This window comes from Mangrovimonas yunxiaonensis, assembly GCF_000733475.1.
GTDB classification, from domain to species: domain Bacteria; phylum Bacteroidota; class Bacteroidia; order Flavobacteriales; family Flavobacteriaceae; genus Mangrovimonas; species Mangrovimonas yunxiaonensis.
Genome location: NZ_JPFK01000005.1, coordinates 1 through 115,343, shown reverse-complemented (window position 1 = coordinate 115,343; position 115,343 = coordinate 1). Strand labels below are relative to the sequence as shown.

Genomic DNA, 115,343 nt, shown 5'->3' with positions numbered 1-115,343 from the left:
GGATGATTTTTTGGAATTTTGTGCTAAAGAAGGCGAAGAAGCAGACAAAAACAAAACACAATACTTACAGACTTTTCCAAAAACCATTGTTAACAAGGTAAAAAGCCCAGACGTTGGAATGACATATTCTATGAACATGTATCAAGGTTGTGAGCACGGGTGTATTTATTGTTATGCGCGCAACTCTCATGAATATTGGGGGTATGGTGCGGGGCTAGATTTTGAACGCCGTATTCTGGTTAAGAAAAACGCTCCACAATTGCTGGAGGCTTTGTTAAAAAAGAAAAGTTGGCAGGCCCAAACCATTGTCATGTCTGGAAATACCGATTGCTATCAGCCTGCCGAAAAAACGTTTAAACTCACTAGGCAATGTCTTGAAGTGTTTTTAAAATACAAGCATCCTGTGGCTATTATCACTAAAAATGCCTTGGTGTTAAGGGATCTGGATTTACTAAACGCCCTAAACAAAGAGGGGTTACTGGCAATTAATATTTCTATTACCTCACTATCGGAGGAGACAAGGCGTGTTTTAGAACCCCGAACAGCAACCATAAAAAAACGTTTGGAAACAGTAAAAATCCTTTCTGAAAACGGGATTCCTGTTAACGTTATGTTGGCTCCCATTATTCCGTCTATTAACAGTCATGAAGTTTTGCCTATGGCCAAAACGGTATCAGAATTAGGTGCACAATCTATAGCACATACTATTGTTAGGTTAAATGGTGCTATTGGCGATATTTTTACCGATTGGATAAGGAAAGCCATGCCCGATAGGGCCGACAAAGTGTTGCGCCAAATAGCAAGTTGCCACGGTGGGAGTTTAAACGATAGCCGGTATGGCACACGCATGCGAGGCGAAGGCGAAATAGCCGCGCAAATTAACATGATGGTAGCGCTGGCAAGAAAAAAATACTTTAAAAACAGAACAATGCCTAAGTTAAACACAACGCTTCATGCAAGTTGTAAAACTGGGCAACTCAAGTTATTTTAAAAGGTGCCCGCCCTTGGTGGTAAAGCGCTTTAATAAGGTTGTTGTTTCCTGCAAGCGATAACGGTTTATTTTAAATTAAAATCAAATAAAAAAGCCTGATAATTTATCCTGTGGGGAGTGTGACTAAAAAAGTCTTTTATAAAAAAAAGCGACCAATAAGGTCGCTTTTTTTATGAGTTTGCTATGGTTTCTTATTCAGAAACAATGGTCAATTCATCAACAATATGCTTGGCATTAGAGAATTTGTCAATCAGCCAAAGCACATAGCGCATGTCAACACTAATTGTTCTTTGTAAGTTAGAATCAAAAATCACATCACCAGCCATGGCTTCAATGTTGCCATCAAAAGCAAGACCGATAAGTTCGCCTTTTCCATTTAATACTGGAGATCCCGAGTTTCCACCTGTAATATCGTTATCGGTTAAGAAGTTAACAGGAAGCTCGCCTTTTTCGTTAGCGTAGCGGCCGTAGTCTTTGGCATCGTATAGCTCTAAAATACCTTTAGGCAAGTCGAATTCTTGATCGTTAGGCTTGTATTTTTTAACCATACCTTTCATGGTTGTATAGTTGTTTACAGCAGCATCGTTGCGTGGGTCTTTTGGTAATGCTCTTACCTTACCGTAAGTTAAACGCAATGTCGAGTTGGCATCGGGGTAAGCAATTTTGCTTAGTCCAGATTCTCTTAAACCGGCTACTAACAATCTAAAGGCAGCATCGTAATCGTTTTTAGCAACCTCTATAGCTTCTGGCATTTCACGATACTTGTCTAATAATTGAGAAGACAATTTAAACAGTGGGTCGTTTTGCAAAAGCGCTTCGTTAGGGTAGTTTATAAAGGCTTTAACGCGGTCTTTAGACGTAAAGATACTTAGGTCGAAAATGGCATTGATGTAGTTCGAGAAATCGTTGTTGTTTTCGTTACCAATTTCAGCAACCAGTTCAGGAAGGGCGTAGTTAGCTTTTGTGGTGTATAACTTTAATTGCTCGGCAAAGATTTCTTTTTCTAAAGGTAAGTGGTAATCCTTAAATTCATTGTCTACCATGGTCATTAATCGTGGTAATAGCTCTTCTCTCTTGGCTTCGTTAGCTTGAAGGTAGTGTTCTAAACTACGGCCAAGTCTGTAAGGTAGCACGGCAAATTTACTAGCACGCAACATGCTTAAAAGGTAATTGTCGTGTCTGGCTTTATCGTTGGTAAGGGTGTAATACGTGTTAATATCGTTAATCACGTTCCCGTATTTGGCCTTGTGGTCTTTTTTATTGGCCCATTTATCAAACTTGCTTTCGGTTTTCTTTTTGGCTTCGGCAGTTTTGTGCTGCGTAAGCGCATCTATCATACCTTGTCTGTTTTTCCAGTAGTTTGCAATTCTAGCGTAAGGCGATGCGTACATTAGGTTTATAGACTCGTCTTCATTCATGTATTTTTTCATGACGTCCATACTGCGCTTAGAACCTTCTACCCAAGCAGGGTAGGCGTAATTTACGTTTTGGTTTACCCCTTCGGCAGGCATCCATCTATTGGTGCGTCCTGGGTAGCCCAAAATCATGGCAAAGTCGTCTTCTGCTACACCGTCTAGTGTTACAGGTAAATGGTACTTGGCTTTTAAAGGCACGTTGTTTTTCGAGTATTCAGCTGGGTTACCGTCTTTATCGGCATACACTCTAAAAAGTGAAAAATCGCCTGTGTGTCTTGGCCACTCCCAGTTATCGGTGTCGCCACCATATTTTCCAATGCTCTCTGGAGGTGTTCCTACTAGGCGAACATCTTTATAATCTTCGTAAACAAAATAGTAGTATTCATTGCCTTGGAAGAACGATCTTACAGATACGGTGTATTTGCCGCCTTCGTTATTCTCTTGCTCAATTTTAGCAATTTCTTGGTTAATAATGGCTTCGCGCTCTTTCTCAGACATGGTGTTGTTAACCTTAGACAGAATGCGCTCAGAAACGTCGTCCATTCTTACAAAGAATCTAACAAAAAGGCTTTCAGGTTTTAATTCGTCTTGGTGCGAAGCTGCCCAAAATCCATTTTTTAAGTGGTTTTTTTCAGCAGAAGAAAGCTCGGCTATAGCACCGTAACCACAGTGGTGGTTGGTTAATACTAGGCCATTTTCAGAAATGATGCTGGCAGTACACCCGCCATTAAACTGTACGATGGCATCTTTAAGGCTTAAGTTGTTAATGCTGTAAATTTCTTCGGCCGTAAGCTGAAGGCCCATTTTTTGCATATCAACTTGGTTAAGGCGCTTAATGTGCATTAAGAACCACATGCCCTCGTTGGCAAAAATCGAGGAAGTAAATGATAGCAACAAGGCTATACTGGTAAGGATTAATTTTTTCATTGCTTAAATGTTAGCTTGGTAATGAGATTTTGAATATGTATTAAAGCTGTAAAAATAAGAATACAATAGGATAAAACGCCTTTTTTAATAAAGTTTTAAGTTATTTATGGCCGTCCCATTCGGCATAGAATTGCTCTAGAAAAGTTTCCATAAACCGATGGCGTTGCGCGGCAAGTTGTTGGCCGGTTTTGGTGTTCATGCGGTCTTTTAGCAGGAGAAGTTTTTCGTAAAAATGGTTTATGGAAGGTGAGGTGGTGTTTTTATAGGTGGCTTTGTCCATGTTGAGGTTGGGCTTAACATCTGGGTCATAAAGCTTTCGGTTTTTAAAGCCCCCATAGTTAAAGCAACGGGCAATGCCCACAGCACCAATGGCATCTAGCCTATCGGCATCTTGAATAACGTCCAGCTCTGCCGATTGGAAGGCTTGTTTAAAGTTTCCGCCTTTAAAGGATATATGCGCTATAATGTTTGCCACATGGTCTACAGTGTCTGTATCCACTTCTAGCTTTAGCAGGAATTCGCGTGCTATTTTAGGGCCAATACTTTCATCGCCATCGTGAAATTTGCTATCGGCAATGTCGTGCAGTAAGCTTCCTAAGGCTACCACAAATGTATCGACATTTTCATGTTTGCTAATGCGTAAAGCATTGTGGTATACCCTTAGGGTGTGAAACCAGTCGTGGCCGCCTTCGGCGTTTTCAAGCTGTTGCTTTACAAAATCCTTTGTTTTGTTAATGATTTCTTCTTGTGTCATACAACCACATCTTTGGTAATTTCTTTTTCTAGGTGGGCAATAAGGGTGTCGTAATCGTTGTAATCGCTTAGCTGTATGGGTTGGTGTACCTTAAATTTTAAATGCGCCCCCAGCCCCATAGGAAATTTGCCATAGCGAAGCATTTTCCAGGAGTTGTTAATTGTTATAGGAACCACAACGGCGTTTGGAATGCCCTTAAAAAGTGTGATTAGCCCTTTTTTCTGAAAGGTCTTTGGTTTGCCGGTTCTGCTGCGTGTCCCTTCGGGGAAAATAACGGCCGCCCGGTTGTTGGTTTTAATGTAATTGGCAAAGTTTTGAATGGTTTCTACAGCGGCTTTAGGGTTTTTCCTATCGATTAATGCCGAACCACCATACTTTAAATTGAACGAGACACTTGGGATGCCCTTGCCCAATTCTTTTTTACTGATAAATTTGGGGTGGTATTTTCGCATGTACCAAATAATGGGGGGAATATCGTACATGCTTTGGTGATTGGCAACGATAATAACCGGCTGGTTTTTAGTAATGTTATAAGGGTTTTTAAACGTGTATCTTGCCCCTAACAGATTTGTGCAACGCATTAAGAAAAACTGAAGCCAATCGACCGTTTTTTTATGCGCTTGGTAGCCAAACACGTTTAAGCTAATCCATTGTAAGGGGTGAAAAACCAATAACGCGATTCCAAAACAAATGAAAAAAAGAAAGGTTAAAGGGTATGATAGAAATTTTAGCATAACACAAAAATATTAAAAGTAACCATAAAAAAACCACGGCAAGTTTACCGTGGTTTAAATTTTATTCGTCATTGCGAACGTAGCGAAGCAACCTTACAACTATAATGTTAAATTTAAAAGACTACCACGTTAGTTCGTTTCTCGTAATGCCTTTGTTTTTAACAGTGTTCGTTATAAGCATCAATAAGGTTTTCGGCAATCATTTCGGCTGGACGTCCTTCAATATGGTGACGTTCTAGCATGTGAACTAATTCGCCGTTTTTAAATAAAGCCATGCTTGGTGAGCTTGGCGGAAACGGAATCATATATTCTCTTGCCTTATTGGTAGCATCTTTGTCAACACCAGCAAAAACCGTTACTAAATGATCTGGTTTTTTGGTGTTGTTTAAGCTTATTTTTGCGCCTGGTCTGGCATTGGCAGCAGCACAGCCACATACCGAGTTTACAACCACTAGGGTTGTTCCTTCTTGGGCTATGGCAGCGTCTACAGCGTCTACAGTATGTAGTTCCTCAAAACCAACTTGGGTTAAATCCTCACGCATTGGTTTTATTAATTCTGCTGGATACATATATTGTGTTTTTTAGAAAATTAATTTGTTCACACAAAGATACATAATTAAGTAGAGTTGCTGTTTATCTTAACACGATTTTAGAATTACCATGTGTAAATACCTAACCTATCGTTTAAAGGTGAGCAAAAAGCCATCGGCACCCATATTGCCATCAAGGGTTAATTGAAAAGCGGTATAGGCTAAACGGCCAAAGTCGTTAGATTGTATGTGTAGGTATTGGGCGTCATTTTCGGTAACAATGTCATAGGTGTAGCTCCCCGACTCTAAACCATCGTAAAGGATGGTGTCGTCTGTATTGTTGTTGGTCACGGTAACGGTATGGGTTTCTGTGTTAAAATGCCAAATAATAAGGCCGTGGGTTATCGTGTCATCAACACCTGCAAAGCCGCCCTGTACGTGTGTTAAGCTCCAATTGCCTTGAAGTGTTACGGGGTAAGCACAGCAAAGGTCATCATCATTGTTGGAGTGGCAGGCTGTAAGCAAAAATATGCCTAGCGTTAACAGAGGGTATTTAATTAGGCGTAAAAGCATTGGTTTAGGGTTGCTGTTTTTATTAAGATGTTAATATAGTGAAAAGGTTGCGTAACAAAAAGCAGTATGTTTCTACAAACAATATGTTATTTTTGAACTCTAAAATATAACGCATGAGTTTTACAAAGTGGATTGGTGCAGCATTGGGCTGGGCATTAGGAGGTCCTATTGGTGCCATTATGGGCATGGCCTTGGGTGGTGTAATTGATGGGATGTCTAGAGATGAGGCACGGGCTTTTAAAAGGCAATATCAGGGGCAAAGAACGCAATCGGGCGATTTTGAAGTAAGCCTTTTGGTTTTGGCATCGGTGGTGATTAAAGCCGATGGAAAACCCGATCAGCGCGAGTTGGACTACGTACGCCAACAATTTGCCGGTATGTATGGTAAGGAGCGTGCCAACCATGCTTTTAAATTGTTTAAAAGTCTTAACAAACAAGATATTTCGGCCAGACAGGTGTGTTTGCAAATTAGACAGATGATGGACCACCCATCGCGCTTACAGTTGCTTCATTTTCTCTTCGGAATAGCAAATGCCGATGGCCATGTAAGCGACGCCGAGGTTAGTCAAATCCTAACCATTTCGGGCTATTTGGGAATTAATCAACGTGATTTTGAAAGCATTAAAGCCATGTTCTACAGCAATTCGGATAATGCGTATAAAATTTTGGAGATCGATAAATCGGCAACGGTCGACGAGATTAAAAAAGCCTACCGCAGAATGGCTAAAAAATACCACCCGGATAAGGTGATTCACCTAGGCAAAGAACACCAAAAGGGCGCCGAGGAAAAATTCCGTCAGGTCCAGGGCGCTTACGAGCAGCTTCAAAGGGAACGGGGCTTTTAATCCAGTTTAAAGCGCATGCCAAAAAATAACCGGCGGCCTTGATTTGGGGCGTAAACATACGAAGGGTCGAACGTTAAAGCATACGGATTTTGCGGTGTTGCCATCACGCTACCGTCGGGGTTATAATCTACATCTTCATCAAACGGGTCGTGCGAACGCGCTATAATAAAGGGCTCACCTTTGTTTGGTGTCCAGTTTAACAGGTTTTTTACACCGGCATAAAGTTCAAAATTGCTTAAACCATCAAAGGTTACTTGAATGTTTTGAATGCTCCAAATGGGCGAGGTGTCGCTTCTTGGGTCTAAGGCGCCCAGAGTGGGCAATCGCATGGGGCCGTAAAGGTTTCCGGTGTAATCTAAGGTTAGGTTGGTTTTGTAATGTTTGTAGGATAGCGCCCAAGTTCCCGAGAATTTTTCGGTTAAAATTTGGTCTGTAGTCACTTGGTTTTCGGTTTGCGATACGTCTTGGTACGTTATGCCTAAAAGGGCTTTTATCCCGCTAGCAAATACGGCATCAATATTTAAACTTGCCCCTTTAGAGGTGGCGTATCCGTTTAGGTTGTCGTAAATAATTTGATTGGGGTTGGTGTCGTAATCGGGTAAAATGGCATTGGTAAAATGGGTGTACCATACCGAGGCATCTACTGTAAAGAGCTTGCCGTTTTTTGTGTACAGCTTTTTAAGGTAATTGATGTTAATATTATACGATTTTTCGGGTTTTAGGGTTTCTTCAATCACCACATCTCTTGCGCCGGTTAGGGCTGCGTGTTCTTCGGTAAATAAATTTACCACCCGAAATCCAGTACCTGCATTCACCCTAAAAATATCGTCTTTTGTGGGTTTGTAACGATAGGCCATTCGGGGTGTGAATATAGCGCCGTGACGTTTGTCGTAGTCGTAACGTGCTCCCAGCAATAGTTTTTGTTTTTTAGAAAGGGCTATTTCGTCTTGAACAAAGATAGAGGGAATGGTAATTTCGTCTGCTTTTTTGGTGGCTGTAGTGTTGTCGTTGTAGTAATTGTATCGCGCCGCTATACCAAAAAGCAAATCGTGGTTTTTTAGCGTTTTATCCCATACCAATTGCCCAAAGCCAATACGCTGTTTTGCTAAAAAGGGCATGTCGCCATATACCGAGTTTTGGTCGTGGTTGGAGTATGAAAACTGAAAATTAACATGCGGTTTAATGGGGAGTTGATAATTGCCTATAAACTCGAATCTTGAGGTGTAAATGCTTTCGCCATAAACGGTGTTTCCGCCGCGGTAGTTTTTGTTCCATTGCATTTCGCCGCCCCAGCGATCTTCGTAAAAGTAGCGTCCTGCCAAGGAGAGTTTTCGGTTGTGGTTGCGTTTAAAGTCCCATTTCTGGAAGATAGAAATTCGATCTTGCAAGGTCACATCGGTAAAATTATCGTTGTTGTTGTCTATGGGGTTGCTGTAGTTGTAGTAGTTGGCGCCCAATAGCAAGGTGGTTTTTTTGCCCACATGTGCTTTGTAGCCTAAATCTAAATTGGCCTCGCCCCAGCCTGTAATAAAGCCATCGGCCGAAAGCTTTGGCGTGTAATCGGGCAATTTGGTAATGATATTGATGAGCCCGCCAACAGCTTCACTACCATAAAGTGAAGAGGCAGGGCCTTTAACAACTTCTACTTGTTCAATTAGCGAATTGGGAATACCAGAAAGCCCATAAACCGTAGATAAACCGCTAACTATAGGCATGCCGTCAATTAAAACTAGGGTGTATGGTCCTTCCAGTCCGTTAATATGAATGTCGCCCGTATTGCAAACATTGCAGTTAAGTTGTGGCCGCACACCGTTAACATTCTGTAACGCTTCAAAAATATTGGGCGTTGGGTTTTTCTTTAAAAAAGCGGGCGAATAAACTTCTACAGGCACAGGACTTTCTAAACGGCTAACAGGCTTTAATGTTCCCGTTACAACCACTTCGTCTAGGCTTTCGGTTGCACTTAAATCGAAATCAAGGTAGAGAGGTTTGTCTGAAACAGTAACGTTTTTATGTACGGCTTTAAAGCCTGTAAACGAAACAATTAGGGTGTAGTCGCCTGCTGTTATGTTAGAAATGCTGTAGTGCCCATCGTTGTTGGTTACGGCACCTTTGGTTGTGTCTTTTAAATACACGTTTACAAAAGGCAGCGGTTCGCCTTGGGTGGTTACTTTTCCAGATATGGTTATGCTTTGAGCCAGTAAGCCAAACGATGTGAGAAATAGGAGAATTAATATAAGGGTGTTTTTATGAATCACAGACTATAATTTTTTGCAAATATAAAATTAAATTTTAGACAAGGCTAAAAATAAGTTTTAAAGAAGAAAAATATAAGTTGTATATTTGTCGAAATATTTATGAGTATGATTACGTTTTCAGAAGAAAACTATCTTAAGGCCATTTATCATTTAGGAAAGTTTGGGAATGCTCTGGTAAGCACCAATGCCATTGCAGATAAGATGGATACTAAGGCATCGTCGGTAACCGATATGATAAAAAAACTGGCCGAAAAAGAGCTGGTGGCATACACCAAGTACCAGGGGACTACCCTAACCGAAAAGGGCCGTTTAACTGCCGCTACGGTAATTAGAAAGCACAGGCTTTGGGAGGTTTTTTTAGTGGAAAAACTCAATTTTAACTGGGATGAGGTACACGAAGTTGCCGAACAGTTAGAGCACATAAAATCTGAAAAACTAATTAACCAATTGGACGCTTTTTTAGAATTTCCCACACACGATCCGCATGGCGATCCCATACCGGACAAGGAAGGGAATTTTAAAAAAACCAATAAAGAGCTTCTGGCGAATCTGGCTAAAGCAACACATTGTATTTGTATTGGGGTTAAAGATTCCTCTTCCGAATTTTTAAGGTATTTGGATAAGCATAAAATAGCCTTGGGAACAGCAATAGAAGTCCTTTCTAAGGAAACGTTCGATGATTCTATGGTCATTCAGGTTGCAGGTAAAACCTTAACCATTTCAAAAGAAGTCTCTAACAATTTATACGTAAAAGCGCAATAGATTATGAACCAAATTTTACATTATTTTGAAAGTATAGATCCCGTATTGGGTGCGTTATACGCCTCGTTATTCACTTGGATTTTAACCGCGGCAGGAGCCGCTTTGGTGTTCTTTTTTAAGGGGATGAACCGGGCGCTGCTAGATGGCATGTTAGGGTTTACTGGAGGGGTTATGGTTGCGGCAAGTTTTTGGAGCTTGTTGGCGCCGGGCATTGAAATGAGTCCTGGCGAGGGTTTTGTAAAAGTTATCCCAGCGGCTGTAGGGTTTGCTATGGGGGCTTTGTTTTTGTATGGCTTAGATAAGATTTTACCGCATTTACACATTAATTTTAAGGAAAGTGAAAAAGAAGGCGTTAAAACGCCTTGGCATAGAACCACGCTTTTGGTTTTGGCTATCGCCCTTCACAACATCCCCGAAGGCTTGGCGGTAGGGGTTTTATTTGGCGGAGTAGCCGCAGGAATTCCAGAGGCAACCATAGGTGGGGCTGTGGCTTTGGCCATGGGTATTGGTATTCAGAATTTCCCCGAGGGCTTGGCCGTTTCTATGCCATTACGCCGCCAAGGTGTAAGTAAGTTTAAAAGCTTTTGGTACGGACAAATGAGTGCAATAGTCGAGCCCATTTCGGCAGTTATTGGTGCTGTTGCCGTTACCTTTTTTACACCTATTTTACCATACGCCCTAGCTTTTGCTGCCGGTGCGATGATTTTTGTGGTTGTAGAAGAGGTGATTCCCGAAACCCAACGCGATAACTATACCGATATTGCCACCCTTGGGTTTATAGGAGGCTTTATTATTATGATGACTTTAGATGTGGCTTTAGGTTAATGGCAACCACAATTGGTTTCTTGGCCACAGTTCTTTTTTTTGTTTGAAGTTGTTTTTGGTTTCCAAAAAAACTTCCTGATTAAGAACAACAACGCCAGGGCCAAGGCCGTAAAGACTAGAATATTTTGAATGATGTGATTCATTTATTTCAAAATTTGAAAGGCCGCTAAAGCTACAAGATACGCAAAACTGCTCATAGTTACTAATTGTAGTATGGGCCATTTCCAGCTGTTGGTTTCGCGTTTTACAATAGCCAAGGTGCTCATACACTGCATGGCAAATGCATAAAAGAGCATAAGCGAAATGCCCGAGGCAAAATTAAACAATGGGGTGCCTAAAACGGGGTTTACCTCGCCTGCCATTCGGTTTTTTATGGTTTCTTCCTCATCGCTGCCAACGCTGTAAATGGTGGCTAGGGTACCAACAAATACTTCGCGGGCTGCAAACGAGCTTACAATGGCAATTCCAATTTTCCAGTCGTAGCCTAAAGGCTGAATTAACGGTTCGATGGCTTGGCCGGTAATGCCAATATAGCTGTGCTCTAGCTTGTACGAAGCTATATGTTGTTGAAGCTCCTCTTCGGTAAGGTTTTCGGTAGCATACTGTTCGGTTACAATATTTTCGGCATTATTAAAGTGCTCTCCGGGGCCATAGGAGGCTAAAAACCAAAGCACGATAGATATGGCCAAGATAATTTTACCTGCTCCAAAAACAAATGCCTTGGTTTTTTCGACCACAGTAATAAGGACATTTTTAAATAGAGGGAGTTTGTAATTGGGCATTTCTACCACAAAAAACGAACGACTTTTTATGTTTAGAGTTTTGTGTAAGAGGTAGGCAGAACCTAATGCTGCGCCAAAACCAATAAGGTATAAAAGCATTAAGGTAAGTGCTTGGTAGCTAATAAGGCCTAAAAAGCGCCCTTCTGGAATAACCAATGCAATTATGATAAGGTACACGGGCAATCTTGCCGAACAGGTGGTAAAAGGCGTCACTAAAATGGTGATTAAGCGCTCTTTCCAACTTTCAATATTTCGGGTGGCCATGATGGCGGGAATGGCACAAGCTGTTCCAGACATTAGGGGCACAACGCTTTTACCGCTTAAGCCAAAGCGGCGCATAATCCGATCCATTAAAAACACCACACGGCTCATATAGCCGCTTTCTTCTAAAACGGCAATAAAGAGGAATAAAAAGGCGATTTGCGGAATAAAAATAACAATACCGCCAAGCCCGGGAATGATGCCTTCTGCTATAAGGTTGGTAAACTGGCCCTGCGGAAGGGTTTGTTTGGACCATTCGCTTAACGACGCAAAGGTGCTGTCTATAAAGTCCATGGGTATGGCAGACCAATCGTAAATGGCTTGAAAAATTAGCAGTAAAATAAAGAAGAAAATCAAGTAGCCCCAAACTTTATGGGTTAAAATGCGGTCGAACCTAATGCGTAAATCCTTTGCGGTACTTAAGTCTATAGTTTGCCCTTTTTTAAGGGTGTTGTTAATAAACTGGTAGCGCTTTATGGTTTCTTTTTGCTGTAGTCTCTTAAGGTCGATTTTGGTTTTGGTCTTAAAATCTTCTAGGGTGTCTGATTCTTGGCGTTGGATGTCGCCAAAATTAACATCTTGTGTAATAACCAACCAAAGCTTGTAGAGCAATTGATTGGGGAAAGCCTCTCTTAGGCTGTTAAAGTATTCGGGGTCTATTTCGCTGGCATTTAAGCAAGGTTCTACAGAAAGTTTCCTGTAGTCTGAAATGAGTTCCCTTAATTTTTCGATGCCTTGGTTTTTTCGGGTGCTTACCAGGGCTATTTTTGTTTTTAGTTCGTTTTCTAAACACGCAATATCTAAGGAAATGCCTTTATAGGCCATTCTATCGGCCATGTTAATCACTAAGATGGTTGGGATTTCCAGATCCTTAATTTGGGTAAAAAGAAGGAGGTTGCGTTTTAGGTTTTCCACATCGCTAACCACGACGGCCACATCGGGAAAGTCCTTGTCGTTTTTATTTAGTAGGAGCTCTATAACTAGGTTTTCATCTAGAGACGATGCGTTTAAGCTATAGGTTCCGGGAAGGTCGATAATGTGGGCTTTAACCCCTCGTGGCAATTTGCAGATGCCTTCTTTTTTTTCTACCGTAATCCCTGGGTAGTTACCTACTTTCTGATTTAATCCGGTAAGGGCATTAAAGACTGAGGTTTTTCCGGTGTTGGGGTTTCCTATAAGGGCAACGTTAATCTGCTTACTCATGGGCAATGTTTATTAAAATATGAACAGCAGTTTCTTTGCGAATGGCCAAGTGCGAGCCGTTTATGTTAAGGTACATGGGGTCGGCAAACGGGGCAACCTGTACAAGCTCGACGGCATTACCGGGCAAACACCCCATTTCTAAAAGCTTTAAAGGAATGTGTAAGGACGAGACATCTTTAATAATGCCTTTTTGACCACGTTTTAGATTTGCGAGTGTTATTTCCAAGCTTATTTAGATTGATTTTAAAAAAGCAAAAATAAGTTAAAAAATCAGGCTAAAAAAATGCTGGGTAAAAATCTACGATTTTTCCTGTTTTAAGATGGCTATATCGCTAAGTAGGCGTTCAATATCTTCGGCTTTGGTGCCGTCGTAAAAGCCTCTAATCTGGCGTTTTTTGTCGATAAGCATAAAGTTTTCGGTATGAATCATATCGAAAGGACCGCCATCGCCATCGGTTTTAACGGCCAAGTAGCTTTTTCGAGCCAATTGGTAGATTTGCTTTTTATCGCCCGTTACCAAATTCCATTTATTGTCTATTACCCCTTTTTTTAGGGCGTATTTTTTTAGTTGAGCCACGCTATCTATTTCGGGTGTAACGGTATGCGAAAGCAGCATGACCTCGTTATCGTTTTTTATTTCCTTCTGTATTTGGGCCATGTGGTCTGTCATGATCGGGCAAATGGTCTGGCAGGTGGTAAAAAAGAAATCGGCCACATATATTTTATCCTTATAGGTGTCTTGCGTAATGGTTTGCCCATTTTGATTGGTTAGCGAAAAATCGGCAATTTTATGGTATTTTCTTTGGTGCTGTATGGTGCTGTCTACCATTTCGTAATTAACCATGGCCGGTTGGTAAATGGGTAAAACCGCTTTGGGCTTTAATATGGTATAGAAAATGGAAATAATAATAACCGAAAGCACGGCTAAAGTCATGCCTATGTATTTGTAGCCTTTGAAAAAACCAAGCATAGCGAACAAATTAATTTGTGCAAAGGTACAATGAAATTTAAAGTTTGTAACCTAAAGCGTACTAAATGATTGTTAAAGCGATGGTAAGGAGGGTGTAATAACTTTTAGTAATGGTATAAAAACACTACTTTTGTGCGTTCATTTAAAAAAAGACACGTATTTACATGGAGTTTGTCATTAAAATATCCCAATTTCTATTAAGCTTATCGCTGCTTATTGTCTTACACGAGTTAGGGCACTTTATTCCTGCAAAGCTTTTTAAAACGCGCGTAGAAAAATTTTATTTGTTTTTCGACGTTAAGTTTTCCTTGTTTAAAAAGAAGATAGGCGATACCGTTTACGGTATTGGTTGGTTGCCCCTTGGCGGTTATGTGAAGATTTCCGGAATGATTGATGAAAGTATGGATAAGGAGCAAATGGCACAACCCCCAAAGCCGTGGGAGTTTCGTTCTAAGCCAGCTTGGCAGCGTTTAATTATTATGCTTGGTGGGGTTACCGTAAACTTTTTGTTGGCCATTATTATTTACATTGGCATGAGTTATGTGTATGGCGATAAGGTTTTGCCGGTGGCTAATATTAACGACGGCCTGATGGTAGAGAGTACGGTAGCCAACAAGGCCGGTTTGCAAACTGGGGACCATATTATTGCGGTTGATGGCGATAGAATAGACCATTTTTCTGAAGTTTCTGAAAAGGTGTTGTTTGGTAAAGACATTACCATAGCACGGGAAGGTGAAGAAAAGACCATTACGTTGCCAGAAGATTTTTTAGCGCAGATTATAGATGCCAACGAAAAAGCGTTTATAAGCTTGCGTATGCCTTTTATAATTGCCCAAGTACCAGACTCTTCGCACAATAAGGCTAGCGGCATTTTAAAAGGCGATATTTTAGCCTCGATAAATGGTAAAGAAACCAAGTATATTGATCAAGTTATCCCGGTTTTAGAAAGCGTAAAGGGGCAGCAAGTTACCGCTCAGGTTATTAGGGATAAACAAACCTTAAGCTTTTCTTTAAGTGTAAACGATAACGGAAAATTAGGATTGGCCTATGCCAACGGTGCCACGCCAGAAACCCTGCAAGAGTTGGGGTACTACAATTTTGAAACCAAAAAGTATGGTTTTTTTGAAGCCATTCCCATAGGATTTGTGAAAACCAAGGAAAAATTAGCCTCGTATGTTAAGCAAGTAAAGGCTATTTTTACGCCAAGTACAGGCGCTTATAAAGGAGTAGGTGGCTTTAAGGCCATTTACGATATTTTCCCAACCGTTTGGAGCTGGCAATATTTTTGGGGCATAACCGCCTTTTTATCCATTATGTTAGGCTTTTTAAACTTATTGCCTATTCCAGCCTTAGATGGTGGTCACGTGATGTTTTTGCTATACGAAATGATTTCGGGCAGAAAGCCTGGCGATAAGTTTATGGAGTATGCCCAATTGGTTGGTTTTGTTATTCTTATTGCTTTGGTATTGTTTGCTAATGGAAACGATATTTTTAAAGCTGTTTTTAAATAGGAATATTTTTTTAAAATAAGTTTGCTGAAAGCAAAAAATAGCATATATTTGCGCTCGCAAAAGCGAAAAGAAAACACTCCTCAGTAGCTCAGTTGGTTAGAGCATCTGACTGTTAATCAGAGGGTCGTTGGTTCGAGCCCAACCTGAGGAGCAAATAACAAAAGCCTTTACAGCAATGTAGAGGCTTTTTTTGTACGCAATACTTAGAGTTTAACTGCACTTACTACATTAATTGCACTTTCTTCAAAAAGTTAGATTATTCCTTATTTCTATTAAAAAAAGGCCTCTTTTAAGACTCCCATCCAATTTAAAAAGACACCCATAAAATTTAAAACCAAAAAAAATGAAAATCAATATATTATTTGTAATAAACAAACACAAAGCAAATGCTAAAGGACTCTGTAGTCTTATGTGTAGATTAACTTTTAACAAAAAAAGAAAAGTATTTAGTACAGGACAATTTGTAAATCCTAGTTATTGGAATAGCAAAAAACAACAGGTGAAACCACAAGCTCCTAATAGAGATGAAATAAACACACAATTAAGCCTTATTAAAACCCAAATTAATAGGGCTTTTTTAATGCTTCAAGTTCAGGAATATAGCTTTACTGTGGATGACGTTTACAGGCTTTATAAAGGCGAAAAACTAGAAAAAGAATACAATGTAGTTGAATACTTTGAAGTGCACTTAAATAAGCTTAAAACCCTTGTAGGAAAGGATGTAAAGCAGGTAACCTGGAACAAATATAGCTATGTGAAAATGGACATAAAATCTTTTATAAGATGGAAATATAAGGCTAATGATATCCCTTTAAAAAAGTTAGAACCAAACTTTTTAACAGAACTGGAATATTACTTTAAAGTAGTTAAGGAAATCAAACAAATAACCATTAACAAAAAGATACAGCGTTTTAGGAAAATAGTTAAAGTATCGGTCTCGGAAGGATATCTTGAGAAAGATCCATTTATGTTGTACAAAGCAAAAAAGGTTAGGAATGAAATTGTATACTTAACGGCAGAAGAACTACAGGATTTTGAAAAGCATCAATTTATTCAACCTAGGTTACAATTGATACAGGATTTGTTTGTGTTCAGTTGCTATACAGGATTGCCATACAGAGAGCTAATGAATATGAGGACAGAACATATTATATATGGGTTTGATGGTAATAAATGGATACAAATGAAAAGAGAAAAAACAGGTCAGATTTTTTCAGTACCGCTACTACCAAAACCTATAGATATAATAAAGAAGTATAACAATAAAGATGTTAGAATATTTCCTAAAATTAGTAATCAGAAGTATAATTCATATTTAAAAGAAATAGCGGCGATTATTGGTATAGAAAAGCGGTTAACGACTCATGTAGCCAGGAAAACGTTTGCTTCCACTGTATTGCTTTATAATGATGTTCCTATGGAGGTTGTCTCTAGGTTGTTAGGCCATAGTAAAATACAGACCACACAAGGATATTACGGAAAAATAGTAGAGGCTAAGATTAGTGATGAAATGATTAAGCTTAAAAGTAAACTTAAAGCTAAATAGCAAAAACCTCTTTGTTATGCCATTGAAGTGACTCTGGAGATGGGAACCATGAAGCTTTAGATGGTAAAATTATTTGCCTACCATTAAACTGGGATAATGAAAATACGGTGTCATTTTCCGAAACCGTTGGTGAAATCCTAACAACGTAGTCTGGATTTATAGTAATTAAACCTCTGTCAAATGCTCTATGCAGATTTGGAGATAATGATATACCGTTAGGGATTGTATCATCATTAGAAATACTAAAAGGGATGATGTGACAGGCGTCTATCATTTGAGCGTTTTGAGATGATTCAATCCTCATTCCAGATATACAACAACTATAATTGTAAATTTTTGGAATGGTTTTTTTAAAAAGACCACCTCTAATAAACAGTTCTTCTTCGTATTCATCGTCATCTAAAGAAGCTCTCAAATCTTTTAAATGTTGTTGGTACTCTTCTTTGGCTTCATTTAGTATTTGCTTTTCTATTTTTTTATGACCATCGTATGGTTTTAATCCAATTTTAGAATAATTAGACATAGAATTTTTAAAGTATTTCTGTACTAGAACTTGTTCTAAAATTTGCCTTTTAGGAGTGTCTGTCAATAATAAGTATAGATTTTTATCTAATTCAGCAAATGCGACAGACTCCTTTAAGTTTTTAAAACTTTTAATGCTTTTTGATTTTGTTACTTTAATCTGCATGCTAGGTTTAGCAACCAGATGCCAAAAAGGTTCGCTTCTCATATGAAAAAATGGAAGGGCAAAATTTGGAATATGGTCTGTGTCAACCATAATATTCCATATGTTCTTAAATTCTAAAAGTAGTTCAGGTGTTATAAATATCCTGTTTGAGGTTATTTCTTTTTGCTGAATCAACCGAATTATTGCTAGTAATAAAACTGGCTTATGTGGAGCTCTTCCTAAGCCTTTATTATACCCTCTGTTTAGATTTTCTAATAGGCGTATATATTTGCTAATAGCTTCAGTCATTAATTAGTAATTTAAACTTTTAGCAGTTAGGTTAAGATTCACGAAAGTAAGAATTTTCGTTAAGTTTATGCGTTTTGAGGCAATATATTTAAGTTTATACTAACCAAAGAAGTCTGTTTTTGATGACCTATTCTTTAGTAGGGAACTATGCACTATACAAATGTTATGTTATTTATTTAAAAAAACTCTCTATAACCTTTGTGAAGTCAGTTCTAGAGCTTCCTTTATTTGAAGCAGAATAAACACCTTCCCAAGAGTTCAATGGTCCACATACAGGACATACAATTTCAAACCGAATAGTATTAATGTTACTGTTTTTCATTTTACTCAATTCCGAAGCAGTTAGGTGATATGCCGAAATGGCAACATCATCAACATTATCATTTATTCCGCGGTCAGTACATGATATTACAGTACCGTCATCAAGATAGATAATAAGTTTCTCGGCAATCTTTACGACATCTGTCAGCTTAGAACTTACTATGATTAAAGAAGCCGTTCCGTCTTTAGCAAATACTAGATTTAGGTTTCCAATATCTTCTTTGTCAGAATTTGATTGCAACATAAATTTTTCAGTACTAGGGTAACTATTTTCACCAATGAACGCGAAATTTTGTCCATTCACATTTACCGCATAAGATAAAGCTAAGGTTATTATTAAAATTGTTTGTCTCATTGTTACGTGTTTGGTTATGATTTAGTTGCGTAGTTTAAGCACCTAAATTAGCAAAAACAAACCAAATAGAAAATCTGAGAGGATTTTCCGAGTAGGCTAGAACCAAGCAATTATTTTTACACGGTGTTGGCAAATCGTTTTTTAATTTTGATATGAGGTTAATTTTCCGTTTTCAAAATACAAATAAGTATTATCGTAAACCCATTGTTCATGAACACCCCAAGAACCAACAGTTCTATTTATATCTTTTGGACTGCCTAAAGAAATGGTGGCCATTTCTCTGTTCATTCCAATCCAGTAATATCCTTGTTTAAGTTTGTCGTATGTCTTTTGTCCGTATTTTTTAATGTACTCTTTTTCTAATTTCGCGTATTCAGCTTCTTTTAATTTAAGTTTTCTCTCATGTTCAAGTCTTTTTAATTCTTTTTGCTCTTGCTTTTTGACTTTTATGAATTCATATACTTTTTCGTTTTTTTCAATCCACATTTCACTCATATATCCACAAATTGAATCTGTACAAATACCAAAATATCCATCATAATAGTCCAATAGCACTACTTCTTTTTTTTCTGTTAATTTGGTAATTATTTCTCCGATTACGTTAGATGACTTTTTAATATATGCTCCTTCTCTAGCAGAAGAAATTAAAGTAGAGTCCGAAACCATTTTTTTGATTTCTTTAGATTTCAAAACTGCAATTTGAAGTTCAACTTTTTTTAAAGAATCATTTAGTTTATTTATATCCGAAGTCAAATTTTGCTTTAGTTTTTCCAAGTCCGAAATCTCCGTTTCTTGAGAAAAGACATTAAAGGAAACTAAAAGTATAATTAAAGTAAAAATTCTCATTAATGTTCGGTTTTAAAATGTTTGCCAACGTGTTTGTGTATGGCTCGTTGCGGGAAATCCGCGAGGATTTTCCGCCGTAGAACGAAGATAGCAAATTGCAATGAATTCCGATTAGGAATTCAGCCGCAATGAGCTATACACGTTGTTGTAGCACGTTTTTATTTATTTCATTTTAATTAAAAATCGCTTTTCCAATAACTAAAACTACTACTGCAATTAGTATTATTCCAGCTACTATAATTTGAAACCTCATATAGTTAGATATCGTATCCCAAAAAGAGTTTTTTTTCATTTCAATATTTTATTCCGATTTAATATCATCTTCAGTTCCAAATTTTCCGTCAGAGCCAGCAGATGTGATTAAAAATCCGTTTCCATTATCTATAATCTTAAATTCATATTCTCGATTCCAAGCGTCTTTTTTCCAATCTTGTCTTAAAGGACTATTTCCGATTAATTCATTCAATTCCGTTGGGTATTGTCCGAGATTTTCATTCCAATTTTCCATTCTGTCACTCATTTCAGATATTTCCTTTTTTGTTTTTTCTGGAAAAACTGACGTTCTTTGATATGTAAAAAATAGAATAGCACTTAAACTTCCAACGACCAAAAAAGCAATTACCATTAAAGCACTCGGTTGCATAAAATATTTTTGAATCGGTCTTTTAATTCCGTCTTCTTTTTCTTTTTTAGTTATTCGTTTTTGATGTTTATAATCTTCACGAATGAGTCCAAATTCAGCTAAAGTCGAAAGTATTAATTCTATCATTTAGTTCGTTTCTCAAATGTGCTACAACTAGTTGTATGAGTACTAGTATACACACTTTCTAAATTATTGTTTGGATAACGTGAATGTTATGTCACTAATTAGTCTAGGTGAATATGTAAAAGTTAATGATATATGTTTGCACTTGTTGATTGTAATAACTTTTATGCTTCTTGTGAGCGTGTATTTAACCCATTATGTAAACTTGTATTGGTTCTCTAATAATAACGGTATTGCAATTCCAATGAAGCTAAAGCGTTAGAAGTCCCTATGAGAGTTCCTGCTCTACGAATATACAAAAATATCTCAAAAACATAACGTCTATGTATATTGCAGATTACTAACTTCACTTGGTGTATAGCTGTTGTCCGAAAGATAAAATGGTATGTACTACATTAAAAGAATTTTTCACCACTAATAAGATAGCGATATAATCCACATATAAACCGCCCAGGCTTAGGTTTTTGGGATACTCCCCCTACCAATAAGTCTAACATTAAAATATCGTAACATGGTAACAATTAAAAATTTTAAACCCATTCAAACAGATGATGGGGACACTTTCTATGCCTTAATAGTAGAAGGAGGTGTAGAAACAGTAAGAAGCCAAAGAACAGGCAGAATTTATTTTACAACACGAACTTCAACAGTGCCAACAATCTTTGATGAGGCAACTTGTAAAGCAGCTATTGGAACATCCTTTAACGGAACAATTAAAAAAGTTCCTTGTGATCCCTACGAGTATACTATTAAAGATACGGGAGAAACCATTATGCTTGACTACCGTTGGGAGTATGTAGATGATACTCTAGAACTTGTTGAGAGGCAAGTCGTCAAGGAAACAGAAACAATCAAATAAACAATTTAAAGCATAACAGGGCGGGTTTTTTGCCAAGCGCAAGACTCATGCGCTAACGCAGCGAGAGAAGATTCATACAGCATCGGGCAAGCTTTGTTGTTTTGTGCCAGGCATTTGGCTAAGCATGATAAATATCAGTTTATAGTAAATTAGGAATCGTCATATTTGCCATGAATTCAATTTTAAACATGACGCATGGCTTTACCTAAACCACTACATACCTTTCATATACCCGTTATGGGCTTGGCTTATACCATAGACAGCCCCATACGTGTTGCGCAATATGGCATTTCATCGGTTATTTCTATTATAGACGACGAGCTTTTAGAAAAGATGAATGCCTTTTACAGCAAGAAAATCAATTTGCCTTACCAAGAAATTACAAAGAAAACACAGGATTACCGCGCCAAACGCATCACATCGTACTTAAATTTGGTCGATACGATTGTAAAGGACAAGTTTTCAAAATTTAAAGCAGAGTTAACCGAGAGCACATCGGCTTTAGAACATTTTATGGCCACTTTGCCCAACACTTCGACAATTAAGGCAGGACTTTTAAGTTTGTTGGAAGAAGGTGCTACACTTAAAGGTCATATTAAACAATACCTAGAAACACATTTAAGGCCAGGGGCGATAGATGTGAATATCATGACCAAAGTAGACCGGGAAAACTTTGTTAAAGGCAAGCAACTGCCGGTGGCTTTTAACGATGCCCATGCGTCGCTTCGTGGCTTTGCCAATAGTCAATTAAACGCCTCGGTGGTGTTATCGGCGGGTATGAACCCTAGACTGTACAGCTATTTCGAGAACTTTAGCGATTTCTATCCAGACGAGCAAGGCGCGTTAAAAAAGAAGCTTATTTTAAAAGTAAGCGATTACCGCTCAGCAATTATCCAGGGTAAGTTTTTGGCCAAAAAAGGGCTTTGGGTTTCAGAGTACCGTATAGAGTCTGGGCTAAATTGTGGGGGGCATGCTTTTGCTACAGAAGGCCATTTGTTAGGGCCTATATTAGAAGAGTTTAAAGCTAAAAAAACAACATTAATCCAAGATACGCACCAAGTGCTTGTTAAGGCTTTGGAAGCGAAAGAGTATGCGGTGCCAGAGCATCCCTTAGATTTAAAAATTACGGTGCAAGGGGGTGTTGGTACAGCCGAAGAGCACAATTTTTTGCTGAATCATTACCAAGTAGATTCTGTTGGTTGGGGCACGCCCTTTTTATTGGTGCCCGAAGCCACGTCGGTAGATCGGCAAACAAGGAATCTTTTGTTAAAGGCCAAAGAAGAGGATTTGTATTTAAGTAACATTTCGCCTTTAGGTGTTCCTTTTAATACCATAAAGGGGACTACCAATGCCTTTTTTAAGCAACAGCGTATAGATAAGGATAAGGCTGGAAGCTCCTGCCCGAAAAAGTTTTTGGCCTTAAGTAAGGAGTTTGGTCCAGAAGGAGTTTGTACGGCTTCAAAAAAATATCAGGATGTAAAATTAAACGCATTAGAAACGCAACGCGTAGAGATGTCGCAGGCGGCATATAAAACCGCCAAGGACAAGATTACCGAAAAATCCTGTTTGTGTGTAGGCTTGGCCAATGCTACTTATTTAGAGCATGACATGGCGATTAAAGGTCAGAAACAGGGCGTGGTTATTTGCCCAGGGCCAAATTTGGCTTATTTTGATAAGGAGGTGTCGTTAGCAGATATGATGCAGCATATTTATGGTGCAAAATCTATACTATCGTACAAAAACAGACCCAATATGTTTGTAAAGGAACTGAAGATGTACGTGGATTATTTAAAAAATGAACTGACCAGTGCTTCTATAGCATTAACGGGCAAGCAAATAAAAAAATGGCAGGCTTTTAAAAGCCATTTATTGGACGGCATTTCGTATTACCAACAATTGGTTTCAACAGCTGTTTTAAATGAGGGCATTAAAAATGACCTCCAGTGTTTTAAGCACGAATTGGAAGCGCTTGTTATTCCCGAGCTAGAACTGGTATAAGGCGTTTACGCCTCGGTGCGCTTGTCTATAACCATAACGGGTTTACGGCTCATTTTTGGGAATTGTAATTTTTGAATGGTTTTAAAATCGTGAAATTCTATTTTAGGGCTAACCCTTAATTTGGCCCTAAAATGGTCTTTAATGTTTTGCTGAAACTCTTCGGAGGTGTTTTTCGATGCAATTTTAATGCAAATCTCATCGGTACCAATGTTGTTGTGCGAGATTTCAATCACATAACTTTCAACGTCACTAAAATCGTTTAAAATGTTGTCCATCGCCGGGGGGTACAAAGTTGTGCCTTTGTATTTAACCATTTGCTTTTTACGCCCGATTACAGGGCCTAGGCGTAGGGTGTTCCTTCCGCAGCTACAGACCTTGGTGTAGGCTTTTACCATATCGCCGGTTTTAAATCGCAATAGCGGCATGCCCTCTACGCCTAGGGTTGTTATGGTGAGTTCCCCTACTTCGCCAGGTGCCACGGGTTGGTGGGCATCATCTAAAATCTCAACAATAATCAGTTCGGGGTGGTGGTGACCGCCTTGCTGGGCCTCACACTCGGTAAAGGCCGTGTTCATTTCGGTAGAGGCATAGGTAGAAAACAGTTCAAGATCCCATGCCGAAGTAATTTTTTGGCCTAGGGTGTTTAGGGAGAAATCTTGGTTTCGTAACGATTCGCCAATGCAAATCGCCCCTTTAACCCCAGAGGCATTAATATCAATATGGTGCTGTTTGGCGTATTCTATTAATTTCAGCAAAAAGGAAGGCACCACAATAAGGTAGCTGGGTTTAAATTTTAAAATGGAATCCCATTGTAGTTCTGGTACGCCGGCACCCACACGAATAATGCCTGCCCCCAATTTTCTAACCCCTAAAAAATAGGCCAGTCCGGCCATAAAACGGCGGTCTATGGTGGTGGTTAATTGCAGGACATCGTCCGGGGTAATACCTGCGCAGGCGAACGAAATGGCTTCGTTATAGGCCAATCGGTCTAAATCTTTGTCGGTTAGCGCAAAAGTAACCGGGTCGCCCAAGGTGCCGGAGGTCGTTACATAGTCGATAATCTTGGTTTTGGGCACACAAAGAAAATCGTCGTTATAACGCTGAAGGTCATCTTTTGTGGTTACGGGAAGTTGGGTTAAATCGTCTAGAGTTTTTATGGTTTCCAAGGCGATGTTGTTTTCCTTGAAAACACGGTTGTAATACGCAGAGTGCGTGTTTACGTAGGCAAGCAGCGCTTGTAGCTTGTCTTCTTGAAATGCTTTTATTTCCTGCACGGACGCTCTTTCTATCTTTGGAATCATTTAGTGTAATTTCCGGTTTAGTTTTTTAATATAATCTTCAATCTCAATGCGATTAGGAACGGTTGTAATTTCCTTCGTCAGGGCTTCTTTAAAACTGTTTAAAGCCGCACGATAGTATTTTTTTTCGTAATAATATTTTGCGATAACATAATGCACTTCCCAAAATTCTGGATTGGTGTTTTTAAAGGTGTTTATGTGCTCTGGAACCATGTGTTGGTCGTGTTTTATGGCAGATAGCATCTTGCGGTTTAAGATGCGGTAGCGCTCGTAGTTTTGATAGGCTTGGGTGTAAAGAAAGGGGTCTTCTTCAATGTTTAATGTTGGGTTTTGTAACGATAGGGCGTTACTGTTTGAGACTGCATTTTTAAAGATGTCGTTTAGGTTATAAGCAACAAATTCGCCCAATTGATAGGGGTTAGACGACACCCAAACCATACGCTGTTCTGGCTTAAAAACAATGGCGTGGTGCGCCAAAAGTTGGTTTAATGCCTTTTCGTTGCCATAGCCAATGGTTTTGTTGTTTAGGCCTTTTTTATTGCGAAGGATGTCCACGGCTTTTTGTGGCGTTAGTTTAGGGGTTTGGCTAAGCAGCTCTTCCATACGCTTGTAACGGTATTGCGAGTGGCTTTCGGCCATGTGTTTTAAATTCCGTTCATCGTTCTTAAACGCATCGCTCTGAAAGTGGTTGGAACAGATAAGCTGTGTCGAGTTTTCAACCTCGTAAACGCCAAAATTGTCTGGTGCCATTTCTATGGTAATGGCCCGATTGTCTTGAGCACTTCCTATAAAAATAGATTCCGAAACAAAGACTTGCCGTTTTTTGGCAATGGCAATGGCTTCTTCAATGTTCGAGGCATATTGTAAAATCTCGCGGGTAACTATAGAAATGGGAGTTTTGGCCACCAAGGGTATTTTAGATTTTCCAGCATTGATGGTTACGGTAAGGCCTGCATCGTTCATACCAGAAACCACACCTATCATACCGGGCCAGGTTACCGACATAAATTTGTGGCCGTTTGTTGGGCTTACAAAGGCAATGATTTTTTCCTTAGAAAAGGCATCGCCAGCATAAAAGTCGAAGTTCCGCCCAATAATTAAATGGCCATCCTCACTCTTGTCGCCCCAGGCAGCAAACGAGGAGCAACCAACTAAGGCAAGATCCTGAAAAGCATGGCCGATGTCGTGCGCCCCGTGCAAATAAAGTACCCGCAAATAATCATCGGCCACATGGTCGTATTTATCTCCGGCAAATTTTGAAAGTCCGTAAATTTCGGTTTTGTATTCTTCAGGAACATGTAAATACATTTTACGGTTGTACCAAGCCAGTAGTTTACGCAGCATGTACTGTTTGGTTTTTGAAGGTACCATTTCGTTAACCTTGCTTAAAAAGGCATCTTCCTGTTTTTTGAACAGTTCGCTTGTTAAACGGCCTGTTTTTAGGCCTATTTGTAGCGGATTGCCATGAACAAAAAGCTCCCACTGCCCTTGTTTGTTTTTGGTAAGGTAGTCGGTTTGCAGTATAAAAGAAGAGTCTGTTAGTTGGGTTCTTTCGGGGATGTTGGCGTTGTATGCACTAACATCAGGAACATCGTGTAGCGATTTAGAAACGCCACAGGATGTTAAGACCAACGGGATTATAATGATGCTAAGCCAGACTTTCATGCGTTGTTTTTTATGTGGGTTGTGTTATTAGCTTGAAGAATTTTATTTAGTAAATACGTGCTTCCTAAAATCTCTGAGCAGGTGAGTACCGCTCCAATGGTTACACCCAAAATACCGTGCATGTTTAAACTTTGCCCCGTAAAAAGCAGGTTGCTAATTTTGGTTTTAGGCGCAACAATGGCATGTAAGGGTTTGTTGGCCTCTTTTACATAGCCGTACATGCCCCCATTGTAGCAGCCAATATAATCGCGGTAGGACAAAGGGGTAGAGGTGTAGTAGGTTAAAATAGAGGCTCTAATGTTGGGGAATTTTTTTTCAAGCTGGGCGATAATTTTTTCAGCCTTTTCGGCCTTAAAGCCTTCGTATTCCTTCCCACGGTCATTTTCGTTTACCGTGGTATTAAAACTGTCGCACCAGGGGCTAACATCATCATAACGCATGTAAGTCATTATGGTCATGTTATCGGCATAATCGCTTTGGTTTTTCTTACATCCCATAGACAGCATGTAGCTTTCCGGCCAGGACTCTTGGGTGTAGTTTTGGCTGGTCCAGACATGTTCTGGCGACTTAAAGTGATAATAGTTTTTGTTGTGGTATTTAATGGTATTTGGCTTTAACACAAGGTATAAACTAAAGGCCGAAATGGTATTTTTAATACCGTTAATCCTATTGGTGTAGCTTTTTTTAAACTTATCTTCTCCAACAAGTTTTAATGTTAGTTTGGGCTCGATGTTAGAAATAAATAGCTTGCCGTAAAAGGTTGTTCCGTTGGCGCAGTTGGCCGAGGTGAGTTGCCCATTTTCATAGCCAAACCCGGTAACCTCATGATATTTATAAGCTTCGCCACCGTGGGCTTTAAGCTCTTTAAGAAGCAATTTTGTGATTTGACTCCCCCCGTTAATACAGCGGTAAGCACTTTTTATATACGAATTTATAGAAAGGGCATGCACATAAAACGGTGTGTTGGGGTCTCCTGCATATAAAAAATTGGTGCCTACTAAAACGGCTTTTAGGGTTTCGTTAGAAGTAATGGAGTCGATAAATGCCTTGGTCGATAAGCGAAACACTTCGCTGTTGTACATGGCGCCTTCTTTTAGTCTATAAAGCGGGAAAGCGTCGCAGGTTTCTTGTATTTTAGTGCAATAGGCATCTATGGCTGTTTTTTCTTCCGGGAAATCACGAACCAATGAAGCTTTAAAATTGGCATAGCCCTGGGCATAGCGATAGGTGTTGTCGTCGCCATTAAAAGAAATGACATCAAAACCGTCCTCATCCATTTTTTTTAGGTTGAGGTCTTTCATAATGCCTAAGAAATTAAAAAGCTGATAGAGGTTCTGGCCTTTGCTAAGTCCGCCTATATAATGAACCCCCGTATCGAAAATAGAGCGGTTTCTTGCAAAGGTTTGCAAGTTGCCCCCAAACTGTTGGTTTTTTTCCAACACACACACCTTCTTGCCTTCTTTAGCCAAAATAACTGCAGAAACAAGGCCGCCCAAGCCGCTACCTACTATAACAACATCGTAAGGTGTTTTCATGTGCTTTCGGTTTTTCGTTTTAAAATCATAAGGCCATCTGCTTGCAGGTGCTCTTGAAAACTAAGGGTGTTATGTTCCAAAAAGAAAGGGCTAAAAATACAGCTTTCATTTAATAAAATAACTGTTTTTATATCTTGTAAACTAGATGTAAAGTTAGCTGGTTTTAAATCTGCTAGGTCTAAAATTAAAGTGGTATGTGGCTGACTTAAAGCTGCCTCAACGGTAGGTGATATGGTGATGTTGCTGTGGTTGTTAACCGCGTAGTTGTTTGCAACAATAGCACGGTATTCGGGGTGGTTTATATAGGTTGTTAGGGTTCTTGCTGGGCTGTCCAGAGCCAAAAGGGTATCTAATTGGCCATAACCTTGCGACAAATGCACCACCTGTTCTTGTTCGTTTACAGCATCCATTATCTGTTTATAACGGGATTTGTGCGACTTTAGCGCCTGTTTCACATTGTTATACAGCGCATCCCCTTTATATCTATAATCTTCTAAAACAATGTTGTGGAAATAGGAATCGTGTTCTATTTCTTGCCTAAAGGCTTTAAAGGCTTTTTTAACGTGCAGGCCAATGCTTTTGGTGCGCGCTCTGGCGGTGTTGCCAAAAGAGGTGTCGTTGTACGGAATGCGCTCAAGAACCTTTAGGGTAATGCTTCCGTTTTTAATGGGGAAAGATCCTTTGGGAAGCACTTCAGAATTTCCGTGTATGAGAATGGGCAGGATGTCCAACTGAAATTTTTCGGCCAGAAAGAAAGCTCCTTTATGAAAGCGTTTTATTTTATTGGTGTAAGAGCGGGTGCCTTCCGGAAACACAACTAAGGAATAACCTTGGTCTATTTTTGTTTTAAGGTGATCCAGACCATTTTCAATCCCTTCAGAAACGGGATAGTAGCCAGCAAATTTCATGGCTTGCCCAAAAATAGGGGACTTGTATACCCAATCGTTTACTAAAAAGATAACCTTATGGTGTACCATGGCTATGGTTAAGGTGTCTAAAAACGAGGTATGGTTGGCAATAATTATAGCGGGCTTTTTGAAGTCTTCTCCAACCTGATTGATGATTTTTTTCTTTACAAACGGATTGGTATAAAGTACCGAGGTCATAAATTTTCCCGCCAGTTTATGAAACCAGGGCATTTTAATTTTTTTGCTTACAGGAATAAGTCCAAAAGTAAGCATGCCAATAAGCGGCAATAAAAATGTACCCAAGCCGTAATAAGTAAAAGAGCCAATAGCATGTAAAAGTAGCCTTAGGGTTATGGGGCGTTTATGTTTGCTGCCAATAAACAAACGGAACAAAACGGGTTGTATGGTAAACGAAATAATTAGGGCTGAAAGGATACCGATAATAGACACCACAGACATGGAGTGCAGTGCAGGGTGTTTGGCAAATACCAGTACGCCAACCCCTAAAATGGTGGTTATTACCGATAACAGAATAGATGCCTTATGGGTGGGTAATGCTTGTTCGCCAGTACGGTATTCGTGCAGTAGGCCATTGGTAATAAAAATGCTATAATCGACCCCCAGTCCGAAAATGAAGGTGGAAATTATAATGTTGAAAATATTAAATTCAATCCCCAAAAGGCCCATAATACCAATGGTTAAAAACCAGGTTAATGCGATTGGGATGCTGGTGACCAAAGTTAGTGAGAGGCTTCTGTAAAAGAAAAGAAGGACCAGAAGCACAACAACCAACGAATAACCAATTAATTGGTTGAAATCATTTTTAAGGTTCCCCAAAAACGTTTCGTTCATACTTTGTCGGTCTATAACAAGCGTATTGGGTAGGTGTTTAAAGGCGTTGTTGAGCAAGTTTAGGTTGTTCTCGTCTAGTTTTACCAAAGAGGCAATGGTGGTAAAGTGGTTTTTGGTTGTTATATAATCGTTGGTTCTTATGGTATTTAAAGCTTGGTAATCGGTGTTGTTTAATGTTGAAAACTCTTGGTTAAGGAAGTTGTAAAACGGCTGAAAGGTTTCAGGTTTAAACCCAAAAGGAGTGCCATTTTCTACAAGCAGTTGTTTTAAATTGGTTTTGGTGCTATCGTCCCAAAAGGTTTGCCAGGTGTTTAATTTTTCTTGTTGTAAAGCTTTAGATTGAACAATTCCTGCAATAGAGCTAAAGTCTATGATGTGGCCGCGAGCTTTTAACTGTTTTAATGTTTGGTAAATGCTATCGTTAGCTTGAAGCGCAGCTTCTGTTTGGGAGCCATAGGCCGCAATATAAACCGATTTTGAAGTTGCGTTGGTCAGCGCATCCAATTGTTTTTGGGCTTCCATGAGCTTTGGGGGCTCATAGTTTAACTTGGTAATGTCGTTATTAAACGAAACGGTTTTGTAGGTAAAGATAGATAAGATTAGGCAGGCGCCCAAGGCGACAAAGAGCCAAGGTTTTTTGTGTAGAGCCAGTGCCGAAAACGTATCGATAATGGTGTTTTTAGGACGATTTTTCTGAGTGTCTCGATAGGCTTGCGGGATAAAAACCAAAGCAAAAACAGCCGAACCCACAACGCTAATTGCTGCAAAAATACCTAAATCCTGTAGGGCCTGCGAATGTAAGAACAACAGGCATAAAAAGGCCAAAGCCGTGGTTAAACTGCTCATTAAAATAGGCTTGGCAATTTCTGTATAAAGCGATTTTATGTTGTTGTTGCTTCTAATGTGGGTAAGAATGTGCAAGGCGTAATCTAATGTAACCCCTAAAAGTACAGAGCCAATGCCCAAAGAAATTGCTGAGATTTTATCGCGAATAAAATACAAAACAGTAATGGCCAATAGCGCACCAAAAACGGTAGGGATAAACAAGATGATAGGAAGCACAAGTTTCCTGTAAAACAGGATAAGAATAAGGAGCAGTACCGTTAGGGCAATTCCTACGGTAAATAGGATGTCTTGTTTTATTTGTTTGGCATTTTCAACGGCTATCAATGCGCCGCCAAAATAAGATACCGTTGTTTTTTGCTCGAATGTGTTGTTAAGCTGGGCGCCAATTTGGTAAAGGATGTTTGCAAACGCGCTGTTTTTTGCCGTTTCGCTAGAGGCATATTTTGGTGTTACAAACAGCAAGAGGTGTTTTTGGTCTTTGCTTACCAAAAAGCCATTGTGCAGGTTAAAATCTTTGCCAAAATTAAGGGTTTGTAGTTTTTCAAGGCCGGTAAAGGTAAGCCCTAGGGGGTCTTTTAAAATGCTTTTTTTGGCAATAATACCCGAAGGCGATATTAGGGTTTTATAGTTGCCTTTGGTAATGGCCTTAATGCTGTCGGGATTCATTTTTTGCTCTATGCCCTTATAGTCTTCGGCGTCTAAAAATAAGGGTAAGTTGGCATAAACAAAGGCCATAGTGCTTGTTATGGTCTTGTCCTCGATGTGGCCTTGTATGTCGGTTATGTAGTTAGACGCCTTGTGGTTAAGCGTGTCTAAAAACATTTCGGCAAAGCGCGTTAGGTCATCTGCCGTTTGCTGTGTTGTGGTAATATGAACCACCACCTTATCGGCAAAATTTACGGTTTTTAAAACCTTTTGTGCTTGGGCATTGTTGCTGTTGGTAGGAATAAGCTTGGTGATGTCTTCTTCAAATTCGATGTTTGAAGCAAAATACCCAAAAACACACAGCATACCAACAAGCCCGAAGGCGCTTAGGCCTTTGTTGGCTTGAATGCTATGAAATATTCGATTAAAAAAATTAACCATGGTTTGTAACCATTTTCTTTTTAGATAAAATTAAGAAGAGAAGATAACCAATTACGCCAAAAAAACAAGCGCAAATAACGGCTAAGGCAAGACTTCCTATAACATAGGTTTTAAGATGCGTTACCAAAGCGAAATTTTGGGTAAGCTCCTCCAGGTCGTAGGTGTTTTTTACGTTAAGGATACGCTCTCCTAATTTAACACTGCTGTAAATTATAAACGGTATAAACGGTGGTAGGCTTACGTTGGAAAATGCAAAAGCAATGGTCTTGTTTAAATTTAGAAAAAGAGCCAGAAAAATAACTAAAACGGTGTGAAAGCCCCAAAAGGGCGATAGACCAATAAAAACCCCTAAGGCTATAGAGAGGCCTTTTTTTCTAGGGGAGTCGTTGCTGCCCAAAAAATCCTCTACAAAAAACCGTTTAACCCCTTTTTTTTTAAGCGATCTATAGAGGTTTCTTGGCTTTATATACAGTAGGGTTACAAGAACCAGCCAGGTGTTTAAAATGCTAATTCGGGTAAAATCTTTAAACGGTCTAAAATGTGAAACGCGCTCGGCTTTATCGTAAAGTACCTGAATGGGAATGTTTTTAACCTCTACATCTTTCCAAGCCGATTTGACAATGACCTCTATTTCGAACTCGAATTTTGTGGTAAAAAAGCGTAGGTTTTTAATGACTTGTAGCGGGTATAACCTAAACCCCGATTGGGTGTCTTGTAGTTTTATACCCGTTTCGAACCAAAACCAGAAGTTAGAAAACTTGTTTCCAAAACTGCTTTTTCCGGGAACGCCTTCTTGGTTCATGTTTCTAGCGCCAATAAACAGGATATTTTTTGTTTGGTGCTGTTCTAGGGCAGTAATAAAAACAGGAATGTCGTTAGGAAAATGTTGCCCATCGGAATCGATGGTTATCGCAAAATCGTACCCTAAGGCTATGGCTTTTTTAAATCCTTCCCTTAAAGCGGCCCCTTTGCCTTTATTTTCTTCAAAAGTAATTACGGTTAGGTTGCTGTAGTTTGCTAGGATGTTTTTTGTGCTATCGGTGGCGCCATCGTTAACAACAATAAGGTGTTCGGTGTATTCTAAAACACCATCAAGAACGCGTTTTAAGGTGCGTTCGTTGTTGTAGGTGGGAACAATAACACAAACATTTAAGCTGTTTATTTTTTGATGGGTTAATGATGGGTTCACTTTAAAAAGGCAGCTTTTATTAAAGTCCCGAAATTAGGCTTTTTTCTTCATCTGTAAAGACTTTAGATTGTAAAATATAGTCTTTAATATGATTTTTAAGGTTAGCGGAGCGAATGTGTTTAAACTGTTTTAATAAAAAGGCCTTATCGGTTGCAATGTCTTTGTTGTAGCCTAATATTTTTGGTGAGTTCTCTTGTATGCCCAATCGTATAAATCTGGGCTCGATGGCGTTGGGCTCTTTTTCTATGGCATGCTCAATAAGAGAAACGCCCTCAATAAATCCTTCTTTTTTGGCTTTTATAGATTTGGCCATTCGTGCTTTAAGTGCAATGGCAGCTCCTTTATAGGCCACTAAAGCCACCTTGTCTTGTTTGCTTACCAGCGATACAGATTGAAAAAACGATTCTACTTTAGTACTATCGTGGGCGGCATCTTTATAGGCCACTCTTAGGGTGCTTAAATCGAGACTTTGGGCATTGACCAGACAGCTTGTAAGTAAAATAAATAAAAACCTCATGCTAAAGTGGTTTAAATGTTGCGTTTAATTTTAACGCTACAGTATCTTGAAACTTGGTTACGTTTTTAACCTTAATAAGGGTGTCGGCTTCAGAGATATTAAGGGTTAAGACCAGATCGGGCGTTTTTTCGGGGTTAATTATTGCCATAAACTTTACATTGCTGGACGATTCCATAAAAAGCGTTTTATTTACCACGTTTTGTGTGAGCTCTTTAATAATCTGCATCATACAAACACCAGGGGTTACGGGGTTTCCTGGAAAGTGTCCTTTAAAAACCTCATGGTCCTTGTTAATGGTAATATGCGCTGTGGCTATATGATCTGTAACGTCTAGCTGCGATATGGTATAAAAATCTTTTAATAGCATATTAATTAAACTTAAATGACAACCCTAATTGTATTGCCGAGTTAAACTGTGTTTCGTTTTCGTATTTAGGGTTTGAAAAATCGTGCCACCCTCCCGAATAAACATCGACAAGCCCTTGCTTGTACCTAGCTTCTAAAGCCAACCCAAACGGGAACTCGTACCCAATGCCTGCACTTATACAAACATCTATAAAAGTAATGTCGTTGCCTTCCTTTCTGTTAGATAGGCCTATAAGCGTATCGTCGGTGTCAAAATCAAAAACCGGAGCGATAATAAAGAGAACCCCAGAGTTTTTGGCGTACAGCACGTTGCTAATACTTAACGAAATGTAATGGATGTCGAGGTCGTTTTCCAGGTTGTTTTTGGCTTCACCGCCTTGGTTAGAGTAGCCCAATTCTGGTCTAAGGGCATAAAAATCGGAAAACCTAAAATCTACAAAAGCACCAAAATACCCGCTGGTTTTCGAGTCTAGGTCGGCATTGGACAGTTTTGTAATTTGTACATTACCCCTTAACCCAAACGATGTTTTTGTTTGCGCTACAGAAAAAAGGCCTATAAATAGTGCTATTAAGAAGGGGATTATGTGTTTAGGGCGAGCTTTCATATATTAAAAGTTGAATTTGTAATATACTCCAAATTGGATGACACCATTTAAAAGATTATTGCCATCGTAATAATCGCCATCATTTTCTGCGTAATAGTAGTCGTTTCCTATGTAATAAGAGCCATCATAGTTTTCTCTTACATCTATTAGGCCTTGCTTATATCTAGCTTCAAGACCCAAGCCAAATGGGAATTCGTAACCAATACCTCCAAATAGTGAAAAATCGATTGGTGTAATATCTGCACCATCATCATCTACATTTACTTCTAAACTTGGGCCAAGAATAAAATGCAATCCAACATCTGGGATGATAAAAAATTTGTTTACAATGCCAACACCAACATAATGTAGGTTTAAATCGACCTCTCGAGTATGGCCTAAAGATGGATCGAAGCCATTATATACTTGATATGTTTGTGTGGAGCCTTGATTGTTATAAGTGCCTTCTACTTGTAGCTCGTAAAAGTTAGAAAAGTGAATGTTAACATAAGTGGCTGCATTTATGCCTAGCTTTCTTTCGGCATTATCCATATTAGAAATAGTTGCTGCATTTAAACCAAGTCTAACACCAGGGCGCACTTTTATTTGCGAAAAAGCAGTAAGGCTTACGGTAACAAAAGCAAAAAGTAGAAGGGATTTTTTCATAAGGATTTTAATAGATTGATTTTAAATTGATTTCTAGCGCTATGTTGTGGTGTTTAATTGTTATTTGCTCTGCAATATTATCATTAATTTTTGAAAAGGAAAATACCGTGTTGGCTTTTCCGTTTTTTACTTTCACAATCTGGTCTAAAGTATTGTTTTTTGTATAATAGTAATGGGGCTTGCCTAAAATTTCGGTTTCGAAAACAGAGGTGTTGGCTTTTGCGAATGCCTTGGTTGTTGGAGAGGTTTCTTTTACCAAAACGGTAAAGTCTTGTTTTAAAACATTTAGTAGTAATTTTCGGTTTAAATCCTCTAAAATATAGTTTACAGTAAAGGTGTTGTTCTTAATGGAAAAATCGAAAATTTTATTGCCCATTTCTGTTGTAAATGCGACACGATGTTGGTCTTCTCCTGTCTTTTTTACAATAAACAGCCCGCCAAATGTTTTGCCATAGGCTGTAATATGGGCTTTGTAAAGGTAATCGTGCTGTGCATTGGAAAAATAGCCGTTAGAAACTACAGCGGTTTCATTTTCAGTAGGGTTTAATTGTTGTTTTTTGGGGTATGAACCACAACTAAAAAGAAAAAAAGTAAGCAGACTAATGGTTAAATACCGCATGGTTTACTGGTGTATTTAAGGTTCGGTTGCTAAATACTATTTTGGTGAAATCGCCAGAAGGTTCTATCATTTTAACTTGTTCAACATCGCCTTTTTTGCTGAAAATGATTTGGAAACTTGTTATAAATTCTGAAAACTCTGGATTTTTTGGACTAAAATGCACCTCGCTTTTTTGGGCAGCTTTATAGTAGGTAATATCAAATTCGGCCTCGTTAAACATGTCGCCTTTTACACTTTTAACAATTAGCTGGTTAAGCTGTTTGAACATCTTGCTGGCACCAATATCAATTTGGCTCTTATGGCCTTCATCGTTAATATAAAGGCTTTCGTTTTTAAAAATAACGGCATACTCAAACGGGTGGTTATAGGCCCATTTAACCAGATTTGGAGCTTTAAAGTGCAAGCGTCCTTTGGTAACAATGTCGTTCGATAAAAAGTCTAAATGTTTGTATTGGGTAAAATCGCTTACAATTGTTTTGGTAGTTTCGGCCTGCAATTTTACAAGTGCTTTTAAATTTTCGGCTTCAGTGGTTGTCATTTTTGTTTGTGCCTGAATGCTACAGCAAACAAAACAGCATATAAAAATTAGCTTATGCATAAGGGGTTAAGTTACAAAGTTGATCTACAGTTACCGACTTTAAATTTCTCTTTTGCAAAAATAACAATAACTGTTCCAAAACACGTAAAGATTTCTCACTGGTGTCGTGTAATAAAATAATATCGCCCGGTTGTAAGTTTGTTGTTATGCGTTTTAAAATAGCCGTTTCGCTTAAAGATGTTGTATCTAAAGCGCGTTTGTTCCAACCAACCGATGTTAGATTTAAGCGGGCAATGGCGCGTTTTATGTTTGGATTGGTTACCCCAAAGGCCGGGCGGTACAATATTGGTTTTATGCCTGCATGGTTAAAAATAACCGTATTGGTTTGTTGTAGCTCTGCGATAACCTTTTTTGTTGAGAAAAAACCAAAGGTGTTTGCATGGCTGTAAGTATGGTTTCCTATGGTATGCCCTTTATTAATAATTGTTTTGAAAATGTTAGGCGATGTTTCAATATGTTTTCCAATACAGAAAAACGTGGCTTTGGCGTTGTATTTGTCTAAGGCATCTAAAACCTTGGGTGTCATATTTTGGTTGGGACCGTCATCAAACGTAATGGCAACGCGGTTCTGTGCTTCATTTGGGTTTGATAATACCGAGTTAAAATGATAATTCCAGCCTATAAGGCCAGACCCCAAACCAGTTAACACCAACCATAAGGCTAAGCCTATAAAAATAACCCAAAAAGGAACGATGCTTAGAAAGAAAAAGCATAAGCATACAGCAAGAAAAGCGCATGTAAAACGTGTGACGGTTTTAAAGGTTAACATTGACTAAGCAGCGTGAAACTATGATTTTCTCCACGGTACTGGTTGTACAATAATACGGTTTTATACGATGAAGCTTGCACCCCGTTTAATTTAACCACTTCTGGTAGGGTTTGTGTTTTTATAATTTTTGAAGCCAGCCAGAATCCAAAGGAAGAGGCTGTGTTAAACTCGCCGCTTAAATGCTTGTAATAGGCCTGTGGTGTTTTAGAGAACGCTTCACTCAAGGTGTTGTAAAACACATCAAAATTAACATCGCCATTGTTTCCTAAAATTAATAAATCAATATCATCTGTACTTAAATCATGCTCTTTTAAAAAAGCGATGGCTTGTTGTTTTAGCGCGTTCTCTTGGAGTGTGTTATAGGTTTGTACCGAAGTAATTTTAGCATAGCTGCTATTGGATTTTTCATTGGATAGCACAAAAAAGTTAGCTCCTTCGCCAAACACAGCTCCTTCGGTTTTGCTGTTAAGTAAGTTGTACGGACCTACCTGTTCTGGTTTAATATGATTGATGATTTTGTGAATCTCGGTCGTGTGATCGCCATGTTCGTCTACTCCGCCAATAAGAATATTTTTGGCTTCATCTAACTGCAGTTGCAAGAGAGCATCCATTAAAGCCGATTCGAAAGAGATGCTAGAATGCACATACGTAAAATTATAGCCTTTACAGTTTAGCTCCAAAGCAATTTGCCCACCAACGGTATTGTGTGTAGATTGTATAAAAGGCGTAGGTGTTAAGTACTGCTCGTCGTTATCTATAATGGCGCGAACAAATTTTTCCGAATCGCGTACACAGCCCATACCGGTTCCGGTAATGATGGCGTCAACATTATCTAGGTTGGCTTCGTTAAGCGCTATTTTAGACGATACAATGCCCATTTTTATACCCTTGGCCATGCGGCGTGCAGCGGCAGGGGAAATGTAGTCTTTATAAACTGGGTTTACAGCAGGAATAACGTTGTCATGGTATTTGGTAATATCATTTAAAAACGCAGCATTGTCGAAGGTTTTTTGAGCCGAAATGGAACCAACACTATTTATATAAACGTTTTTCATTTACTGGTCTTTTGAAAAAATTACCGTTGAACAATTTCCGCCAAACCCTAAAGAATTTGAAAGTACTGTTTTTAACGCTTTCTCTTTTAGGGTGCGTTGGGGGGTGATGTTAAATTCCTTCATTTGGGTGTTAAAATTCAAATTGGGGTAAATAACATTGTTTTGTAAGGCCAAAACAGAATAGACGGCTTCTATAGCTCCGGCGGCGGCCAGGGTGTGTCCCGTATAGGCTTTTGTCGAGCTAAAATCGGGAACCTGATCACCAAAAACGCGTATAATAGCACGGCCTTCAGACAAGTCGTTATTGCCTGTAGCTGTACCGTGAGCGTTTATATAATCTATATCGCCTGGGGCATATCCGGCAACGGTTAAGGCTTGCTGCATGGCAAGTGTTGCGCCATCGCCATGATCAGACGATGCGGTTTGGTGAAAGGCATCGTTGGCATTGCCATACCCTTTAACGTAGGCCAAAACAGTTTTGTTCTCAGCTTCAACAACTTTATCAGATTCCAACACCAAAAAGGCTGCTGCTTCACCTAAATTAAGCCCCTTGCGATGTTCATCGAACGGGGTGTTATAGGTGTCAGACAAAATCATTAAGGTCTTAAACCCATTAATCGTGAATTTCGATAAACAATCGGCTCCGCCCACAATAACGCGGTCTAATTTTCCTGCTTTTATTAGGCGGGCTCCTAGCATAATGGCATTGGCAGCAGAAGAGCATGCCGTACTTATGGTTGTTACCAAGCTTTGCTCTATGTTTAGCTGTTGGGCAATTTTTTGCGTAGAATCGCCTGCGTGGTGCGCATCGATGTACTTTTGTGCTTCTGGGTTGTTAAGGTAATCGTAAAAATAGGTTTCGGTCATGTCCATCCCACCTACACTGGTCGCAGATACAAGCCCGGTTTTATATTGCGAGATGTCTTTAATTGCAGCGTTTTTAACGGCTTCTTTTGCGGCTATAGCGCCAAGTAATGCCGTTCTGGAATAGTTGTGGGATTTAGGCAGCTTGAGTTGGGCCTCCATGTTGGCATTGGTATAGGCAATTTCGCCAACCATGATATCGTTAGCATGGTTGGTTTTAATTTTTTCCACCCTAGAAATGCCTTTGTTGGCATTAATGAGCGCCTGGTAGTTTTCGGCAACATTGTTTCCAATGGCCGAAATAATCCCCATACCTGTTATGGCAACCCCTTTACCCATATTTGGTTATTTTGATCTGTGCTCGGAAATGTAAGCGGCCATGGTGTTAATCGACTCAAAAATGGCGCGGCCTTCCTTAGGGTCTGTTAACTTTATACCGTAGTTTTTGTCTAGCATTACAATAAGCTCTAGGGCATCGATAGAGTCTAACCCTAAGCCATCTCCAAAAAGCATGTCGTCATTTGCAATGTCTTCAGGAGACATGTCTTCTAAATTTAATTGCTCGATTAAATTCTCTTTCAATTCTTGTTTCAATGCGTCCATAATTATTTGTTGTATAATGTGTTTATGTCTTTTATTTGGTGTGTTATGCCTTCGGATTTAGCAACTAAATACAAAAAGGCATCGTAATGTTCGCCGTCGTACTCTACCCACCCGCAAAGCACTTTGTCTGCCTTTTGGGATTCCAGTAAACTATTGGAATAGGTAAAAAGATGCTCGGCATTAAAGGTGTCAAAGATAAAAAAACTATTCTCAGAATAAAGCTTATATTTTATACTTATCTCGCCTATGCAAATGTTTGGTAATGTGTACACAAAAACGGCTGGGCTAGGAAAATAATTGGCTTTGTTTTGAATGGATGTTTGGTGGGTTCTATCGGTTTCTAAACTTGAGGCGCTGTTAGAAAATATAATGGCCACATTCTCTTCGTGCTCTGGGGTAATGTTTTCGTGTTTTAATAACACATCGGCTGCAATAAAGGCTAGTTTGCTTAAAGCATCCATTTTAAAAAACTTAGGGTATTTAACCCCTAAGGTTTTGTAGGCCGATTTTATAAAGGTCGAAAAATGACCCGTTTCAGAAAAAACAACCTGGTCGTTTAAGATGATGCGGTTGTTTTTAATCCTGCAAAATGACGTTATGTTGTAGTGATTTTGTAGCATGTTATTTTTTCTTGCAAACAAGCATGGTATGGTATTCCCCTAGTGCAATATCTTCATGAACGGTCATGCCTGCTTGCTCTATAAGTGCAATTAAATCTGTTGCAGCATACATTTTACTGTTGCCATTGGCCAAGGCCGTAAAGTATAACGAGGTGGCTTCTAGAATAAATTTAGCATTATCGAACCGTTGGCGGTCGGTGTAGGTTTCGGTAATGATTAGCTCGGTATGGTCGTCCATAGCAGCAACACAAGTAACGAGTATTTTTAAGATTTCTTCTTTAGAAAAGCAGTCTAGAAATTGGCATAGCCATATAATATCTGCACCTTTTGGGATACTGTTATTGTCTTCAAGCCAATCTATTGGGTAGCCTGTAATTTGATGGGCTAAGCCTTGTTCTTTTACCTGGTTTAAAGCGATGTTTAACTGTCCTGGTAAATCGATCATGGTAATTTTAACCTCAGGGTCGTGTTTGCCACATAAAATCGAGAATTTTCCAGTATTGGCCCCAATGTCGAAAATGGTTTTTGGTTTTTTGTTAAAAACAATTCTTAGGGCATCTTCAAAAATATCATCAGAGTAGTGGTGGTCAAACGCAAACCACGATTTTTGAATGTCCTTGGGCAATTGCGATAAACCTTCGTAAATGGTTTTCCATTGGCCTAATTCCTTTAAGCCTTCGGGTTGGCCTGTTTTAATGGCATCGTTTAGGTGGTAAAGGCCTTTGTAACATACGTCTTGCGTAAAGTTAATGTTAACGTTTACGGTTTCGTTATAGTTTAAAAAATACCCAATGGTTGTTAGTTCGTAATTGCCCACATCGTTCTTTTTTACAATATCGCAGCTTTCGGCAATTTCCAGAAGGACCCCTAAACCATATTCACTAACAGACAGTTCGCTGGAAAGCCTATCTAAAGGCAGTCCTTTTTGTCTACGTTTTTCAAAAATTTTATCAAAAACCCCTAATTTTCGTAAGGAAATTACAGCTTGGAATACAAAAGGAGCAAAAGCTATTTTATGAGCTTCTTGTATGGCGTCTATGGCTTTAATAGAGGTGTCTTGCATGTTTTTAATGGTTGATTTTTTTAAAAATAACAGCCGTATTGCAGCCTCCAAATCCCGAAGCTGTTTTTAGGAAGGTGTTTAACGGTTTTTTTGTGGTTTGGGTAATAACATTTATAGGCTTGCTTACCCCTAGGGCATTAAACCCTAAAGACGGATAAAGGGTGTTGTTACATAGACTATGGGTGCCAATAATGGTTTCGATTAAACCAGATGTTCCCAAGGTATGCCCAAAGTACCCTTTTAAACTGTTTACAGGAACATTTTCTAAATGATGACGATTAAAGGCTATAGCTTCCATCTCGTCATTATACATAGTTGCCGTACCGTGAGCCGAAATATAATCGATATCTTGGTGCGATACATTTGCTTGCGTCATGGCCGACTGAATGCTTCTGTACAATCCCTCACCTGTTCTTGAGGGGCCAGAGATGTGGTTCGCATCGTTACAAGAGGCTTCTCCCAATATTTCGGTAGCTTCTTTTGCCAATGCCGTGTGGTCTTTCGTAATTAAAGCACTTGCGGCAGTTTCTCCTATATTAATGCCTGCCCGATCTTTATCGTAGGGTTTACAAGGCACCTCGCTTAAGGCCTGAAACGAGTTGAAGCCCGAGAGGATAAACTCGGTAACCAAATCGCCACCAACCACAAACACATGGTCGTATACGTTTTGTAGGATGTAGCGTTTGGCAATGGCAATGGCTAAAATACCCGAAACACAGGCGTTAGAAACCACAATAGCATCGTTTTTAAACCCAAAATGTGTTTTAATAACACGTCCTAACTCGTGTAGATAGCTGCGGGTTTCTAGAAATGGGTTGTTCTGGTCTAGAGCATCTATATTCCCTTTTGTTGTAGAAATAATGAGTCCCACTTTGTTATGATGTACATCAATACCCGACTGGCCAATGGTGTCGTGTAATGAGGTAATCATCATTTTTTCTAATTTGGTATAGCCTTTTTTTTGGGTTGCTAGGCTAAAGGCAGCATCTAAATCGGTGGGGTTTATTAATGACGAATAAAAAGGCGTGGGGAAAATAGCGTTGTCTTGAATTTGTTTTAAGCCAGAAACACCATGGTGTATCTTGTCTACTACAGTCTTGCTATCAAAACCTAAAGAAGAGATGATGTTGTTATATGAAAAGAACACTTTACCCATCAAGTAATCCGACGTTTTTTTTCCAATTAATAAAAAACTCAGGAGCCGCCAAGGCTAAATCGCCTTCGCCAATTTTATCGACAAAAACCTGTATGGTTTCTCCGGTGCAAACCAAATCGCCATGTTGGTTGTATACTTCGTAGTGAAACACCATTTTGGCTGCTGGCGAATCCACAAAAATAGTTTTAATGGTTGCCACATCGCCATAACGTAGCGGCAATTTATGATCTGTACTGGATTTTACAATGGGGGTGGCAAAACCGTATTTTTTTTGGTCTAAATAAGAAATGCCATGATGCCTGCCAAACGCTTCGCGTCCATCCTCGAAATATTGAATGTAGTTACCATGCCAGACAATGCCTAGGGGGTCGGTTTCAACAAAGCGAATCCTAACTTTACTGGTATGCGATATTTGTTTGTGGTTAGACAGCGTTTTTCTTTTCATTGTAAATTATGGCTATTCCAGTTGTAATTATAAAAAATAAAAGCAATAAAGCAATTTCCGGTAGCAGATCTAATAGGGTTCCGTTTCTTAAAAACACATCGTAAAAGGCGTTTAAGCCCCAGTTCATGGGTGATATGTTCGATAGGATTTGCATGGTTTTAGGCATGATAAATACAGGAACCCAAACCCCGCCCAAAGCGGCAAGAATGACCACCAAAGTAGCACCGAAAGGTGCCGATTGCTCCTGGGTTTTTGCAATAGTACCCAATAACAGGCCTAAACCAATGGCAGCCAAACCTGCAAAAAGCGCCACTATAAAAAGTAGCGGTAGCCGCCCAGAAACATCTAGGGTAGGTAGACCAATTTTAGGAAAAAGATACACCCCAACCAAAAGCATTAGTACAAATTGAATTAGGCAAACAATAAGATAAACAAGGGTCTTACCGCCTAATACGGTGGCATAAGACACCGGGTTTGTTCTTAACCTTACAAAGGTGCCTTGACTTTTTTCCTTAACAATGTTGATGGATAAGGGAACAATAATAAAAAAGATGGCAAATAAGGTCCATGCAGGCACATTATGCTGTACAGAATTAGGGATGAAATCGTCTTTTTTGTCTTCGGGTAAAATTTCCTTAAATGTGATAAAACTATCGGTTTCAAAGATTTTTTCTGAAGGGTCGTCTAATAGTTGTTCTTGAAAAGCTTTGTAAATGCTTTGGGTTTCAATTTTTGAAATCATTTTGTCAATGCCATTTTTAACCGAGCTTTTAAAGGACAATTGGGTGGCAGGATCAAAATATAAGCGTACTTCTTTGTTTTTTACCGTAGGGGTTTCGTTTTTTTGCGAATCTTCTAAACCAAATTTAGCGACTAGGGCTTCAACATTTTGGTTTATTTTGTTTTGTAAGCTTTCGGTAAGGTTTTCCGGAATTACAATAGCGAGCTGATAAGTGCCTTTAAAGACCAAATCCTTGGCTTCGGCTTCACTGCTTTTGGTAATCACTTTAAACGCATTAGCGTCTTTTAAACCGTTTAAAATAGTGGCTGAAACCTCATCATTATCATTATCGACCACCAAAATAGGGATGGTAACATCTGTAACCGTTTTAAAGGTGCTGTCTTGAATTAAGGTAATGGTAACAATAAGCACTAAGGGCATAATAAACAATATGGCAATACCGCCAATATCCCGGGCTAGCAATAGCAATTCTTTATATGTTGATGCTAATAGTTTATGCATGGTCGCGTAATGCTTTACCGGTTAAGTTTAAAAACACATCTTCGAGGTTATGGGCACCTTCATGATTGTTTATTAAGGTTTTGGGCTCGCCCTTGGTAATAATTTTGCCGTGGTCTATAATGGCCACACGTGTACAAAAACTCTCGGCCTCGTTTAAGTGGTGCGAGGTGTAAATAATGGTCGTGCCCTGCTGGTTGAGTTCTTGCAAAAACTTAATGATAACATTTTTAGATTGCACATCAACCCCAACAGTGGGTTCGTCGAGAAACAAAACTTTAGGCTGGTGTAAAATGCTGGCAATAAGATTTACACGGCGTTTCATGCCGCCAGAAAAGGTCTGGATTTTTTTATGGGCAAAATGCAACAGCCCCAAATGCTCTAACGCCTTGTTGATGCGTTGGTTTAAATCTGGGCCTTTTAGGCCATACATGCTTCCAAAGTACTTTAGGTTTTCGAAGGCGGTTAACGTAGGGTATAGCGCATATTCTTGAGGGACAATGCCAATAAGCTGTTTGAGCTGGTTTTTGTGTTTTTTATACGACAAACCATTAATGGTAAACTCGCCAGAGGTGGGTTTTATTAAGGAACATAAAATGGAAATTAATGTGGTTTTTCCTGCGCCATTGGGGCCCAACAGACCAAAAATTTCTTTTTCATTAACGTGCAGGCTTAGGTTAGCTACCGAAAACATGTCGGCGCCATTATATTTTTTAGAAACCTGGTTAATGTGAATCATGGTGTTATTTAATGGCTTTTTTTAGGGTTTTAAAGAAAACTTCCTCTTTGTTGGCAATATGGTCTAGTTGAGCTGCAATGTTGTTATACCCGTCTGTTTTTCCGGAACGGTTTTTATAGATGCGCGAGGCATCGAGGGCAAAATCGCGCCACAAATCCCCAATATGGGTCATTTCTTTAGACAGTGTGTGCAGTTTGGGGTTGTTTAAAATAACGCTGGCTTCTTGTAAAAAAGCGGCATATATGTACCTAAAACCGCCACCACCGGTACCTATTTCTTCTTGCATCCTTACGATTTGTCCAAGGTAGTGGTTGGCCACTTTAGCCCCTTTTTTCTTAGGCCATTTTCGTATGAGGCGCGCTACCATTCGTATGCCTTTTACCCCCACAATAGGGACAGGAGCCAGCATATCGCGACAGGTGTGCTTTATACCTTTTATAATGGCCTTTTCTAAAGGCATTTCCTTAGGGATAAACGTTGGGTAGTACATGTGGCCTTTGGGAGCAAAAGCCCCTTTGGCAAAACGAACATCCTCCAGTTGTTTGTCTGTTAAGGTGGTTACATGCTCCATTACGGGATCGCTAATAAGGTAGGTGTCGTTATTTTTACCGTAAACAACAAGGTTATGGGCGTTAAAATGAAAGCGGTACTCGTCTGGGAAATACATTAAATTGTACACGCCAACCTGTAAGCCTACGGGGTTGTTGTTTTTTAGATTGTCGTCTAAGCGTTGTTTTGCGTTTTTAACGTTTTTAAACTTTTCCCGTTTAATTTTTATGCCCACACGTTTGGCAAAGCGTTTAAAGATAAACCCAGGCATGGCACGATACGTAATGGCGGGTGCGTGATTTACCATTAAAAAGGGAATGTAACAGAACAGCAGCCCCGAGCCAATACCAAATACCATGGGCTCGCTAATTTGAAACCCATGATGTTTCATGAGGTTGGAGACCACACCATTTTCGCAATGGGCAGATTGATGGTGTGTGAATTTAATTTCCATGTAACGAGATATCTTTTAATTGGGCTATGCTAACATTAAAAACATCGGCATATTTTTGTAGGGTTTTTTTAGACAGCTTATTAAAAACACGTGGTTTAAAATGGCGTTTTACACGCCACTTCCATAAGCCAACATAACTTGCTAAAATGCCTACATCCATTTTATGGAATTCCATATAATATTCTATGGGGCTAGTTTGGTTGTTGAGCACGCGGGTTTTTGCTTCTTCAACACGTTCGTTAATATTTTCTATGGCATTGTTTAAAGCAATGGCTTTTGGTGTCCAACCAGTGCTGTTAACGGTGGTGTAATTGCCGTCTTCATCAACGGCGTAGCAAAGTTCCTTGTAATTGGCGGCCTTAATATTGCTCTCATCTTGAGGGACGTCTTCTTTTTTCATACGGCATTATTTTATTTCGCGAATCACTAAATTCAACTCACAAGATACTAATTCTTTATCGTCTTGGGTAGTGGTGCATGCAATAGTACATAAGCTGTAGGCCTCGGTGTCTAATCGGGAAATAAGGTTGGCTTTGGTGGTTATGGTGGTTTCTACTTTGGGGCAGGCATAAATGTTAACCTTTTTAATGGCGCTTATAAAGCCAATAAGCTTGGTGCCTTCGCCTTGTAGGTCATCGTCCTTAAAGTAGCTTTTGCCTACTATAGACGAGCAGGTTTGTGCGGCGTTTTCGACAAGGCCAGCCTCGTTAAAATACCCGTGGTCGTTAAAAATAGACGTTTTAGGAATGGTATAGCTGGTAGCTACATGGTCGTTGCCAATAGAGAGGACTTTTTCTACCATTAAAAAAGGCGCTCTGTGTGGCAGGAAATTAGAAAAATCTAAAGCCTCTACATTATTCATTGGCGATAACGGTTTTCATTTCTCCAGAAGCGATGGCTTCATTTTTGGTGTTGAAGGCGCTTACCTTTACCATGGTTACTCCCATAAATTCATGAAGGATTTCGGCCTTGGTTGTGATGGTTTCGCTTAAGGCAGGAAGCTTATGAATGGTTATTTTTTTTATAGATCCTATGTATCCTGTCGGGGCTTTTTCACCTTTTAAAAAATAGGCATAACCGGTGTGCAATGCTACGGTTTGAGCCATGTGCTCTACTACTCCGGGCTCGGTAAAAATACCGTCTTTTACCAGCGTGTTTTCTGGGGTGATGGTTAGTGAGGCCGTAACGTGTTGCGGTGAAAAATCTACAAGCTGATCGACCATTACAAAAGGTGCCTTTTGCGGGATTAGATGCTGGATTTGCGTTGTAGGTAACAGGTTGTTCATGACTATTACGAAACGGTTAATAGTGCGTAAGCATACGAAAAACGTGCGCTCTCAGGAACAGACAACAAAATGGTGTCGCCTTTTTTTAGGTTGCCCGAATGTACAAGTTCTTCCAGCATTAAATATATAGAAGCTGCGCCTACGTTGCCCACCTTACTTAGGTTCATAAACCACTTTTCCCAAGGAATTTCAACCCCTTGAGCTTGCATTTCCTTATATAAATTCTCTTTAAAATAGTATGAGGATATGTGTGGTAAATAGTAATCTATGTCGTTGGTATTCATTTGGTGCTTTTCTAAAGCTCGTTTTAAGCTGTCTACACCTTTTGTAAGGATGTTGGCCCCCAAAAGCTTAACATCTTGTTTAATGGCAAACAACGATTTTTTACTCCACTCGCTGGTGTTGTATTCGCTCCAAGGTTTTAAAAACCCATCGTCCTGTTTGTCGCCACCGGCATACATGCAGGCTTCAATCTCGTGGGCATACGAATAGCCCTCCATCCATTGTATTTTAAGCGGAGTGTCTCCATTGGGTTGGTCTTCTAGTAGGAAGGCTCCGGCACCATCAGAGAGCATCCAACGAAGAAAATCTTTGTTAAAGGCCAGAATAGGGTTGTCTTCTAAGGCTTCTAAGTGCTTCACTTCATCCTCGAAAATATCCGATTTCATCCAGGAAGAAATTCTTTCAGATCCCGTTACTACGGCATTTTTGGTCTGTCCAGACTTCACCGAAAGAAACCCGTACTTTAAGGCGTTCATGCCCGAACAACAGGCTCCAGAGGCCGAGTTAATCTCGATATTGCCATTTTTTAAAAAACCATGTACCATGGCTGCATGCGAGGGTAAAATTTGGTCTGGACTTCCCGTACCACAGGATAGCAGTTCGATGTCTTGAGACGAAAACCCGTTGCTGCATAAGTTGCTTATGGCCTCTTTGGTTAGCTGGGCATTGTTATGGGTAACTTGCCCTTGGTCATCTATAGCGTAATATCGTGTTTTAATCTGGTTGTTTCTAAGTACAATACGTCGGCCTTTAGAGGTTTTACCGTTAATGGTACCTAGTTTGTCTTCCATTTCGTCGTTTGAAATGGGGCGGTTAGGCAAAAATTTCGATACTCGTGTAATATAAACTTCCTTCATTGTTATTCCCAACTATTTATAAGCTACAGATGCATAGTAAGCTTTGTCCTTTTTTATTTTATTGTACAAAGGCAAATAAGTCAACAAAAATAAGATAAAAACAATAGGTGCAATAACCCAAATAGCAAATAAAAGATAATATTTAAAGATTTTAACTAATTTAGAACGTTTTGGGGTGCCCTTTTTGCTTTTGGAAATGATTAATTGCGACCATTTTGAAAAAATAACATTTGCCTTTCGGTCTGTGGTTACCAAAAAGGGTTTTATGGTTACCGCTTCTTGCTGTAAAAGGTTGTCCTGTAGTGTGTTTAGGGTGTTGTTTAGTAAGTGGGTTGCAATAGTGGGCCCAAATTTTGTGGCGTTATCGATATCTTGTTGCGATACCCCTGGCTTTGGGAAAATACCAAGGTAGCGCTTTTTTTCTCCGGTAAACATCCAGGGACCAATGGTAATAACGCTAATATGATTAAGGTGACGGTCTACCAAAGCAATATTGCCGACTAGGTTGGCCTTTAGGTCCAAAAGCTTTTTTTTCATTTTTTCCTGAGCCATAACCCATAAGTTTCTGCAACCAAGAACTGTAACCACTGGGGTATTTTTAAACAATTTTTTGGCATCGTTGGTTTCAAGAAACGAGCTAATAGGGAGCGAGGGGGTGAGAAACCACACTTGGTATCCAAAAATAATTAGGTCGTAGGTCGTGTTAACAATGGCTTGGGGAAGCGGGTTTACTTTAACCGGCATTTGCCTGAAGGTTTCTGGGAAAGCCTCGAAAAAATCTTGTTTTGGCCAAGGAAAAGGAAAAGGGTCTGCCAATGTAATGTTGTGAAAATCGACACGAATGTTATTGTTGGCCATTAGCGGTGCCGCAATGTTGTTTACAATCTCGGTAAGTTGCCCAGACTGTGAGTAATGTAAAACGAGTATTTTTTTCATTTAGATTAATTGAGCGGTAAAAATAGCTAATTAATCTTTAAATTAAGGTTTGGGCTTTTTATCCCAGAAGTCAAAATAGTTAAACCATTGTAACGGGTATTTTTCTACCATCCAGGAAACGCTTGCCGTATATTCTTCCAACAGCATGTTGGCGTCGCGTTTTTTGGCTTCCGATTTTCTGGCGTACAAGTGGTAATGCTTGTTGGTTTCTTTCATCACATAAACGAATAAAACGGGGACATTTAACCGAGAGGCCAATAAAAATGGCCCAGCGGGAAACTTAGCCGTTTCGCCCAACAAGTCGTGGCTTAAGTGTTTTGTGCCAGGAATAAAGCGGTCTCCCGTAATGCAAACCAGTTCGTTTCTGGCCAGTGCAGCATTTATTTCGAAAATGTGCGAGAGATCTTCTTTTATAAGAATGAGGTTAACTTTGGATTTTCCGGTAACGCTTTCTATATAGTCTTTTATGGCCGTGTGTTCTACGTCGGTTGTTAGAAGACTAATGGCAGCATGTTCTTCTAGTTCTCCAAAAAAATGCTCGGCAATTTCAAAATTGCCCACATGGGCACTAATTAAAATCCCGCCCTTTTTAGCGTTTAGGGTTTCTTTTATTAAATGAATGCCGTCAAAATCGTAGGTGAACCTATCTCGTAAGCCAGAAGATATGGCCACTTTATCGATAATGGTTTGTCCAAAAACGTAATAGCTCCTATAAATGTTTACAAGGCTTTTAAGCCAAGAGCGGTTTAGCCGTTTGTTAAAATAATAAAAGATGGCTTTAGAGCCAGCGTAGGAAAATAAGGTGTAGTAAAAGGCTACAAAATACAATACAAAGTAAGCACTGCCTAGGCCAAGTTTTTTCATGAGAAACACAAAAATTCTGTACCCAAGAACGGTGCCTCTGGACTTGCCTTTCCACTCAGTAGCCATATGCTATAAAGGTGTTTAGCTTAATTTATGCTCGATTAACGTATAAAAATCTTGAAGTGTCTTAACGTTAACAAAGTCTTCGCCGACTAATTTTACACCAAAGTTAGACTCGATGGCTACGACTAAGTCGACAAAATCCAAACTGTCTAACTCTAAGGTTTCTTTTAAGCCCGCTTCGGGAGCAATGTCATCCTCTTCTACTTCAAATTCTTCAACAAGAAAGTTGTTTATCTTTTCAATAATAACTTCTTTATCCATTACCACACTTAAATGTTTTTTATTATTAATGCTGAATTTGTTCCTCCAAATCCAAAGGAATTGGACAAAAATACATCAATTTTTTTTTCTAACGTTTTACTTACTAAATTTAATTTTGAAGCGGCTTCGTCGGGTTGTTTTAAGTTAATGTTTGGGGCAATAAAGCCAGATTTCATCATAATTAACGAGTAAATAACTTCGCTAGCGCCAGCCATCCAGCATTCGTGGCCGGTCATGGATTTTGTCGAGCTCACATAAGGCCCGTTTTCGCCAAAAACCTCAAAAATTGCTTTGGCTTCATTGGCATCGCCAACAGGGGTAGAGGTGGCGTGGGCATTTACGTAATCTATGGTGTTGGCAGGGATATTGGCTTGTTCCAATGCCATTTTCATGGCTCTGGACGGCCCATTTACATTTGGTGTAGAAATGTGCTCGCCGTTTGAAGAAAAGCCGTAGCCAATAACTTCTCCTAAAATGGGAGCACCTCTTTTTACGGCCGCCTCATAAGATTCTAGAATTAAAGTTGCAGCGCCACCGCTAGGCACCAAGCCATCCCTTCCCATATCGAAAGGTCTGGAGGCTTCTTGCGGATTATTGGTGTTTGTTGAAAACACTCCCAACCCATCAAAACTGCCCATGGCAAGTTTGTTGATTTCTTGGGCACCACCACAAATAACGTAGTCTTGCAAACCGCTTTTAATAAGTTGGTAGGCCATGCCTATGGCATGCGAGCCGCTGGCACAAGCAGCACTAACAGTAAAGTTAATGCCCGTAAGTTTAAAGATGGTGGACAAATTCATGGTAACACTAGAATTCATCCCCTGAAAAATAGCGCCACTTCCTACTAAAGTGGTGTCTTGCTTTTCTCTAATCTTGTCGTTGGATTCTATAACCGATTTGGCCGTACTATCGTTTCCGTATAAGATGCCAACATCGTGCTTATCGATAAATTCCTGAGACATGTTGGCGCTTTCCAAAGCCTCGATAGTGGCCATGTACGCATATTCGCTTTCCTCGCCCATGCTTATGCGTTGCCTTCTGGAAAGGGCCTTTTTTAAGTTGGGCTTGGGTACCATGCCGGTAAGGGGCGAACGGTAACCAAAGGCTATGCGCTCTTGGTCAACAACAATACCAGAAGTACCGTTATACAAGGATTCTTTTACTTTATTTATGTTTTCTCCAATACAGGAATAAATACCCATTCCTGTAATCACCACTCGTTTCGTCATGCTCGTAATAAATTAAGAGTAAATTCCGCCATTAATGTTAATGACCTCGCCCGTAATATACGATGCTTTCTCCGAAACTAAAAAAGAAACGGTATGGGCCACTTCCTCGGGAGTGCCAAAGCGGTTCATAGGAATCATGCCTTTTAATTCTTTCTCGTCCAATTCTGCAGTCATGTCTGATTGGATAAAGCCCGGGGCAACGGCGTTTACGGTTATTTTGCGTTTGGCCACTTCTTGGGCTAGGGCTTTTGTAGCGCCTACCAAAGCGCCTTTTGCCGCAGAATAGTTGGTTTGTCCTGCGGTGCCTTTTACACCAGAAACCGAGGCGATGTTTACAATTCTGCCATAGCGGTTTCGAAGCAGTTTTTGAATGAAAAAATTGGTGACATTGTAAAACCCGTTAAGCGATGTGTTGATAACATTTTGCCAGTCTTCTTTAGGCATCCACATAAATAAGCCGTCTTTGGTAATTCCGGCATTGTTAACTATAACCTCTACAGTCGCATCGGGATTGTTTTCTTGCCAAGTGTTTAGTTGTGACGTTACGTTTTCGCTATCCGAGACATTAAATTGAATAATTTCTCCGGTATTGCCTTCGGCCTCTACGGCCTTAAGCGTTTCTAAAGCCGCAGCCTTATTGCTGTTGTAGTTTATTATAATGTGGTAGTTGGTGTCTTTTGCCAATTGTATGCAAATGGCGCTTCCTATGCCTCTAGATCCACCTGTAATTAGGGCGCATTTCATGTATTGTTGGTTTAGTTAGTTGGGTGTAGGTTTAGTTTTAGTAAAAAAGCTCAAGGTTTTGAAACCACGACTTGCTTATAAGCTTGCCTTCCTGGTTTATAAATCCCCATTGCTTTTCAAATTTTACTCTAGCAAGGCCATCGATAAAGCCTTTTTCATCTTTGTCTTTAAAAATAGCTCCGAATCCTGCAGAGGAGATTCCGTATTTCTCTTCAATCACGAGATCTCCCTTTTTATTAATAAAGCCCCAGAGCTTTTTTGTTTTTACAGGCGCTAGACCATCTCTACTAAAAATCTCGGCATCTCTATACTCTAAAGGTACAATAACGTTTCCTTGGGTATTAATATAGCCCCATTTTTTGTCTTTACAAACAGGCGCTAAGCCATTGGCAAATGCTTTGGCTTTATCGTAAATGGGGTCAACCACCCATTCGCCCTTATTGTTAATATAGCCAATGTTGCCTTCCTTTTTGGCGTAAGTTATGCTGCTGTTGTAAGAGAAGTCCCAAATTTTTTCGGCACCAGCAATTACTTTAAATTCACCATTAATAATAAGGCCGTGCTCTTCTCCTTTATGGGCTACAATGTTGCCATTGTAAACGTTGCTTACACCATCGTAAATGGTTTTTACATGGTAGTTGCCTTTGGTGTCTATTAACCCCCATTTTTCGCCTTCGCGAACTTTGGAGTAGCCGTTTTTATAATCGAAGGCTTTAACAAATTTAGGAGCCACAACAACCTGTCCTTTGGTGTTGATAAAGCCCACAAGGTCGCCTTGTCTTATTTGTGCAAATCCTTCTTGAAAATCGTAAAACTTATCGGTTTTTACATCTGTTAGAATTTTTTCGCCTTTGGTGTTAATATAAAACCATTGGTCTTCTATACCGGCAACTGCAATTCCGGAGTTGAATTCTTTAACACGATCAAACTGTGCCGGAATAGCCCATTTGCCACTGCGGTTTATGTAGCCCCATTTCCCCTCGTCGTTTATGACTTCGGCTAAATCGCCAGAGAAATTTTTAGCTTTTTCAAATTGTGGTTTTATGTGCCATTCTCCAGATTTGTTAATGTAGCCATATTTTCCATCGAACCTAGCTAAGGCCAACTCTTGTGCGAAACTGGTGAAAAATCCAATAAGGCTTAAAAATAGGAATGCTTTAGTTTTCATAATGATTAATAGCTTTTATTATTTATGATAAAATCTTTCACAAGGTTAACATAAGGGTACATGATAACGTCTTTTGTAAAGATAGGAACAATCTTGCGAATGTCGTCGTAAATTTTTCTGGTTTTTGCCGAAACGCTGTCCTTAACGTCCAGATATTCTATAGCTTGTATTATGGTAATAAGTTCTATGGCTACCACTTCAAAAGCATTTTCTATAACTTTTTTGGTGGTTAGTGCTGCATTGGTTCCCATGCTTACAATGTCTTGGTTGTCGTTATTGTTAGGTATGCTGTGTACATACATGGGGTTGGATAGCATTTGGTTTTCGGCCGTGGTTGAGGTTGCTGTAAATTGAACGCCCTGCATACCAAAGTTAAGTCCTAATTTACCCAGATTAACAAATGGGGGCAGCATGTCGTTTAATCGGGCGTTTAGTAAGTAATTTAGTTGGCGTTCTGATAGCATGCTAAGTTTGGTAACAACAATTTTTAGTTTGTCCATTTCTAAGGAGACGTAGTCGCCATGAAAATTTCCGCCGTGATATACGTGCTGTTTTTCAATGTCTACAATAGGGTTGTCGTTGGCCGAATTAACTTCTTCGATTAAGATTTTTTCCACACTGTTTAGGGTGTCTAGCACAGGCCCTAAAATTTGTGGAACACAGCGTAAGGAGTAGTATTCTTGTACTTTTTCTTTAAAAACAGAAACATCTTCGTTCTTGCTATAAAGGTGGTGTTCGCGTTTTCGGGTAAGCTTGCTGTCTTTTAAATGCTCACGCATGCTTTGTGCAATTTGTTGTTGTCCAGCGTGTTTTTTAGAGTTGTTTAATTCTTCCGATAGGTGATCGTCGTAAGCCTTTACAATTTCGTTTATGGCAGCAGAACAAGCGACCGTCCAATTTAGTAGGCGTCTTGTGTAAAGGGTGTTTACCAGCCCAATACCAGTCATTACCGAGGTGCCATTCATAAGGGCAAGCCCTTCGCGAAGTTCTACAGAAATGGGTTTGAGGTTTTCCATGTCGAAAACGTCTTTGGTCTGGCGCCTTTCGCCTTTGTAAAATACTTCGCCTTCGCCTATAAGTACTAAGGCTAAATGTGCCAATTGTACCAAATCGCCACTAGCACCCACACCACCATGCTCGTAAATTAAAGGGGTAATATCTCTGTTAATAAATTCGGCCATAAGCTTTACAACCGATTTGTGTACACCAGAATTTCCTAACGAAAGGGTGTTCATGCGGGCAACCATAGCAGCCTTGACATACATGGGTGGTATGGGCTGTCCTGTTCCAGAAGCATGGCTGCGAATTAAATTGTATTGTAGCTCGATGCGCTCAGAATCCTTGATTTTATATTGGGCCATAGGGCCAAAACCGGTATTTACACCGTAAATGACTTTGTTTTCGGAGAATTCTTTTAAGAAATTGAAACTTTTATCTAAGGTTTCAATAACCGACTCATCTATAGTGATTTGTTGATTGTCAAAAATGATGTTATAGAAATCTGTTATTTCTAAGGTCCCGTTGAATGTTAGCATTAATTTATGGGTTGGGTTATTTTTTGTGCAAATATTTCAATAACTAAAACTAAAATAGTTATTTTGGAATGCAAATTTAAAATAATAAATGAATTATATACTATTTTGAGTATGAGTGATATAAATGTTGATGTGCTGATTATAGGAGCAGGTCCATCAGGATGTGTAGCGGCGTCCTATCTTTTTAAGCAAGGACTAAAGGTTAAAGTATTGGAAAAGAGTAAATTCCCAAGGTTTGTTATTGGCGAGAGTTTGCTGCCCAGATGCATGGATCACTTTGAGGAAGTAGGCCTGTTGGCCTGTTTAGAAGCTCAAAATTTTGAATTGAAGCCCGGAGCGCGATTTTTAAGGGACGATATTGTATGTAATTTTGATTTTAGTAAGAAACATACTGCTGGTTGGGATTGGACTTGGCAAGTGCCCAGAGCTGATTTTGATAATACTTTAGCGCAAGAACTTATAAAATGGGGCGTAGATATTAGGTTTCAGCACGAAGTGCTGGATGTGGCGTTTGATGCCGATGGAAATTCTGTAACAACGGTAAAAGACCAGGCCGGAGAAACCTATAAGGTAAATGCTAAGTTTGTGGTGGACTCTAGTGGCTATGGCCGCGTTTTACCTAGGTTGTTAAACTTGGATAAGCCATCGAGCCTTCCCGAGCATTCTTCAATTTTCACTCATGTAAAGGAACCTAATAGACCCGAAGGGGAAGAGGGCACCTTAATAACGTTTGATGTGCTAGATCGCGATACCTGGTTTTGGGTTATTCCGTTTTCTAACGGGGTAACTAGCTTGGGCTTTGTTTCTAAAAATGAATATATCGATTCGTTTGAGGGGTCTACAACAGCACGTATGAAACAAATGATAGAAACTTCTAGCTATTATAAAGACCGTTTTAGGGGGCTGGATTTTGAGTTTGACCCTATTTGCATTAGAAACTACTCTAAGGCTGTTAGCAAGCTATATGGTAAAGGCTTTGTGCTTACCGGGAATAGTGCCGAGTTTTTAGATCCTGTCTTTTCGTCTGGGGTAACCTTTGCAACAGAATCGGCTTTGTGTTCGGCAAAATTAATTGCAAAGCAACTAAAAGGTCAGCAGGTAGATTGGGATAAGGAGTATGTAGATTATATAATGAAGGGGGTTAATGTGTTTAGGACTTATGTAGAAGAGTGGTATACCGGTAATTTGCAGACCCTGTTTTTTCACCGCCCCGAAAACCCCGAGATAAAACGCCAAATATGTGCTGTTTTGGCCGGTTATGTTTGGGATGAAACCAACCCGTTTGTAAAAAAACACAACCGTATTGTGGCTAATTTGGCCCATTTAATTAATATGGAAAAAGAAGAAGCCAACGGTTAACCGTTGGCTTTTTATCAGGAATTTCAAAAAGTATTATTTAAGTTTTTTTCTTAAATCTTTGGCAAACGACTTGGCTAATTTAGCATACGCTTCAGAAATTCTGTAACCAGAATTGAAATCGTATCCCATGGCTCCACTGCCTTCTACCTTGGTGTAATCTGCTTTAAATAGAATTTGATCTGGTGTATCGGTCTTAAATACGTAAATAGTAGCTTCAATTTTAGAGTTTTGTCTTACAACACCAACATTGTAGCCTGCATACATAAATGTGGTATGGATTTTCATGGTGTATTCCGAACCTGTGTCGTGGCCAACCTGAATTTCTTTGTCGTCCCATCTTTTGTTAAAAGACTCTATAAATTTAGGTTCGTATCTGTCTTCTCTATCAGCAAACCACGATTCTCTAAATTTTTCACCGGTACCGGGTTCCTTATCTTCTCTTTTTTTCATTTTGTCCTTCAAGAACTCTTCTTCTGAATCGTATTTAGGAATTTCGAGATTGGAATAATCGAAAGCCAAATTGTAGGATGCGATGTTTTTTAGGTTACTCCAATCGCCTTCGGTTACTTTAACCTTTTGGGCTAACAAAGGAGACGTTAAGAATAAAGTTAGGGCAAGAATTTTTAGTTTTTTCATGTTTTAAGTTTATTTGGTTAAATGCTCGATGCGAGCAAAGTAAGAAAATTAAACAAAAAAGAAAACCCAACCAATTTAAGATTTGGATAAATTATCTAGCATTTCCTTCGTCATGGCTTCTAAATCGAAGTTGTGTTTCCAGTTCCAGTCGTTTCTGGCATGCGTGTCGTCAATGCTTTTTGGCCAAGTACTGGCTATATCTTGCCTGTAGTCTGTTTTGTATGTTATGGTAAAGTTTGGGATGTGCTTTTTTATGGCATTGGCCACATCTTTTGGGGTAAAGCTAATAGCGGCCAAATTATAGGACGATCGTATTTTTATCGCCTCAGCTGGGGCTGCCATAATATCTACGGTGGCTTTTATGGCATCGTCCATAAACATCATGGGAAGTGCGGTGTCTTCAGAAAGAAAACACTGGTAGGTGCTGTTTTTTAAGGCTTCGTGGTAAATTTCTACAGCATAATCGGTCGTGCCACCGCCGGGAAGTGTTTTCCAGCTTATAATGCCCGGGTACCTAATGCTTCTAACATCAACGTTGTACTTGTTGTGGTAATACTCGCACCAGCGCTCACCAACTTGTTTGGTAATGCCGTATACCGTTGAGGGTTCCATAATGGTGTATTGTGGGGTGTTGTCCTTAGGGGTTGTCGCGCCAAACACCGCAATGCTAGATGGCCAGAACATGCGCTTTATAAACCCTTCTTTAGCGAGGTTAAGCACATGAAAAAGCGAGTCCATGTTTAAATCCCAGGCTTTCATGGGGTATTTTTCGCCTGTGGCACTCAATATGGCTGCCATTAAGTATACGGTATTTATGTTGTGTTTTTCAATACAGTCTTTAACTGCGGCATAGTCTTGGGCATCTACAATTTCAAAGGGGCCAGAATTTACAACATTTGTATTGTTGTAGCTAATATCGCTTGCAATAACTTGGTCCTTGCCATATTGCATTCTTAACGTGTGGGTAAGCTCGGAGCCAATTTGCCCGCATGCACCAATAATTAAAACTTTAGGAGTCATATGCCAAAACTATTTAGGGCTCCAAAATTAAGAATATTTTATGGTACTAAACTTGTTTTGTTACGAGTTTTTAAACCTTTAACTTTTGAAATCGATATATTTGTTTCGTTAAACTTTAGGCCATGAAAAAAATCATATTGGTGGGGTTGCTCTTAATGCTTGTGTCGTGCAAAGATCAAGCGCCTGGAGCGGCTGAGCACACGACCGAAGAATCTGCTTTACAACTAACCAATGCCGATATAAAAATATCGTTTGTAGAATTTGAGCTCGATGGGCAAGTAAAAAGCATCACACAAAACTGGAAGGCCTATAACCAATTGGAAGAGACCACGAGCAACTTAAAGCGTGCAGACGTGTCGTTTTTTAAGGAAAACCACGACATGCTCGAAACCTTGATTGCCGATTTTAGCACAACAGTACCAGAACGCCTAAGCTCGCCAGCTGTTTTGGCTAGAATTGTGGCGCTAGAGAATGCCATGTATAAGCTAGAGAATGTGGTAAACATCTCCAGTCACAGCCAACAAAAAGAGGTTGTAGCATCTATAGAAGACGTTCTAAAAGCGCACACAAACCTAAAATTTCAGATGAATAAAAAGGTCGAGCGCGACGCCCAAAAAATCCAAAGGCCAAATTAATCTTAATAATAAGGCATTGAGGTGCTTGGTGCTTTAAGGTCAATGGTTTTTTCTGCCGTATTCATTTTAAACGCATGCAAAGCCCTGTAAAACGGGCTAAACATTTTATTAATGTTTTGTTAATCTATTAAACAATAGGCATTAAACCGTTTAAAATAGCATAAATTGTGCTCCAAAAACTAAAAACCACTAATATTATGACAACCAAAAGAAAGGCCCTTTTATGGGTTCCTGTAGTGGCAATGGTAGCCTTTACATCGTGTAAGAACGATGAGAAAAAGGAGGTAGCCGTTGTTGAGGAAGAAGCAATTCCGGGAATTAATCTGGAATATTTAGACCCTTCTGTTTCTCCAAAAACAGATTTTTTCAGACATGTTAATGGCACCTGGCTCGACCAGAACGAGATTCCTGCCGATAGAACCCGTTGGGGAAGCTTTGACGAGTTGAGAAAAAAAACCGATGAAGATGCGCTGGGCATTTTAAAAGCTGCCATGGCCGATAATAAAGACCTAAATAAAATAGAAGTTTTACCGGGGTCAGACCAAGAAAAGGCCGTACAGCTTTTTCAAACCATAATGGATACAGTTTCAAGAGATGCGCAAGGGATTAAGCCTCTAGAGCCTTATTTGGCAAAAATTGATGGTATAGAAAACATACAGGATCTTGAAGATTACTTAATTGAAATGGAACCTATGGGCGGTGCCGGGTTCTTTGGTTTTGGGGTTGGCTCACACCCAAAAAACAGCGATCTAAATGCTGCATTTTTAGGGACTGGATCCTTAGGATTAAGCCGCGATTATTATCTGGATGAAGATGAGGATACCAAAGAAAAATTAGAGAAGTACCGCAAGCACATTGCAAAAATGCTTCAATATATTGGTGAAGACGAAGCTACAGCCCAAGCAAAAGCCGACAACATTTTGGCTTTTGAAACACGAATGGCAAAGCCTAGAATGACCAAAGAGGACCGCAGGGATGCCCGCAAACGCTTTAACCCAAAATCGTTAGAGCAGTTAAATGAAATGACCCCAAGCGTAAATTGGGAAAAATACCTAACAGGTATAGGTGTAAATGAAATCGATACGGTTATAGTAGGCGATCCGGGTTATTTTAAAGCCCTCGATGCTATTATTAAAGAAAACAACGTGCAAGAGTGGAAAAACTACTTAGATTGGACGTTGTTGCGTCGTTCGTCAGGGTTGTTGTCAACAGAAATCGACAAGGCCAACTGGGAGTTTTATGGGCGTGATTTAAACGGGTCTAAAAAACAAAGAGACCGCGAAGAGCGCGCTTTAAGCACCATTAACGGTAGCATAGGGGAAGCCTTAGGAAAGCTTTATGTAGATGAGAAATTCCCGCCAGAAGCTAAAGAAAAGGCTAGAAAAATGATCGATAACATTAAACTAGCTTTCGAAAATCGTATTAAGAACCTTGACTGGATGGAGCCGGAAACCAAAGAACGCGCTATAGAAAAGCTTAAGAAAATGAACGTTAAAATAGCCTATCCAGACCAATGGGAGGACTATTCAACCCTAGAAATTACTGGTAAAGAAGCTGGAGGAACTTATTTTGATAATATGAAAAGTGTTTCCAAATGGAACTATGAGAAGGACCTTGCCGATTTAGGAAAACCTGTAGATAAAAGCGAATGGCTTATGGCGCCACAGGTTGTGAACGCCTACTTTATGCCACCGTATAATGAAATCGTTTTCCCTGCCGCTATTTTACAACCACCATTTTACAATTACGAAGCCGATATGGCTGTAAATTACGGAGGTATTGGTGCCGTTATTGGCCATGAAATATCGCATTGTTTTGATGATTCTGGGTCGCGATATGATGCCGATGGTAACCTGAACAACTGGTGGACAGAAGAAGACTTAAAAGAGTTTACAACGTTAGGCAAGCAATTGGCCGATCAGTACAGTGCCGAAAAACCGTTCCCAGACGTTAACTTAAACGGAGCGTATACATTAGGTGAAAATATTGGTGACCTGGGTGGCGTAAATGCAGCTTACGATGGGCTTCAGCTATATTTAAAAGAAAACGGCAGGCCAGAAGCCATAGATGGTTACACGCCAGAGCAACGTTTCTTTATGTCGTGGGCTACCGTTTGGCGTACCAAGTATACCGATGATGCTTTAAGAAGCCAGGTAAAAACAGGCGTGCACTCGCCAGGCATGTATCGTGCTGTTATGCCGCTAAAAAACATCGATGCTTTTTATGAAGCCTTCGAAATTAAAGAAAGCGACAGCATGTATTTGGCTCCAGAAGCCCGTGTGAAAATTTGGTAATGATGTGCCCAAATAGAATGTAACAAAAAAGGCGGTTTTAAAACCGCCTTTTTTTATGCTAATAAGTCTATTTTTTCGTTTTGTTTTCTTCGGTGTTTTCTTCAGGTTTCTGACTCTCCAGAGCATTTTTGCTAATGTGCGCTAAGTTAAAATTAGGAGCCACCTTTAAGGCTTCTTCAAGTAGGGTGATGGCCTGATCTATGTTTGCGGTTTTATCCTGATTAAACACGACTAAGGCTTTTAAGTATAGAAACCCTGCTTTTATTGGCACACGATATGGTTGTTGGGTTTCGTAATAAACTCTAAAAATGTCGTCCTTAACATGTTCTAGTCCGTAGTCTACATGGGTTGCTGCCTGGGTTAGTTGCTGATGTTGTAAATACAGCTCGGCCAATTCGTAAGCAACAGTAACGTCCTTGCTTCTCGAAAAAAGGGCTTCGAAATGTGTAATGGCCTTTTGGGTTTGTCCTACAGATTTTAAGGAAAAAGCTTTAACCTCTATGGCTAAATTAGAGTCTGTTGCCTTGTTTTCAATGCCAATGGTATTTAGGGCTTGCATGTATTTGCCTTCGCTCATGTATACATAAGCCAAGGTGTCTTGACGCGCTACCGATGGGTCTAAAATGTTTAGGTGCGTCAGGCTGTTTATTACACCTTGAACATCGCCCTGGGCTTTCATTTGGGTGTAAAATGCTTCGTAATGTTTTTTAAGAGATTGGTCTTGCGCCATCGTATTCATACTTAAAACCAATAAAAAAAGGCTAATGCCTGTAATGCGTTTCATGTTTAAAAAATTTAAGCCCTAAAAGTAGAAAAAATAATCTGTTTTTAAGGCGCTTCAATGGTGATGGATTTTTTAACGATTACAGCATCATTTAATACAAAAGGTTTCGGTATCATGTTGGCTTCGCGCGGTTTTATATTAAATGCCGGATGTTCTAACAGGTTAAACGTGGCTTCAAAAAATTCTAAGGTGGTTTCCTGATTGGCCGGAAAGGTTAAAACCAGATCCAACGGAAGGTTTTCAGTGATGTAATAACTAAACAAACGTTTGCTTGATCGGTTGCCGAAAACAGTGTTCGAACTTGGCGCTGTATGGGCATTTACACCATTAATCATGGCCTTGTTAAATACTAATGAAGTATCGGCAAACACCTCAAACCTTTCGGCTTTTCTATGGGAGGTTACACATATTTCTACCGTGCGCTTTTGGTCTATAATGGTATCGGTAGAAATCGCTATGGTTGGTGCGGCGAGCGGTTTAACTTGTGCGGGTTGTACGTACGAAAATGCTGTGGCGTATTTGCTGGCTGCGGTATAGGACTTAAGGGTAGTAGCGAGTTTAGGGGTTTCGCCTAGCTTGCTTTTGCTCCAAGGGTCTAGAATATGGTCGTAAGTGGCCCAGTTGGCTGTTGCTTTATCGGCATCCAGCAGATAAACCAGACTGTTTGGTTTTGGGCGATCTTCAGAAAAACTTGAAGAAGAAAATGCCGCAATAAGGAACCATAGTCCAAGACCTGTAAACACAATAGCATAGCGTTTTTTATGTTTAAAGAACCCAAAAACGGGCATTAGAAATCCAAAGCTTAAGCTTACAAAAACACAGGAAACAAACAGAATTTTTAATCCCAGACCAATGGGAAACATGTTGACAAAAGGCGCCATAATAACTAGGGTAGGTATTGCCAATAGAGCCAATAGCATTAGGTTGGGTTGTTTTTGTCTAATAAGTACAAACAAGCTTAGTAAGGCAAAGTAAACGGGAATAATAAAAAAACTAGCCCCTTTTAGTGCAACACCGGCAAAGGTACATAGCAGTAGCCAAAAGAAAATAGGAGCTAAGAGCAAGCTGGCCGTGTTGTTTGTATTGTGAAATTTATGGTACACATAAAAGCAAATGGCGAGGGATAGGCATGCAAAGGCCAGAATGTAACTGTGGCCATTATACGTAAAGCCATGAAGCATTTCGTTATACTGCGGGAACAAGGCCAAAATGCTTTTCCAAAGCAAAAATCCTGCGGCAGCTGTGCCTAACATAGCAAGTAGGAAGGCGTAAACGCCTTTAAGCGCAGCAGTAGTTGTTAAAACACCTTTTTTAGCCCCGTAAACAATAAGTAGAACAAACAAGAAAATAGCCAATCCAAGCGCGGGGAAAATCCATTTAAAAGGATAAATAACCGTTTTAAAACCTGGGACGGTAAAGTAAATGTTATCGTTATGGCTTTTTATTTGGGTTAAATCTGCATTGGAAAAATACGATAATAAGGGCATGAGGTAGCTGCCTTGGTGCTCTAGCGAAGGCCTATCTAGTCGGTTGTAGGTGTCTAGAGCTGTGTGGTAATCAAAATGGTCATCGATAAAAGCAAAATTAAAGCCATCGATATCTTGGTCTTCACGAAAGCGTGTTAAATCGGTATCGTTAGGCAGCATTTTATAAATGCTATAGGCTAAGGAATTTGCCACTGGAAATTCAGGATTGGCTTTAACAAATCCTTTTATCAGGTTGGCATTGCCTTGGTTGGTTTCGACAAGCATGTAGCTGGGGCCGCCGCTGCCACGGGCCTCAAAATTTAAGACAAGTCCAACATCTTTGGCCCAAGGGTGTTGGTTTACAAAAATATCGGCACCATTTAGCCCGAGCTCTTCAGCATCTGTAAAGAGAATAATCACATCGTTTTTGTGCGGTTTGCCTTTGGTGAGAAAGGCGCGTATGCCTTCTAAAATGGTTACGACTCCCGATCCGGCATCGCTTGCGCCAAAGGAGGAGTGTGGATTGCTGTCGTAATGCGAAAGCAGCAAGAGTGCTTTAGAGTTGTCGGTTCCGGGTATTCTAGCAACGATGTTTTTTGGTTTTGAGAGGTTTCCCCATTTGCTTAGTGAAAAGCCTTGTTGTATTTGAGGTTGAAGTCCGAGTTTTTCCAATTCAGAGACCAGGTAGTTTCTTACTTGAGTGTGGGCTTGGTTGCCTAAATAGTGTGGCGATTTTGATAGTTCTTTTAAGTGCACCAAAGCGCGTTGGGTTGAAAAGGCCTCGTCTGGTGTATCTATATCCGAGATGTCGCTGGGCAACAACACCTGAAAACTCCACACAACAGCGGCAATAAGTAATGCCAATGCCCCAAGTTTTTTAAACATAGAAATGGTTTTATAGGAAAAGATACAACAAATAATTAACACATTGGGAGGAAAGTTAAGTAGGAAAAATCAATTAAAAAACATATATTTAAGACGCATTAAATTCTGATAACCATGGGTATAAAAAGTTTTCAAGGGCCTAGAAAGAAACAACAGCAAGAGCAGGCTGAAAGCGCAGCTATAAAAGTGAGCGATTATATGACTAAAGACTTAATCACGTTCAAGCCAGAGCAATCGATTGAGGAGGTTATACAAATGCTGATTGAAAATAAAATCTCTGGTGGGCCTGTTGTTAATGATAACAACGAGTTGGTGGGCATAATCTCTGAAGGGGATTGTTTAAAACAAATTAGCGAAAGCCGGTATTACAATATGCCAATGGAGCAGAGTAATGTAGAAAGCCGAATGGTTAAGCATGTAGAGACCATTGATGGGAACATGGATATTTTTGATGCTGCAAAACAGTTTTTAAACTCCAGAATACGTCGTTTTCCTATTTTAGAGCATGGCAAACTTATTGGGCAAATAAGTCAAAAGGATATTTTAAAAGCCGCTTTAAAGCTTAAGGGGCAAAACTGGAAATAAGGTCACTTAATTTTCCCGCTTAACCAAGGCAAAATAATCGTCCTCCAAGGGGAGGTAGCCTTGGTTGTAAACAAAATAATAGGTTTTTCCTGCTTTTGTAGTGTAAACGGTGGTTAAATAGTTGAAATCGAACCCTTTTTCAACAAGTCGTGAGCGGCTTACCTTGGTTTTTTGGTTGGGGTTTAGGTCCTCTAAAATTCTGTAGTTTTTACGAAGCCTGTTGTTTACGTTTCTAATTAGGTTTCTGGAATCTTTATTAAGCCTATTATTGTAGGTGTTTCTACAGGCGTCGTTACAGAATTTTTTGTCAATTCTTCCAATGAGCTTTTCGTTACATTCTAAGCAGGTATTTTGCATGAGGCGGTTTAATAGTCTTTAACATGCCCCCAATTTTCACCCGATTTTATGCGCCACAATTGCATTTCTGAGATGCCAAATTGTTTGGCAATCATTTTAAGGCGGGTTTTTCTATTGGGGTCGAAAATTTTTCGTTTTATCAATTTTACCTTGGCCTCACTTAATTTGGAGTAGGGAATGTTTTTTTTCCGATTTTCCTTGCCTTTAATAACCAAGGGGTTGTTGTCGTGGTGCTTGCCTAGCTCGCTATAGGTCATCCATTGTAAATTATCAACGTGGTTGTTTTCTTTGTTGAAGTCCAGATGGGTGACAAAATTTTTGTTTTCTGGGTTTTCAATAAATAACTGCGCAACAATTTTGTGCAAATACCTCGTGGTTTTTTTACCGTTGGCAAGCCTGATGTTAATCACTTCGTAACCATTTACAGGCCTTGGGCGATAAAGTTTCTCATCACTGTTTTCTTGGCCGTTTATAATACGAATAACACGGCCGTAATTTGAAATCTTAAAAGATTCCACAGTATTGCTTTCTGGAAAGGAAAAATCCTTCCAAATTTCATTACTAAAGGAAATAATCATAAGCTATTAATCTTAAAGGGGTATTGCAATATACAAAATAATAGATTACTCCAAGCGTTGTAGCGTTTTTTTAAGCCTTAAGCGTAGGAAAATGGGTGTTTTTTTTAAAAAAAAACTTCTTAGGTGGTTATGGTTCTAAAAGTTAAATTAATTCTGGGTGAAGTTACTTTTTTAGTAGGCGGTAGGCTGTGCAACCAATGGGTTTGCGTACTGCCTGTCATGAGCAATAAACTGCCGTGCTCCAGAAAGATGTCTACCCGTTCTTTTGTTTGTTTGTGCTTAAAGGAAAACTTACGTTGGGCGCCAAAGCTTAAGGATGCAATAGGGGCTTCTTTTTTTAAATCGGGTTCGGCATCGCAATGCCAAGACATGCCTTCGTTTCCCGTGTGGTATAGGTTGAGCAAACAGGCGTTATAGGTAGCCTTGGTATGCTGTTCTGTTAGGGCTTTTAGGGCGATTAATGTTTGGGGCCACGGCAATGCTTTTTTGGTGGTGTTGGCGTAGGTGTATTTAAAAGCCCGATCGCCATACCACGCCACTTTGCGTTTGGTGCGTATGCGCTTGCCGTAAATAACAACTTCGTCCTGTTGCCAAGCTATGGTTTTTAGGAGGTCATCGAAATAGGCATTGGCATGTTCCAAAGGCAAGATTTTTCCGTAGTAATTAACCATACCATCTTTAGGGAGCCAGTTTTTAGTGTGGTCGGTATCAAAATCAAAAAGTGTCATAAAAAAACAGGTAAACCTAAACAGCTAATTCGTGTTCTGGACAGTCTACTCTAAGTGCTTTGGTTGCTAGAGGTTTTTGTAACAGGCCGCAATAATGGTGGTTGTCTTGTAATTTATAGTGAACACAGCTAAAACACATGCGCTGTACGGTAATAATTCCAGAGCGGTTGAGGTCGTTGATAACGCTTAGCAAACTGTTATAAATAATGTCTTTTTTCTCTGGGCTAAGTTTGTCGAAGGGTTTTTCTATAACGTTGGCGAACGATGCCGCTTTTTTAGCAACGCTAAGGCCATTAGGGGTGAGGGTAACGATAAAGCTTCTGGTGTCTTTCGGGTTTTTTTCTTTTTGAACCAGTTCTTTTTTAAGCAATACTTTTATGCTGTCGCTAATGGTTGCCTTACTCATGTTAAATTCTTTGGCTAGATAACTTACGGTACCAGCATTTTTAGTATGGAACAGTAAAAAAATGAGCAGCTGTATTTGAATAGGGCTTAAGGCGGTTTCCTTGCTTTCGTTCCAAAGCAACACTCTAAAGGCTTCGGAAATACGTTCTAGGGCAACAACAATTTTACTATTTAAGTTTTCTTCTTGCTGTTTTGTGTTGAATGATGATGCCATGGGCTGCCTTTTTTATGCTAATAACCTTTTTTCAAATATAGGAATCCTAAGAAGTTAGGGCAAGTGCGATACTTTATTTTGTAGTTATTAAAGTTAGGGCTGCCGTACTGGGGTAGCCCTAACATTTAAGCCGGGCGTTTTAGCCCTTAACATCTGCCATAGAAGCTCCAAAGTTAATATGAAGCACATGACCGTTTGGGGTAAGCAGTGCGGGAACCGATTTTACACCAGCTTTTTCTGCTTCGGGGATTCTGTTTTTGTTTTCGCCAACATGAACGACTTCTACATTGTCCGAGCCTATTAGGTTTAAGATGTCGTGCTCTGCACTAACACAAACAGGACATCCTGCGTGATAAAAAATTGACTTTGCCATAATGATGTTTTTTAAGTTTAAGCACTATTGCCTGAACAAATATAGTAAGGAATCCTAACAAAAGCAAATTAAAATAGAATTCATGAGGAAGCTTTGGTCTTATACGCGTGATTATGGGCGTTAGCCATTAGGGACGTGGCCTGAGTGTTTTTAATTCAGGAGGTAATGCCAACGTGCCAGATGTTGGCGTGAGGGTTAATTAAAAAGGGCTGTTTCTAGTCTTGGGTAATGTTGTTTCTTATGTTGGGATTAATCTTTTTTAGATCGTTAGAGAAGTCTAATTTGTTTTTTGGTGAAAGGATAATTTCATCAAATTTCCCGTATTTAATTTCTATTCGGTCAAAGGAGGGTGCGGGCGAGGAGATGATGTTTCTTGTTTTGGAGATTTCCTTTATGTCGGAAATTTTAATGGGATTAAAGGAAATTAAGCCACATTTTATTTTAAGCTCGTTATGTTCTATAACATAGCTGGTCTTTAAAAACATGTGCAGTATTAGGGCGTAAATAAGTAGTAGGAAGACAATTAACCATAAGTTATCGATGTTTAAGTCGCTGCTGATTAATTTAGGTGTTAGTGGGGCAAAAAATATAAAAAAAATAAAAGACAACAACCCGTAGGAAGTTTTGGCAGGATACTTTTTTTCCATAGTATTTTATGTTTTAACTATACATTTTGCTTAATTTAATACTGGTTTTTAGGGGTTAGGTTAAGTGCAATCAATATAAGTAAAAATATTAAAATATTAAAGTGTTGGTGTTGCTGTGTTTTAACAATCCATTTGTAGGGCTATTCTTTTCTTAAAATCTTGTCCATTTTTTTGCCTTTTGCCAATTCGTCTACCAGCTTGTCTAAGTACCTAACTTGTTTTGTTAATGGGGTTTTAAGCTCTTCTATTCGGTAGCCACAAATCACCCCTTTAATTAAGTGGGCATGCTTGTTTAATGTGGCCTGTGAAAAGAAGGTTTCGAAAGTGGTCTTGTTTTCGATATGGTTTTGTATGTCTTCGTCATTAAATCCGGTAAGCCATTTAATTACGGTATGCAATTCGGCTATGGTTCTGCCTTTTTTTTCAACTTTGGTAACGTAGTGGGGATATACCGAGGCAAAGGTCATTTTTGCTATTCTGTTATTGTGTTCGGGTGTTGTTTTCATGTTATGTAAAATAAGATTATTTGCTTAATTTCAAAATCCTATAGGCACCTTGAATTACTAGGGCAAAAACAATGGTTCCAATAATTAAATCGGGTTTGCTTGAGTTTAGCCAGTTTACCAAAACGCCTGCAACGATTACACCTAGATTAATAATCACATCATTTGAAGTGAAAATCATGCTTGCTTTTATGTGGGCATCTTCTTTGTTGTTTGCCTTTTGTAAGATGAAAAGACAAAGGCCGTTGGCCATAAGTGCAAAAACCGAAACAACGATCATGGTTGAAAAGTTTGGCAGTGTTTCTGTGCTTATAAAGCGTCTTAAAACTTCTACAAACCCAATAACGGCCAGTATAATTTGAAAGTATCCGGCAAGTTTGGCTATCTTTTTTTTTCGTACTAAAGAACCACCAACGGCAAATAGGCTAATGCCGTAAACAAAACTGTCTGCAAGCATGTCTAGGCTGTCTGCAACCAATCCCATTGATTTCGAAATGAGTCCTGTTGTTATTTCGATAATAAAAAATGCGAAATTAATTGCGAGTACCGTCCAGAGCAGTTTTTTTTGGTTGGTGCTTTCGCCAAAATCTGTTTGATTGGTTTGTTGGGTTACTATTGTTTTGCTGCCTAAATTTAGTTCGGAGAGGGCCTTTTCTATAAGGGTGACCTGTCCGCTGTGAAAAACGGTTAGTTTTCGGTTTGCAATATCAAAATCTAAATGGGCAATATTTGAAAACGCTTCCAACTTCATTCGGATTAGGGTTTCCTCAGAAGGGCAATCCATTTGGGCGATTTCGAATATGGTTTTGTTCATTTGGTTTTAAAGGATAAGCTGGCTTAGTGTTAGTTATTACTAGCAGCAACTGGTTCGTTTTGTGTTTCTTTGTCTTCTTTTTTGTTTGTGCTTTGTTGCGTTAAGGTGTTGTGTAGACCTTAAAAGTTTAAAGATAGTTGTAATCTTTTTTGGTTGTACAAATTAATACGCTTTTTGTTGCTCTTTTGGTATGGATGATGTTTTTAACGGCCTGCAAGGGAGCCATGTTTAGGCGTTTTTTTAGCATTGGTATCAACAATAAGGAACGGCAATTGGAGCAGATATTGTTGATTTGTTGAGGTGGTAAAATGAAAAGTCCACGGGTTGTTTAATGCCTAACCCATGGATTTTTTTTGAGTGATATGAAGGTGTGGCTTTTATTGGAAAAGTTCGATATGTGCTCCTTTGGCTCTTGCCAGTGTTTTTCCAGAAGGGCTAAAGGCAATCTGGTTGGTTTTGCCAAGGGGTTGCTCTTCCAACAGTTTTCCGGTATTGGCATCAATACGAATAAATCGCTTGTTTTCTAGCAACTGTATTTCTTGTGCTGTGGCTGCAAAGCCCTTGATGTTTTTGGTAGAAACGCTTGCAATAATGTTTCCTTTAAAGTCTATTACACCAACGCCCTTGGTGCCAAAAATTAGCAAGCCGTTGGCAAAGAACTCACTGAATTTAACCGTGCCAACTCCCAAATCTTTGGTTGAGGTATAGGCCATATTTTCGCCTGTTTTAGCATTAAATATATAAACGCCTTTAGACACCACATCAATAAGTCGGTTGTTGTGGGTATCAATCATAAAAGGATTAAATGCTTTGGAAATATCGGCGCTGTTTTTGGCTTTTTCAGTCTCAAAAAGTTCTTTTCCGTTGCGGGCATCAATGGCTTTTATGGTGGTTCGGTTTAAATTTCCGCTTGCTTTTACATAAAAAATGCCATTGGCCATAGCATCTTGTAGTGGCGTCCATTGGCTGCCCAAAAGGTCATGCACTTCTAGCTCGATTTTATCTTTTTTAATGTCGATAATGGTGTACCCTTTTTTACCTCCGGTGCCCCATGTGCCGTTTTTATCAAACATGGTAAAATAACACAGTTTTCCTTGGTTGTTAAAATGAAGCGCACGAGGAATAAGCCTATTGTATTTACTGGGTTGATTGGCATTAGCTCCAAAACTGCCGCCCATGGCTTTGTCTATAGCCATTAGGCCTCCCAATCCTTTGGTCACGTTTTTTGCTGCGGCCATACGGCTATGCACATCGCCCTGGCGTTCGGTGCCGGTTTTTAGGTCGATAAAAGCGAGTTCCAGATAAGGAAGCACCAAGGTGTTGTTAACAATAGAGGCGTAATTGGGCATAAAGTCTCCGGTATAGGCCACTTTCCAGGCTATGGTTCCAGTCGTGGCATTTAGGGCAATTACTTCGGGCGTGGTGGTAAGTAGGTCGATAGCGCCATCGGTTGCCGGTACAGTAATGGCAAGAAGTTTGTTGGATGGTGCGTTGTATAGCAACTCGCCAATGCCTCCTTTAAAGGCTTGTTGTGTCCATAGGATTTTTCCGTTGCGAACATCTATCAATTGCAATCCGTTTTTGCCATTAAGAGCGATGGCGTGTTTTTCGGGAACGTAATTGATAAGCCTGTCGAGAAAGCGGTCGCGGGTAAAGAAATTGTTTGCCAGCTGTGGTTTTGACAGTTTGATGCCATTTACCTCTACATCCAATGTGCTCCCTGCGTGTGCACTAATAAGGGTTTCTGTTAAACCAATGCCTATGTCTAACTGGTTGGTTTCCCAAATTTGCGTGCCGTCTTTTAGATTAAAGGCTTTAATGTGGGAGTTGTTATGCTGGTAATCGATGGTTATAAACACCTTTTCGTTGCCAAATAAAAAATACCCACTCCCAGAGGGAATCGAGATGCTTTTTGCAAACCGACCGATTTTAAAGGCATACTTGCCCTCAACAACCTTGTTGTTGGTTTGGGTGTCCCACACTAGGTATCGGGTTTCGTTTTCGGCTACCATATAACGATCATCGGGTGAAAAATCGATAAAATCTGGGGTGAAGTCCAGTTTAATGGTGGTTGCGTTCGTTGTATCTTGAGCAAAAACACTAGGGCTACCTAAGCAGATACAGACGCAAAAAATTAGCATCTTAAAGAGGATGGTTGTTTTCATTTTATAACATTTAGGAAGTATGACCTATTTTACCATGAGTGTTTTGGTGCGGCAAATTTGCCGTTGGTTACAATAATTTTTTGTCCAGATGAGGCGTAGGCTTCAAAATTAAAGGTGCCTTTAACAATGTTGTTGGTAATGCTAACGATTTTTAGAGTGCCGGTAATGTCGCCGCTATTTCCTCCAAAATGCAAGCCTGTATCGGTCATGGTATCTGTAAACATAGAGACGGTAATATTAAAGGAGGTTTGGTCGTAGGTGTTTGCCAACCCCTGAACAATAGGGTATTCTCCCGGCTGTGGAAGAACAATGTCGTCGTTGGAGTGTTGTTCAATGAGAATGCCCCACATCCTGTCGTTATGCATCATGGATTCGACATTAGAGATGCTGAAGTATTTAGTAGGGTAACTGTTGTTAAGGAAATACTCCACGTCACCGTTCATAGTGGTATTTTCAAAGTTTGAAATATCAAAGGTAATCCGTCCTTCTTCAATGTTTACCGAATTATTGGTGTTGGGGTTAGTCGTGCTGTCATCGTCTTTACTGCAAGAGGTTAGTACAAGTGTTGCAAGCATAAGGGCTGTAAGTCTAAAAGTGTGTTTAATTAAATTCATGAGTTTTTGTTATAGTTATTTTTTATGTGGTAATTTTCTGTCGCTCTTACTTAATGGTAGAATTATGAAATGGTAAACATTTTTAAACTGTTTTTTTTTTTGAAGAGCGCTAATAAAAGCTGATGGCTTAAGGCTTAGAAATGATTCTAGTTGAAAACAGAGAAAGACCAATAGGGCTATTTTTTTTGAAAAGGAAACTAGGCAGTACTGTGCTATTAAAGCAAGTTTTTTCTGTGATGAAAGGGGTGTTGTATCCCGATAATTACAGCAGCTGGATTGCGGTTAAAAAGTTGAAGATAAAGGAGGTTGTTGTCGTGCTTTAGTTGGGTGAGGTTTTTATGTTTGTTTCTTTTTTTACAAAATACTTTACATACAGGAGCACTATAAAAGGAACGATAATCAAGCCACTTATAAAGTTGAAGAGTGAAGCCCAATCGGTTAACTCGTTTTCGCCTTTAGAAATTAAGACTAAGTTGCCCAGCGGTCCTTTCGAAAATATGGTGTTGTAAACAAAATTCCATCCCAAATGAAGCCCGAAAGGCAGCATAATGGATTTGGTTTTCGAAAACGCCCAGGCCCAAGCGTAGCCCATTAATCCAGTTCCGATAAACACTAAAATCATGGCCATTATATTTCCTAAAACGCCGTATGAGAACCAATGATAAATTCCGAAGGCTATTGCCGAAATTAAAACGCCTCTTTTCGTACCTATTTTTTGAATGAGGATTTAAAGTAATGCGCCGCGAAAAACGAGTTCTTCTGTTAGTACAGATTTAAAATCCCACCAAAAGGCGTTTAAAGCCATTTAGGGACTAATATGATCATTAAAAACCCAGGCAGCTGATTTTAGATAAGCCTCTAAATATTGTGCAAGCGCACAAAGTGCCCCGCTAATTAAAAACCCGATTAAGAATTGCTTTAGCCTTTTTGTTAGAGGGAGAAACCCTAACGCTAAAATATTTTTCTTTTCAGTAACATGTAAAAGCACCCACGAAATGGCCATTGCGACTAAAATCCCTATCATTTACTTGTGCATTTATTAAGGCAACGGTTTGGTTATGGTTTCCTTAACATAGCCTAAAGATATCAAATTGCAATGATACGCCTTGTTGGTTTGCGATGCAATCGCGCGGTAGTGGGGTTAGCTTTCATTTTTATAGGTTCTTTTCTCCTAATTTTTCAACCTTTTTTAGCCATTTTTCACGGAATTTATCTTTAGATAATCTAACGGGGCCAATAGCGGTTATGTTAACCGATTTCACGCCAATAAAACGCAGGGTCGATTTTTTTATGGCATTGTGACTGGGGTTGCCATAAAACCACTTATAGTACCAGTTTGGCTGATCCATGGTGCAGATGATTCGGGATGTTTTGGCTGTAATTAGTTTATCCCACCAAAGTGAATTTGGTCGTTTTTGAAACGCAAACCCGGGAAGCAATACCCGGTCTAAAAAGCCTTTCATAATTGCGGGAACAGAGCCCCACCAAACTGGGTAAACCCATACAATATGATTTGCCCATTTTAACTTCTCCTGGGCCTTGATGAGGTCCGGTTCCAATTCGGTTCGTTTTCTGTAGCCAAACTCAAGATTCGGGTTAAACTGAAGCTCTCGGATGTTGATTGTTTTAACTTCAGCATTACTGGCTAAAGCTCCTTTGGTGTAGGCGTTGGACAGGGCGAAGTTGAAGCTTTCTTTATCGGGATGCCCATTTATGACCAATATTCTTTTCATCTGTTAATATTTATTGTTTTTAAGGGGTTAGATGTAATTCGCCAATAATCATCTCTTTGGGTTTCAAGATTTGTTTTGGCTCATTTCATACGTTTAGAGAAACCTTTTAATTTTTTGTTCTGTTGAATTACTTGCTAGGTCTTTTGTGTTAAAATACCTGAACAATGCCATGGAAGCCGGGACAGTCAGAAAGAAAAAGCATATAGCAAATGTGAGGCTACTGGCCAATAGGGCGACTGGTTGAGCCATTTTTACGCCCCAAATTTGTTCTTGAAGGATGATATAGTGATAAACGCCTAGTGCATAGTCGTAAAAACGAATGACAGTTTCGTAGATAAGCCAAGCTGGGTAGAACCATTTTCTAAAAGCCGTCCACCATGTGCCCCAAATTGATTTATTGACTGTCTTATTTTCTTCCATTGGTTTAATTTTTTACAAAGATTGCATTAATGGAAGACGCTTCATTTGATCTAAATCAAATTCGAACGTTTTTGCTTCTAATTCTGCTTAACGTTTCTAATGTAATGCCCAAATAAGAGGCAATGTGCGTTAAAGGAATGCGTTGGGTAATGTTGGGATAAACGCTAATTAAATGCTGATAGCGTTCTTCGGCTTTCGAGAATTGGACGATATGTAATCGTTCGCAAAGCCCCAGCATGGTTTCTGTAACGATTTTGCTTATAAAGCGTTCAAAATCATGGTGCTTGTTTGAAAGGGCATCAACCGTGTCTTTCGAAAATTCGAGAACGGTCGAATCTTCTGCAAATGCCACATAATGCGGACTCGGTTCATTGCTGAAAAAACTAATAATAGAAGCCATAAACTGATTTTCAAAGGTAAGCCAATCGGTTATGTCCTTCCCATTCTTTAAGTAGTAGGCTCGCGCACAGCCGTTGATAATTAGATAGGCTTTTTTAGCATATTGGCCTTCGCGCACTACAATGTCGCCTTTTTCAAAATGCTTCACCTCAGAATTTGCTATAAACTCTTCGCGACACGCTTTGGAAAGCGGTGCGTATGCTTGTTCTATGTTGTTTAAAATAGGCTCAAGGTTCATTTTTTAAGGGTCGCAAAGGCCGCGTGTAGCGTTTTTTATTCTATTCTTATAAACTTTTCGGTTATAGTCTGAATAATTGGGTCATTTGGATTAGACAACGTGGAAAATGTTTTTGTAAAAGAATTATTGGAATTAAATTCAATTAAAAATTCGGAAGTTTCGTCGTTAGAGTTTGTAAAAGAATAACTTGTTTCACTGTTTTTTTGCCAAGTTCCATTAAATTCAATACTCGGATTATCTAAACACTCTGTATTTGCATCTGCCGTGTAGTGTAATTCAGAATAAGTTCCATTTTCAATATAAGTATAAGTACTGAACGGTTCGCATTCTCCGAGAGGATTTTCATTTCCGTCAATAGTCCGTTGCGTAATTTTCCACTGGCCAACTAGATTTACAGTATTGTTTGGGTTAGATGAATCATCATTTCCACAAGATAGTAGCAATGTTGATAATAAAATCAAGATAAAATTATTTCTCATAGTCTTGTATTCAATGTGCTAACGCAACAAACGGCGCTTTTTTTAGTTGCTGCTAAGCTACATTTTTTAGTTCATATTTTAATGTTTTTTGGTGTTCTGTAGCTAATAATTTTTCGTGGTTTGTTGTTTTCGTTTGTGCTGGAGATTGTAGATTGGGAGCTGTCGAGAATTTTAGCGCTATACACGGTGTTGGTAGCAGCCATTTTTATTCATTCATTTGCTTTTAAAACCCTCAATATATTTCCTCCAAGAATCTTTGAAATGTCATTTTGATTATATCCTTTTTCGACCAACGCTTTTGTAATTAAAGGATATTTCGTGACGTCATTTAGTTGTTTTGGTGGTAAAACAATTCCGTCAAAATCAGACCCTATTCCAACATAGTCAATTCCAACTAGTTTAATAATATACTCAAGATGTTCAATTACTAAATTAAAGGAGGCTTTTAATTTCTCTGATTCTTGATGGTATTTTGAGTACATTAATTCTTCTGCGAAATAAGGATTAACACCGGAAAGTTTGAGAGAGTCAATTTCAGCCTTATGTTTTTTAAGAAACTGGTTTTCTTTTTTTCCGACGGTTGAATCTAAAAATCCTGAATTGAAATTAATCTGGACAACACCCCCATTTTTTGCAATTGCTTTTATCTGGTCATCTTTTAGATTTCGAGGATGAGGGCAGATGCTATATACAGAACTGTGAGAGGCAATAATCGGTTTTTTTGTGTTAGAAATAACATCCCAAAAAGTTTGTTCTCCAACATGCGAAACGTCTATGATTATTCCTAATTCGTTCATCTTACGGATAACTTGTTTCCCAAATTCGGTAAGTCCTTTTCTTCCTTCAGAATTAAGTGTGCTGTTTTCTTTTGTCTCATCAAATGCACTGGTTGCCCATTGGGTGGAATTGTTCCAGGTAAGCGTTATATAGCGAACTCCACGATTGTAAAGAGAATCTAATTTTTTCAAGTCATCTTCAATCTGATGTCCACCCTCCAAACCAATTAAGGCAGCTATTTTATTCTGGTTTACTGTATTTAGTAATTCTTTGGTGTTTGCAACTTTAACTATCTTGTTCGGATTTCTTTTAATAACTGCATCCAAGCTGTCTATTTGTGTATTGGCAAAATTGTATGGGTTTTTCTGGTTGCCATCGCTCCAAACAGAAAAAAATTGAACATCTAATCCGCCTACTTTCATTCTGTCTAAATCACTATGGGTTTTTCCTGTTAAGTCATGGTCAATTATATAACCTTTTCCCATTGTCTGTAACAGAATATCGTTATGGGAATCAACAAATATTGCCTGACTATGAATTTCTTCAAAGGTCTTTGATTCAGATTTATGGTCAGTAGAATTCTTACAGGATATTAAAATAAACAATAATAGTATTAAACATCTCATATTTTTGAACTCATTTTTAAAAATCTATAAATTTAGATTTGTTGCGTTACGTTATTGAATAGGCCCTTCTTAAGTTTACAATCTGTTATATTTTGCAAGTAAATTATATTTTTTTGTTATTTAGCTCTTTCTCTTTAGCTTCAATAGCTGGTAGTTCTTTAATGTAGGTTTCTATATCCCAAATAAGATTCCATCTATTTAGATTTTCTTGCATGGTATTAAGCCCCATTTGTAATCTTCGAGCATCAACATTAGTTGGGTCTTTTAATGGCAGGACATAAGGTGTTTTACTTTCATTATTAATTGCTAATTGAGTTCCATAAATTTGTTTTTCGCCCCTTCTTAAAAGTAGTCTGTCATAAAACATGGCATATTGTCTTTTAGGAAGATTGTTGTCTGCTACTGCTTTTTCAATTAAAGGTAAATACTTTTCTTGAGCTTCTTGATCGGCATGTTGTATCACTAAAAATAGGGTAGAAGTGCCTCGTTTGCCAATAAGTGATTTACTTGGCCATCCTCTTTCATCTAAAATCTTACTAACCTTAATAAGGTTAATAGAGTCTTTTTTAAGAATAGTTTGCCAAAAGGTATCCATTTCTTTAGAATTTCTTCCATACTTCTCTTCCATAGAACGGATTTGGTTTCGAGTGCTTTGATCGTCATAATATATGGTGTCTAATACAGCTACCAAATCTTTGTCAAAGTGCGCTTCAGTCTCTTCTTTATTTTGCATGACAATCGACTTTAATTCTTCCCAGCGTTTATCTGAATGCAAAATTTTTAAATCACTATCATTGATTAAATGATTATAATCATCCCACTTTAAATCATTTGCAGTAATAAATAAATGATGGAAAGCCATATTGACATTTCCAGATAAGGCATAAATACACGAGGCGTTATAGCGGTCATTCAAAGGGACTTCATTATTAAGCTTAAAGGCTTTTTCGTAGAGTTTTGCCGAGCCATTATAGTCTTTTTCCAAGCAAAGTTTCCAACCATCTCTTATTAAATTAGCATATTTAAGATTAGTGTTTTGAGCAACACCAAGCATTGCTGAAAAAATAATTAATACAAATGTTGTTACTAATGTACGTTTCATCGTTTTTTAATTTATAATTCATGTTGGCAAATTATAACGCTTTTAAATTCAGAAATAAAAAAGTAGACCAATCAAAACTTTAAGAAGACAGAAATGTAAAATTGAACCAAAAACCGTTTTGTTTGTGCATTATAGCTTTTTATTGGCTGTAATCATATTTCTGTCTATTAATAAACAATAGATTACCTATAAATTGTAGATTTACTTAAGCAACAAAGTTTACTAATTAATAGATATGGCTTCTTTTTTAAATAAAAAAACATTCCAACATATCTTGTTCTGGACAGTCTTACTCATTTATTTCATGAGTGTGTCTTGGCCTTATGAAACCAATAAAATATTTTTATTTGAATCTGTTTTTTTTAAGCTAATTCTGCAAATAATATTAGCGTATGCTATTATAAAAATAGGTATCCCATATTTATTAAATGCCAATAGAAAACTTGTCTTTTTCTCTAGTTGTTTGGTCTTAATTTATATTTTATTTATTAGCTACTCTATTTATAAAGCATACATTTTAATACCTTCTTATCCTGATGAATTTTCGTACAGGCCTCCCTTTATTCTAGCAGACAGGTTTACAAACTTCCCTGCGTACATAGGTAGTATTCCTGGGTATCTTTTTCCAACCATAATTTTAGTTGTTTTTAATTATTACCAAAAACAAAAAGAAACGGCTAACTTATTAGAACAAAAAAGAACTTCAGAATTAAATGCTCTAAAAAATCAATTAAACCCGCATTTTTTATTTAACACATTAAACAATTTATATGTGCTTGCATTAAAAAAATCGGATAAGACACCTGAAGTAATTGCTAAACTTTCTGAAATATTAGATTATATATTATACCAATGTAAGGACAAGTATGTCCTATTAAAAAATGAAGTGGCACTTTTGCACAATTACGTAGATCTCGAAGAAGTGCGCTATGGAAATCGTGTGAAAGTTAGTTTTAATACGGATATAACGCATGATGCTAAAATAGCGCCATTACTTTTGCTTACGTTTTTAGAAAATGCTTTTAAACATGGTGTTAGCCAAGAGATACATACAGCACGTATTGATATTTATATTAAAGGCGATGTACGAAATATCGAATTTAGAATAGTAAATACAAAGCCAGCTATTTCCGAAAAAAATCATGATGAAAACCGAGAAACCATTGGCTTGAAGAACATAAAAAAACAATTAGATTTATTATATCCAGGTAGTTATAAATTAGACGTTAATAATGAACGAGACCTATATTCCGTAAACTTAAAAATTACAAATAATGCAGTATAAATGTCTAATCGTTGATGATGAAAGTTTAGCAAGAGAGCTTATTGAAACTCATTTGTCTCAATTCGATAATTTTGAATTAATAGCATCGTGTTCATCTGCAATTGAGGCGCATAAAGTATTGCAGTCTGAAACCATAGATTTATTGTTTTTGGATATAGAAATGCCAGTGCTAAAAGGAACTGACTTTTTAAAAACCTTAAAGCATAAGCCTAAAGTGATATTTACGACTGCCTATAGAGACTATGCTATTGAAGGTTTTGATTTAAATGCTTTGGATTATCTTTTAAAACCAATTACATTTCAACGTTTTTTTCAAGCGATTGAAAAATTTATAGATACTAGTAAATCATCTATTGGAGTTACAGAAAACTCACAATTTGAAGATTCACATATTTTTGTTCAAAGCAACAAAAAGAACATCAAAGTTTTTTTTGATGACATAATCTATATTGAAAGCATCAAAGATTATATTAAAATTCACCTTCAAGACGCTTCTATAATGTTGAAGCATGGCATTACCGCTTTTGAAGAAAAATTAGATTCCCGTTTTTTAAGAGTCCATCGGTCGTATATAGTTAATACAACAAAAATCACAGCGTTTACAAAACAAGATATTGAAATAGGTAAGATAGAAATTCCAATTGGCGATTTTTATAAGGCTAATGTGATGAAACAGCTCAATCAAAATCAATAATACATCAATCAAATATGAAATATTTCCAACTAGCAGTGCTATTTATTATAATGGCAACAAGTTACGCTCAAAATACTGATAGAACTCAATATTTTAGACATTTAAGATATAATCATGTGTCCCCATATCTAGATTTAAATGGGACTTATCCAATTAATAAAGAAACAGCTGAAACCACGTCGCATTATATTTTTAAGTATGACGATTCTGGAAGAATTATTGAAATTATCAATAATCATTATCATACCGAAAGACAACATCCATTAGCTTCTTTAGGCGTTTACAGAGTTGAAATATCATATCCAAAAGATAAGGAGATTAGAGTTTTTTATGATAAGAATGGAAAACGAATAACTAATGATCGAGAGATCTTTAAAGAGGTTTATACCTTCAATAAACGAGGTTTTAAGAGCAAACTTCAGTTTTACGATGAAAAAGACCTGCCTATGGAATCTAATTGGGGAATATCAGAATATCAATGGAGCAAAAACAAGAAGTTAATCATTGAAAAACGTTATAATTTAAAAAAGGAAGCCGTTGCATTATCTCCTTATTTTCAGTTTGGAACAACAGGAATACTTTTAGACAAAAATGGCTTTCCTTTAGCACATTATAATCTAGATGACAATTTAAAAGTAATTGCAAATGATAAAGGAACAGCTTCATATAAAGATATATATGACACCAACGGAAACCATGCTACCTACAGCTACTATGACGAAAATGATAATTTAGTAACGAATCAATGGGGATTTGCTTACGGAGAAAAAAAATATGATAGTATTGGAAACTATATTGGTTTAGATCAATTTGATGTAGACAAGAAAAGAATTCGAACTAGTGAAATTCCATCTAACGCAAAAATCACATTAGCCGCTATAGCTTCTAAAAAAGATTCAACCGAGATTAAAAGACTATCTCTGGGTTATTTGGTTGCATTACAAGATTTAAAACCAAATTTAATGAACGAAGTCCTTAATGATAGTCTAAATAAGGTTACTATTGGCTGGGATAGAACAACAAAAAAAGAATATGCTAGAGCAACAACAAAGGCACAGATGATAGAATATGCAGCCACGTGGAATAAATCAAACACCAAATTCCCTTTTAATCCATCAAACACTATTACCATACTGGATATTTATAATCGCATAGCTACAGTAAAATTGGTTTCAGATAATTGGGTGGAATACTTACATTTAATAAAACAAGATGGTACGTGGAGTATAGTAAATCTGTTATGGCAGTATAAAGATGTAAATAGATATCCGAAATCATAATCATCATTTAAAAAAGAAGATGAATCTAGTTTGATAACTTCTTTACAATGCCTGTCTTGTCCTGAAATAGGTTGACCATTTTTGGATGTATTTTAAATGGTTAAAAATTCCAGTTTGTTATTATTTTTCCGATACGATTTGTAGTCTATATTTTGTTTTAAGTGGGCCATTTTAGGTGTGCTTAAATTGAGACTCCAATGCGTTCTAAAATTGTTGTATGTAAATATAGCTTTTTTAGTCATTTTTTGAGCTAGATTAGTGTTTTTAATGGTTTGTTTTAATCCATATTCATACTTAAGAGTTTTGTTAATACGTTCGGCCACGGCGTTTTCGTAAGGGTCGTACTGCTCAGTCATGCTTATAGTTAGGTTGTTTTTCTCGGCAAACTGCGTGTAAGCAGGATTACAATATTGGATGCCTCTATCCGAATGATGGATGAGTTTTTCATTAGGATACTTCCTGTTATTTAAAGCCATTTTAAGCGCATTTAAGCATAGTTCTGTCCTCATGTGGTTACTTAGTTGGTATCCCATGATTTGTTTAGAGTATGCATCTGTTACCAAGGCCAGATAGTTGTGTCCTTTTTCGGTTTTGATATATGTTATATCTGTTACCCAAAGTTGTTCAGCTCTGGTAGGTAGTTTATCTTTCACCAGGTTCTTGTATTTAAAGAAATGATGTTTAGAATTGGTTGTGATATGATAATTTTTATTTCTCTTAACCAGTAGGTTATGGTTCTTGAGGAATATTAAAAACTTATCTCTTCCCATTTTTATGTTCTGATTTTTCATGTCTTTTTTTAGGTGGTCATAAAGTTTTTTACCACCAGTTTGTTGTCCTATTTTATTACGACATTGTTTGACTAGTTGTAATAAGATTTGTTCGTTAATCTGCTTGTTTTTATAAGATTTTAAGCGTTTATAAAAGGCTTGTTTGGATATCCCAAAACATGTAGTTAACCATTTTCTTTTAAACGGTTTTGTTTCTTTTTCTCTATCTCGTCTGCTAATGTTTTGGGCAATGACTTTTTTGACATATCCACGCCTGTAATGAGTTCCATGTCAGCTATGATGTCCTGTTGGAAGTCCTTTACGAACTCCAGTTCTTCAATCTTTTCTTTAAGTTTTTTGATCTCGTCTTTTTTGCTCATTCCTAATTTCTTTTGCTCTAAGGTACTGTATTTTTTTATCCAATACTGAATAGAGCTTCTAGAAACCTGATATTTTTTAGCTGCATAATTGACAGAGATCTGTCCGTTATGAATTTGGTCAATGATTAAAAGTTTGAGTTCAAACCCTACTTTTTGATAGGCTTTTTTTTGGCAGGATGATTTTGATTGTTGTTCCATATGTTGACTAATTTTAAATGATTTTTTAGTCAACCTATTTCAGGACGATGCCTTTGTTCAAATGTTGCACAACGGTCTCGGCTATGCGTAGTGCGGGATTTCAAGGCACTTCACTTTCCGTTTAGCAGTTAGTTTATTTAATGTAATTAACTTCATATCAGCACTTTCACCCGCATTACGTATAGCCATTGTTGGCGTGTCGTGCTTTATTTCTTTTTAGTTTTCTTTTCTTTTTTCAATAATGGCATTGTGTATTCATTGTACAAGTCAAATAGAAATTCAATCCGAGCCGTTTCGTTTGTGAATGCTTGTGGTCTGTAACACAAATCAACTGCCTTGTCCAACTCTTGGTGAGCTTTCACCAATTTTGGTGGCATAGTTAAAGGGTCATACAAATCAGCAAGACTACTTTCAGGGAACTCAGCTCTAACGTCCAATACTTTTTGCGCTTTAGTTTCAACTGCTTTTTTGTTCTTATCACTTGGCTCTTTTGGCCAAGGATAGTTGTTGTAAACAATCTGAATAGAATATATATAGTCGCTTTTCATCCTTCCGCAAGTATATTTTAACCAAGTCATATGCATTAGACTTGTAATTATACCAAAATACCAAAGGTTGGCATTAGGTAGAGCAGAAGCAGTGTTGTTTATGATTACAGAAGAAGGTAAATAGGCAATAGGAACATATTTTCTCCTTTCTGATGAAACTTTTGGAATTACTAAAAAATCATTTTCAGGTTGTCTGTCTTCAGAAAATAAGGTTGGAAATTCAGCCCATTTTCGTGTACGTTCTTTTTTACTACTTAGTCGAAAATCTTTAACAGCTTGAACTTTCTCCATTACCAAAGGTATGTTTCGATATGCGGCAGGACTGACATCTCTGAGCCATAGACAATATCTTTTACGATTATTGATAATATCACCACCACCTTGAAAAGTCCTAACAAAGCTTTCTGACTGAGGATAGTTTTTTAAAAGTTCATTTTTTTCTTCTTCTGATAACATGAAATTACCACTATCTGTAGTTTCACTACCACGAATAACTTCTTGGACAGAGCATAACGGTTTACTTCTTGAAATCGCAACTGAGTTAGAAGCATCAACTAAGTATGGGTTAATATTCTTAGCCTTTACTTCATGAGGCTCTCCTTTAATATCAGAGTATTCAAAAAGTCTTTTTGGTTTCTTGTCGAAAATTGCAAAACCTATAATGACCACATGAACAGCAGCATTACCTTTTGCTTCATTTTTCCAATTAAATGTGCGGTGAGCAAAGTTTATCTTGATTGAATAACGGTTTAGCAGCTCGTTCCATAAAACTGCAACTTGCTCTCCTTGAGTAATTGAATTTGTTGAAACGAAAGCACATTCTATTTTCGAAGATTGTATTAACTGGGCTGCCCTTAAATACCATGCTGTCACATAATCCAAAACCCCTGAACCTTTCAATGAACCAAAAACATTTTTCATGTCTTCTTTTTGTTCTTTGTTTTGGTTTTTAGAGCCATAAAAAGGTGGATTACCAAGAATGTAAGATAGTTCAGATTTTGGAATTATCTCTGTCCATTCGCTTCGTAGAGCGTTTCCATGCACGATAGTTGCTGACTTTTTTAATGGTAAACGTGCGTAGTACATCCCGAATGCTTCTGAAATACGCAAGTTCATTTGGTGATCCATTAGCCACAAGGCAACTTCTGCAATGCGAGCAGGAAACTCATCATATTCAATACCATAGAATTGGTCAACATCAACGAGCATTATTTGGTCGATTCCAAAAACTTGTTGACCACCATACAACTCTTTAAGGACTTCCAATTCTAAAAGTCGTAATTCACGGTAGGTAATGATTAAGAAGTTACCACAACCACAAGCTGGGTCAAGAAATTTTAAACTACCGAGTTTTTGGTGAAATTCTTTGAGCTTGTTTTTATTGCTTTTTGCCTTTTGAAATTCTGCTTGAAGTTCGTCAAGAAAAAGTGGTTTTATAAGTTTGAGTATGTTCTTTTCAGACGTGTAATGAGCTCCAAGATTTCTACGTTCTTCGGGATTCATTACGCTTTGGAACATACTACCAAAAATCGCAGGCGAAATTTTGCCCCAATCCAATGAACTGCATTCTAAAAGAATTTCACGCATTCTTGAATTGAATGATGCAATTGGCAAAGGTTCTTCAAAGAGTTTACCGTTTACATAAGGAAAAGCTGCTAAATGTTCGTCAAGGTTTTTAAGTCGTTTGGCAGTAGGTGTGTTTAGAACTTGAAAATATTGAGCTAGCCATGCACCAATATCGCTTCCGTCTTCATTTGTTTTAACTTCTATAAACTCTTTGAACGTATCTTTTTCAAAAATTCCTGTGTCGTCTGCAAACAAGCAAAAAAGCAACCTTACCAAGAAAACTTCTAAGGGATGTCCTTCATAACCGCTTTCTTCTAATTGGTCATGAAGTTTTCCCATTAGTTCGGCTGCTTTGATATTTACAGGGTCTTCATCCTTGAAAGTCCGTTTTTGATAACCTGCTATGAATCCAAAAAGCTTAATGTTTTTATGGAAGTCTTTTATTCCAAACTCATATTCTTTTTTGTCGTCAAGGTCATACAGTTTGAAGTTTTCAAAGTCAGAAACCAAAACATATTTTGGTAATTCATGCTCTTTGATTCCATGAAAGTAGTCAGTCGCTTGTTCAAAAGCTGCATCAAGATTTTTTCCTTTTGATTTGTGTTCTACAAGCAGTGTTCCTTTCCAAAAAAGGTCAATGAAGCCTTGTTTATTGTTCAGTTTTTTTACTGGTTCTTCAAAGGTGGCTAGTCGTCTCCTTGAAATACCGAAAACATTAAAAAAGTCATTCCAAAACGTGTCTTTTTCAGCACGTTCTCTGCTTTCTCCTTGCCATTCTTTTGTGAATTTTAAGGCTCGGTCTTTTATTTCATTCCAACTTAATGCCATTATTTATTCTCTGTTCTTTTGCATGCACGCCAACGGTTTCGGCTATGGTTTCGTTGCGTGAAAATCCGCGAGGATTTTCCGATTAAGAAAACAAGATAGTAAAAGTGCGAGGATTTTCGGCAGAAAATCCGAAGCAATGAACTATAGCCATTGTTAGGCAAAGTTATTTTTAATTTATTCTTTATTCGATTCGTACAATGCAACAAAATCAGATTCTTTCAATATTCTGATGTTTTGTCCATTATTTTTCAATTCTTCTGCTTTTAGATGTTTCGAGCTTTTTTTCTTTCCCGAAAGTTTACTTAAATCTTGGTCTCCAACCACTAAAAGAGTTGTTTTCTTTGTTACTCCGTTTTCTACTTTACAACCTATTTCTGATGCAAGTAATGAGGCTTCTCTTCTTGGAATTTGTAATGAACCTGTAAACACTAAAATTTCTCCGAATAGATTTCCATTTGGATTTCCCTCTTTTGAAACGGAATCACTATAATTTTTTGCATTAGCTAAAATCGGATTGTTTACTCTTATTAGCCAATCATCAATAGTGTTCTCTTTTTCCTTAATTGCTGAAAGTAAAATATGAGCACAAGCTTTTGCATCTTCCAATGCATCGTGGTGATTAAAAGAGAAATCCAATTTTTTACAAACATTCGCAAGTCCATATCCTTTATATGCAAATTCTTCCCAACATCTTCGAGAAACTTTTGCTGTGTCAATCCAACTGTTTTGAATTGAAGGAAGTCCATATTTTTCGCAAGTTCGATTTATTGAAACTCGGTCAAAATGAGTGTGACAAACACAAATATAATTTTCTAAATTTTGTTTAAGAAACTCATATACTTCTGGAAATTTTGGACTGTCAATAATATCTTCTTCTGTTATATTATGTATTGATTCGTTCCAAAAGTCAAAGTAATCTTCTGGGTCTAATAAACTTGACCATTCTTTTTTTATTTGTCCGTTTTCATAAATGACAAATCCAATTTGGCAGATTGATGCCATATCAGAATTGGCGGTTTCTACATCAATAGCCAAAAAGTCCATTAAATTGAATTTTTAAGTTTTTCCAAGTCCATTGTAAATGTAACTCTCACTTTTGTTTTTGAGCAAGTCAAAACCATTTCCTCATCCATATCAATATTTAAGTCTTCTCCTCGAAGAGCTTGCCATTTAGCAATGTAATTTAATGCTCCGATTTTTTCTTTTTTCTTTAAAGCTTTTTCAACTCCGCCTTTATATCCAAGTACAGGCAATTCTCCTCTTTTTGCTTTTTCAGCTAATTCAGGTTCTTTTATTGCTAAAGCTCTACCAACTTCATAATTCTTAATCAAGCCTTTGTCTTCTCGTTTCCAAGTTTCTTCCCAAGTCAGATTCTCTCTATCGGGTTCTGAAAAACTTCTGTAAATTCTTGTCATTGTTGTTGGTTTTAATTTTGCCTAACGGTTCGGGTATGAAACGTAGGGCTTTTCGAAGCACTTAATTGTCCGCTTGTGACGAACTTTGATAAGAGCCCGAAACTTGCGGAAACCTCTGTCCGCCCTATGTTTTATACCCATTGTTGTGGTGTCGTTTTTTATTTTAAAACGGTAGCTTTTCTTCTGGGATAAGCTCAATTTTGTTTCCTGTCCGCTTGAATTTAGCTATTGTTTTATATCGTGCTTTTAAATGTATTTCTGCATGGTCGTACTTAAATTCTTTCTTGATTCGCAGTCCACGATAAGTTTGTATTTCTGTTTCTATAATCTTGGACACGGTTTTGTACAAAATCTCGAAACTGCTCTCCTTTGAATAATATCTATGGTATTTCTCTAAATACCCATATTCTGTTTCAGTATCAGACCAATACTCAAAAATTTCTCCATTGTAAGGCATCACGTATGGTTTGATTATCGGATTGGCAAAACAGAATCGGTAAAACTTAAAATCGGGATTGTCAAATTTCTCGTGATAGAATCTTTCCCGTTCTTTCTCAAGAGACCTTGCTTCTGCTCGTTTCTTGTCAATTAGTCGCTGTTCTTCTCTTCGCTTTATTCTCTCTCTGTCACTTTTTATTTTGTCTATCAAGTCTTTTTCAAGACCTAACAGCCCTTGAATAAATTGACTTTCCCTAATTTTTAAATACCCACTTTCAATTGAGTTCACTACTCTAACCATGCAGTCGTCTAAGTCGATAAAGAGTTTATTTGCTTTACAATACTCTGATTTAGTCCATTTATTAAGCTTTGTTTTCAGTGGTGATTTATCGACACCTGAAAATGCCGAAGTAAATTCTGAAAATGTGAAACTCGTCAAGTTAATCACGAGGTAAGGAATGCATCCAAACTTTCTATGTGCTATAAATCGAGAATTCATTTCGTCAAGGCTAACAGACAGGGTATGTTGAAATTCGATTGCTACGTTCTTCACGAGGCTATCTATTCTATGAGTTTCGTTGTCTACGATAATATTCTCTTCATAAGTTTTACTATCTACTTCTCCATATTGATTTTCAATTTTGTCGTATTGCCATTCTCTGTGCCAATCACTGAGCTTATTGTCTTTTTTGTTGTCGGGTGGAATAGCCTTCCTACGAACATGAGGTTTGCTTTTTAGCATTACCGAAACGAAAATATCTCCATGCAGACTATACCAAACTCCTTTGGTCGGAATACATTCTCTGAAATATTTTACTTCAATCGGATTTTTCATTTTTCAAATGCACCACAACGGTCTCGGCTATGAGTAGTTGCGTGATTTAGCGTTAAACTTAGCAAGTACACACCAAACTGAAAATCCGCGAGGATTTTCAGAGGTAGGCGAGAACAAGCAATTACTTATAGCCATTGTTGTAGGTAGTTATTTTTTCTTTATTACTTGATTATTGTAGTATCGATTGGTTTGCTCGATGCAGTGTCTTTTATGATTTCCTTTATCTCTTTTTCAATTTCATTCACTTTGCTTTTCTCTACATTATTATTAGTTGAAATGGGAATTATAATTGCAATTAATAAACCTACAAATGAAATAACAGTTGCTATGCGAGTCCAAAATAATGTTTTCTGAAACCGAATTTGTTCAGGTGTATTAAATCCATTATTAATATATTCTGTCAATTCTGGTCTGACATAGCAAAACTGGTCAATATATTCAAGAATATAACTTGATAAAGTCGTAGGCAATTCCCATTTTCCATAATCCGTAGAATTTTTTTGAATCTTATTTTGAATTTCCTTATCATTTGTTAAAGCGGTAACTCCAACCCAACCTTTCTCCTTTATATGCTTTGGAATAGGTTCTGTTGCTGATTTAGTTAATCGATTGTTAAGTATTTCAGGATTAATATGTGTAAAAATCAGTTTTTCGTCTTTTAAAATTTCAATTAGTGAAATAATAATTGATAAGTCTTTTATAAAAGTTAATTCATTTTCTTTTTTGAAGTTAAATATCAATGATATTTTTTTATTATCTAGTTGAATCAACCTGTCATTATTTAGAATACATTTACTTAAAAAAGTACCTAAATTAACCTCAATTTTTTCATCCATTCTTAAGAGAATTTTTAAAAATTCCCTTTCAGTTTTATTGTTAAATTCCTTCATTTAGTTAATTATTTGAATGCTCAAAATTGGGTCATAATTACCTACAACGTTTTTGTATAAAGAAAGTTGCGTTTTTGTGGGCGAGGATTTTCCGTAGGAAAATCAGAAGCAAGCAAAAATGCAACACACTTTAATTAAGCACAAAATAGCAATTTTTTTTATACGGTGTTGCAAGTAGTAGTTTTTTTGTTCCGATTACTTTTATTTATCTTTAATCTGCTAACTTTTTCCAATTCCGTTTGAGTAAGAAATTCCGTTTGAGTAGATATTCCGTTTGAGTGAAAATTCTGTTTGAGTGGAAATACCGTTTGAGTGAGATTCCGTTCGAGTAAGAAATTCCGTTTGAGTAGAAAATCGGTAGAGTAAATTCAGCGTAATATTTGTTAAAAATCAGATTTATTTTATTTGCGAATTGTTTGCGTTTGAGTGTTTTCCGCTATTACTTGCAACGGTATTGTGTATGATTAGTGGCGTGGTTAAGCACTCAATTTAGCAAATATAAAGCGAATAGAAAATCCGCGGGGATTTTCGTAAGCAAGCTCGAACTAGCCATTAATTATACACGTTGTTAGCACCTGTTATTTTACTTTTATTTTATCTCTTAAATTCATAGTAGGAATTTCAAAATACTTATAAATTAAAATAGAAATAGTTACTGTTAGAATCCAGTATAAAAAATATCTAATTATTAAAAAGGCATATCCATTAAAGTCCTGTATTAATGTCCAATCTATATTTCCTAAAATCCATTTTTGAACGATTGTTAAATTAATAAGATACATAGAATATGATACTAAACTTATGTATGTTATTGTTTTAAAGAGAAAACCTTTTCCTTTTTTAAGACAACTTAAATATGGTATTAAGAAAAGAGTTGCTAAAGAAGTAATTGAAAATGAAAACACACAATGATATAAACCAAACCTTGTTGTACTCAATAAATTTAATTTCATAGATACAAACAGAGTAATTCCTAATATTAAAAATAGGATTCTATATTTATACCAAAAATTCTTAAAATGAAAAAAGATATATGCACCAATTACGCCATACATTAAACTATCTAATCTCGTAAAAACTTGTTTTCTTAATGTTCTGTCCCAAGTTGAGATGTCATCTATGGTTAGTGTATCGAATCTGAAATATCTAAATAGTGTAATACTAATAATTATCCCAAAAGCTGTAAAAAGCACAGAATTGTCAATTGAAATTTTAAATATTTTTATTAAGATATATATTATAATAGGAATTAATAAATAAAACCATTCCTCAACGCTCAAACTCCAAGCTTCAGGAAAAAAATGGGGGGGTTTAGAAAATAGATTTTGTGAAAATATAAAATATAGTTTTTTACTATAAATACTGAAATTATCATTAAAAATTATATTTAGAAGGATGAGTGTTATTAATATTAAAAAGAAGTTTGGTAGTGTTCTAAACCATCTTCGAATCCAAAAATTTATTACTAATTTTGAATCGATTATATTTTCTTTAAGTATTTTTATTAGTATTCCGCCAATTAAAAAACCGCTTAATACAAAGAAAATACTCACTCCGTCAAAAATGAAAAATTTCACATATTTAGAAATCGTTTTTGGCATTAAATATGTTCCGTGTCCTGCAACGACAAATAAAATTGCTAAAGCTCTTAAAACATCTAATCCAAAAATTCTATTAGGATTTAGGTCAATTTTTAATATATTTTTCAATTTAGCCAGATTTGGGTTTTAATTGGTGCTAACGGTTTGGCTATGGTTTCGTTGCGGGGGAAAAGGGTTAAGGTTTTTCCGCCGTGGACGAAAGATAACAAATATCCCGGAATATCGGACAAAAAATGACGTAGCAATGAACTATAGCCGTTGTTGCCTGCTGTGGTTTATATCCGTAAGCATTGAGCCCGAGTGATGTCAGCGTAAAGCTTGGAAGTTCTTTTATTCTTTTTCAGCGTACTGCTTGCGTTCTGCTTGCGAACAGCTAGGAAGTTCTTTTAATTTTTGTTTTTAATCCGCTTTTTTGTCCGCGTAAAGAAGCTCAAAATCGCTTCCGCGATTTTTTTGACGCCATTGCTGGCAACGTGTTTGGCTATGGTTTCGTTGCGTGAAAATTCGCGAGGATTTTCCGCCGAGAACCGAAGATAGCAAATTTGCGAGGACTTTCCGATAGGAAAGTCAGAAGCAATGAACTATAGCCGGTGTTGTGGGTAGTTTTTATTTGTCGATGAAGTCACTGATTATATCATATTTTTCACCGTCAATCTGAGGTAATTTTTTCTCAGCTAAGTTAGTTTCTACTTTATATATTTTTCTTAAAAGCTTATGTTTAGTATTTGTTTCATTTGAATATTCTATATCAATTACAACGTATAGGTTTTTAAAAAGCTCTTTAGGTAAATTTCCCATTTTTTGACTAAATGTAAATGGCCGCTCTTTAAATATTATGTCTTTATCATTTAAATCTGTTGCAAAAAAAGCTTTTTTATCAATTGGTTTTTGGTTTTCGTTTAACATCACTAAAGTTAAAGTTTTACTTTTTATATGAGCAACAGTTTTCCCGACGGCTATTGCAGTAACAATAAAATCCATTTCATTCTTAGAATAAGTAAAATATGGATTAGGTCCTACATTAGTATTTCCTATTTCTAAAACAAAAACCTCATTATTGTCTATTATATTATTTTTTGTGCCTTGAATTACATCTCCACTAACATTGTAAATATTTTCTATGCTCTTTGATGGTTCATTTGAACGTTCTTTTTTTTCTACCTCTTTAATTTTTAGACTGTAATAGTTCCAACCAAAACCACATATTGCTGCTAAAATTGTAAATATAGGCACTCCTATCATACACAGTTTTAGCATAGTTTGATAATTACTCATATTTTATTTTTAAATTACCCACAACGGTTTGGCTATGGTTTGTTGCGAGGGAAAAGGATTAAGGTTTTTCCGCCGTGGACGAAAGATAACAAATATCCCGGAATATCGGGCAAAAAATGACGCAGCAATGAACTATAGCCGTTGTTGCCTGCTGTGGTTTAAATCCGTAAGTTTTTTTGAGTCTGAGTGATGTCAGCGCAAAGCTTGGAAGTTCTTTTATTCTTTTTTCAGCGAACTGCTTGCGTTTTGCTTGCGAGTAGCTATGAAGTTCTTTTAGTTTTGTTTTTAATCCGACACGTTTAAAATCCGAATAGAGTTGCGTTTTTATATCCGCTATTTTGTCCGCATAAAGAAGCTCAAAATCGCTTCCGCGATTTTTTTAGCACCATTGCTGGCAACGGCTTTGTGTATGGCTTGTTGCGGGAAATCCGCAGAGGATTTTCCGCTGTATGACCAAAGATAGCAAATTGCAATGAATTCCGATTAGGAATTCAGCCGCAATGAGCTATACACGGTGTTGTGTAACGTTTTTTTTACATATACTTATTAAAAATCAAAAACATTAAGAATGCTAAAATTACACTTATCAGAAATTTAATTAGAGAAATTCCGAAAGAGATAGTTTTGTCATTACTCAAAGTCATTATTTTAAAAATTTCTTTTATTCTTTTTCGTTGGTTTATAAAAATTAAAATCAGAACAGATTGAAATATTATTGCATTTCTCAAAGCTCCAGGATGGATTTTATAAAAGATGTCGATTAATATAATATTTAAAAAAATCGGTGTAAGTAATACTGCTCCAATAAGTTTAGTTTTTCTAAAGAGTAGTAAAAAAGCTCCGATGATTTGTAATGCTCCGATAATCAGAGGATATTCTTTTGTTGTTCCGAAAAACGCCCACATCATATCAGATTCAGTTGCGTCTCTAATTGAAATGTCAACCGATTTTGAGCCATCAAATTGTGTTGATTTACTCATTCCATAAACAAAAATGTAAAAAGCTGTCCAAATTCGTAGAGCAGTTTCCAAGATGTCTAAAGTGAATATTTTCTTTAAATTCATTTGGGTTTCTTTAGGATTAGAGTCAGTTTTTAAATGTTACACAACGGTCTCGTATAACCGTCAGTTACGGGATTAAAGTTAATGATTTTCGGCTAAGAACTGGCGTTAGCAATTCCGAGTGGATTCGGACGTAGTCGAATCCGCCGTAATTGCGGTTATACATTGTTGTAAACAGTTATTTATTCAGTTGTTTATTAAATTCAGATATTATTTTTTTCAATTCAGCTCCATAAATCAATTCAGCATTTTCGTAAGATTGATTTTTACATAATTCAAGAAACTTTTTTTTGTCAAGCAAAATCAAATACTCAACAAATGCTCCAGCAACTGGATATAAAATTTGTTCGGAATAGTTATTTCCATTATTCCAGAAATCCTTAATGTCAATCTTTTGGTTTTGGGTTTCCTTTTTGGCTTTTTCTAATCTGTTCATATTAGTTTGGTCAAAGTAAACTCCAATTCCCTCATTTATTAGTCTATTTCTCTTATTTGCTTTGTCCAACCAAAAAGAGATACTATGTGTGATTTCGTGTCCTTTAGTTTGATTGTCTCTATTATGCGAAATACAATATTTTGGTTCTGTAAAACCCAATGATTTGTTTAAGACTTTAATTGCCTCTTCATTCGATTTCCAAACGAAAAAATCAATTTTTTTAGGTAATTCCGATTGAAAAAAAGCATTGATATTTGAAAACGCTTTTTGTCTTTCAGCAATATATTTTTCTTTATTAGGAATTGAATTGCTATTTTGAAAATGGAAAATGATGTTTTCTGTTTCCATTATTTCCCAATTCTCGTATACTTTGTCAAACCCAAACAACAAGGCTAAACCTCTCAATTTTTTCGTAGAATTTTTAGTTCCTTTGTATTCTAAAGATTTTTTATAGTATTTTTTTGCTTGTTCAATTTTCCCAATAGCGAAATTTGATTCCATTAATTCAATATTCGCCCAAGCGAATTGCCAATCCTGTTTCGCACAATTTATTGCTTTTTCTAAATAAGTGTTGGCATTTTCAAATTTATTAAGAAAGTTATATGCTTTTCCAATTCCTAAAAGTCCGTCAAAGTCATTTGGTTCAGATTCGAGCACTTGCTTGCCTAATTCAATTACTTTTTCAAACTCTTTGTTCTTGAAAGCATTGCTCATTTCAGATTTTTGAGAAAAACCGAAAGCACAAAATGCAATTAAAAATATTATTTGAAGTAAGAGTTTTTTCATAATTGTTTACAACGGTTTGGCTATGGTTTCGTTGCGTGAAAATCCGCAAGGATTTTCCGCCGTAAACCGAAGATAGCAAATTTGCGAGGACTTTCCGAGAGGAAAGTCAGCAGCAATGAACTATAGCCGTTGTTGCCTGTAGTTTTTTTATTTCCACCATTGGTTTTTCAGTCTGGGCTTACCTTTTGAATACTCGTACTCCGAGCCATCTCCAAATGTTGTCCAACCATTTTCAATATATTTTTCATTAACCATCATTTCACCATCACCACCGTCAAAGTCGAATGTGAATGGAAGTCGATAATCACCCCAAATACATTTTTTTAAAGTTCCAGACTTATAACTTTTCCACGTGCCCACGTAGGTTCGGTTATAATAACCGTCTGCAATCGCAAAACTTTCGTCTAGCTTGATTTCTTTTGTCTCGTGGTCAATTACGATAGAGCATTCAAATGTTCCTTTGAATATTCCGACATGATTTTGTGTACTGTCTTCATAGAATTCGTATTCCGCAAAAAGTGAAGCTTGTCCAGGAAAGTCATAATTCTCAGTGATTTCAAATACTTTGAGAATTTTTAAACTACCCTTGAAGTCACAGATATTTCCCGAAACATTGGACTTACCACTTATAATAAATTCTAATTCACCTTCTTTTTGTTTAGTGTCAGAAATATGGAATCTAATTCTTTTATAATCTAACCCAATGATTCCATTTTGTTGAAATTCACCTGTGTTAAATAGTGAGTCTGTGTCGAATTTATACTGGACTAATTGTTCGGTTTTATCGATTGCTATTTTTGATAATCTGTCTGTTTGAAGTCTTAAATACTTTGCACTAAAATCAGCTTGTTTAGAATCAAAGTTCTCACAAAGATGTCCATTGTAGTATGGATCAAAATGTGCTTCGTGATTTTTCGGCAGGCTACACCATTCTGCATCACAATATTTGGATTCCTGAGCAAACGTATTTGCAGAAATTAGAATCATTAATATCGTTAGTATTCTTGTCATTTTTAAATTACAGGCAACGGTTTTGTATATAGCTCGTAGCGTGCAAATTAGACAATTATTTTCAGATTAAGCACAAGCCAGATTTTTAAATTTTACTATTTATCTTTTTATTGGAAATCGTCAAATTTAAAAATTTGGCGGACTTGCAAATACAACTTAACTTTGAATTAAGTAACTATCTAGCTATGAGTTATATACGTTGTTGCCAACAGTATTTATTTCCTCGCTTGACCAATTGTTCCTCGTGTTTCTAATATAATATTGTTTTCATCAATTCGTAAAGTCCATTTTTCGAGTTGCTCAAAACAATATTTCGATAAAGGGCTTGTCAATTCTTGTATTTCTTTTGGCATTGAATTATTAAATCTTTCCACGATATATTCTTTTCCAAGATATTTTATTGTTAATGATTCGATTTGATTAAAATCAAAATTTTCTGGTAAATCTATTTCCGAATTAGATTTGTTTAAGATTGACAGTTTTGGGTTCTTTTCATTATTAGTGTTTAGATACAAATCCAAATCAATTTTAGACACATCGGATTCTTCTCCATTTTCGAAAACTTTTAAAATCAATGGATTGTATTTAGCTCTAATTTCACGTAAAGTTAAGTTTATGTCATTAATCAGATAAACTTGTTTTTCTTTCAGTATTGATTCTAATTCTTGTTTGAATCCTGATTTCTCCAAAACTTCAGTTTGGTTTTCTTTAGCAATAGAGATGTATTTTAAAATACTATCTTTAGGTTTAGTTGAATATTTGTATCGCATTTCATTGTATGTGTCATCTATAAATAAATTGATTTCTTCATCAAGAAAATTATGAAAGATTTCAATCTCTTCTGTTTTTCCATATTCTAAATCTTGACTTTCAAATAATTCTTTTTCATTTGTTTTGATAGATTCTTTTACAGCATTGAATACATTTGCTATAATTTTTTTAGATTGAATTTGTTTAAAAAATTCAGATGTTTCTTCTTTTGAATTTTGTGAGAAGGCAAAAGCTGAAATAGTCAGTAATAATGTTAAAAGTATGTGTTTTTTCATATTGTTAAGTGTGTTTTTTATATTGTTGGCAACGGTTTGGCTATGGTTTCGTTGCGTGAAAATCCGCGAGGATTTTCCGCCGTAAACCGAAGATAGCAAATTTGCGAGGACTTTCCGATAGGAAAGTCAGAAGCAATGAACTATAGCCGGTGTTATGCAACGGTTTTTATATTTTTTTCTTATACGGGTTTTTTCTATTTGAAAATAAAGAAACAATCTCAACCGAATTTTTATTAATTCGATAATAAAGATTGTTGTGCTTTTCAACAACAGCTTTTCGGATAGTTTTTTTCTCAAATGATTCTGGGAAGATTTCGGGTGTTTTTGAAATCAGTTCAATTGTGTGGTCTAATTTTACAGAAAAAGTTCTTACTTCTTTTTCGGTCCAGTTATTTTCTAGGTATTCAATGGTTTCTTTAAGTTCTGATATTGCGTGGTCAGTCCACAGTATTTTATAGCCACTTTTCATAGATTCCTTTCACGCTTGAGTGAGAAGTCAGTTTTCCGTTATCCGCATCTTGAATTCCTTTTTCAATAGATTCTTTTTCTTTTGCTGAAATTTCATTCCACCAATCAGTTTTTTCTTTTTCTCTTAATTTCATTAGTTTGTCAATCAAAGACTTGTCGTTCAATGTCGATAACCACTGAATTAATTCAATTTTTTTATTTTCTATACTTAAATCCATAATACCAAAGTTACAAATTTAATCTTATCATTCTCTTTTTGAACGTGATTTTTAACTGTTGCATAACGGGTTTGTGTATGGCTTGTTGCGGGAAATCCGCTGAGGATTTTCCGCTGTATGATCAAAGATAGCAAATTGCAATGAATTCCGATTAGGAATTCAGCCGCAATGAGCTATACACGGTGTTGCCACACGTTTTTATTTATTCCGTAACAAATACATTTTTCGTATTCGGGATATTCTTTCAATTTCGGATGTTTAAATTCTCCGATTTTTTCCATTCCAATTTTTTTCATCACGTTTTCTGATTTAGAATTTTTCTCTGTACACGTTGATATGATTTTTTCTAAATTCAGCTCACTAAATGCAAATTCAAGACATTTTTTAGCACCTTCGGTTGCATATCCTTTTCCCCAAGCACTTTTTTTTAATCGCCATCCAATGTCAACGGCAGGCGTGAAGTCCGTTTTATAATCTTGAAATGCCAAACCAATAAATCCGATTAGTTCTCCACTCTCCAAAATTTCCGTTGCGAAGTAATTGAATCCATTTTTTGTATAGTGTTTTTTAAGTCGGTCAATAAATTCCGATGTTTCTTTTTCCGTCAGTGGCTTTGGGAAATGTTCCATTACTTCCAAATCCGCATTTATTTTCGCAAATTCGGTCAAATCAGTTTCGCTCCAATTGCGAAATCCAAGTCTTTCAGATTTAAAAATGTATTCTTTTTTCAATTTCAGCGTAATTTTCTCAAATGTGTGGCAACGGGTGTGGCTATGGTTTGTTGCGGGGGAAAAGGGTTAAGTTTTTTCCGCCGTGGACGAAAGATAACAAATATCCCGGAATATCGGACAAAAAATGACGTAGCAATGAACTATAGCCGTTGTTGCCTGCTGTGGTTTATATCCGTAAGTTTTGGGTCTGAGTGATGTCAGCGCAAAGCTTGGAAGTTCTTTTATTCTTTTTCAGCGTGCTGCTTGCGTTTTGCTTGCGAACAGCTAAGAAGTCCTTTTATTTTGTTTTTAATCCGCTTTTTTTTGTCCGCGTAAGGATGCTCAAAATCGCTTCCGCGATTTTTTTAACGCCATTGCTGGCAACGGTTTTGTGTATGGCTCGTTGCGGGAAATCCGCGAGGATTTTCCGCCGTAGCACGAAGATAGCAAATTGCAATGAATTCCGATTAGGAATTCAGCCGCAATGAGCTATACACGTTGTTGTGTGTAGTTTTTGTTTTTAAAATTCAGAGCGAACATTATTATAATTTTCTAATACTTTTAAAACTTTTTCTGGTTCGATTCCTCCAAAACAAGATAAATGTAATTTGTTATTCGTTCTTTTTAATTCCATTTCCAAAATCATATCACAATTCATTAAAGGTCTCAATTCACTCCATTGATGAGCAATAACTGAAATTGGACTATATCCTATAATTCCCCAAGTTTGAATACCACTAAATCTGGGTAAGTATTCTATTCTCTTTATTTCTCTGTAAAGTTGCTCAACAGTTAATTCTTTTAAAGTGATTGATTTTGTGTGAGGTGCATCAATATCGTCGCTAATGTGAACACTGTCACGAGTTAAAATAATTTCAGTCATTAATTCAGTTCAGTTTTGGCATTGTTTTCCGAATTTGTTTTACTCGTCCGTTTTTGATTCCCATTTGAGTAAGTAAATCAACATATTCAGTAAATTGCTTGTTAAATTTTTTATATTCAGTCGGATTTTCAATGTGAATTTCCCAAAGCGCTCCAGCTCCACCAAATAATTCTCGGCTAATCACGAGTCTTTTAAATTCCGATTCATCTTTATTGTCAGCAGCGAGTCGAATTTGAGACAAATGGTCCACATAAAATCCAAGTCCGTTATCAATTAGAATTTGTCCGAGTAAATCCGATTTCAAAGTCAGTTCCGAAACATTTTTATCCGAGAAGTCAATCGGTATTTTTTTCTTTTTTAGAAAGTCAAATAGTCCCATTAAATGTCCATTCAGTTCGGTTTTTGTCTTGTCCTGAAATAGGTTGACCATTTTTGGATGTATTTTAAATGGTTAAAAATTCCAGTTTGTTATTATTTTTCCGATACGATTTGTAGTCTATATTTTGTTTTAAGTGGGCCATTTTAGGTGTGCTTAAATTGAGACTCCAATGCGTTCTAAAATTGTTGTATGTAAATATAGCTTTTTTAGTCATTTTTTGAGCTAGATTAGTGTTTTTAATGGTTTGTTTTAATCCATATTCATACTTAAGAGTTTTGTTAATACGTTCGGCCACGGCGTTTTCGTAAGGGTCGTACTGCTCAGTCATGCTTATAGTTAGGTTGTTTTTCTCGGCAAACTGCGTGTAAGCAGGATTACAATATTGGATGCCTCTATCCGAATGATGGATGAGTTTTTCATTAGGATACTTCCTGTTATTTAAAGCCATTTTAAGCGCATTTAAGCATAGTTCTGTCCTCATGTGGTTACTTAGTTGGTATCCCATGATTTGTTTAGAGTATGCATCTGTTACCAAGGCCAGATAGTTGTGTCCTTTTTCGGTTTTGATATATGTTATATCTGTTACCCAAAGTTGTTCAGCTCTGGTAGGTAGTTTATCTTTCACCAGGTTCTTGTATTTAAAGAAATGATGTTTAGAATTGGTTGTGATATGATAATTTTTATTTCTCTTAACCAGTAGGTTATGGTTCTTGAGGAATATTAAAAACTTATCTCTTCCCATTTTTATGTTCTGATTTTTCATGTCTTTTTTTAGGTGGTCATAAAGTTTTTTACCACCAGTTTGTTGTCCTATTTTATTACGACATTGTTTGACTAGTTGTAATAAGATTTGTTCGTTAATCTGCTTGTTTTTATAAGATTTTAAGCGTTTATAAAAGGCTTGTTTGGATATCCCAAAACATGTAGTTAACCATTTTCTTTTAAACGGTTTTGTTTCTTTTTCTCTATCTCGTCTGCTAATGTTTTGGGCAATGACTTTTTTGACATATCCACGCCTGTAATGAGTTCCATGTCAGCTATGATGTCCTGTTGGAAGTCCTTTACGAACTCCAGTTCTTCAATCTTTTCTTTAAGTTTTTTGATCTCGTCTTTTTTGCTCATTCCTAATTTCTTTTGCTCTAAGGTACTGTATTTTTTTATCCAATACTGAATAGAGCTTCTAGAAACCTGATATTTTTTAGCTGCATAATTGACAGAGATCTGTCCGTTATGAATTTGGTCAATGATTAAAAGTTTGAGTTCAAACCCTACTTTTTGATAGGCTTTTTTTTGGCAGGATGATTTTGATTGTTGTTCCATATGTTGACTAATTTTAAATGATTTTTTAGTCAACCTATTTCAGGACGATGCCTTTTCTCAAATTACACACAACGGTCTCGTATAACCGTCAGTTACGGGATTAAAGTTAATGATTTTCGGTTAAAAACTGACGTTAGCAATTCCGAGTGGATTCGGACGTAGTCGAATCCGCCGTAATTGCGGTTATACATTGTTGTGCATAGTTGTTTTTTACGTATCAAGTGAAATTTCATTCCAATCAAATTCTTTGTAAACTGTATATTCCAATGCTTTTCTTCTTTCCATTATTATGTCTAAATCAACTTTGTTCGATTGTTTTCCAGTCAAATTGTTATTTCGAGCGAACCAATGAGCACGATAGAACTTGTCCAACATTTCAAATATTTCTACTTGATTTCTCAATTTGAATTCAGATATAAATTTTTCCGCTGGTTCATTTTTCGCAATGTTCGGAATTAAAGAAGCAAGTGAATCTTCCACGCCAGTATTTAAAGTCAGATTATTGTGAAGTCCGCCAATCCAAGCAAAAGTCCAAATGGCTTCTACAAACCAATAAATATCTATTTGAGTCTGTTCGGGTAATTCCGAATATTCCGTTTCCAAATATTCTAATTCTTCTTCGTTGAGATAGTCCATAAGTCCATTTTCCTCAAGCCACTTTTTTATTATGTCTTTTGGTGCTTGAAGGTGTAACTGAAATAATGCAGTTAGAACCATTATTCTACGAGCAATTTCTTCTGGTTCTCTAAATTCAGGATTGTCCAAATAAGGTAAATGTTCAATCACCTCAATTCCGTTCGAACGCAATTGCTTTGTATTCTTATCCTTTATTTTTTCTGGTTTAATTTTCTTTTGAAACCACATTTTTTTTCAATTATGCACAACGGTTTGGCTATGGTTTGTTGCGGGGGAAAAGGGTTAAGATTTTTCCGCCGTGGACGAAAGATAACAAATATCCCGGAATATCGGGCAAAAAATGACGTAGCAATGAACTATAGCCGTTGTTGCCTGCTGTGGTTTATATCCGTAAGTTTTGAGTCTGAGTGATGTCAGCGCAAAGCTTGGAAGTCCTTTTATTCTTTTTTCAGCGTACTGCTTGCGTTTTGCTTGCGAACAGCTAGGAAGTTCTTTTATTTTGTTTTTAATCCGCTTTTTTGTCCGCGTAAAGAAGCTCAAAATCGCTTCCGCGATTTTTTTGACGCCATTGCTGGCAACGGTCTTGTATATGAAAAGTAGCGGATTTTCAGCACTAATTTTTCAATTTAACAAAGACCTTAATTTATCCATTTACTTTCGGTTAAGCGATTAAACCGCTATTTTTTATATACGTTGTTGTACGCTGGCTTTATTCCGTTCAGATTGTCATTCAGCGTTGGCGTGAAAGCTCTTTTAAATTTGTGAGGCACGAGCAAACTTTAAATGTGCTTGAACTAGCTTTGGCTAATTTCCTAACTCCGTTTTTAGTCCATCTAAATTGTCTTTGTGTTTAATTAAATCAGCTCTAATTTTCTGACAAAATTCTTGATTAAAATCAAGTCCGTCTTTTCTATCTCTAAAATACTGTCTGCCTTCTTCACTTATTAATTCAGCGTGAGCAAATTTATTTCGAATCACAATAATTTCTTTTTCATAATCAGTCATTATTGCTTTAATTTCTCCGTTATCTAAGTTCCTTACAATTGCTCGCCATCTATGAGAAGCTCCAATAATTCTTAGAATATTATCAATATCATTTTCTTTATCAATATTCTTATTGAATTTATCATTAGACTCTTTGTACTTCGTTTTGATTACATTAATTATAGTCTCAGGTTCTTTAGACTCGTCGATAATCTTTTTGAGGATAATTTCCATTTCAACGTCCAGACTGCTCGTTTCCTGCATAATCATACCTCTCATTGCAACTATGTCCTGAAACTTTTTAATTGTGAGTTCTATAAGATTAATTGTGGCTCTTAAAACTTCATCCCTATGGTCGCCCAACAACGTGTTAGTTTCCAAAAAACTAACTCTGCTTATTTTGTCCGTATCTTTCAAATCCGCTTTTGCAGTATAAAAAAGCACTTCAGTCATTACAGAGTAATCTTGACTACGTATTTTCTTTATCACTTCATCACCATTTATATCATTTAGGTGATAATCCGTTAAAATTAAATCGAATGAATTGTCTAGAACTTTAAAAAAGTCCTCAGACTTAGAAACAGTTGTGATTTTAGGGCGAAAACCTTGGGTAACAAGAAAACTCTCAACTTCTTCTATTATTTCATCTTCGATAAAATCGTTGATTTGGTCATCTAACCACAATATTTTGTAATCTATTTTCATCCTAAAATAATTTTAATAATTGTTCCCTTTTTTTCTTGCGACTCAATTTCAATTTTCCCTTTCAGACTGTTTTTTACTAAATCATTTACCTGATAAAGTCCAATTCCTGAACCACTTGTCGTTGTATATCCCAAATCATAAACTTTGGTAAGATTTTTTTCAGGAATACCCTTCCCATTATCTTCGAATGATATAACAAGATTATCTTTCCTTTTATTGAAACCTATTTTGACTTCAGAGGCATTGGCTTTCTCTGAATTAGATATTAGATTGTCAATGATGGTTGTAATCTCCAATGGTCTTAATTCTCTAACAAATTCTTTTTTGTAATTATCATTGATGATAATATTCATTGAGGTATCAATTACTTTGTCTTCTAAAAGGTATAATTCCTTTATATAATCAATAATAAAATCAACCAAATCAGTTTCGATTTCTGAGGCTTTAAGATTGAAGTTAGCTTTTGTTACAAAGTTTGCTATTGAATTTATTTTTGAAGCTTCAAGAGAAATCGTTTTAATGTACTTTTTCGTTTTAGTGTCTAAGTTCTCAGACCCAAGATGTTTAATTAATAACTTTAAGTTTCTTGTTACCCTACTTGACGAATGGTAAATCTGATGTTGCAATCCAACGATTCTTTCCTTATCGGTTCCAATTAGAGCACCTTGAAAAGCACCTTTTTTCTTTTCAGTTTCTAAATTAGTTTCTAATTCCTCATTTTTAATAAGAGAGTCTAAGGCTTCTTCACCAGCTTCTTCAGTTGTTTTCTTAAGTTCATCAAGGTTTTTTTCAATTTTTGAGATGCTCTCTACAATTGCATCTTTGTCATATTCATCGCTTTGAAGCTGTTTTTTTATTTTGGTTAAGGTGTTTTTAGTTGATTTTTCTTGTTTTTCATCTATTATCTCAAAAATCTCTGGTGCTACTTCAAACGATAAAATATTTTTTGACTTTGTAAGGCTTTCGATTAATTTTTCAATTGCTTCTTGTTGTCTTTCATTATCTAATTTTATGTAGTCTTCGTTGGATAATTCATTTCCCCAGTCAGTTATATCAATTATATACTTCTCTAGTTTCCTTATGGATGAATAAACCCAATCAACTAATTCAAAATATGTTTTAGTCTTAATTAACCCATCGCCTCTACTTGATGTCTCTTTTAATTCTTCGTTAGGTTCCGAAATAGATATATATCCTAAAACATCTCTAGTACCTAAATATCTACTATGTCCTTGTGCTTTTCTATTATCCATTTTGAAAGGGTCTTCACCTCTCTCACCGTATGGATAAATTCGTAAACCATTTTTATAAACAAAAACGTGTCCATAGTCCACAGCTCTTGTTCCCATTCTTCTTGTAAAAGTAGCTTTGGCAGACCTATTCAAATGGTAAATTTGAATGGCAACATTATTTAGATGTTCATAGCTATTTGACTCAATTATTTTATAGACAAGTTTACCTCCTTCGGTTAATTCTGTAGTTATTTTTCCATCGTAAATTGAACTAACAATTTTTGTTGTTTTGATTTCTAGAGTCTCAAAAATTAAGTTCTGTATTTTACCATTTACTGTGTTTTGATAATCACTTTCTTTTTTGTCGTTTTCAATCTCGTCAGGAACTATTAATTCTATTGTAAATTCATCACCTTCAATTTTGGTATTCGGATTTATGAGTTTAGCTAGTGCATCTTTAAGACTAAGGAATTTATCTTTATCCCAATCACTTTTTAGGTTCGAGATTTCCAGAACAGTTCCGTGTTCTATATCATAGTTGCTATTAGGAATAGTTTCGTGAAGAACACTAATGTTTACAAACTCTTCTTTTAGATTACCTTCGAACTTATCCCATTCTGTGAGTAAAGTTTCAACTTTTGGATTTTCCTCATCCTTAATTGTTTCAAGATATAACTCTCCTCCAAGTCTATCACAAGAAAATCTACCAATCCCTTTAGCACCAGCATAAGCTCTTTGTACTTTTATTTTATCTCGATAATCGTAACTATCTTCTTCTGTTCCTTCTTTCTTTGCTGAGTAAGCTACAAAAAGCCATTTATTAATTAAATCGTCAAAATTCATCCCTTTACCATTATCTTTTATTATGATTTTGGCATTGTCAGAATAAATATCTTCAAATGTTATTTCAACTTTCGTAGCGTGAGCATCATAAGAGTTTTTAACTAACTCAAAAACAGCAATGAAATCATCACTAATTAAGTCGCTACCTATGATGTTCTTTAATGCAGAACTTATCTTGAACTGTAAAGGCTTTTTCTGCATTAAGAAATAAGTTGTTTTAAAATTAGACCTGCTTGTTCGCCAAATAAAGGTGGAATTGCATTTCCAATTTGTGAATATCTGGGCACTTCTTGTGTCCTCCTTTTGCCTCCAGTTGTGTATTTACCTTTGAACTCGTATGTGTCTGGGAATGATTGGATTCTTGCGTATTCTCTAACAGTCATTATTCTCGGTTCGCAATAATGGATGTAATCGTCTGGTAATGTTGTTATTGTTGGTGTTGGTTTATTTGCTTCTAAAATTTTTGTACTACTTTTTTTAAGTTGAAATCTTTCTCTATAAGCAGCACTAGTTAGTTTTTCATCCAGAGCAATTTGAAATCTATTTTTAATTGTTTCTGTGTGTTTAGCAAACCTATGACTATCAACTCTACTGTTTTTTCTTTTGTACTTACGAATGTATTTTTGGTATTTTGAGGCTGGTTTTCCATATACACCTTCTTTAAAGTTAGGTGTTTCTGAATCAATTTCTCCGTTTGCTTGAAGCAAGTCTGAGATGGCATTTTCTAAACTTGGATTTATTGATAAGTTCTTACTTATTAAAAAAGATTCTTTATTGTTTTCTATACCTTCAAAGAAGCTATCCTTATTTAGATTTGGACTTTGGTTTAAAAAATCATTTTGAATCCCTACAAGAATAAATCTGGTTCTTTTTTGCGGAACGCCAAACTTTGAAAAGTCAATCAATTGGCCTTTTACACTATATCCTAAGCTTTCTAATTCCTCAACTACATATTTTGAGTAAGCTTTTCCTTTTTTCTCATTGTTTTTGAAGCCTAAAGTGAAACCCTTGACGTTTTCAAAAAATATCAATTTTGGTCTTACATACTCAATGAATTTGATGTATGAATTAATTAAATCATTTCTAGAATCATTTTCAATTCTTCGTCCAGCCATTGAAAAACCTTGACAAGGTGGTCCTCCAGCTACTAAATCGATTTCATTTCTTAAATTAATTAGATTTTCTGAATTGTTTTCAAGTACTTCATTGATATCGTGGTTCTTTTGCTCTAACCACTTTGGCCAATCAAAGTGCTTTTTCTTTTTAATTAGGTTATGTTCTAGAGTTTTAAAGGCATCTTCACTTTTTTCAATTGCAAATGCTCCTTTCCATCCTGCATTATGCAATCCAAGTGAAAGTCCTCCGCAACCAGAGAATAAATCAATGTATGTTTTAGGATTACTCATTTAGCTTGCTTCTTTAGTTGAGTTTAATAATTCTCTAATATCAATATCAAGCACATTAGCTATTCTTAAAAGGTTTTCAAGTGAAGGTTGTCTAGCATTTGTACACCATTGAGAAATGGTTGATTCATCTTTTCCGATTTGTTCAGCCAACCATTTGTTTTTTCTTCTTGTCTCAGCTAGAGCTACTTTAATCCTGTTGATTTCCACTTTAGCCAATTTCTTTGTGTTTTACGCAAATATATTAACTTAATCGGAATAATATTTACTTTTTCGCTGATTATTTTCGGGTGGCGGTGGGGAAGTGAAAGCTCTTTTTATTTTGTGAGGTACGAGCAAAATAAAATGTGCTTGAACGTGTGGTGGCTCATTTTTCAGCTTGCGTACAACGGTCTCGTATAACCGTCAGTTACGGGTTAAATGTTAATGATTTTCGGTTTGGAGCTGACGTTAGCAATTCCGAGTGGATTCGGACGCAGTCGAATCCGCCGTAATTGCGGTTATACATTGTTGGCAACTGTTTTTTTATTCTTTTTTATTTTCAACAATCTTAAATTCCATATAGAAATTTTCAAAATCAGAAAGATTTTTATCAAAAGTATCCTGTGTGCAAACTAATTGTATTCTATAACATATTCCATTTTTGTAAATAAAATACTTTTTTGATTTATGGTCAAAACTTGGAATTTTTGAGGTAGTAATAACTTCCCTTGAAAATTCAGAGTCCTCTTGTAAAATATCCGTTTTTAATAGAAAGGGTTGCCATTTTTGTTTTTCGTGATTTATTAGTTCATTTATGTTTTTAATTTCACTGTTTCGCCAAGCGTAAATTTCGATAGAATTCTGAATCTCATTTTCTTTTGATTCAGAAATAACTTTAGGAAGAGTCCATTCCACAATAGAAAAGTTCTGAATGGTATCATTTTTAATTTCTCCAGCTAAATTCCAATCTGATGGTATTTTTGCTTGATATGAATAAGTGAAATTTTCATAAGTAGATTGTGCGCAAGATTGTAAACTCACAGTTAATGTGATAATAAAAATCAAAAGTAATTTGTTCATTAGCATTGTAAGTTTAAATTGTTGCCAACGGGTTTGTGTAACAGGCGTTGCGGCGTTAGGTAGCTAAGTTAGCTAAAAAATAACAACATTTCGCATTTGCGAGGATTTTCCGAAAGGAAAATCAGTAGCAATGCGTGTTACACGTTGTTAGCTGTTTTAGTGCCACGTACAGATAGTCACGTGCTGGAATCCGTATGATTTTTATTTTAAGGTTTGAGTGGTGTCAGCGCAAAGCTTGGAAGTTCTTTTATTCTTTTTCAGCGCACTGCTTGCGTTTTGCTTGCGATTAGTTATGAAGTTCTTTTAGTTTTGTTTAGAATCCGTCACGTTTTAAAATCCGCGTAGTGTTACGTTTTTCATATCAGTTTTTTGTCCGCGTAAGGATGCTCAAAATCGCTTCCGCGATTTTTTCGGCACTATTACAGCTAACGGTCTTGTATATGAAAAGTAGCGGATTTTAGGCACTAACTTTTCGGATTTTCACTGACCTTAAATTTATAAAATTCATTTCTGTTTAAGCACTAAAACCGCTATTTTTTATATACGTTGTTGTGTTTTCGTACTTTTTTTCCGCAAACTTGCTAGCGTTGGCAAAGACATACTCTTTTGCAATTTTTGGCTTGTGTAGTGGCTGTAGCGAATTGCAAATGTGTATGGCTTTTAGCGTTGGCTTATTTCAGATATATTTCGTCTTTCACATAACTTGCGTTTAACCAAAAACAATGCTTTGTATATTCAGTCAATCCTGTTAATTTATCTGCGACAGGTAATTCATAAGTATCTGCTGCATTTCTTGCGTGTGGTCTAACGTGACTTATTCTGTTTTCAGTTTTCTTTGGAAAATAAGTTTTTCTTACACCTTTTTCAGTTACTTCTTTTACGATTTCTCCACTTGCAACTGTCTTTACCATTTCTTGCCAAACATTTTTGGCTTCAACAATATCAGAGTAAGGCATATTCCAAAATTTCACTTTTCTTAAAATCAGATTTTCTCCCTCAAATTGATAAAACACAAAGAAAAATTTGCTTTCCAAAATGTTCTTAAAATCTGAATCTTCCCAATCTGTTTCTACAAGTTCTTGATATTCAAATGTTGGAAACGAAATGTCTTCTTTTGGTAAATCATTTTCTTTAAGTCGGATAGTTTTTACTTGAATATCGGCTTTTTCAAATTCCTCAATTTTTTGACCGAGTTGAAGTCCAAGAATTGCATTTGTAAGATTTGCAAAATAGCTTTTGGCATTTTGATTTAATTCTAAACCCAATTCTTTCTCTATTTGTTCTGCTGATTTGCCATAAAATGGATGAAATTTTAAAATTACTATTTCCTCAATAGATCGTACTTTGTCTAAAATTTCAGGTCGTTCAATTATTTTTCCATAAACAGCAGTTTCTTCTTGAGCAATGTTTGCAATTATGTGATTTACATATCCTTGTTTTAAAGAATATGCTCTTTGTTTTGCTTGTTCTTTATTAAATGGTTGATCTCTGAACGATTTTAGAGCAGTTGAACCTTTTGTACAAGCTCCAAGATAGAATGTATCTCCTTCTGATAATTCGTGAGCTTTTCCATCTTTAATTTTTTGATTTATTAATTCCCAATCTTGTTTAATGATTTTTAAATCTTCATTGGGATATTGCCAACCGTCAACTAATTTTATTAAGTAATCAAGTAAATCTAAATCTCTATCGTGAAGATAAAATACCAAAAGCAAATGTGCATTTTTCTTCCAAAACGAACTTGTTTCAAATTCTTCTTTATGAACTTCTAAATAGTTGATTATGTTTAAGACGAGCCTTTCTTTTGAACGATATTCTCCGTTTTTGAGAGTCTTTAAAGGGCTTGTTTTTAATTCAAGACCTGCTTCCAAAAAATCGGGTTCTGCATCAGAATTTGGTTCGTAACCAAAATAGAATTTCTCTAATATTTGACCAAAATTTCCTTTTCCTTTGTAACCGTGTTTTTCTATTTCTGAACCGCAGGCTTGTCTTAAAGTTTGGTTTTTAAGTTGTTTTGCAAATTCAATAATTGAATCAGCTGAAGTTATATCAAGCATATTCAAATTGGTTTATCTGTTTGTAAAGTTCTTCTCCAATTTTTTCAATTACGCCAACAACTAAAGCATTTCCCATAAAGAACGCTCGCTTTGTGTCTGTAATTCCTTCCAATTTGGTATGATTATCTGGAAACATATTTAGTCTTTCTAACTCAATTGGTGTCAATCTTCTTAAACCTCTATCAGAAACAATTACGTGTTTAAATCTTGAAGGTGATTTTCCACCTTCTCCTGTTATAATAGTTCTTGAAGCATTGTCTAAAGCATCTGGGTAAATCATTCCACCTTCTGAATATTTGTAAACAAAACCATCTGGTGATTTCCTTTCAATTGTTTTTGCACCTTTCAAATATTCCCATTTGTCTTTGTCTTTTTCGTCAATGAAAAATTCAGATGTAACTTCTCCATTTTGCAAAACGTCTGCTAAAACAGTTTTCTTTCCATCATAATTTGGCTCTGTTTTAGTTGTGTACACTTTACCTTTTATAAGTAAACCTGTATTTTGAAAAGGCGATAATTTCCCGTTTTTATTGAAATTGTTAGTTATTTCTACTAAATCTCCTTTCAACTCAACTTCTTGAATTGAATTCGTTTTTGCTACTGGAAAAGCACTTGCAATCGTTCCTTCTTCTGTGAGCCAATCAATTTTATTTGACTTTTGAAGTCTTTTGTAAACGTCTGTTGATTTATGATAGCCAATAAAGAAAACTCTACGTCTTCTTTGTGGCATTCCATATTCAGCTGCATTTATAACTCGCCATTCTACTGCGTATCCCAAATCGTTTAAACTTTGTAACATAACTGCAAAATCACGACCTCTTTGTTTTGCTGGCGACTTTAAAAGTCGATCAACGTTTTCTAAAAACAGATATTTTGGTTTGTTTTTTTTGTTCTCTAAAATTTTATGAATTGACCACCAAAGAACACCTTTTTTACCTTTTAAGCCTTTTGAATTATGTAATGTAGTTGCAACAGAATAATCTTGACAAGGAAAACCACCAACTAATAAATCGTGATCTGGAATTTCTTCTACATTTCTTGTTACTACTTCGTTTATATCTTCGTTAGAATGATTTTCTTTTCCAAAACGAGCTTCGTAAACCATTGATGCGTGTTGCATTTTGGTTGAAGGTTCCCATTGATTACTCCAAACAACTTCGTAATTGCTTTTTTCAAGTCCAAGACGAAATCCTCCAACTCCTGCAAATAATTCTGCAACTTTCATTTTCTTATTTTCCATTTTCTTGAGCTTTATAATAGTTAATTTTTTCTTCTGCTACTTTCAGAATCTCGGAAGTAGATTCTGTGTATTTTAATTCTTCCGCAATTTTTTCAGAGTACCAATTTATGATTAGTTCACTTTCGGGAAGTCCGTAAAACTTTGCAAGTCTTACGATTTGTTCCATTGTCGGTTTTCTTTCGTTTTTCTCGAATTTGCTAATGAGAGATTGGTCAATATCTACTTCAGCCGCAACTTTTCGCAGTATCAATTCTTTTTCCTCTCTGGCACATTTTAAAGTGTCGCCTAATGTTTTCATTGGTCAAAATAGTTTTAGACAAATATTGTCCAAATTTATAAAAACATTTTGGATTTCCAACTTTTAATTCGGATTATTTCGAGCGTTGGGAAATTTTAGCTCTTTTGGTTTTTAGAGCGTTGGAAATTAGCGTTGGCAAAAACCAAAAGTGCTAAAATATGCGGCTGGTAGTATGAAACACAACGGTCTCGTATAACCGTCAGTTACGGATTTAAAGTTAATAATTTTCGGTTAAGCACAGACGTTAGCAATTCCGAGTGGATTCGGACGTAGTCGAATCCGCCGTAATTGCGGTTATACATTGTTGGCAATAGTTATTTTTCCAATTTATTAGTTGTGGCTACTTCTCTGTGTAATTTCCATTTTCCATCGCTCTTGTCCTTTTTTAGTATGGCCAAGAAAGTATCCTCAATTTCTATCGGTTCACCTTGTTCATTGGTATAATAAACAGAGCTTGTTCCAAAGTCATACGCTATACTATCACTTACAATAATTGTTTCTTTAGGTTTCATAATCAAACTGTCGTAACTAAAAGAGCCCACAGGTTCATTTCGTAGGCGTTTATATTCTTCCCAAGTCCCACAAATAGGTGTTAATGATATGATATCTTTAGTACCATAATTCCTTAAATCAGCATAGCGTTTTTCTTTAATTGCCAATTGAAAGCCTGCGCGAGTTTCCTCAATCGATGCTAATTCGGCTTGAATATCTATTTTGGTTTCATCCATCGATTTTATTTCCGTTTGCTTGTTTTTTTCGTTACAAGAAATAAGAAATATTGTCACTAAAAGAAGTGTTAAATTTTTCATTTTATTTTGGATTTACGGTTACTTTCTAATTATTGCCAACGGTCTCGTATAACCGTCAGTTACGGGTTTAAAGTTAATGATTTTCGATTAAGCACTGACGTTAGCAATTCCGAGTGGATTCGGACGTAGTCGAATCCGCCGTAATTGCGGTTATACATTGTTGCCAGTAGTACTTTTTAGCACGTTTTCTAATTAGTTAGTTGTCGAATTCAGATTTCCATTCCATCAACAAGTTTTTTAATTCCGTTGTTCGTTTTTCATTTAATTCAGTCATACAAAGATTGTAAAAAGCGAAACCTCCTTGGGCAGCATCTCTACTTTCGTATTCAGCTATTTTGCATTTTCCCTCGCAATAATTTTTCCACCCGTTCTGGCTTTGAATCAGATAAGTCTTATAATTTTGAGTGTCAGAAGTTTCGATACTGTCGAGAAACTCAACAGCTTCTTTATATATTTTTTCAAGTTCTGATTTTGATTCAGTCAATTTTTTTGCAATATCTGCTCTAACTTCAATTGTGCTTTTTGATTGGTTGTCAATTGTGTCCGATTGAGCTTTACAATGATTAAAAATCAAAAGCATTGGAATTAGTAAAATCAGATTTGAATATTTAAACATTTGAGTGATTTTTTGTATTACTGGCAACGGCTCGTATAACCGTCAGTTACGGGTTAAATTAGCGATTATTTTCGGTTTAGCACAAGCCTAAGCAATTCCGAGTGGATTCGGACGCAGTCGAATCCGCCGTAATTGCGGTTATACATTGTTGTACACCGTTATTTATATTTTCTTTTAGCAACAAGATATTCCTTTCCATTTACTGTTTTATATTTTTTAGTCCAAAGCCCTTTTTTATTGTACTTATACCTAAAATATTCAAATTCATATTTCGCTGGACCGCCAATCATTATTATCGGAAACTCTTGTTTGGGTTCATATTCTCTGTGAATTTCAATCACATTATTTTGGTTATCATATTTATAATGTGTTGTAGCCTTTTCTTTAACAATTTTTCCGTTCGAATCTTCGTAAGTACTGAATTGTGTTGATTTAATGATATTTCCTTTTTTATCATATTCCATCAATTCTTTAAAAGGCCACGCTTTGAAATCAGATTCCTCAATTCTTTCAATCAGTTTAGGTTTTCCCAATTCGTTGAAGTCAGAATATTTTTCCGTCATTCCAAAATCAAATTTCTTTCTTACAAGCAATGAGTCATTATATTCCAATTTAAGGTTTGAAATATCGTTTATCTGTCCTTCGTTGATATCAAAGGTATTTGTTTCACGTTCTACATTTCCAAATCTGTCGTATTCAAATTCCGTTCGGCTTCGTAGTTCATTTTTCCAATAATTTTCTTGTACTGAAACAAGTCCGTTTTTAAGATGAAATTTAGTACTCCATTTTCCCATTTCTATGTTTTTCTCAACATAGAACTTATAATTTTTCAATAATTCAGATTCGCTATTTTGAGCAAAAGAATTATTAAAAATCAGAAGGATAATTATACTTGCAAGAAAGTTTTTCATAATGGTGTACAACGGTCTCGTATAAGAATAGTAGCGGATTTTACTCACTTACTTTTCGGTTAAACACAGACCTTTTTTATATTTACTTACTTTCGTTTTGGCGATTAAACCGCTATTATTTTTATACAATGTTGGCAAACGTTATTTTTTAAAAGCCGCCCGGTTCCGCCCCGGGACTTTCCGTTTAGTTACGGACGTGCTATCTAATTACACCACAGTTGGCTTTTAAATACCCTGAAGGCAATCAAACGACTGCCCGCCACCTCGACCTCCCCAAATTGAAATAAAAAATGAAATTTGTGGAGAGTCAGGGAGTTGCTTCTTTAAGAAGGCTGCCTTTGAGCACCTTCTAATATTTTCAAAGTTTTAGGGTTCATTCTTTCAAAATTTTCATTACGCCATTCAATCTTTTCTGATTTTATATCTTCGGAACTTTCTTTGCCATAAACATATTTAGTTCCATTTTCAATTATTCCAAATAGTCGAGTATTCTTAATTCTGTATAGACCTACAATTTGAGGTAAGCCTCCTGTTCTTTTATCTTTTATAGTCTTTAAAGTTTGGTCTAAACAATGATAAACAGCACGACTTGTTCTAAAATCATTGTGTTTTTCCTCATTCCATTTAAGCCATTTTTTGTCGAATTCTGAACTTCCCGAACCACCACTAAAAACTTTTGTCGAAATTCTAGGTAATTCTATTTCTTGGTTTTTCAATCCGTCATTTTTATTATATGTGGTTTTATAAAGTCTAAAATCTTTTTCAACTCTTGTTGCGTGTAAAATTGTAAAGGTATTCCCGAGAAATTTTTTAGGATATAATTCCAAAGAGGAAGATATAAAACTGTTAACCTTTTCATTTTTACGTTCACAGCTATCTTTTTCATCAATTAGAATTCCGTTGTCAATTTGTGGGATTAATTGTCCTAAAACCGTTGAAGGAAATAATACATCTCCACAGAACCCAAAGATTTCAGGAAATTTGATTGAACCAAAAACCTTAATTCCATTATCAAATTTTTCCGAGTTTCCCCAAGTATATCTACTATCGGAAGCAATGTAAATAGAAGAGATTTCTTTTCCATCTTTTTTATCATCAACTCCAATCCAAGATATTATTAGTGTCATTCGGTTCTAATGTTTGCCAACGGTCTTGTGTATGGCTTGTTGCGGGAAATCCGCGAGGATTTTCCACCGAAAACCAAAGATAGCAAAATTGCAATGAATTCCGATTAGGAATTCAGCCGCAATGAGCTATACACGATGTTGTATGCAGTATTTAATTAATTTTTTTCGCCTGTTTTTGAATAAAATTTTTCATCAGTACTAAGACTTCAGGCGCAATAGTCATTTCTATACTATCTATTTCTTTTGGTAATCCAGTTTTTGCTGGTTGTAGCATGTGATTGAGGTTAGACATTAGTTTAGAAGTGACCTCGGTGTTACCAGCTTCTTTAAGAATTTGGTCAATGACTGCCACATTAGGAACACCAGGAACATGTAGATCTAAAGTTCCTCCAATTGATAGTACTGGACATTGAACCAGCTTGAGGTACTCTTCTGGACTTGGTCCTTCCCAGAACTCTTTAAATGATGGTCGGGCATAATACTCTATATAAAAGTAATTGATTTCTTCATTGAGGTCTTCTCCTGTTAGTCCATTCAACTGGGAAAGATTCTTACGGTTTCGAAAGGCCAATTTGTAAATTGAATCGTCTAAGGCCTGTCCGATTTCCATACTTAAAGCCAGGTTAATCATAGAATCGTGAACCTTAGCTTCTCGCAAAATCTGTTCTTCTGAATAACCTCTTGCTTTGGACATTCCTGCTGAGTACAAACTATCCGCCACAGGATAAGGTATTCCTGATGCTCCCAATAGGATTAAAAAATCCAATTCATGTTCCGCTGCAATCATAGGACCTGTATTCCCTCCTTCACTATGTCCTGCAATCCCTGTGGTTTTAAAATCAATATCTTTCCTATTTCTAAGATACTGCACTGCACTCCATCCATCTGAAGCAAAATCATCATAAGTGGCCTCATCAAAATTGCCTTCGGACTCCTTATAACCTCGTTTGTCATAGCGCAGTACGGCTATTCCATTCCTACTCAAATAATCAGCTATGACCAGAAAGGGTTTATGACCATAAACGTTATAATCACGACCATGTTTCCCTGTTCCGTGCATGAGTACTACAGCCGGATAAGATTTGGATTCTGTATTTGGATAGGTGAGTGTTCCTCGAAGAATGATAGAATCCTCAACATTTTTAAACTCTATGTTTTCACTCTTATAAGGAATTGGGGAATCAAGTGGGTTGTTTCGAAAATAAGTAGCAACATCCGATTTTTCTTTTTTTGATTGATTGACACAACTCGCCAAAAAAATCAAAACCATAAAACTCAATATATTTTTCATAAGGTCAAGGTTTGTCTTGTCCTGAAATAGGTTGACCATTTTTGGATGTATTTTAAATGGTTAAAAATTCCAGTTTGTTATTATTTTTCCGATACGATTTGTAGTCTATATTTTGTTTTAAGTGGGCCATTTTAGGTGTGCTTAAATTGAGACTCCAATGCGTTCTAAAATTGTTGTATGTAAATATAGCTTTTTTAGTCATTTTTTGAGCTAGATTAGTGTTTTTAATGGTTTGTTTTAATCCATATTCATACTTAAGAGTTTTGTTAATACGTTCGGCCACGGCGTTTTCGTAAGGGTCGTACTGCTCAGTCATGCTTATAGTTAGGTTGTTTTTCTCGGCAAACTGCGTGTAAGCAGGATTACAATATTGGATGCCTCTATCCGAATGATGGATGAGTTTTTCATTAGGATACTTCCACCAAAGAACACCTTTTTTACCTTTTAAGCCTT

Annotated in this window: 118 protein-coding genes and 1 tRNA gene (1 of these 119 running past the window's edge); 16 read left to right on the top strand and 103 right to left on the bottom strand. The window is 37.1% G+C overall.

Translation table 11 applies throughout. The features are described from left to right. A protein-coding gene (locus IA57_RS04640) for a PA0069 family radical SAM protein (RefSeq protein WP_036119930.1) crosses the window boundary here: on the top strand, positions 1 to 991 show its 3' portion. It extends 95 nt beyond the left edge of the window; 991 of the gene's 1,086 nt are visible here — the last part of the coding sequence; its start codon lies off the left edge, out of view; its stop codon occupies positions 989 to 991. 191 nt (positions 992 to 1,182) lie between these two features. On the opposite strand, the gene IA57_RS04635 is transcribed toward IA57_RS04640, so the two are convergent. From IA57_RS04635 to IA57_RS04615, 5 genes are all read right to left on the bottom strand, one after another. Next, positions 1,183 to 3,333 carry a S46 family peptidase gene (locus tag IA57_RS04635; protein WP_036119928.1) on the bottom strand — a complete coding sequence of 717 codons (2,151 nt, stop codon included), beginning with the start codon at positions 3,331 to 3,333 and terminating at the stop codon, positions 1,183 to 1,185. 100 nt (positions 3,334 to 3,433) lie between these two features. Then, entirely contained in the window at positions 3,434 to 4,087 is a 654-nt protein-coding gene (locus IA57_RS04630; RefSeq protein ID WP_036119925.1) for an HD domain-containing protein, read from the bottom strand. Further along, the gene (locus tag IA57_RS04625) at positions 4,084 to 4,821 is read right to left on the bottom strand and encodes a lysophospholipid acyltransferase family protein (RefSeq protein ID WP_036119922.1); all 738 of its coding nucleotides are present in this window, start codon (positions 4,819 to 4,821) and stop codon (positions 4,084 to 4,086) included. Before IA57_RS04625 ends, IA57_RS04630 begins: the two co-directional genes overlap by 4 nt. Positions 4,822 to 4,979: 158 nt before the next feature. Then, positions 4,980 to 5,390: a BrxA/BrxB family bacilliredoxin gene (locus IA57_RS04620; RefSeq protein WP_036119919.1), complete on the bottom strand. Its 411-nt coding sequence runs from the start codon at positions 5,388 to 5,390 to the stop codon at positions 4,980 to 4,982. A 108-nt stretch (positions 5,391 to 5,498) separates the two neighbouring features. Further along, positions 5,499 to 5,924 (bottom strand): hypothetical protein, encoded by a 426-nt coding sequence (locus tag IA57_RS04615; RefSeq protein ID WP_036119917.1) that lies wholly within the window; start codon positions 5,922 to 5,924, stop codon positions 5,499 to 5,501. Positions 5,925 to 6,037: 113 nt separating this feature from the next. On the opposite strand from IA57_RS04615, the gene IA57_RS04610 reads away from it, so the two are divergent. Beyond that, positions 6,038 to 6,769, top strand: coding sequence for a TerB family tellurite resistance protein (locus tag IA57_RS04610; RefSeq protein WP_036119914.1), 732 nt, complete (start codon positions 6,038 to 6,040; stop codon positions 6,767 to 6,769). On the opposite strand, the gene IA57_RS04605 is transcribed toward IA57_RS04610, so the two are convergent. Next, positions 6,766 to 9,027, bottom strand: coding sequence for a TonB-dependent receptor (locus IA57_RS04605; protein WP_373283065.1), 2,262 nt, complete (start codon positions 9,025 to 9,027; stop codon positions 6,766 to 6,768). The genes IA57_RS04610 and IA57_RS04605 overlap by 4 nt on opposite strands. 105 nt (positions 9,028 to 9,132) lie before the next feature. Here IA57_RS04605 and IA57_RS04600 point away from each other — a divergent pair, with 105 nt between their 5' ends. Both IA57_RS04600 and IA57_RS04595 read left to right on the top strand, forming a co-directional pair. After that, positions 9,133 to 9,789, top strand: coding sequence for a metal-dependent transcriptional regulator (locus tag IA57_RS04600; protein ID WP_036119911.1), 657 nt, complete (start codon positions 9,133 to 9,135; stop codon positions 9,787 to 9,789). Between the two features lie 3 nt (positions 9,790 to 9,792). Next, positions 9,793 to 10,614 (top strand): ZIP family metal transporter, encoded by an 822-nt coding sequence (locus tag IA57_RS04595; RefSeq protein WP_188358231.1) that lies wholly within the window; start codon positions 9,793 to 9,795, stop codon positions 10,612 to 10,614. A gap of 143 nt (positions 10,615 to 10,757) precedes the next feature. Here the strand turns inward: IA57_RS04595 and feoB are convergent, their stop codons facing one another. The 3 genes from feoB to IA57_RS04580 all read right to left on the bottom strand — a co-directional run bounded on the left by feoB (position 10,758) and on the right by IA57_RS04580 (position 13,830). After that, positions 10,758 to 12,860, bottom strand: a complete 2,103-nt coding sequence (gene feoB / locus IA57_RS04590; protein WP_036119905.1) for a ferrous iron transport protein B — start codon at positions 12,858 to 12,860, stop codon at positions 10,758 to 10,760. Then, positions 12,853 to 13,086: a FeoA family protein gene (locus IA57_RS04585; protein ID WP_036119902.1), complete on the bottom strand. Its 234-nt coding sequence runs from the start codon at positions 13,084 to 13,086 to the stop codon at positions 12,853 to 12,855. The genes feoB and IA57_RS04585 overlap by 8 nt, the downstream gene beginning before the upstream one ends. A 72-nt stretch (positions 13,087 to 13,158) precedes the next feature. After that, a complete protein-coding gene (locus tag IA57_RS04580) occupies positions 13,159 to 13,830 on the bottom strand; it encodes an SCO family protein (protein ID WP_036119899.1) in 672 nt (223 codons plus the stop codon). Between the two features lie 164 nt (positions 13,831 to 13,994). Here IA57_RS04580 and rseP point away from each other — a divergent pair, with 164 nt between their 5' ends. From rseP to IA57_RS04565, 3 genes are all read left to right on the top strand, one after another. Then, positions 13,995 to 15,341, top strand: coding sequence for an RIP metalloprotease RseP (rseP, locus tag IA57_RS04575; RefSeq protein WP_036119897.1), 1,347 nt, complete (start codon positions 13,995 to 13,997; stop codon positions 15,339 to 15,341). A 77-nt stretch (positions 15,342 to 15,418) separates the two neighbouring features. Beyond that, positions 15,419 to 15,492: transfer RNA gene (locus IA57_RS04570), tRNA-Asn, on the top strand. 192 nt (positions 15,493 to 15,684) lie between these two features. Further along, positions 15,685 to 16,887, top strand: coding sequence for a site-specific integrase (locus IA57_RS04565; protein WP_036119895.1), 1,203 nt, complete (start codon positions 15,685 to 15,687; stop codon positions 16,885 to 16,887). Here the strand turns inward: IA57_RS04565 and IA57_RS04560 are convergent. The 4 genes from IA57_RS04560 to IA57_RS04545 form a co-directional block, all read right to left on the bottom strand. Beyond that, positions 16,880 to 17,863 carry an HNH endonuclease gene (locus tag IA57_RS04560; RefSeq protein ID WP_036119893.1) on the bottom strand — a complete coding sequence of 328 codons (984 nt, stop codon included), beginning with the start codon at positions 17,861 to 17,863 and terminating at the stop codon, positions 16,880 to 16,882. The genes IA57_RS04565 and IA57_RS04560 overlap by 8 nt on opposite strands. 172 nt (positions 17,864 to 18,035) lie before the next feature. Further along, positions 18,036 to 18,539, bottom strand: coding sequence for a hypothetical protein (locus IA57_RS04555; protein WP_036119890.1), 504 nt, complete (start codon positions 18,537 to 18,539; stop codon positions 18,036 to 18,038). 141 nt (positions 18,540 to 18,680) lie between these two features. Next, positions 18,681 to 19,385 (bottom strand): hypothetical protein, encoded by a 705-nt coding sequence (locus IA57_RS04550; RefSeq protein ID WP_036119887.1) that lies wholly within the window; start codon positions 19,383 to 19,385, stop codon positions 18,681 to 18,683. Positions 19,386 to 19,686: 301 nt separating this feature from the next. After that, positions 19,687 to 20,154, bottom strand: a complete 468-nt coding sequence (locus IA57_RS04545; protein WP_036119885.1) for a type II secretion system protein GspG — start codon at positions 20,152 to 20,154, stop codon at positions 19,687 to 19,689. Positions 20,155 to 20,662: 508 nt separating this feature from the next. Here IA57_RS04545 and IA57_RS04540 point away from each other — a divergent pair. Both IA57_RS04540 and IA57_RS04535 read left to right on the top strand, forming a co-directional pair. Next, positions 20,663 to 21,010 (top strand): hypothetical protein, encoded by a 348-nt coding sequence (locus IA57_RS04540; RefSeq protein ID WP_036119882.1) that lies wholly within the window; start codon positions 20,663 to 20,665, stop codon positions 21,008 to 21,010. Between the two features lie 195 nt (positions 21,011 to 21,205). Beyond that, positions 21,206 to 23,008, top strand: a complete 1,803-nt coding sequence (locus tag IA57_RS04535) for a hypothetical protein (protein WP_036119878.1) — start codon at positions 21,206 to 21,208, stop codon at positions 23,006 to 23,008. Between the two features lie 5 nt (positions 23,009 to 23,013). Here IA57_RS04535 and IA57_RS04530 read toward each other — a convergent pair whose 3' ends face one another. The 33 genes from IA57_RS04530 to IA57_RS04370 all read right to left on the bottom strand — a co-directional run bounded on the left by IA57_RS04530 (position 23,014) and on the right by IA57_RS04370 (position 54,519). Beyond that, positions 23,014 to 24,309, bottom strand: coding sequence for a phenylacetate--CoA ligase family protein (locus IA57_RS04530; RefSeq protein ID WP_036119875.1), 1,296 nt, complete (start codon positions 24,307 to 24,309; stop codon positions 23,014 to 23,016). Continuing rightward, the gene (locus tag IA57_RS04525) at positions 24,310 to 25,971 is read right to left on the bottom strand and encodes an acyl-CoA--6-aminopenicillanic acid acyl-transferase (RefSeq protein WP_036119873.1); all 1,662 of its coding nucleotides are present in this window, start codon (positions 25,969 to 25,971) and stop codon (positions 24,310 to 24,312) included. After that, positions 25,968 to 27,506, bottom strand: a complete 1,539-nt coding sequence (locus tag IA57_RS04520; protein ID WP_036119872.1) for a phytoene desaturase family protein — start codon at positions 27,504 to 27,506, stop codon at positions 25,968 to 25,970. The genes IA57_RS04525 and IA57_RS04520 overlap by 4 nt, the downstream gene beginning before the upstream one ends. Then, positions 27,503 to 31,198, bottom strand: coding sequence for an MMPL family transporter (locus IA57_RS04515; RefSeq protein WP_036119870.1), 3,696 nt, complete (start codon positions 31,196 to 31,198; stop codon positions 27,503 to 27,505). The genes IA57_RS04520 and IA57_RS04515 overlap by 4 nt, the downstream gene beginning before the upstream one ends. Beyond that, entirely contained in the window at positions 31,191 to 32,387 is a 1,197-nt protein-coding gene (locus tag IA57_RS04510) for a DUF2062 domain-containing protein (RefSeq protein WP_036119868.1), read from the bottom strand. Before IA57_RS04510 ends, IA57_RS04515 begins: the two co-directional genes overlap by 8 nt. 19 nt (positions 32,388 to 32,406) lie before the next feature. Beyond that, entirely contained in the window at positions 32,407 to 32,904 is a 498-nt protein-coding gene (locus IA57_RS04505; RefSeq protein WP_036119865.1) for a hypothetical protein, read from the bottom strand. Between the two features lies 1 nt (position 32,905). Continuing rightward, a complete protein-coding gene (locus IA57_RS04500) occupies positions 32,906 to 33,271 on the bottom strand; it encodes a hotdog family protein (protein ID WP_036119863.1) in 366 nt (121 codons plus the stop codon). A 1-nt stretch (position 33,272) separates the two neighbouring features. Further along, positions 33,273 to 33,875 (bottom strand): porin family protein, encoded by a 603-nt coding sequence (locus IA57_RS04495; RefSeq protein ID WP_036119860.1) that lies wholly within the window; start codon positions 33,873 to 33,875, stop codon positions 33,273 to 33,275. 3 nt (positions 33,876 to 33,878) lie between these two features. After that, a complete protein-coding gene (locus IA57_RS04490; RefSeq protein WP_036119857.1) occupies positions 33,879 to 34,520 on the bottom strand; it encodes an outer membrane beta-barrel protein in 642 nt (213 codons plus the stop codon). Between the two features lie 7 nt (positions 34,521 to 34,527). Beyond that, on the bottom strand, positions 34,528 to 35,139 hold the full coding sequence (locus tag IA57_RS04485) for a hypothetical protein (RefSeq protein ID WP_036119856.1): 612 nt from the start codon (positions 35,137 to 35,139) through the stop codon (positions 34,528 to 34,530). After that, complete coding sequence (locus IA57_RS04480) at positions 35,120 to 35,677, bottom strand: outer membrane lipoprotein carrier protein LolA (RefSeq protein WP_084176721.1); 558 nt, start codon at positions 35,675 to 35,677, stop codon at positions 35,120 to 35,122. Before IA57_RS04480 ends, IA57_RS04485 begins: the two co-directional genes overlap by 20 nt. 52 nt (positions 35,678 to 35,729) lie before the next feature. Next, positions 35,730 to 36,374 (bottom strand): polysaccharide deacetylase family protein, encoded by a 645-nt coding sequence (locus IA57_RS04475; RefSeq protein ID WP_236625372.1) that lies wholly within the window; start codon positions 36,372 to 36,374, stop codon positions 35,730 to 35,732. A gap of 125 nt (positions 36,375 to 36,499) precedes the next feature. Next, complete coding sequence (locus IA57_RS04470) at positions 36,500 to 37,561, bottom strand: beta-ketoacyl synthase N-terminal-like domain-containing protein (protein ID WP_036119848.1); 1,062 nt, start codon at positions 37,559 to 37,561, stop codon at positions 36,500 to 36,502. Then, positions 37,562 to 38,764, bottom strand: coding sequence for a beta-ketoacyl-[acyl-carrier-protein] synthase family protein (locus IA57_RS04465; RefSeq protein WP_036119846.1), 1,203 nt, complete (start codon positions 38,762 to 38,764; stop codon positions 37,562 to 37,564). 6 nt (positions 38,765 to 38,770) lie between these two features. Then, the gene (locus tag IA57_RS04460; protein WP_036119843.1) at positions 38,771 to 39,028 is read right to left on the bottom strand and encodes a phosphopantetheine-binding protein; all 258 of its coding nucleotides are present in this window, start codon (positions 39,026 to 39,028) and stop codon (positions 38,771 to 38,773) included. A gap of 2 nt (positions 39,029 to 39,030) precedes the next feature. Beyond that, on the bottom strand, positions 39,031 to 39,648 hold the full coding sequence (locus IA57_RS04455; RefSeq protein ID WP_036119840.1) for a 3-oxoacyl-ACP synthase: 618 nt from the start codon (positions 39,646 to 39,648) through the stop codon (positions 39,031 to 39,033). Between the two features lies 1 nt (position 39,649). Beyond that, complete coding sequence (locus tag IA57_RS04450; RefSeq protein ID WP_036121271.1) at positions 39,650 to 40,711, bottom strand: methyltransferase; 1,062 nt, start codon at positions 40,709 to 40,711, stop codon at positions 39,650 to 39,652. 4 nt (positions 40,712 to 40,715) lie between these two features. Continuing rightward, positions 40,716 to 41,867, bottom strand: a complete 1,152-nt coding sequence (locus IA57_RS04445) for a beta-ketoacyl-[acyl-carrier-protein] synthase family protein (RefSeq protein ID WP_036119838.1) — start codon at positions 41,865 to 41,867, stop codon at positions 40,716 to 40,718. Beyond that, the gene (locus IA57_RS04440; protein ID WP_036119836.1) at positions 41,860 to 42,312 is read right to left on the bottom strand and encodes an acyl-CoA thioesterase; all 453 of its coding nucleotides are present in this window, start codon (positions 42,310 to 42,312) and stop codon (positions 41,860 to 41,862) included. Before IA57_RS04440 ends, IA57_RS04445 begins: the two co-directional genes overlap by 8 nt. Next, on the bottom strand, positions 42,290 to 43,555 hold the full coding sequence (locus IA57_RS04435) for an ABC transporter permease (protein WP_036119833.1): 1,266 nt from the start codon (positions 43,553 to 43,555) through the stop codon (positions 42,290 to 42,292). The genes IA57_RS04440 and IA57_RS04435 overlap by 23 nt, the downstream gene beginning before the upstream one ends. Then, positions 43,548 to 44,291 (bottom strand): ABC transporter ATP-binding protein, encoded by a 744-nt coding sequence (locus tag IA57_RS04430; protein ID WP_036119830.1) that lies wholly within the window; start codon positions 44,289 to 44,291, stop codon positions 43,548 to 43,550. The genes IA57_RS04435 and IA57_RS04430 overlap by 8 nt, the downstream gene beginning before the upstream one ends. Before the next feature lie 4 nt (positions 44,292 to 44,295). Further along, positions 44,296 to 45,294 carry a BtrH N-terminal domain-containing protein gene (locus IA57_RS04425; protein WP_036119827.1) on the bottom strand — a complete coding sequence of 333 codons (999 nt, stop codon included), beginning with the start codon at positions 45,292 to 45,294 and terminating at the stop codon, positions 44,296 to 44,298. Beyond that, complete coding sequence (locus IA57_RS04420) at positions 45,284 to 45,694, bottom strand: hypothetical protein (protein ID WP_036119824.1); 411 nt, start codon at positions 45,692 to 45,694, stop codon at positions 45,284 to 45,286. The genes IA57_RS04425 and IA57_RS04420 overlap by 11 nt, the downstream gene beginning before the upstream one ends. Before the next feature lie 6 nt (positions 45,695 to 45,700). Beyond that, entirely contained in the window at positions 45,701 to 46,156 is a 456-nt protein-coding gene (locus IA57_RS04415; protein WP_036119822.1) for a hotdog family protein, read from the bottom strand. Further along, positions 46,149 to 46,580 (bottom strand): FabZ, encoded by a 432-nt coding sequence (locus IA57_RS04410; protein ID WP_051880987.1) that lies wholly within the window; start codon positions 46,578 to 46,580, stop codon positions 46,149 to 46,151. Before IA57_RS04410 ends, IA57_RS04415 begins: the two co-directional genes overlap by 8 nt. A 5-nt stretch (positions 46,581 to 46,585) precedes the next feature. Further along, complete coding sequence (locus IA57_RS04405; protein WP_036119817.1) at positions 46,586 to 47,719, bottom strand: beta-ketoacyl-ACP synthase III; 1,134 nt, start codon at positions 47,717 to 47,719, stop codon at positions 46,586 to 46,588. A gap of 12 nt (positions 47,720 to 47,731) precedes the next feature. Then, positions 47,732 to 48,655, bottom strand: coding sequence for a hypothetical protein (locus tag IA57_RS04400; protein ID WP_036119814.1), 924 nt, complete (start codon positions 48,653 to 48,655; stop codon positions 47,732 to 47,734). 42 nt (positions 48,656 to 48,697) lie between these two features. Then, entirely contained in the window at positions 48,698 to 49,585 is an 888-nt protein-coding gene (locus tag IA57_RS04395; protein WP_036119811.1) for an LpxL/LpxP family acyltransferase, read from the bottom strand. A 15-nt stretch (positions 49,586 to 49,600) separates the two neighbouring features. Further along, entirely contained in the window at positions 49,601 to 49,843 is a 243-nt protein-coding gene (locus IA57_RS04390; RefSeq protein WP_036119809.1) for an acyl carrier protein, read from the bottom strand. A gap of 8 nt (positions 49,844 to 49,851) precedes the next feature. Then, on the bottom strand, positions 49,852 to 51,072 hold the full coding sequence (locus tag IA57_RS04385) for a beta-ketoacyl-[acyl-carrier-protein] synthase family protein (protein WP_036119806.1): 1,221 nt from the start codon (positions 51,070 to 51,072) through the stop codon (positions 49,852 to 49,854). A gap of 12 nt (positions 51,073 to 51,084) precedes the next feature. After that, positions 51,085 to 51,816, bottom strand: a complete 732-nt coding sequence (fabG, locus tag IA57_RS04380) for a 3-oxoacyl-ACP reductase FabG (protein ID WP_036119805.1) — start codon at positions 51,814 to 51,816, stop codon at positions 51,085 to 51,087. 37 nt (positions 51,817 to 51,853) lie between these two features. After that, the gene (locus IA57_RS04375; RefSeq protein ID WP_036119802.1) at positions 51,854 to 52,984 is read right to left on the bottom strand and encodes a WG repeat-containing protein; all 1,131 of its coding nucleotides are present in this window, start codon (positions 52,982 to 52,984) and stop codon (positions 51,854 to 51,856) included. 5 nt (positions 52,985 to 52,989) lie between these two features. Further along, a complete protein-coding gene (locus IA57_RS04370; protein WP_036119800.1) occupies positions 52,990 to 54,519 on the bottom strand; it encodes an HAL/PAL/TAL family ammonia-lyase in 1,530 nt (509 codons plus the stop codon). Between the two features lie 111 nt (positions 54,520 to 54,630). On the opposite strand from IA57_RS04370, the gene IA57_RS04365 reads away from it, so the two are divergent. Beyond that, positions 54,631 to 55,878, top strand: a complete 1,248-nt coding sequence (locus IA57_RS04365; RefSeq protein ID WP_036119798.1) for an NAD(P)/FAD-dependent oxidoreductase — start codon at positions 54,631 to 54,633, stop codon at positions 55,876 to 55,878. A gap of 33 nt (positions 55,879 to 55,911) precedes the next feature. Here IA57_RS04365 and IA57_RS04360 read toward each other — a convergent pair whose 3' ends face one another. Together IA57_RS04360 and IA57_RS04355 are read right to left on the bottom strand one after the other, a co-directional pair. Continuing rightward, positions 55,912 to 56,514 carry a hypothetical protein gene (locus IA57_RS04360; protein ID WP_036119795.1) on the bottom strand — a complete coding sequence of 201 codons (603 nt, stop codon included), beginning with the start codon at positions 56,512 to 56,514 and terminating at the stop codon, positions 55,912 to 55,914. A 75-nt stretch (positions 56,515 to 56,589) separates the two neighbouring features. Continuing rightward, complete coding sequence (locus IA57_RS04355) at positions 56,590 to 57,534, bottom strand: NAD-dependent epimerase/dehydratase family protein (RefSeq protein ID WP_036119792.1); 945 nt, start codon at positions 57,532 to 57,534, stop codon at positions 56,590 to 56,592. 122 nt (positions 57,535 to 57,656) lie between these two features. Between IA57_RS04355 and IA57_RS04350 the strand changes: the two genes are divergently transcribed. Both IA57_RS04350 and IA57_RS04345 read left to right on the top strand, forming a co-directional pair. After that, the gene (locus IA57_RS04350; RefSeq protein WP_036119789.1) at positions 57,657 to 58,169 is read left to right on the top strand and encodes a hypothetical protein; all 513 of its coding nucleotides are present in this window, start codon (positions 57,657 to 57,659) and stop codon (positions 58,167 to 58,169) included. Positions 58,170 to 58,366: 197 nt separating this feature from the next. Continuing rightward, a complete protein-coding gene (locus tag IA57_RS04345; RefSeq protein WP_036119786.1) occupies positions 58,367 to 60,463 on the top strand; it encodes a M13 family metallopeptidase in 2,097 nt (698 codons plus the stop codon). A 67-nt stretch (positions 60,464 to 60,530) separates the two neighbouring features. Here IA57_RS04345 and IA57_RS04340 read toward each other — a convergent pair whose 3' ends face one another. Both IA57_RS04340 and IA57_RS04335 read right to left on the bottom strand, forming a co-directional pair. After that, on the bottom strand, positions 60,531 to 61,247 hold the full coding sequence (locus IA57_RS04340) for a tetratricopeptide repeat protein (RefSeq protein WP_036119783.1): 717 nt from the start codon (positions 61,245 to 61,247) through the stop codon (positions 60,531 to 60,533). Positions 61,248 to 61,291: 44 nt separating this feature from the next. Continuing rightward, positions 61,292 to 63,598, bottom strand: coding sequence for a M28 family peptidase (locus IA57_RS04335; protein ID WP_036119781.1), 2,307 nt, complete (start codon positions 63,596 to 63,598; stop codon positions 61,292 to 61,294). 114 nt (positions 63,599 to 63,712) lie between these two features. Between IA57_RS04335 and IA57_RS04330 the strand changes: the two genes are divergently transcribed. Continuing rightward, a complete protein-coding gene (locus IA57_RS04330) occupies positions 63,713 to 64,183 on the top strand; it encodes a CBS domain-containing protein (protein ID WP_036119778.1) in 471 nt (156 codons plus the stop codon). A 6-nt stretch (positions 64,184 to 64,189) separates the two neighbouring features. Here IA57_RS04330 and IA57_RS04325 read toward each other — a convergent pair whose 3' ends face one another. From IA57_RS04325 to IA57_RS04240, 18 genes are all read right to left on the bottom strand, one after another. Next, positions 64,190 to 64,540, bottom strand: a complete 351-nt coding sequence (locus IA57_RS04325; RefSeq protein ID WP_036119776.1) for a hypothetical protein — start codon at positions 64,538 to 64,540, stop codon at positions 64,190 to 64,192. Between the two features lie 8 nt (positions 64,541 to 64,548). Continuing rightward, complete coding sequence (locus IA57_RS04320) at positions 64,549 to 65,118, bottom strand: HNH endonuclease (RefSeq protein ID WP_036119773.1); 570 nt, start codon at positions 65,116 to 65,118, stop codon at positions 64,549 to 64,551. A 119-nt stretch (positions 65,119 to 65,237) separates the two neighbouring features. Beyond that, positions 65,238 to 65,846: an alpha-ketoglutarate-dependent dioxygenase AlkB family protein gene (locus IA57_RS04315; RefSeq protein WP_036119770.1), complete on the bottom strand. Its 609-nt coding sequence runs from the start codon at positions 65,844 to 65,846 to the stop codon at positions 65,238 to 65,240. A 16-nt stretch (positions 65,847 to 65,862) separates the two neighbouring features. Further along, complete coding sequence (locus IA57_RS04310) at positions 65,863 to 66,465, bottom strand: MarR family winged helix-turn-helix transcriptional regulator (RefSeq protein WP_036119767.1); 603 nt, start codon at positions 66,463 to 66,465, stop codon at positions 65,863 to 65,865. A gap of 139 nt (positions 66,466 to 66,604) precedes the next feature. Next, a complete protein-coding gene (locus IA57_RS04305) occupies positions 66,605 to 66,838 on the bottom strand; it encodes a hypothetical protein (protein ID WP_036119764.1) in 234 nt (77 codons plus the stop codon). A 215-nt stretch (positions 66,839 to 67,053) separates the two neighbouring features. Then, complete coding sequence (locus IA57_RS04300) at positions 67,054 to 67,485, bottom strand: PH domain-containing protein (RefSeq protein WP_051880986.1); 432 nt, start codon at positions 67,483 to 67,485, stop codon at positions 67,054 to 67,056. 140 nt (positions 67,486 to 67,625) lie between these two features. Then, positions 67,626 to 67,991, bottom strand: a complete 366-nt coding sequence (locus IA57_RS04295) for a DUF2200 domain-containing protein (protein ID WP_036119762.1) — start codon at positions 67,989 to 67,991, stop codon at positions 67,626 to 67,628. A gap of 16 nt (positions 67,992 to 68,007) precedes the next feature. Then, the gene (locus IA57_RS04290; RefSeq protein WP_036119759.1) at positions 68,008 to 68,802 is read right to left on the bottom strand and encodes a cation transporter; all 795 of its coding nucleotides are present in this window, start codon (positions 68,800 to 68,802) and stop codon (positions 68,008 to 68,010) included. A gap of 377 nt (positions 68,803 to 69,179) precedes the next feature. Then, on the bottom strand, positions 69,180 to 70,967 hold the full coding sequence (locus IA57_RS04285) for an outer membrane protein assembly factor BamB family protein (protein WP_036119757.1): 1,788 nt from the start codon (positions 70,965 to 70,967) through the stop codon (positions 69,180 to 69,182). Positions 70,968 to 70,996: 29 nt separating this feature from the next. Next, the gene (locus IA57_RS04280; RefSeq protein WP_131505673.1) at positions 70,997 to 71,581 is read right to left on the bottom strand and encodes a hypothetical protein; all 585 of its coding nucleotides are present in this window, start codon (positions 71,579 to 71,581) and stop codon (positions 70,997 to 70,999) included. A gap of 319 nt (positions 71,582 to 71,900) precedes the next feature. Further along, on the bottom strand, positions 71,901 to 72,293 hold the full coding sequence (locus IA57_RS12675; protein WP_394359131.1) for a CPBP family intramembrane glutamic endopeptidase: 393 nt from the start codon (positions 72,291 to 72,293) through the stop codon (positions 71,901 to 71,903). Positions 72,294 to 72,386: 93 nt separating this feature from the next. Further along, positions 72,387 to 72,605, bottom strand: coding sequence for a hypothetical protein (locus IA57_RS12670; protein ID WP_201770125.1), 219 nt, complete (start codon positions 72,603 to 72,605; stop codon positions 72,387 to 72,389). A gap of 130 nt (positions 72,606 to 72,735) precedes the next feature. Further along, the gene (locus tag IA57_RS04265; RefSeq protein ID WP_036119750.1) at positions 72,736 to 73,314 is read right to left on the bottom strand and encodes an NAD(P)H-dependent oxidoreductase; all 579 of its coding nucleotides are present in this window, start codon (positions 73,312 to 73,314) and stop codon (positions 72,736 to 72,738) included. Positions 73,315 to 73,407: 93 nt separating this feature from the next. After that, complete coding sequence (locus IA57_RS04260; RefSeq protein ID WP_036119747.1) at positions 73,408 to 73,734, bottom strand: hypothetical protein; 327 nt, start codon at positions 73,732 to 73,734, stop codon at positions 73,408 to 73,410. Between the two features lie 55 nt (positions 73,735 to 73,789). Further along, positions 73,790 to 74,371: a Crp/Fnr family transcriptional regulator gene (locus tag IA57_RS04255; RefSeq protein ID WP_036119744.1), complete on the bottom strand. Its 582-nt coding sequence runs from the start codon at positions 74,369 to 74,371 to the stop codon at positions 73,790 to 73,792. 35 nt (positions 74,372 to 74,406) lie between these two features. Then, on the bottom strand, positions 74,407 to 74,850 hold the full coding sequence (locus IA57_RS04250) for a lipocalin family protein (RefSeq protein WP_036119741.1): 444 nt from the start codon (positions 74,848 to 74,850) through the stop codon (positions 74,407 to 74,409). Between the two features lie 209 nt (positions 74,851 to 75,059). Further along, entirely contained in the window at positions 75,060 to 76,253 is a 1,194-nt protein-coding gene (locus IA57_RS04245; protein ID WP_036119738.1) for a dipeptidase, read from the bottom strand. 103 nt (positions 76,254 to 76,356) lie between these two features. Further along, on the bottom strand, positions 76,357 to 77,355 hold the full coding sequence (locus IA57_RS04240; protein ID WP_051880985.1) for a DUF6624 domain-containing protein: 999 nt from the start codon (positions 77,353 to 77,355) through the stop codon (positions 76,357 to 76,359). Positions 77,356 to 77,590: 235 nt separating this feature from the next. Between IA57_RS04240 and IA57_RS12335 the strand changes: the two genes are divergently transcribed. The 3 genes from IA57_RS12335 to IA57_RS12330 are packed head-to-tail and all read left to right on the top strand — an operon-like array spanning position 77,591 to position 80,614. Continuing rightward, positions 77,591 to 78,640 carry a sensor histidine kinase gene (locus IA57_RS12335; protein ID WP_084176720.1) on the top strand — a complete coding sequence of 350 codons (1,050 nt, stop codon included), beginning with the start codon at positions 77,591 to 77,593 and terminating at the stop codon, positions 78,638 to 78,640. Further along, positions 78,630 to 79,334: a LytR/AlgR family response regulator transcription factor gene (locus tag IA57_RS04230; protein ID WP_036119734.1), complete on the top strand. Its 705-nt coding sequence runs from the start codon at positions 78,630 to 78,632 to the stop codon at positions 79,332 to 79,334. Before IA57_RS12335 ends, IA57_RS04230 begins: the two co-directional genes overlap by 11 nt. Before the next feature lie 14 nt (positions 79,335 to 79,348). Beyond that, a complete protein-coding gene (locus tag IA57_RS12330; RefSeq protein ID WP_084176719.1) occupies positions 79,349 to 80,614 on the top strand; it encodes a nuclear transport factor 2 family protein in 1,266 nt (421 codons plus the stop codon). A gap of 92 nt (positions 80,615 to 80,706) precedes the next feature. Here IA57_RS12330 and IA57_RS04220 read toward each other — a convergent pair whose 3' ends face one another. From IA57_RS04220 to IA57_RS04050, 35 genes are all read right to left on the bottom strand, one after another. Then, the gene (locus tag IA57_RS04220) at positions 80,707 to 81,555 is read right to left on the bottom strand and encodes an IS3 family transposase (RefSeq protein WP_036119613.1); all 849 of its coding nucleotides are present in this window, start codon (positions 81,553 to 81,555) and stop codon (positions 80,707 to 80,709) included. Positions 81,556 to 81,569: 14 nt separating this feature from the next. Then, positions 81,570 to 81,962, bottom strand: a complete 393-nt coding sequence (locus tag IA57_RS04215; RefSeq protein ID WP_036119634.1) for a helix-turn-helix domain-containing protein — start codon at positions 81,960 to 81,962, stop codon at positions 81,570 to 81,572. A gap of 206 nt (positions 81,963 to 82,168) precedes the next feature. After that, positions 82,169 to 84,904 carry a class I SAM-dependent DNA methyltransferase gene (locus IA57_RS04210; RefSeq protein ID WP_036119731.1) on the bottom strand — a complete coding sequence of 912 codons (2,736 nt, stop codon included), beginning with the start codon at positions 84,902 to 84,904 and terminating at the stop codon, positions 82,169 to 82,171. A gap of 174 nt (positions 84,905 to 85,078) precedes the next feature. Then, positions 85,079 to 85,948, bottom strand: a complete 870-nt coding sequence (locus IA57_RS04205) for an exonuclease domain-containing protein (protein WP_036119727.1) — start codon at positions 85,946 to 85,948, stop codon at positions 85,079 to 85,081. Then, the gene (locus tag IA57_RS04200) at positions 85,948 to 86,319 is read right to left on the bottom strand and encodes a hypothetical protein (RefSeq protein ID WP_036119724.1); all 372 of its coding nucleotides are present in this window, start codon (positions 86,317 to 86,319) and stop codon (positions 85,948 to 85,950) included. The genes IA57_RS04205 and IA57_RS04200 overlap by 1 nt, the downstream gene beginning before the upstream one ends. A gap of 163 nt (positions 86,320 to 86,482) precedes the next feature. After that, entirely contained in the window at positions 86,483 to 87,592 is a 1,110-nt protein-coding gene (locus IA57_RS04195; RefSeq protein ID WP_036119721.1) for a hypothetical protein, read from the bottom strand. A 161-nt stretch (positions 87,593 to 87,753) separates the two neighbouring features. Continuing rightward, complete coding sequence (locus tag IA57_RS04190; RefSeq protein WP_036119718.1) at positions 87,754 to 88,482, bottom strand: hypothetical protein; 729 nt, start codon at positions 88,480 to 88,482, stop codon at positions 87,754 to 87,756. Positions 88,483 to 89,060: 578 nt separating this feature from the next. Then, on the bottom strand, positions 89,061 to 90,191 hold the full coding sequence (locus IA57_RS04185; RefSeq protein ID WP_036119716.1) for an acyltransferase family protein: 1,131 nt from the start codon (positions 90,189 to 90,191) through the stop codon (positions 89,061 to 89,063). 498 nt (positions 90,192 to 90,689) lie between these two features. Next, positions 90,690 to 91,358, bottom strand: a complete 669-nt coding sequence (locus tag IA57_RS04180) for a hypothetical protein (RefSeq protein ID WP_036119713.1) — start codon at positions 91,356 to 91,358, stop codon at positions 90,690 to 90,692. Between the two features lie 533 nt (positions 91,359 to 91,891). Next, the gene (locus IA57_RS04175) at positions 91,892 to 92,422 is read right to left on the bottom strand and encodes a hypothetical protein (RefSeq protein WP_051880982.1); all 531 of its coding nucleotides are present in this window, start codon (positions 92,420 to 92,422) and stop codon (positions 91,892 to 91,894) included. A gap of 175 nt (positions 92,423 to 92,597) precedes the next feature. Next, positions 92,598 to 93,641, bottom strand: coding sequence for a tetratricopeptide repeat protein (locus IA57_RS04170; RefSeq protein WP_036119709.1), 1,044 nt, complete (start codon positions 93,639 to 93,641; stop codon positions 92,598 to 92,600). A gap of 147 nt (positions 93,642 to 93,788) precedes the next feature. Continuing rightward, positions 93,789 to 94,652, bottom strand: coding sequence for a hypothetical protein (locus IA57_RS04165; protein WP_036119706.1), 864 nt, complete (start codon positions 94,650 to 94,652; stop codon positions 93,789 to 93,791). A gap of 215 nt (positions 94,653 to 94,867) precedes the next feature. Continuing rightward, entirely contained in the window at positions 94,868 to 95,698 is an 831-nt protein-coding gene (locus IA57_RS04160) for a hypothetical protein (protein ID WP_036119702.1), read from the bottom strand. Positions 95,699 to 95,864: 166 nt separating this feature from the next. Further along, positions 95,865 to 96,167 carry a type II toxin-antitoxin system RelE/ParE family toxin gene (locus IA57_RS04155; RefSeq protein WP_036119700.1) on the bottom strand — a complete coding sequence of 101 codons (303 nt, stop codon included), beginning with the start codon at positions 96,165 to 96,167 and terminating at the stop codon, positions 95,865 to 95,867. Beyond that, entirely contained in the window at positions 96,151 to 96,384 is a 234-nt protein-coding gene (locus IA57_RS04150) for a hypothetical protein (protein ID WP_036119697.1), read from the bottom strand. The genes IA57_RS04155 and IA57_RS04150 overlap by 17 nt, the downstream gene beginning before the upstream one ends. 173 nt (positions 96,385 to 96,557) lie before the next feature. Then, a complete protein-coding gene (locus IA57_RS04145; RefSeq protein ID WP_051880981.1) occupies positions 96,558 to 97,115 on the bottom strand; it encodes a GNAT family N-acetyltransferase in 558 nt (185 codons plus the stop codon). Positions 97,116 to 97,614: 499 nt separating this feature from the next. Continuing rightward, positions 97,615 to 97,977, bottom strand: coding sequence for a hypothetical protein (locus IA57_RS04140; RefSeq protein WP_036119693.1), 363 nt, complete (start codon positions 97,975 to 97,977; stop codon positions 97,615 to 97,617). 4 nt (positions 97,978 to 97,981) lie between these two features. Then, a complete protein-coding gene (locus tag IA57_RS04135; RefSeq protein WP_036119691.1) occupies positions 97,982 to 98,407 on the bottom strand; it encodes a hypothetical protein in 426 nt (141 codons plus the stop codon). A gap of 13 nt (positions 98,408 to 98,420) precedes the next feature. Beyond that, positions 98,421 to 99,269 carry an IS3 family transposase gene (locus IA57_RS04130; RefSeq protein WP_036119613.1) on the bottom strand — a complete coding sequence of 283 codons (849 nt, stop codon included), beginning with the start codon at positions 99,267 to 99,269 and terminating at the stop codon, positions 98,421 to 98,423. Positions 99,270 to 99,283: 14 nt separating this feature from the next. After that, positions 99,284 to 99,676 (bottom strand): helix-turn-helix domain-containing protein, encoded by a 393-nt coding sequence (locus IA57_RS04125; protein WP_036119634.1) that lies wholly within the window; start codon positions 99,674 to 99,676, stop codon positions 99,284 to 99,286. Positions 99,677 to 99,886: 210 nt separating this feature from the next. After that, the gene (locus IA57_RS04120) at positions 99,887 to 100,540 is read right to left on the bottom strand and encodes a DUF4272 domain-containing protein (protein WP_036119689.1); all 654 of its coding nucleotides are present in this window, start codon (positions 100,538 to 100,540) and stop codon (positions 99,887 to 99,889) included. Between the two features lie 576 nt (positions 100,541 to 101,116). Continuing rightward, positions 101,117 to 102,001, bottom strand: a complete 885-nt coding sequence (locus tag IA57_RS04115; protein WP_036119686.1) for a response regulator — start codon at positions 101,999 to 102,001, stop codon at positions 101,117 to 101,119. Further along, entirely contained in the window at positions 101,998 to 104,277 is a 2,280-nt protein-coding gene (locus tag IA57_RS04110; RefSeq protein WP_036119684.1) for an ATP-binding protein, read from the bottom strand. Before IA57_RS04110 ends, IA57_RS04115 begins: the two co-directional genes overlap by 4 nt. Continuing rightward, positions 104,277 to 105,482, bottom strand: a complete 1,206-nt coding sequence (locus tag IA57_RS04105; RefSeq protein WP_036119681.1) for a DNA cytosine methyltransferase — start codon at positions 105,480 to 105,482, stop codon at positions 104,277 to 104,279. Before IA57_RS04105 ends, IA57_RS04110 begins: the two co-directional genes overlap by 1 nt. Further along, a complete protein-coding gene (locus tag IA57_RS04100; RefSeq protein ID WP_308418517.1) occupies positions 105,483 to 105,689 on the bottom strand; it encodes a helix-turn-helix transcriptional regulator in 207 nt (68 codons plus the stop codon). 315 nt (positions 105,690 to 106,004) lie between these two features. Further along, positions 106,005 to 106,541: a hypothetical protein gene (locus IA57_RS04095; RefSeq protein ID WP_131505672.1), complete on the bottom strand. Its 537-nt coding sequence runs from the start codon at positions 106,539 to 106,541 to the stop codon at positions 106,005 to 106,007. A gap of 671 nt (positions 106,542 to 107,212) precedes the next feature. After that, positions 107,213 to 108,598 (bottom strand): Sau3AI family type II restriction endonuclease, encoded by a 1,386-nt coding sequence (locus IA57_RS04090; RefSeq protein WP_036119673.1) that lies wholly within the window; start codon positions 108,596 to 108,598, stop codon positions 107,213 to 107,215. After that, positions 108,591 to 109,838, bottom strand: coding sequence for a DNA cytosine methyltransferase (locus IA57_RS04085; RefSeq protein WP_036119669.1), 1,248 nt, complete (start codon positions 109,836 to 109,838; stop codon positions 108,591 to 108,593). Before IA57_RS04085 ends, IA57_RS04090 begins: the two co-directional genes overlap by 8 nt. Next, entirely contained in the window at positions 109,828 to 110,136 is a 309-nt protein-coding gene (locus tag IA57_RS04080) for a helix-turn-helix domain-containing protein (protein WP_036119666.1), read from the bottom strand. The genes IA57_RS04085 and IA57_RS04080 overlap by 11 nt, the downstream gene beginning before the upstream one ends. A 314-nt stretch (positions 110,137 to 110,450) precedes the next feature. Then, positions 110,451 to 110,945: a Cif family virulence factor gene (locus IA57_RS04075; RefSeq protein ID WP_036119663.1), complete on the bottom strand. Its 495-nt coding sequence runs from the start codon at positions 110,943 to 110,945 to the stop codon at positions 110,451 to 110,453. Positions 110,946 to 111,141: 196 nt separating this feature from the next. After that, complete coding sequence (locus tag IA57_RS04070) at positions 111,142 to 111,561, bottom strand: lysozyme inhibitor LprI family protein (RefSeq protein ID WP_036119661.1); 420 nt, start codon at positions 111,559 to 111,561, stop codon at positions 111,142 to 111,144. 158 nt (positions 111,562 to 111,719) lie between these two features. Further along, entirely contained in the window at positions 111,720 to 112,472 is a 753-nt protein-coding gene (locus IA57_RS04065; RefSeq protein WP_036119658.1) for a hypothetical protein, read from the bottom strand. Positions 112,473 to 112,795: 323 nt separating this feature from the next. Further along, positions 112,796 to 113,599 carry a hypothetical protein gene (locus IA57_RS04060; RefSeq protein WP_036119654.1) on the bottom strand — a complete coding sequence of 268 codons (804 nt, stop codon included), beginning with the start codon at positions 113,597 to 113,599 and terminating at the stop codon, positions 112,796 to 112,798. 151 nt (positions 113,600 to 113,750) lie between these two features. After that, a complete protein-coding gene (locus IA57_RS04055) occupies positions 113,751 to 114,890 on the bottom strand; it encodes an alpha/beta hydrolase family protein (RefSeq protein WP_160171683.1) in 1,140 nt (379 codons plus the stop codon). Between the two features lie 52 nt (positions 114,891 to 114,942). Continuing rightward, positions 114,943 to 115,343: integrase core domain-containing protein (locus IA57_RS04050; RefSeq protein WP_131505671.1), on the bottom strand; the 401-nt coding region annotated here is incomplete at its 5' end.

Coding starts and splice junctions, on each gene's coding strand:
- IA57_RS04635 (WP_036119928.1), bottom strand. CDS start 3,333: ATGAAAAAATTAATCCTTACCAGTATAGCCTTGTTGCTATCATTTACT.
- IA57_RS04630 (WP_036119925.1), bottom strand. CDS start 4,087: ATGACACAAGAAGAAATCATTAACAAAACAAAGGATTTTGTAAAGCAA.
- IA57_RS04625 (WP_036119922.1), bottom strand. CDS start 4,821: ATGCTAAAATTTCTATCATACCCTTTAACCTTTCTTTTTTTCATTTGT.
- IA57_RS04620 (WP_036119919.1), bottom strand. CDS start 5,390: ATGTATCCAGCAGAATTAATAAAACCAATGCGTGAGGATTTAACCCAA.
- IA57_RS04615 (WP_036119917.1), bottom strand. CDS start 5,924: ATGCTTTTACGCCTAATTAAATACCCTCTGTTAACGCTAGGCATATTT.
- IA57_RS04610 (WP_036119914.1), top strand. CDS start 6,038: ATGAGTTTTACAAAGTGGATTGGTGCAGCATTGGGCTGGGCATTAGGA.
- IA57_RS04600 (WP_036119911.1), top strand. CDS start 9,133: ATGATTACGTTTTCAGAAGAAAACTATCTTAAGGCCATTTATCATTTA.
- IA57_RS04595 (WP_188358231.1), top strand. CDS start 9,793: ATGAACCAAATTTTACATTATTTTGAAAGTATAGATCCCGTATTGGGT.
- feoB (WP_036119905.1), bottom strand. CDS start 12,860: ATGAGTAAGCAGATTAACGTTGCCCTTATAGGAAACCCCAACACCGGA.
- IA57_RS04580 (WP_036119899.1), bottom strand. CDS start 13,830: ATGCTTGGTTTTTTCAAAGGCTACAAATACATAGGCATGACTTTAGCC.
- rseP (WP_036119897.1), top strand. CDS start 13,995: ATGGAGTTTGTCATTAAAATATCCCAATTTCTATTAAGCTTATCGCTG.
- IA57_RS04565 (WP_036119895.1), top strand. CDS start 15,685: ATGAAAATCAATATATTATTTGTAATAAACAAACACAAAGCAAATGCT.
- IA57_RS04560 (WP_036119893.1), bottom strand. CDS start 17,863: ATGACTGAAGCTATTAGCAAATATATACGCCTATTAGAAAATCTAAAC.
- IA57_RS04555 (WP_036119890.1), bottom strand. CDS start 18,539: ATGAGACAAACAATTTTAATAATAACCTTAGCTTTATCTTATGCGGTA.
- IA57_RS04550 (WP_036119887.1), bottom strand. CDS start 19,385: ATGAGAATTTTTACTTTAATTATACTTTTAGTTTCCTTTAATGTCTTT.
- IA57_RS04545 (WP_036119885.1), bottom strand. CDS start 20,154: ATGATAGAATTAATACTTTCGACTTTAGCTGAATTTGGACTCATTCGT.
- IA57_RS04540 (WP_036119882.1), top strand. CDS start 20,663: ATGGTAACAATTAAAAATTTTAAACCCATTCAAACAGATGATGGGGAC.
- IA57_RS04535 (WP_036119878.1), top strand. CDS start 21,206: ATGGCTTTACCTAAACCACTACATACCTTTCATATACCCGTTATGGGC.
- IA57_RS04530 (WP_036119875.1), bottom strand. CDS start 24,309: ATGATTCCAAAGATAGAAAGAGCGTCCGTGCAGGAAATAAAAGCATTT.
- IA57_RS04525 (WP_036119873.1), bottom strand. CDS start 25,971: ATGAAAGTCTGGCTTAGCATCATTATAATCCCGTTGGTCTTAACATCC.
- IA57_RS04520 (WP_036119872.1), bottom strand. CDS start 27,506: ATGAAAACACCTTACGATGTTGTTATAGTAGGTAGCGGCTTGGGCGGC.
- IA57_RS04515 (WP_036119870.1), bottom strand. CDS start 31,198: ATGGTTAATTTTTTTAATCGAATATTTCATAGCATTCAAGCCAACAAA.
- IA57_RS04505 (WP_036119865.1), bottom strand. CDS start 32,904: ATGAGGTTTTTATTTATTTTACTTACAAGCTGTCTGGTCAATGCCCAA.
- IA57_RS04500 (WP_036119863.1), bottom strand. CDS start 33,271: ATGCTATTAAAAGATTTTTATACCATATCGCAGCTAGACGTTACAGAT.
- IA57_RS04495 (WP_036119860.1), bottom strand. CDS start 33,875: ATGAAAGCTCGCCCTAAACACATAATCCCCTTCTTAATAGCACTATTT.
- IA57_RS04490 (WP_036119857.1), bottom strand. CDS start 34,520: ATGAAAAAATCCCTTCTACTTTTTGCTTTTGTTACCGTAAGCCTTACT.
- IA57_RS04485 (WP_036119856.1), bottom strand. CDS start 35,139: ATGCGGTATTTAACCATTAGTCTGCTTACTTTTTTTCTTTTTAGTTGT.
- IA57_RS04480 (WP_084176721.1), bottom strand. CDS start 35,677: ATGACAACCACTGAAGCCGAAAATTTAAAAGCACTTGTAAAATTGCAG.
- IA57_RS04470 (WP_036119848.1), bottom strand. CDS start 37,561: ATGAAAAACGTTTATATAAATAGTGTTGGTTCCATTTCGGCTCAAAAA.
- IA57_RS04465 (WP_036119846.1), bottom strand. CDS start 38,764: ATGGGTAAAGGGGTTGCCATAACAGGTATGGGGATTATTTCGGCCATT.
- IA57_RS04460 (WP_036119843.1), bottom strand. CDS start 39,028: ATGGACGCATTGAAACAAGAATTGAAAGAGAATTTAATCGAGCAATTA.
- IA57_RS04455 (WP_036119840.1), bottom strand. CDS start 39,648: ATGCTACAAAATCACTACAACATAACGTCATTTTGCAGGATTAAAAAC.
- IA57_RS04450 (WP_036121271.1), bottom strand. CDS start 40,711: ATGCAAGACACCTCTATTAAAGCCATAGACGCCATACAAGAAGCTCAT.
- IA57_RS04445 (WP_036119838.1), bottom strand. CDS start 41,867: ATGGGTAAAGTGTTCTTTTCATATAACAACATCATCTCTTCTTTAGGT.
- IA57_RS04440 (WP_036119836.1), bottom strand. CDS start 42,312: ATGAAAAGAAAAACGCTGTCTAACCACAAACAAATATCGCATACCAGT.
- IA57_RS04435 (WP_036119833.1), bottom strand. CDS start 43,555: ATGCATAAACTATTAGCATCAACATATAAAGAATTGCTATTGCTAGCC.
- IA57_RS04430 (WP_036119830.1), bottom strand. CDS start 44,291: ATGATTCACATTAACCAGGTTTCTAAAAAATATAATGGCGCCGACATG.
- IA57_RS04425 (WP_036119827.1), bottom strand. CDS start 45,294: ATGGAAATTAAATTCACACACCATCAATCTGCCCATTGCGAAAATGGT.
- IA57_RS04420 (WP_036119824.1), bottom strand. CDS start 45,694: ATGAAAAAAGAAGACGTCCCTCAAGATGAGAGCAATATTAAGGCCGCC.
- IA57_RS04415 (WP_036119822.1), bottom strand. CDS start 46,156: ATGAATAATGTAGAGGCTTTAGATTTTTCTAATTTCCTGCCACACAGA.
- IA57_RS04410 (WP_051880987.1), bottom strand. CDS start 46,580: ATGAACAACCTGTTACCTACAACGCAAATCCAGCATCTAATCCCGCAA.
- IA57_RS04405 (WP_036119817.1), bottom strand. CDS start 47,719: ATGAAGGAAGTTTATATTACACGAGTATCGAAATTTTTGCCTAACCGC.
- IA57_RS04400 (WP_036119814.1), bottom strand. CDS start 48,655: ATGAAAAAAATACTCGTTTTACATTACTCACAGTCTGGGCAACTTACC.
- IA57_RS04395 (WP_036119811.1), bottom strand. CDS start 49,585: ATGGCTACTGAGTGGAAAGGCAAGTCCAGAGGCACCGTTCTTGGGTAC.
- IA57_RS04390 (WP_036119809.1), bottom strand. CDS start 49,843: ATGGATAAAGAAGTTATTATTGAAAAGATAAACAACTTTCTTGTTGAA.
- IA57_RS04385 (WP_036119806.1), bottom strand. CDS start 51,072: ATGACGAAACGAGTGGTGATTACAGGAATGGGTATTTATTCCTGTATT.
- fabG (WP_036119805.1), bottom strand. CDS start 51,816: ATGAAATGCGCCCTAATTACAGGTGGATCTAGAGGCATAGGAAGCGCC.
- IA57_RS04375 (WP_036119802.1), bottom strand. CDS start 52,984: ATGAAAACTAAAGCATTCCTATTTTTAAGCCTTATTGGATTTTTCACC.
- IA57_RS04370 (WP_036119800.1), bottom strand. CDS start 54,519: ATGCTAACATTCAACGGGACCTTAGAAATAACAGATTTCTATAACATC.
- IA57_RS04365 (WP_036119798.1), top strand. CDS start 54,631: ATGAGTGATATAAATGTTGATGTGCTGATTATAGGAGCAGGTCCATCA.
- IA57_RS04360 (WP_036119795.1), bottom strand. CDS start 56,514: ATGAAAAAACTAAAAATTCTTGCCCTAACTTTATTCTTAACGTCTCCT.
- IA57_RS04355 (WP_036119792.1), bottom strand. CDS start 57,534: ATGACTCCTAAAGTTTTAATTATTGGTGCATGCGGGCAAATTGGCTCC.
- IA57_RS04350 (WP_036119789.1), top strand. CDS start 57,657: ATGAAAAAAATCATATTGGTGGGGTTGCTCTTAATGCTTGTGTCGTGC.
- IA57_RS04345 (WP_036119786.1), top strand. CDS start 58,367: ATGACAACCAAAAGAAAGGCCCTTTTATGGGTTCCTGTAGTGGCAATG.
- IA57_RS04340 (WP_036119783.1), bottom strand. CDS start 61,247: ATGAAACGCATTACAGGCATTAGCCTTTTTTTATTGGTTTTAAGTATG.
- IA57_RS04335 (WP_036119781.1), bottom strand. CDS start 63,598: ATGTTTAAAAAACTTGGGGCATTGGCATTACTTATTGCCGCTGTTGTG.
- IA57_RS04330 (WP_036119778.1), top strand. CDS start 63,713: ATGGGTATAAAAAGTTTTCAAGGGCCTAGAAAGAAACAACAGCAAGAG.
- IA57_RS04325 (WP_036119776.1), bottom strand. CDS start 64,540: ATGCAAAATACCTGCTTAGAATGTAACGAAAAGCTCATTGGAAGAATT.
- IA57_RS04320 (WP_036119773.1), bottom strand. CDS start 65,118: ATGATTATTTCCTTTAGTAATGAAATTTGGAAGGATTTTTCCTTTCCA.
- IA57_RS04315 (WP_036119770.1), bottom strand. CDS start 65,846: ATGACACTTTTTGATTTTGATACCGACCACACTAAAAACTGGCTCCCT.
- IA57_RS04310 (WP_036119767.1), bottom strand. CDS start 66,465: ATGGCATCATCATTCAACACAAAACAGCAAGAAGAAAACTTAAATAGT.
- IA57_RS04305 (WP_036119764.1), bottom strand. CDS start 66,838: ATGGCAAAGTCAATTTTTTATCACGCAGGATGTCCTGTTTGTGTTAGT.
- IA57_RS04300 (WP_051880986.1), bottom strand. CDS start 67,485: ATGGAAAAAAAGTATCCTGCCAAAACTTCCTACGGGTTGTTGTCTTTT.
- IA57_RS04295 (WP_036119762.1), bottom strand. CDS start 67,991: ATGAAAACAACACCCGAACACAATAACAGAATAGCAAAAATGACCTTT.
- IA57_RS04290 (WP_036119759.1), bottom strand. CDS start 68,802: ATGAACAAAACCATATTCGAAATCGCCCAAATGGATTGCCCTTCTGAG.
- IA57_RS04285 (WP_036119757.1), bottom strand. CDS start 70,967: ATGAAAACAACCATCCTCTTTAAGATGCTAATTTTTTGCGTCTGTATC.
- IA57_RS04280 (WP_131505673.1), bottom strand. CDS start 71,581: ATGAATTTAATTAAACACACTTTTAGACTTACAGCCCTTATGCTTGCA.
- IA57_RS12670 (WP_201770125.1), bottom strand. CDS start 72,605: ATGATAGGGATTTTAGTCGCAATGGCCATTTCGTGGGTGCTTTTACAT.
- IA57_RS04265 (WP_036119750.1), bottom strand. CDS start 73,314: ATGAAAAGAATATTGGTCATAAATGGGCATCCCGATAAAGAAAGCTTC.
- IA57_RS04260 (WP_036119747.1), bottom strand. CDS start 73,734: ATGGAAGAAAATAAGACAGTCAATAAATCAATTTGGGGCACATGGTGG.
- IA57_RS04255 (WP_036119744.1), bottom strand. CDS start 74,371: ATGAACCTTGAGCCTATTTTAAACAACATAGAACAAGCATACGCACCG.
- IA57_RS04250 (WP_036119741.1), bottom strand. CDS start 74,850: ATGAGAAATAATTTTATCTTGATTTTATTATCAACATTGCTACTATCT.
- IA57_RS04245 (WP_036119738.1), bottom strand. CDS start 76,253: ATGAGATGTTTAATACTATTATTGTTTATTTTAATATCCTGTAAGAAT.
- IA57_RS04240 (WP_051880985.1), bottom strand. CDS start 77,355: ATGAAACGTACATTAGTAACAACATTTGTATTAATTATTTTTTCAGCA.
- IA57_RS12335 (WP_084176720.1), top strand. CDS start 77,591: ATGGCTTCTTTTTTAAATAAAAAAACATTCCAACATATCTTGTTCTGG.
- IA57_RS04230 (WP_036119734.1), top strand. CDS start 78,630: ATGCAGTATAAATGTCTAATCGTTGATGATGAAAGTTTAGCAAGAGAG.
- IA57_RS12330 (WP_084176719.1), top strand. CDS start 79,349: ATGAAATATTTCCAACTAGCAGTGCTATTTATTATAATGGCAACAAGT.
- IA57_RS04215 (WP_036119634.1), bottom strand. CDS start 81,962: ATGGAACAACAATCAAAATCATCCTGCCAAAAAAAAGCCTATCAAAAA.
- IA57_RS04210 (WP_036119731.1), bottom strand. CDS start 84,904: ATGGCATTAAGTTGGAATGAAATAAAAGACCGAGCCTTAAAATTCACA.
- IA57_RS04205 (WP_036119727.1), bottom strand. CDS start 85,948: ATGGACTTTTTGGCTATTGATGTAGAAACCGCCAATTCTGATATGGCA.
- IA57_RS04200 (WP_036119724.1), bottom strand. CDS start 86,319: ATGACAAGAATTTACAGAAGTTTTTCAGAACCCGATAGAGAGAATCTG.
- IA57_RS04195 (WP_036119721.1), bottom strand. CDS start 87,592: ATGAAAAATCCGATTGAAGTAAAATATTTCAGAGAATGTATTCCGACC.
- IA57_RS04190 (WP_036119718.1), bottom strand. CDS start 88,482: ATGAAGGAATTTAACAATAAAACTGAAAGGGAATTTTTAAAAATTCTC.
- IA57_RS04180 (WP_036119713.1), bottom strand. CDS start 91,358: ATGAGTAATTATCAAACTATGCTAAAACTGTGTATGATAGGAGTGCCT.
- IA57_RS04175 (WP_051880982.1), bottom strand. CDS start 92,422: ATGAATTTAAAGAAAATATTCACTTTAGACATCTTGGAAACTGCTCTA.
- IA57_RS04170 (WP_036119709.1), bottom strand. CDS start 93,641: ATGAAAAAACTCTTACTTCAAATAATATTTTTAATTGCATTTTGTGCT.
- IA57_RS04165 (WP_036119706.1), bottom strand. CDS start 94,652: ATGACAAGAATACTAACGATATTAATGATTCTAATTTCTGCAAATACG.
- IA57_RS04160 (WP_036119702.1), bottom strand. CDS start 95,698: ATGAAAAAACACATACTTTTAACATTATTACTGACTATTTCAGCTTTT.
- IA57_RS04155 (WP_036119700.1), bottom strand. CDS start 96,167: ATGAAAAGTGGCTATAAAATACTGTGGACTGACCACGCAATATCAGAA.
- IA57_RS04150 (WP_036119697.1), bottom strand. CDS start 96,384: ATGGATTTAAGTATAGAAAATAAAAAAATTGAATTAATTCAGTGGTTA.
- IA57_RS04140 (WP_036119693.1), bottom strand. CDS start 97,977: ATGACTGAAATTATTTTAACTCGTGACAGTGTTCACATTAGCGACGAT.
- IA57_RS04135 (WP_036119691.1), bottom strand. CDS start 98,407: ATGGTCAACCTATTTCAGGACAAGACAAAAACCGAACTGAATGGACAT.
- IA57_RS04125 (WP_036119634.1), bottom strand. CDS start 99,676: ATGGAACAACAATCAAAATCATCCTGCCAAAAAAAAGCCTATCAAAAA.
- IA57_RS04120 (WP_036119689.1), bottom strand. CDS start 100,540: ATGTGGTTTCAAAAGAAAATTAAACCAGAAAAAATAAAGGATAAGAAT.
- IA57_RS04115 (WP_036119686.1), bottom strand. CDS start 102,001: ATGAAAATAGATTACAAAATATTGTGGTTAGATGACCAAATCAACGAT.
- IA57_RS04110 (WP_036119684.1), bottom strand. CDS start 104,277: ATGCAGAAAAAGCCTTTACAGTTCAAGATAAGTTCTGCATTAAAGAAC.
- IA57_RS04105 (WP_036119681.1), bottom strand. CDS start 105,482: ATGAGTAATCCTAAAACATACATTGATTTATTCTCTGGTTGCGGAGGA.
- IA57_RS04095 (WP_131505672.1), bottom strand. CDS start 106,541: ATGAACAAATTACTTTTGATTTTTATTATCACATTAACTGTGAGTTTA.
- IA57_RS04090 (WP_036119673.1), bottom strand. CDS start 108,598: ATGCTTGATATAACTTCAGCTGATTCAATTATTGAATTTGCAAAACAA.
- IA57_RS04085 (WP_036119669.1), bottom strand. CDS start 109,838: ATGGAAAATAAGAAAATGAAAGTTGCAGAATTATTTGCAGGAGTTGGA.
- IA57_RS04080 (WP_036119666.1), bottom strand. CDS start 110,136: ATGAAAACATTAGGCGACACTTTAAAATGTGCCAGAGAGGAAAAAGAA.
- IA57_RS04075 (WP_036119663.1), bottom strand. CDS start 110,945: ATGAAAAATTTAACACTTCTTTTAGTGACAATATTTCTTATTTCTTGT.
- IA57_RS04070 (WP_036119661.1), bottom strand. CDS start 111,561: ATGTTTAAATATTCAAATCTGATTTTACTAATTCCAATGCTTTTGATT.
- IA57_RS04065 (WP_036119658.1), bottom strand. CDS start 112,472: ATGAAAAACTTTCTTGCAAGTATAATTATCCTTCTGATTTTTAATAAT.
- IA57_RS04060 (WP_036119654.1), bottom strand. CDS start 113,599: ATGACACTAATAATATCTTGGATTGGAGTTGATGATAAAAAAGATGGA.
- IA57_RS04055 (WP_160171683.1), bottom strand. CDS start 114,890: ATGAAAAATATATTGAGTTTTATGGTTTTGATTTTTTTGGCGAGTTGT.